The organism is Paenibacillus sp. SC116 (genome assembly GCF_024733555.1).
Classification (GTDB): domain Bacteria; phylum Bacillota; class Bacilli; order Paenibacillales; family Paenibacillaceae; genus Paenibacillus_B.
The window spans coordinates 1-115,343 of record NZ_JANIOF010000005.1 but is presented as its reverse complement, the minus strand read 5'-3'; the positions used below and the strand labels follow the sequence as shown (position 1 = coordinate 115,343).

Below are 115,343 nucleotides of genomic sequence, written 5' to 3'. Positions count from 1 at the left end.
AATCATCTGGCCACGTATGGCTTTTACTTGTGTAGAGGGAACCTTGCAGAAATTGCTGAACAAGTATGAGCTTCAAGTCGAACATATTTGCAATCAATATGAGGCTAAGCGAGATGAATGGTTAACATCCCAAGACGAGCTACAGCTGGATGAACGCTTTGCTCAGCTGCGAGGAGATGTGGAGCATCAGTATGCAGAATTGTTAAGCGTATTGAATCAATCTCTCCCTACTCTTGGCAAGTTAGGCGATATGAATCGTGATAAGGTGCTGGAACAGGTCGATTATTTGCATAATCGAGCACAGGATGCTTTGAAGAAGCAGCATGAAGCCGGGCTAAGACAGTGGGAGCGACTAAAGCTCGCTTTATGGCCGTTAGATCGTCCGCAAGAGCGAGTATTTAATATGGCGCTTTACGAGAATCGCTACGGAGCTGATTGGTACAAAGTTATTATGGATGCACCTGTTGTATGGCAAGGAGAACATCGACTCGTACCTATGTAACAACTAGTGAAGGATACAACTTGAGTAGAAGAGTCCGTGGATTAGGGAAGCTATGTTCTTTGTTTTAGATCATAGATGTATGGTGTTAGCAGCTAGAGGCAAGTCAGACGACGTTTATTTTAAACATGTGGAGGGGTAACGTATGTCGACATCTACGAAAGCTTTGCAAAACAGCATTATTACAGATATCCAATTAGCACCTGAGGGACACTTGAAAATTGACTGGGTACGAGCTCATATGCCGGTTCTCAACCGCATTCGCGAGCAATTTGAGGCGGAGCAGCCTTTTAAAGGTTTGAAAGTAACGATATCCTTGCACTTGGAAGCTAAGACAGCTTACTTGGCAAAAGTCATTCAAGCAGGTGGTGCTGAGGTAACGATTACTGGCAGCAATCCGCTTTCTACTCAAGATGATGTATGCGCAGCATTAGTTGAAGATGGGATTACGGTTTTCGCAAAATATAATCCAGATCCGGTGGAATACAAGCAATTGCTTATTCACGCACTAGAGACAAAACCTGATTTGATCATCGATGACGGTGGAGATCTAATTACGATTCTACATTCTGAGCGTCCAGACTTGCGGTCACAAGTCCGCGGTGGTGCTGAAGAAACGACGACGGGTATTTTGCGATTGAAGTCGCTGGAGAAGGAAGGACAACTGGCTTTCCCGATGGTAGCGGTGAATGATGCATTCTGTAAATACTTGTTTGATAATCGCTATGGAACAGGTCAATCGGTGTTCGATGGCATTAATCGCACGACCAATCTAGTTGTAGCGGGTAAAACGGTTGTCGTTGCTGGTTATGGCTGGTGCGGTAAAGGCGTTGCGATGCGTGCAAAAGGTCTCGGAGCACAAGTTATCGTTACGGAAATTGATAGCATTAAAGCAGTAGAAGCCTACATGGACGGTTTTAGTGTCATGACAATGGAAGAGGCTGCGAAGCTAGGGGATATTTTCGTTACGGTTACAGGTAATCGTGATATCATCCGCGGCGAACATTATGATGTAATGAAGGATGGAGCGATTCTATCCAACGCGGGACACTTTGATATAGAGGTCAACAAACCTGAATTGGCAGTTCGTTCTGCTAATATCCGTACCGTTCGCCGTAATATCGAAGAGTACAAATTAAACGACGGACGCAGCATTTATGTGCTCGCTGAAGGTCGTCTTGTTAACTTGGCAGCTGGTGATGGACATCCTGCGGAAATTATGGATATGACGTTTGCTCTTCAAGCGATGTCCCTGAAGTATGTCAATGACCGCTACCAAGACCTTGGTCAACATGTCACTAATGTGCCTTATGAGCTTGATGAGCAAGTAGCGCGTTTAAAGCTGGAATCGCTTGGCATGCGTATTGATACGTTGACGGAAGAACAGAAAAAATATTTAGATAGCTGGCAAGAGCATTAATCCTCTCTTTGAGAAAGGATTATGACTTCGCACACTGTAAAAGGCATCGTGATGCAACATCACGGTGTCTTTTTGCGTCTAGAGATAGATTTGTAGGGAAAATTATACATTTTAATGTAAGGGGGATAAGCATTGTATAAACCTGTAGAGAGGAAAAGGAGAAAGGTATGGAGTAGATTCCCGTTACACTTATGCGTGCTTCTACTTATTCTCGTGTCGATGTTGGCAGGTTGTGGTGGCAGTTCGACAAGTTCCGTAAGTTCGGATGCTAAGTCTGAAACCTTAGGTATTCAAGGGAAGGTTCATGAGAATGCACAAGAGATGGCTAAAAATGAAATACAGACAGAAACTTCAAATTCGGAAAATAAACAAACAGCAGATTCAGAGCTAGTTACACAAACAGCTGCAGCACAAGACCGCAAACTCGTCTACAAAGCCGAAATTACGATGGAAGTAAAGGAGTATGATCTCGCTAAGCCGTCTATCAACGAGTTGATTCATCGTGCAGGAGGGCATATTACCGAATATTCAGATACGCAAAATGCTTATGAGCATGGCGGTGTATACACGCTTCGGGTACCGGCTGACAAGTTTCAGGCGATCATGACGATGTTGGAACAATTGGATGTGGAACGTTTTGAAAGAAGCTACACCACGCAAGATGTGACTGAGGAGTACGTTGATCTGGAATCTAGACTTAAGGCGAAGAGACTGGTTGAATCGCGATTGCTTGCTTATATCGAAAAAGCTACGAAAGCGGACGACCTACTCAGTTTTTCCGATACCCTTGCCACAACGCAGGAGGAAATTGAAAGGATTTTAGGGCGGCAGAAATATTTGAACAATCTCGTTTCGATGTCCACGATTCAGCTGCGTGTCTATGAGTCATCGGAGAACGTTGCTGCGAAGAAACTAGAAGAGGCGTTTGGAGAACGGATTGGACGTACCCTTAATAGTAGCTTGGAGGCGCTCGTAGGACTTGGAAAAGGGATCGTTATTATGGCAGTAGCGCTGCTGCCATTTGTTATTGTATTTGCAATTTTCCTCTTCCCAATCGTGTATATGGTGAAGCGAAGAAGGCGTTCTCGAGCCGCATCAAAACAGAAAGAGTAGACAAGTGATATGGATAATAAAAACTTAACATAAATAGGAAATAACAAAAATCCTGCTTGCCAAGCAGGATTTTTTAATTTTATAGCGAATAAGTATTGCGTTGTGGTGGAAAGTGGGGACATGTGGTGATTAATAGGGAGGATGTGGTCGGCGATGTTTATGGGCGAATATCAGCACAGTATCGATGACAAAGGCCGCCTTATCATTCCTGCTAAGCTGCGTGATAACCTCGGAACCACATTTGTATTGACTAGAGGATTGGACCAATGCTTGTTTGTTTATCCTATGGATCAGTGGAAGCAACTGGAGCATAAGCTGCAGGCGCTGCCGCTTATGAAAGCTGACGCTCGCGCATTCACTCGGTTCTTTTTTTCAGGTGCTTCTGAGTGTGAATGGGATAAACAAGGCCGCGTTAACATTCCGAATCATCTACGTGAATATGCCAAGCTGGAGAAAGAATGTATGGTTATCGGCGTGCAAAATCGAGTAGAAGTGTGGAGCAAGGAAGCTTGGGAACACTATGTCAATGAGTCCGCTGCTGCCTTTAATGAAATTGCGGAAACATTGGTCGATTTTAACTTCTAACGAAAAGCATCACCCAGCCATGCTTCAACAAAGGCAACAGCTAGAAGGAAACGGAATGTAGGAGGAGTTTACTTGTTTCATCATGTCACGGTTCTAAGAGAAGAGTCGGTAGATGGGTTAGCCATTCGACCTGACGGTATATATGTAGATTGTACTTTAGGGGGAGCTGGGCATAGCGAGCTAATCGTCTCTAAGCTATCGCCAGCAGGAAGATTAATTGGGCTTGATCAAGATGATTGGGCACATGACAATGCAAAAGAGCGTCTTGCAGCATATTGGGATCGCGTCACGCTCGTGCGGACGAACTTCCGTCATTTAGAGCAAGCATTGAAACAAGCTGGGGTGCCTGAAGTAGACGGCATACCTCAAGTTGACGGCATATTATTCGATCTTGGCGTATCATCACCACAGCTCGATGAGGGTGAGCGTGGATTCAGTTATAATCACGACGCTCCGTTGGATATGCGAATGGACCAACAGGGGCTGTTAACGGCATATGACATTATAAATACGTGGTCTGAAGCTGAAATTGCAAAAATTTTATTCGTGTATGGCGAAGAGAAGTTCTCACGTCGTATTGCGCGTGTCATCATCGAAGAGAGAGAGAATCAGCCTATTGAAACAACATTCCAACTGGCTGAGCTTGTGAAGAAGGGGATTCCTGCCGCAGCACGACGTACTGGCGGACACCCGGCAAAGAAGAGTTTCCAAGCACTACGAATAGCTGTGAATGATGAGCTCGCTGCTTTTGAAGATGCGTTACAGCAAGCGATTCGCTGTCTGAAGCCTGACGGACGAGTTGCGGTGATAACGTTCCATTCGCTAGAGGATCGTATTTGTAAGCAGACATTCCAGTCTTATGTGGGCACGTGTGAATGCCCTCCGGGTCTTCCAATGTGTGCATGCGGAGCCAAAGCTGTGCTGAAGCTCGTAAATCGTAAACCGATCGTTCCGAGCCAATCGGAGCTTGAGCATAATCCAAGATCGCGTTCATCCAAACTGCGAGTCGCGGAGAAGTTAGATTGAAAGGAGTAATGGTATGGCATATGTAAGAGGCAACTTGGCTGTTAAGCCGAAGTACAAGCCACCTGTACGACAACGTGAGCGTCAACCGTATAAGAAGCAACAGGCTCCCCGCAAGTCGACGTTGTCGGCAAAGGAGAAGTTGCTGTATTTGTTCACGATTGTGTTCTGTGTCATGATCGCAAGCGTGCTCATTTATCGTTATGCCATTATCTATGAGACCAATAAAAATGTGCAGACGCTTAAACGTCAGACGGAGACTCTGCACGCTGAAGCGAATGTGCTTAAAGTAGAGAAAGAGAAAAAGTCCGATTGGGCAAGAATTGAGCAGTTCGCTAAAGATAAAGGTCTAGAAATGTCAGATAAGCCAAATGACATCATTGCACCTAAAATTACACGTTAATGGAGTTTGGGAAGATGCCTGCCATTAACAACAAGTGCAGACAATAAGGAGTACGGTATGGTTAAGCGCATCAAATTACGAACGATTTTTATTGGAGGGATATTCTCCCTCTTTTTTGTTATTTTAATTAGTCGGTTGTTTTGGTATCAAGTATGGAATGTGGACTTTTGGATGGAGGAAGCTAAGGAATCGTGGTCTGCTAACAAAGTGCTTGATTCAAAGCGGGGTACGATCTACGACCAACAGGGCAATGTGTTGGCAATGGACGCTCCCGCATACACGGTAGCCGTTAATCCTAAAGTCATTCAGACGTTGCGTACGGACAACAAGTTGATCGAAAAAAATATTGACGTTGAAAAGCTTATCGTAGAGCAGCTTCATCAAGTGCTCGGCAAACCCCAGGACGAGATCTATGAGTTAACGCGAAAAAAGGGTGCGGCTGGGGAGTATGTGATTCATCGTGAAGTCCGAAATGAAGGATGGAAAATTGATCAAGAACCTGCTGATAAGCTGAGTACGTTCATTTCCGACTTGAAAAAGCAAACCGGAAAGGCGGACATCGGCTTATATTTAATGCCTGACAGCAAACGGTTCTATGCAAAAGGAAACATGGCGTCCCATGTTCTTGGTTATTTGGACAAGGAAGAGAAGCCTGTTGGCGGCGTAGAAGTTATGTTTGACGATGTATTGAGCGGGCAAGATGGCAGTGTCTATTATGAGAAAGACCGTATTGGTAATAAACTGCCTTCTGCTTCGGAAATGTATAAGCCTGCAAAGGATGGAAAGAACGTCTACTTGACGATTGACCAAACGATACAGCAATATATTGAAAGCTCGATGCAAAAAGTATACAACCAGTATCGTCCGCAAAGTATAACCGCCATTGCAGCCGATCCGAAGACAGGAAATATTTTAGGAATGGCGAATATGCCTACCTTTGATCCGAATCAATATTGGGAAGCGGAAAGCTTGTCGGCGTTCTATAACCATGCGGTACAATCACGGTATGAGCCAGGATCTACGTTCAAGATTGTGACCTTGGCTGCAGCGGTGCAAGAAAAAATATTTAATCCGAATGCTTACTTCCAATCCGGCTCTATTCGAGCGGGAGGTCGTCGAATTAGCGATCATAACAATATCGGTTGGGGTACGATTACGTATTTGGAAGGTTTGAAGCGTTCAAGTAACGTTGCTTTCGTTAAGCTCGGATACGAGCAGATGGAAAAAGAAACCTTTAAATCTTATATCGAATTGTTTGGCTTCGGTGTACCAACAGGCATTGAACTGCCTGGAGAGAATAAGGGTTACCTTGGCTTTCAATACCCAGCAGATTACGCTGCTGCCACTTATGGTCACGGCCAAGTAACGGTTACCCCCATTCAGCAAATTATGGCTGTTTCCGCCGTTGCGAATGGTGGTAAATTGATGAAGCCGAATATCGTCCAGAAAATTGAGGATCCGGTTAGCGGTACTGTCGAGCAGCGTAAGCCAGAAATGGTTAGGCAAGTAATCGATGAGTCGACTGCGAAACAAGTTAGCGAATATTTGGAACAAGTTGTTTCCGATCAAAAGATAGGTACGGGTAAAAATGCCTATATGGAAAGCTACCGTGCTGCTGGAAAGACAGGTACGGCGCTCAAAGTTGTTAATGGGAAATATGACAAAGAGCGTGCGGTTGTGTCCTTTATCGGTTATGCGCCTGTTGAGGACCCTCAAATTGTCGTTCTTATCGTTGTAGATGATCCGAAGGATTATATCTATACAGGCGGGGGAATGGTAGCGGCTCCTATGTTCAAGGACATTGTGTACAAGTCCCTTCGCTATATGGGTGTCCCTACTACGCAAGAGAGAAACAAAGTAAGCTCGAAGAGCAGCGAGAGCAATTTTGTCAAAGCACCTGATGTAAAAGGGTTAAAGCCTGCTGAGGCGAAGAAGAAGCTTGCTGAACAAGGTATTTTGTATGAGATGCTAGGCAACGGTTCTACGATAAAAGACCAAGTCCCTAAAGCAGGCGAATGGCTTGCTACTGATCAGCATCTGTATTTGCTAACGGGTGAGGCTGAGAAAATGTCGCTGCCTGATCTAAAAGGCAAATCACTGCGAGATGTAATGGAGATATGTTCCTTACTGGATCGGAAAGTGCATGTCGAGGGTGAAGGCTTTGTTACTTCCTATGAAGAGAAAAATGAAGGCGGGCAGCGTTCCGTATATGTAAAATTGGCACCGAAGAGCAAGTAGCTTGTTCTATCCCTCAGTTGATTCGAATAGGTTGATTATGAACCAATGTCGGACAAAGGAGGGGTAGGCGTGAAAGTGTCAGCAACGACGGTGCGCAATCGTCTCGTGATCGGCATTGCGCTTATGACAGTTGGATTTATTGCTCTTATTATTCGACTTGCTATTGTACAATTGTGGCAAGGGGATGAAATCAGTGCGAAGGCAGAGGAGTCTTGGAGACGGAATATCCCGGTTACAGCGAAACGTGGTGAGATTGTAGATCGGGATGGTGATCGTCTTGCCTATAATGTCAGTTCTCCCAGCGTTATTGCCGTTCCTGCTCAGATTAAAGATGCGGAGTCAACAGCGGCTAAGCTGTCTCCGCTTCTCGGCATGCCAGCAGAAGAGATTAAGCGCGTCATTACGACACGCCAATTGACGATGAAGCTTAAACCTGGCGGGCGAAAGATTTCAGTTGAAAAGGCAAAGCAAATTCGGGAGCTGCGCTTGCCAGGGATTGTCGTATCTGAGGATAACAAGCGATATTATCCCTATACCGATTTAGCAAGTCATGTACTTGGGTTTACAGGTATAGACAATCAAGGGTTATCCGGACTGGAAGAGCGCTATAATTCAGCCTTAAGCGGCAAGAATGGCAATGTATCTTTTCTTACCGATGCAGCTGGGCGAATGATGCCAAATTCAAGTGAAAAGTATATGCAGCCACGAGATGGTTTGAATTTACAATTGACGATTGACAAAGATATACAGACAATAATGGAGCGGGAGTTAGATCAAGCAATGTTGGATCTGAATCCTAAACATATTGTCTCGATTGCGATGGACCCGAACACAGGGGAAGTATTGGCGATGGCTAGTCGTCCTAATTATTCACCTGAACGTTTCAATGAATATCCAGCAGATGTTTACAATCGAAATTTACCGGTATGGATGACATTTGAGCCGGGTTCAACTTTCAAAATTATTACATTGGCTGCTGCATTAGAAGAAGGTAAAGTAGATTTGAGAAATGAGCATTTCTTCGATCCCGGTCGTGTTGAGATTGGGGGGGCGCGTCTGCGCTGTTGGAAGAAAGGCGGTCATGGCAGTCAAACGTTTCTAGAAGTTGTTGAGAACTCCTGTAACCCTGGATTCGTCGCCTTAGGCAATAGACTAGGGAAAGAAAAGCTGTTTGAATACATACGCAATTTTGGATTCGGACAGAAGACAGGTATTGACGTAAGTGGTGAGGCAAGCGGTATACTTTTTAAGTTGGATCGTGTAGGACCCGTTGAACTTGCGACGACTGCGTTCGGACAAGGGGTATCTGTTACTCCGATTCAGCAGATTGCGGCAGTATCTGCGGCCATTAATGGCGGTAAATGGTATAAGCCGCATATAGCTAAGCGGTTTATCCATCCAGAGACTGGGATGGTCGTAGATGATATTGAACCAGAGATGGTAAAGCAAGTGATTTCTCCTGAAACATCTGCTAAAGTGCGTGATGCACTGGAACATGTCGTAGCACAGGGGACAGGTCGCAATGCATTCATCGACGGCTATCGTGTTGGAGGCAAGACAGGTACAGCTCAAAAGGTTATTAATGGTAAGTACTCGCCTGATGAGCATATCGTTTCTTTTATCGGATTTGCACCTGCAGACGATCCGAAAATTGTAATTTATACAGCGGTTGATGACCCGCAAGGCATTCAATTTGGTGGACTTATTGCGGCCCCGATTGTGAAGCGGATTATGGCCGATTCATTAGAAGTTCTTGGCGTTAAGCCGCGTGAGAAGCAAGTGCCAAGAGAGTACCGTTTTGATGAACAGCCTCTTGTAACGGTACCGAATCTCGTGGGTAAAACTTTGTCAGATTTATACGAAGATATGAACACGAACTTTTTATTATCCAAATCCGGTTCAGGACAAACGGTCATTCACCAAGCACCAAAGCCGGGAACCCGTGTAGAGAAAGGTTCAACGATACGTATTTACATGGGAGAAGAGATGGAGGAATGATAGATGACAACGACAAATATGACTCTTACTGAAGCAGCTTCCACACTACTAACCTCCACGTTAATTGGAGATGAAATGATAACATTTACAGGCATTGCAATTGATTCGCGTCTCGTTCAAGCAGGCGACTTGTTCTTCTGTATTTCAGGAAACGTACAAGACGGTCATCAATATGCGCCTAAGGCTGTTGAACAAGGTGCAGCAGCGCTTGTCGTAGAACGTCAATTGGAGCTGGATATCCCGCAATTGATCGTAAAGGATGCTCGTCATGCCTTGGCAGTTATTTCGAATGCATTCTATCGTTATCCGAGCCAAGAAGTGAAGTTGATAGGTGTAACGGGGACGAATGGGAAAACAACAACTACGTATTTGATTGAGCGCATCATGCAAGATGCTGCGATCTCAACAGGTGTTGTCGGAACAATTGAGATGCGTTATGCAGGTCAAGTATTCCCGATGTCTGGTACTACGCCTAGCTCCTATGAGCTTCAACGTTCTTTGCGCGATATGGCGGATCAAGATGTGAAAGCATGCGCGATCGAAGTATCATCTCATGCGCTTGAGCAGCTTCGAGTGGCGGGAAGCCGATTCCGTGTGGCTGTATTTACAAATCTAACTCAGGATCATCTGGATTATCATGGCTCGATGGAAGCATATCGTGATGCGAAAGGACTGTTTTTCTCTCGCCTTGGCAACACTTACGCTGCTAATGAGCAAGAACGCTCTTATGCAGTACTGAATGCTGACGATGAAGCTAGCGCTGTATTTAAGCGCATGACAACTGCAGAAACGATTATGTATGGACTGAATGAAGGTGCAGACGTAAGAGCAACGGATATTCGCATTACAGCTCAAGGAACGAAATTCCATGTGCGTACCTTTAAAGGCAATGCCGACATTCAACTTCGTATGGTTGGTAAGTTCAACGTGTACAATGCGCTTGCTGCGATTTCTGTTGGCCTTATTGAAGGGATTGAACTGTCTGCTATTGTGACGAGCTTAGAGTCGCTGCAAGGTGTTGCAGGTCGTGTAGAGGCTGTTCAAGCAGGCCAGGAGTTCTCTGTCATTGTTGACTATGCGCATACGCCAGACGGTCTTGAAAACGTATTGCAGACGGTGAAAGAATTTGCGGAAGGTCGCATTTTCTGTGTGTTTGGCTGCGGCGGAGACCGTGATCGCAAGAAGCGTCCGATCATGGGACAGATTGCTGCTCGTTATGCAGATTATTTGTTGGTCACTTCGGATAATCCAAGAACAGAGGTTCCGGATCTTATTTTGGTTGACATCGAAGAAGGACTGAAGGCTGACGAGGTAAGTAAAGAACGATATGAGCTAATCGTTGATCGTAAAGCAGCGATCACAAAAGCTATTGAAATGGCAAGCCCTAACGATGTAGTATTGATTGCGGGGAAAGGGCATGAAACTTACCAAATCATTGGAACGGAAATACTTGACTTCGATGACCGTAAGGTTGCCGAGGAAGCGATAAGGGGAACGGGTTTGTGAATGAACGGAGTTTAGCAGCTATCGCTGTGATGTGCGGCGGTGAGTTGGTCCATCCAACTCACGCTGACATCGCGGTTAAAGGTGTATATACAGACTCACGACAAAAAAATATAGGTGCTCTATTCGTTCCGTTGTCAGGGGAACGCTTTGATGGGCATGTTTACGTCGAACAAGCTATTAGAGATGGTGCGGCAGCAGCGTTTTGGCAAAATGATCACCCGCAGCCCAATGTGGATCTTCCGCTTATTCTAGTGGAGGATACATTAACTGCATTGCAGAAATTAGCGCAGTCCTATATTCAAGAGCTTCCTGTACAGATTGTTGCTGTGACAGGAAGTAACGGTAAGACGACGACGAAGGATCTTGTCGCGTCTGTGTTGTCTGCACGTTATCGTGTGCATAAGACAGATGGGAACTTCAACAATCATATTGGCTTGCCGCTTACTGTGCTTAATATGGCTGAGGATACGCAAATTGCAGTTTTGGAAATGGGCATGAGTGGACGTGGGGAAATTGAGCTGCTTACTAAGCTCGTCAATCCGCATGTTACGATTGTGACCAATGTGGGGGACGCTCATTTACTGCAACTTGGTTCCCGTAAGGAAATTGCTAGAGCCAAGCTTGAGATTATTAGTGGCCTTCGTGAAGGCGGATTGTTTATCTGTCATGGAGATGAACCACTGATAACTGAAGTACTGGAGGAAAAAGAGACCGTTCAACCTGCATTCATGAAGACGGTTAAGTTTGGTTTGCAAGCTTATTGTGACTATAAGCCAGATGCTATTATGCAGTCTGAAGAGGGAATCAGCTTTACATTATCGTCAGAAGCGTTCGGTCCTATGATGTATCGTTTACCGATTCTTGGACAGCACAATGTGATGAATGCATTGGCTGCCATTGCAGTTGCGCAGCATTTTGGTGTGCCGCAGCCACTCATTGCAGAGGGGCTTGAGCGAGCTAGAATATCTGGTATGCGTATCGAAAAGACGGTGACGCGTGATGGTTGGATATTGTTGAATGATGCATACAATGCAAGTCCAACGGCTACTAAAGCCGCGCTGCAAGTATTGGCAGCAATGCCCAAGGATGATGCGGCGAAGCGAATTGCGATTTTGGGAGATATGCTGGAGCTTGGTGAAACAGAAGAACAGCTGCACTATGAGGTAGGTACTGCGATTACACCAGAGATGTCGGATGTCGTACTGACGTTTGGCAGACTCGGTAAATTTATCGCAGAAGGTGCGGTAACGCAGTTATCGGCAGACGCTGTTCGGGCATTTGATAGCAAGGATGAGTTGCAACATTACTTTGCTGCAATCGTCAAAGAAGGAGATGTCGTTCTATTGAAGGCGTCTCGGGGAATGAAACTTGAGGAAGTTGTGAAAGACTGGATACATGCTCAGCATTAAACCGGTCAGGCGTAGCGGGAGGTGTAAGGATTGGATTTCAAATTAATCATGATGACAGTCGGAGTATCGTTTATCCTAGCCGTTATATTAGGCCCGTTATGCATTCCGTTGCTGCGTAGGTTAAAATTCGGTCAGCAAGTGCGTGATGACGGGCCAAAGGCTCATTTGAAAAAAGCAGGGACACCAACGATGGGCGGTATTATTATTTTACTTGCTTTTACGTTGGCATATTTGAAGTTCTCTGTTATTAATACAGATTTCTATGTGCTGCTTGTAGCAACACTAGGATACGGCCTTATTGGCTTTTTGGATGATTACATTAAAATTGTGTTTCGTCGCTCACTAGGATTAACGGCGATGCAGAAGTTATTTGGACAGCTGTTCTTTGCCGGAATTGTGTGTGCTTTGCTCATTAAGATGAACCACAGTACTTTCGTTGGTATCCCAGGCACAAGCGTAGGTCTTGACTTAGGTTGGTTCTACTATATTTTTGTCGTCTTGATGCTTATGGCGATAAGCAATGCAGTTAACTTTACAGATGGAGTGGATGGTTTATTATCCGGTTCCAGCGCAATCGCGTTTGCTGCATTTGCTATTATCGCTTTGCAATCGTCGGAGATCAGTGCAGCTGTTTGTGCAGCTGCTATGGTTGGAGCGGTGCTAGGATTTTTGGTATTCAATGCGCATCCAGCCAAAGTGTTTATGGGAGATACGGGATCGCTCGGTATTGGAGGCGCGATGGCGGCAGTGGCTATTCTTACGAAAACAGAACTTCTCTTTATCATTATTGGAGGAGTGTTCGTAGTGGAGATGCTATCCGTTATTATCCAAGTTATCTCTTTCAAAACTCGAGGCAAGCGCGTATTCAAAATGAGTCCTATCCATCATCACTTTGAATTGTCAGGTTGGTCTGAATGGCGCGTCGTCATTACGTTCTGGGCGGCTGGCATTGTGTTGGCTGGACTTGGACTATGGATAAACAAGGGGTTGTAATCGATGAATCAACCAGACACGTATCGCGGTAAATCAATCGTTGTCCTTGGGATGGCGAAAAGCGGTTCTGAGGTAGCAAAGCGTTTTCATGCGCTTGGTGCAAATGTCACGGTTAATGATAAGAAAGAACGACACCTATGTCCCGAAGCTTCTGAACTAGAAGCTTTGGGCATTTGTGTTGTATTGGGAGGGCATCCTGTTGGTCTTATTCATGACCAAGTATCCCTCGTTGTAAAGAACCCGGGAATTCCATATACAGCAGAGCCTGTTCAGCAGGCACTGGCTCTTGGAATCGAGATCGTAACCGAAATTGAGGTGGGCTATCATTTATGTCAGGCTCCGATTATCGGTATAACAGGCAGCAACGGTAAGACAACAACAACGACATGGGTAGGCAAAATGCTTGAGTCGGCAGAGTTGAAGCCACTGGTTGCGGGCAACATTGGGACTCCATTCAGTGGAGTTGCACCTATGGTAGCTGCGGATCAGACGGTTGTATTGGAGCTAAGCAGCTTTCAGTTAAAAGGGACAACCTCATTCCGGCCGCGTGTAGCGGCGTTGTTGAATGTAGTGGAGACCCATCTTGACTATCATGGATCAATGGATGATTATGTAGACTCGAAGCTCAAATTGTTTGCCAATATGACAGCTGATGATGTTGCGGTATTGAATGCAGAAGATGCCATGTGTAAGTTGGCAGCATTGCGTATCCTGGCTCGTGTATGGAAGTTTTCCTCATCCAACGAGGTAGCGGTGGGTACGTATGTGGAGCCTTCCTATGGAGCTGAAGGAACGACGGATCTTACCCCTCGTCATGTAATGTTCCGTGATGAAGCAGGAGTGACGCATCGGATTATCGATGTAGCTGAAATCGGATTGGCTGGACGTTTTAACGTGGATAACGCGTTGGCAGCATGTGCTATTGCTTTGGCAGCTGGAGCGCGTCCTGAGCAGCTCGCAGAGCCGCTGAAGCAGTTCAAAGGAGTGGAACATCGTTTGGAGTGGGTACGAGAGCGCAATGGCGTAAGGTACTTCAATAACTCCAAAGCGACAAATACGATAGCAACACAAATGGCGTTGGAGGCTTTCCCAGGCTCTATTATTCTTATTGCAGGTGGTTTAGACCGTGGACTAGATTTCAAAGAACTTATTCCTTATTTCTCAGAGCGAGTCAAAGCAATTGTAACGATGGGTCAGACACGTGATATTATGCGCAGCGTAGCTGAACAGGCAGGTCTGAAAATGATTCATGTCGTCGACACTGTGGATGATGCAGCGCTTGCTATTCAAGAAGCCGTTCGTGAAGCGGAAAAATTTGCACAGTCAGGTGATCTTGTTTTACTGTCTCCAGCATGTGCAAGTTGGGATATGTTCCCTTCGTATGAAGAGCGTGGACGAATGTTTAAGGAAGCGGTGCATACTCTTAAGTAGAGGGGTGTTCAAGCCTCTACATTGTCCAATGAGGTGTACCGCATGGTCAAAGCTAAAACCGCGCCCGATTGGTGGCTAATCGTTGCCGTTGTATCGCTTCTCGCGATCGGTATCGTCATGGTGTACAGTGCAGGCTCAGTACTTGCTTTTCATGATTATGGAGACTCGTATTATTTTGTGAAGCGTCAGCTGTTATTCGCTGCGTTGGGGATAGCAGCGATGTTTGTCACGATGAACGTAGACTATCACATCTGGAAACGTTATGCTAAAGTCGGATTGGTTATATGTTTTGCCTTGTTAATCATCGTATTAATTCCGGGATTAGGAGTTGTACGTGGTGGTGCGCGAAGTTGGCTTGGAATCGGATCGTTTGGTATACAGCCTTCTGAGTTTATGAAACTTGCTATGGTTGTTTATTTATCCTATCGCCTCTCCGAATCTCAGCATACCATAGCGAATTTTCTCAAAGGGTTAATGCCTGCGCTGCTTATTATGGGGACAGCCTTTGGACTTATTATGTTGCAGCCAGACCTTGGCACAGGCACCGTTATGGTAGGGGCATCGTTATTGGTTATATACATATCAGGAGCTCGTATTAAGCACTTGATGTCTCTAGCTTTAGTGGGGGTTGCAGGATTTGTTGCTCTCATATTGGCAGCACCCTATCGATTGCTGCGCATTACAGCTTTTCTCGACCCTTGGAAAGACCCACTTGGTTCGGGTTATCAAATTATTCAGTCGCTTTATGCGATTGGTCCAGGCGGCTTGACAGGATTAGGATTTGGAGCGAGCCGCCAAAAATATAGTTATATGCCAGAACCACAGACGGACTTTATATTCGCTATCCTAGCAGAAGAGCTTGGTTTCATTGGTTGTACAGCAGTTATAATTTTATTTATGATTGTAGTATGGCGGGGGATGCGGGCAGCGCTCGCGGCACCAGATATGTTTGGAAGCTTGCTTGCTGTAGGTATCGTAGGAATTGTTGCGGTACAAGTCTTAATCAATGTGGGGGTCGTTATCGGTTTGATGCCAGTTACAGGCATTACGCTGCCGTTAATTAGCTACGGAGGATCTTCTCTCACTTTGATGCTGACGGCTCTTGGCATATTGCTTAACATATCACGTTATGCGAGGTGAATTACATGCGCGTCGTCCTTAGCGGCGGAGGAACAGGGGGACATATTTACCCTGCACTGGCCATCGCGCGGGAGTGCGAAAAACGCGATCCCAGCAGCACTTTTTTATATATTGGAACAGAACGAGGATTGGAAAGTAAGCTTGTCCCAGAACAGGGTATTCCATTTGCCTCGATTGATATTACAGGTTTCAGACGCAAGCTTTCATTAGAAAATGTGAAGACGGTGCTTCGATTTATTTCAGGTGTTCGTCGTGCGAAACAGATGCTGAAAGATTTCAAGCCTGATGTAGTTATTGGAACGGGTGGTTATGTATGCGGGCCCGTTGTATATGCTGCAGCTAAGCTGGGGATCCCTACTATTGTTCATGAGCAAAATGTCATCCCAGGCTTGACGAATAAGTTTTTAAGCCGTTATGTAGATACGGTTGCGATAAGTTTTGAAGATTCGAAATCGTATTTTGCAAAAGCCAATCATGTTCTATTCACGGGTAACCCGCGTGCTACGGAAGTGGTAGAAGCGAGTCGTGAACGCGGATATGCATCACTTGGTTTACCTCCTAGCAGTCCTATTGTTATGGTTGTAGGGGGGAGTCGCGGAGCGAAGGCTATAAACGAAGCCATGATAGGGATGCTTCCTCACTTGAAGCGTCTTCCTGATGTTCATTTCGTTTATGTGACGGGGCAAGGTTATTATGAGGAGACGCGCAAGGCGGTTCTAGCAGGCAGCCAAAGCATTCGCAACCACTTGCATGTTCTTCCTTACATTGCTAACATGCCTGAAGTGTTGGCTGCAACAACGCTTGTTATCAGTCGTGCAGGCGCATCTTCTTTGGCTGAATTAACCGCGCTTGGTATCCCTTCTATTTTGATTCCGTCACCTAACGTGACGAACAATCATCAAGAAGCGAATGCACGTTCATTGGAGCAAGCTGGTGCTGCTATTATGGTGAAGGAATCTCAGCTCAACGCTGCTGCACTATTTGGCCAAATTGAACAGTTATTGAACCATGACGACAAGCGGAAGCAAATGTCTGAACAGGCTAAAGCGTTTGGACAACCTGATTCGGCAACTCGAATCGTAAATGAAATGCTAAGACTAAAGGGCAAATGACATTTGCCCTTTTTGCTATTTTCGGACATATCACTCGTTAGGCGTCTGTCACACAACATAATCCGCTGACATACTATGGTTTATAAATCGTGACAACATCCTACATGACCTAATTGGCTATGTGTCCATACTGCTAATATGTATTGAGCAGTGCAGAAAGGTGTGCGCATTAGAGCTTCGAATATGGTTAGGGCATCTCCAATAAGATTGGCGAGCCGTTAATAGGTATGTCGATGCACATGGATATGAGGAGTCACGAATCTCACAATCAGCTGAGGTTGTACTGGAGACAGGGGAATTGGCAGTGAGGGGATCGTCGTCGGGGCGCAGCTTCCACTTCCACGCAGCAGGCCAATTTCATTGTAAACACCGGGCAAGCAACAGCGTCTGACGTGCTCACCCTAATAGTATGAATTCAGCAGGCAATTCGGTGAATGGCTGAAAAAGCCTGTGAAAGCTGAAATCCAACCTATTGGTGGTGGGTGAGCGGTAATCTCGGAGGTGATACATTGGACAAATTGGTGATAGAGGGTGGAAGGCCCCTTTCTGGAACCATTCGTATCCAAGGAGCGAAAAATGCCGCATTGCCTATTATGGCAGCTGCCATCTTAACTGACGGTGTTATCCAGTTGGATCGTATTCCTAAGCTGCTGGATATTGATGTGATGCTTAACATCCTCAGACGCCTAGGATGCAGAGCGACGCAAGAAGGTCATACCGTCATTCTGGACAACAATCATATTCATGGTTCACATGTTCCAGAAGAACTGATGCGGCAAATGCGGTCTTCCATCTTCTTAATGGGGTCGCTGTTAGCCAGATTCAAAGAGGTGCATATTTATCAGCCTGGTGGTTGCGCGATCGGCGAACGGAAGATTGATCTGCATCTGAGGGGCTTGCAAAGTCTAGGCGCCAAGCTTGAGATTGTCGGCAACCGTATTTCGTGTACGGCAGAACGATTAATCGGTAATGATGTCCATCTTGATTTTCCAAGTGTAGGTGCGACGGAGAATATTATGATGGCAGCTGTTCTGGCAGAGGGCAGGACCGTGATTACGAATGCTGCTCGTGAGCCTGAAATTACGGATCTGCAAAATTTTCTGAATGCGATGGGCGCAAACGTTTCCGGTGCAGGCAGCGATACGATCATCATTGAAGGCGTAGAGAAGCTGCATGGTTGTCGTTATGAAATTATTCCTGACCGAATTGTGACGGGGACGATTATGATCGCAGCTGCAGCTACTAGAGGGGCAGTCACACTTATGAATGCAGATGCTACTCATCTTACCTCGTTGATTCATATTCTCAGGCGTGCTGGTGTTCAGATAGCTATTAGTAATGATATAATTAATGTCACGAGCTTTGGACGTGCGAAGGCGGTTGAACGAATTGTAACTTCTCCGTATCCTGCATTTCCAACAGACCTTCAATCTCAGTTGATGGTATTGCTGTCGCTTGCCGACGGAGTGAGTACGATGAAAGAGACCGTGTTTGAAGGAAGATTTAAGCATGTAGATGAACTGACTCGCATGGGTGCAGACATTCGTGTAGATTTGAGCAGTGCTTTTGTTAAAGGCACTCCGCGTCTGTACGGTGCTACGGTTGAAGCGACGGATCTTCGTGCAGGTGCAGCTTTGGTCATTGCTGGATTGGCAGCACAAGGCAGGACGGTCGTGGAGCATGTGCATCATATTGATCGTGGGTATGAGCGCATTGAGCAGCTCTTTAGCAAGTTAGGGGCTAATATCAAACGTGGTTCTGCAGTAGCTAAGTTGGATTTTGCTAATGGCGGATAAGAATTGATTTATGCATCCCCTCCGTTATTGGAGGGGAGAGTAATTCCGTGCAATTGTACATGTCTATCATTGTGTAGGACAAGTATTATTGTTACTATGGAAGGGAATGGAATTTTTTGCAAGCAAGAACAATTCCAGCGCTGCCTAACAAGCCTGAGCGCAAACGGAAAAGTAAACGTATATTGTGGCTAGTTATTCTTTTGTGCATCGTACTTCTAGCCGTATTATTCTTTCGATCTCCGATAAGCAAAATAGATAAGGTTACTTTTATTGGGCAAAGTTTTGTTACTTCAGAACAGTTAGGAGAAACAACTGGCTTAGTAGCCGGAGCTCCTTTTTTTATGGTCTCTGCGAATGAGGTAGTAGCCAATATTAAGTCTACATTTCCGTTTGTGGAGTCTGTTAAAGTGAACAAGCATTTCCCAGGAAAAATAGAAGTGTTTGTAGAAGAGTATGAGGCGGTTGCCTATGAGCTAGATGCTGAAGGTGAAGTGTTAGCATCTCTAGTGAATGGAAGCAGTGTTTCATTATCCGAGATGAAGGCAGTCGTGCTGGAAAAGCCACTTTTAACGGGCTGGAAAGACAAACAAGCGCTTGAATTAAAAGCAAAGTTGACGAAACAATTGGTTCAAATTCCTGACAGTTTGCTTGCAGATATTTCTGAAATCGTATATGATCCATCTGCTTCTTTTTCAGATCGGATCAGGATGTATACACGCTCTGGATTTGAAGTCATTACGACAGTAGATTTATTGCCTACTAAACTTGCTTATTTGAGCGGTGTTGTAGAAACACAAGAGCCGGGACGTATTACGATGTTGAAAGCAGACTCCTATATCTCGTATACTAACCTTGCAAAGAATGATCACGATGTATTAGACGAACAAAAAAACTCTACTCAATAAACCAATTAAATGATAGAATAAACGTTATGGTATTTCCCATCCGTTCCTTCTTTTTTCTTCAAGGTTTTGTCATAAATTGACGCTAATTCACAGTGGTCAAGATGATTTCGGGACAAAATTGTAGAAAAAAGAGGGAATGACTTGTTGGCGTTGAATAGAGTGTATAATAATCTGGGAATACAACAATTGACTTGAAATGGGAGGTGCCACGGCTTGAGCAGCAATGACATCATTGTGAGTTTGGACATCGGTACATCCAAAGTACGCGCTATCATCGGCGAAATTAACAACGGTACGCTGCAGATCATTGGCGTCGGTTCAGCTGAATCTGAGGGAATTCGCAAAGGTGCGATTGTAGATATTGATCAAACTGTGCACTCGATTCGCAATGCGATCGAACATGCAGAGCGCATGGTCGGTATTGAAATATCGGAAGTGTATGTTGGAATAACTGGTAATCATATCGGACTGCAATCTAGTCACGGTGTAGTGGCGGTGTCCAATGAAGATCGTGAAATAGGTGAAGAAGATATAGTACGTGTTCTGAAGGCTGCTGAAGTAATTGCATTGCCTCCAGAGCGGGAAATTATTGACGTAGTTGCTAAGCAGTATGTTGTAGATGGACTCCATGATATCCACGATCCTCGTGGTATGATTGGCGTTCGCCTTGAAGTAGATGCTACGATTGTAACCGGCGCAAAGACCGCGATACATAACTTGCTGAGATGTGTGGAGAAAGCGGGTTTGCATGTTAAAGATCTAGTGTTAATGCCATTGTCTGGTGGACAGTTGGCATTATCCAAGGACGAAAAGGTTATGGGCTCTGTACTCGTGGATGTAGGTGCTGGGGCAACGACTATTTCTGTATTCCAGGAAGGTACGTTGACTGCGACATCTACGCTTCCAATAGGTGGGGACTTTGTAACAAATGACATTGCTTACGGATTGCGTACAATGTCTGACCAAGCCGAGAAGGTGAAGTTGAAATTCGGTTGCGCTTGGATTGACGAGGCGTTGGAAGAAACGACTTTCAAAGTAACTCGTATCGGCAGCAACGTGGAGAAAGAATTTAACCAAGTGTTTTTGGCAAATATCATTGAACCGCGTGTGCAGGAAATTTTCCATTTGGTCAAGAATGAAGTGAAAAGATTAGGGTTCGATGACCTCCCAGGTGGTTATATTCTATCTGGCGGTACGGTTTCGATGCCTGGTGTATTAAAAGCGGCGCAAGCAGAGCTTCAAACATCAGTACGTATCGCGATACCTGACTTTATCGGAGTAAGAGATCCTGGATTCGTAAGTGGTGTAGGTGTTCTACATCATGTAATGCGCTCGATTCGCCCGCGCAGCAACAATGGTGGGGGAGCTAAGAAAGCAGCTCCGCGCAAGGCGGCTCCTGCGGAGACGGCAAATAAACCAGGATTTATCGAACGAATGAAAAATATGTTCAGTGAATTTATCTAGTTTTTAAAATAATCCTAAGTAATTGACTTCTTGCCGTCCATGCACAATGAAGGGGAGATGGAGGACTCATGTTGGAATTTGAATTTGAAATGGAACATCTAGCCCAAATTAAAGTTATCGGTGTTGGGGGAGGCGGCAGCAATGCTGTGAACCGAATGATCGACAACGGTGTAAAGGGCGTTGAATTTATTACCGTAAATACGGACGCACAGGCTCTTCACTATGCAAAGTCTGAGCATAAGCTTCAGATTGGGGACAAGCTTACTCGTGGTTTAGGCGCAGGGGCTAATCCTGATGTAGGAAAGAAAGCAGCGGAAGAATCCCGCGAGCTTATTATGAACACGCTAAAAGGCGCTGACATGGTATTTGTCACGGCTGGAATGGGCGGCGGTACAGGTACAGGTGCTGCGCCAGTTATTGCCGAGATCGCTAAAGAGTGCGGTGCACTTACTGTTGGTGTCGTAACTCGCCCGTTTACATTTGAAGGGCGCAAGCGTTCTACGCATGCTGATCTTGGTATCGAAGCTCTTAAAGAGAAAGTAGATACACTGATCGTTATTCCAAATGATCGCTTGCTAGAGATCGTTGATAAGAAGACGCCGATGATGGAAGCATTCCGTCAAGCAGACAACGTTCTACTCCAAGCTGTACAAGGTATTTCTGACTTGATCGCTGTACCAGGTCTTATCAACCTTGACTTTGCTGACGTAAAAACGATTATGACTGAGCGTGGTTCCGCTCTTATGGGTATCGGAATTGCAAACGGTGAAAATCGTGCTACCGAAGCGGCTCGTAAAGCAATTATGAGCCCGTTGCTAGAAACTTCGATTGATGGTGCTCGTGGCGTCATTATGAATATTACGGGCGGTGCGAATCTATCCTTGTATGAGGTCAATGAAGCTGCTGAGATCGTTACAGAAGCATCTGATCCAGAAGTGAATATGATTTTTGGTGCGATTATTGACGAGAATATGAAAGAGGATATCAAAGTAACGGTAATTGCGACAGGATTTGAGCACAGACCAACTCCTACAGCAGCACCGATTCGCAGACCTTCTACACCAACTGCTCAAGAAGCACAAGATGTTCGCTCTGCTTCCTTGCGTCCGTTTGGTAATCAGCCGACAGGTGATCAGCTTGATATCCCAACTTTCTTGCGTAATCGCTCGCGTAACAGCAATGAATAATTTCATTCTACTATGCTTATAGTTCAATGATATGAAGATAAGAAGAAGCCCAGTGCATCCAGACACTGGGCTTCTTTGTTGTTTAAGCTAATCTATTACTCTCAAAGTACGCTTGAAGCTTGAAATGTTAGTCTCTTCCAATAATTACATCTGAAGCTCGACAAAAAAAGTGGCTTTCCCACAACCAACATTAGACAGACTTCGGATAACCCTGTATATATACTTAACCTAACCTACTTGACTGATGGCGGGACAGTAAGGAGGGAGTGCATTGACCGTCATATACGCTGACATTATTTTTGTCACAAATTTCATACTGGATTGGACATTGCTGGTGCTGACGGCCCGCATGCGCAGCATACGAGCCTCTACGTTTCGGCTGCTGGGGGCTGCTGCTCTTGGAACGGTCTACGCAGGAGTACTATTTTTTCCGACGATACCGTTCCTCGTAACGATAGGTGGAAAAGTGCTTTTATCTATATGTATGCTCGTTACTGCATTTGGATATCAATCTTTTGGCAATTTGGTACGAAATTTAGGTGCGTTTTATTTTCATGCTTTTGTGATTGCTGGCGGAGCGTTTGGTATCCAATATTTATGGAAAGATGCATCCAATTGGACGATGTTTGCTGCTGCTGCGGATTGGGCCTCTAGACAAGACTTGCCTAATGGAGGCGCAATGGTTGTGTTTGGCCTTGTATTTGCATTACTCATTTATAAACTTGCTTGGGGGGAGCGAAAGCAGCAAGCTCATCACGAATCGTATAGTGTTGAGTTGGAGGTCGTTATTGGTCCAATAACCCGTACGTGTACGGGACTGATTGATACGGGCAATGGGTTGAAGGAGCCGTTATCAGGTACTCCAGTTATCGTAATGGATGTATCGCTTTGGGAGGACGTTCTACCGTCTCATTGGCAGGAAATTGTGAAAAGCGGAAGCGTTATGGAGAAGATGGGTGGATTTGCTGACAGCGAGCGGGTCAATGAAAGTATATTTGATGAGAGCCGGATGAGGCTGCTTCCCTATCGTGCAGTGAACCAGTCAAATAGTTGGATGCTTGGTTTTCGCCCAGACCATATTCGTTTGAAACATGGTGAACGTTGTTATGCGACGAAGAAAGTCGTGATTGGATTAGAAGGAGAGAATCTTTCTCAGGAACGTCGTTTCCAAGCCATTATTCATCCAGAGTTATTGGAAGAATCATTACTCCAGCCAACTGCAGGTATGAGTGAAATCGAGTCAACTCATAAAGCTTCTTAGCTGTAAGTTACAATTTTGAGGGGCATATGTTATGCATCCTATGAGGATAAAGGGGGAAAAGCAATGCAATTGAAGTGGAAAATGATCGTCAAAATTAACATGTACCGACTATTATTGTTCTTAGGACTCAAACGAGCTGATGTTTATTATATTGGTGGCAGTGAAGCACTTCCCCCGCCATTAACGCGTGAAGAAGAAGAATATTTGTTGGAGCGGCTTTCAAGTGGTGATTCGGCTATTCGAGCGATGCTCATTGAGCGTAACTTGCGACTTGTTGTCTACATTGCCCGTAAATTTGAGAACACAGGGATTCATATTGAAGATCTCGTATCTATAGGAGCTATTGGGTTAATTAAAGCGGTAAACACATTTGATCCTGAGAAAAAAATTAAGCTGGCGACATATGCTTCGCGCTGTATTGAAAATGAAATATTAATGTACTTGCGTCGAAACAGCAAGACGCGAACAGAAGTATCTTTCGATGAGCCGCTGAATATTGATTGGGATGGAAATGAATTATTATTGTCTGATGTTCTTGGAACGGAGAACGATACGATATATAAAAATATTGAGGACCAAGTAGACCGTAAATTGCTGCATAAAGCGTTGGACAAACTTAGCGATCGCGAGCGTCTTATTATGGAATTAAGATTTGGATTGTCAGACGGAGAAGAGAAGACACAAAAAGATGTTGCGGATCTTCTCGGCATTTCACAGTCCTACATATCTCGTTTAGAAAAGCGGATTATAAAGCGTTTACGTAAAGAATTTAATAAAATGGTATAAAATTTGAATGAGCTGACTTGGACGATGAGATACATTTTCAGGAATAAAAAAGCACCTCAAGGAGATAATGTACATTAATGTTTCTCCTTGGGAGGTAGTCGCGAATGACCCGTAACAAAGTCGAAATTTGCGGTGTAGATACATCTAAGTTGCCCGTGCTTACGAATGCCGAAATGAGAGAATTGTTCGTGGCCCTGCAACAGCGTAACGAGCTTTCGGCTCGGGAAAAGCTGGTCAACGGTAACTTGCGGTTGGTATTGAGCGTGATACAACGCTTTAACAATCGGGGTGAGTTTGTTGATGATTTGTTCCAAGTGGGATGCATCGGCCTCATGAAAGCCATTGATAATTTTGATCTCGGTCAAAATGTAAAGTTCTCCACTTATGCAGTACCGATGATAATTGGAGAGATCAGGCGTTATTTGCGTGACAACAATCCGATTCGGGTATCCAGAAGCTTGCGGGATATTGCCTACAAGGCATTGCAAGTCCGTGACTCGTTAACGAATATGAATGCACGTGAACCGACGATCAATGAAATATCAGAGGCCCTTAATGTCCCAAAAGAAGATGTTGTATTTGCATTGGATGCGATTCAAGATCCAGTCTCTTTATTCGAGCCGATCTATCATGATGGAGGTGATCCCATCTATGTAATGGATCAAATCAGTGATGATAGAAATAAAGATGTATCCTGGATTGAAGAAATAGCACTGAGAGAAGCGATGCGCAAGCTAAATGAACGAGAGAAAATGATTCTCTCCATGCGCTTCTTTGAAGGAAAGACGCAAATGGAAGTAGCAGATGAAATCGGTATTTCTCAAGCGCAAGTATCTCGGCTTGAGAAGTCTGCTATCAATCAGATGCAGAAGCACGTCCGTACGTAATCCAAAATTGAATAGCGCTGCAAGATCCATAAAAGCTGCTGCGGTCTCATAACGGGACTGGAGCGGCTTTTTCTAATTACATTTTTTATGGTTATGGAAGCTCTCGTTTCAAATCATTCGCACAAGTTATATGCGGACAATAGGGCATTTTGCTCATATGGCACATATACTAGCATAACGGAACTTACAGATGGGATGTGACTATGGTGAAAATTTCAGACTTCCAAACAAAGGATGTTATCAATATTGTAGATGGCAAGAAACTTGGACAAATTAGCGATCTAGAGCTTGATCTGAAGCAAGGGCGAATTGATGCCATCGTTGTGCCGAATTATAGCAAGTTGTTCGGATTGTTTGGCAGTGGTAATGAATTAATTATTCCATGGCGTAACATTGTAAAAATAGGTGCGGATGTCGTACTAGTAAAATTAGAGCAGAGTCAGCTGCAAAAAGTCGATGAGTCTGAAAGTCAGGCAGTGACGTTTCGATCTTAGATGTGCAGGAAATGCACATCTTGATATGAGACGAAGCCCTTCATAGTATGTTACACTGTATCGAAGAGGTGAGATGATGGAACCTTTTCAGTTCAAACATTTGCAACGTGCAGAAGAGACAACAGATATTGAAACTAATCATGATCTAGAAACGGGAGCACCTGCAGTTCTAGAGTTGAAAAAATGGACGTCTGAAATGCCTGAATTGACAGCAGGCTTTACGACAAGACGTGGCGGAGTAAGCCAGGGTGGCAGGGATTCACTAAATTGTGCCCTACATGTTCAGGATGATCCTAGTCATGTTGTGGAAAATAGAAAGAGACTGGCATCGGTTGTAAATATGCCATTTGATGCTTGGACATGTGCTGAGCAAGTACATGGACAAGACGTATATGTAGTAAAGGCTGCAGATAAGGGAAGGGGGAGGCTAGAGCGTGAAGATGCCATACCGGATTCAGATGCGCTCATAACGAACGAAGCAGGCATCTGGCTTACCTCTTTCTATGCTGATTGTGTGCCGTTGTTATTTGTCGATCCCGTAACTCGTGCTATTGGTGTTGCGCATGCTGGGTGGAAAGGGACGGTAGGAAAAATTGCTGAACGTACCGTAGAAGCGATGCAGCGTACATATGGTTCTGAACTAGGTAATATTCGCGCTGCAATTGGACCTTCCATCGGCGCATGTTGTTATGAAGTCGATGATCGGGTAATACAACCTATACAGCGTTTGCTTAATGATTTGCCGGAAGAGGCGAATGCTGCGCTAAAGCCGACAAATGAAGGACGAGCTATGCTGGATTTGCGTGAAATCAATCGACAATTGTTGATTCAAGCAGGAATTTTAAGCAGTCATATCGAATGTACTACATGGTGTACCGGTTGCCATACACAATGGTTTTATTCCCACCGCGTAGAAGGTGGAGGAACGGGACGCATGGCAAGTTGGGTTGGCTGGAAGAAGGGATGAAACTATGACATTACTGCAGCGCATGGAAGAAGTGGAACGTCGTATTGTCGCTGCTTGTGAGCGCAGTGGGAGACAGCGTGAAGATGTTCATGTTGTAGCGGTTACGAAGTATGTATCGCAGGACATGACAGGTCGCGTTATCCGTGCCGGATTAAAACATATTGGCGAGAATCGCTGGCATCATGCTGAAGCAAAATGGAATGAGTTCCGTGACGAGGCTTGCTGGCACTTTATAGGAAGCGTGCAATCGAAGAAAGCAAAGGATGTAGTGGGTAAGTTTGAATATATCCATTCGTTGGATCGTGTGTCCTTGGCGGAAGCGATAGAGAAGCAGGCACAAGCATTGGATATAACGGTGCGTTGTTTTATACAAGTTAATGTATCAGGAGAACTATCCAAGCATGGTCTTGCTCCGGATGAGGTCGAACCATTTCTGGATAAGCTAAGTCAATATCCGCATATCGATCCGATCGGCTTAATGACGATGGCTCCATATGAAGCAGAACCAGAAGAGACACGCCCTGTATTTCGCAGCTTGCGCCAATTGCGCAACGAATTAAATGAGACACGCAGTATACCATTACAGCATTTGTCCATGGGGATGTCTAACGATTTCGAGGTTGCTATCGAAGAAGGTGCATCATGGGTTCGACTCGGTTCCATCCTAGTTGGGCAGGAAGGGGATTAGTATGGGAGTTATGAACCGGATATTAAATATGTTCAGTGTGCAGGACGAAGAGTACGATTATGCTGACCGTGACCGTGATCGCGATCGTGATAGAGAAGAGCATGCTGAGGAATATGAGCAGGAAATAGAGGCTCCGACATTTGAAGCTAGAAAAGCAAAAACTTCGAATGTTGTCAGCATTCATTCTCAAAAAGGCTCCAAAGTAGTATTATTTGAACCACGTTCGTATGACGAAGCTCAAGAAATTGCAGATCATCTTCGTTCAAGACGCTCTGTTGTCATTAATTTACAGCGTGTTCGGACGGATCAGGCGCTTCGAATTATCGATTTTTTGAGCGGAACAGTGTATGCTTTAAGTGGGAACATTTCTAAGCTGGGGAGCAATATCTTTCTCTGTGTACCTGAAAATGTAGAGATCCAAGGCTCCATCGCAGAAATGTTTGCTGAAGATATGGAATACAAGCAATCGAGGTGAGTTGAATTTGTCGTCATTTGAATCAACCGTATTAGAATACGTAGCTTATTTATTTAATATTTACTGGTGGCTTGTCATTATTTACGTGCTTATGTCTTGGGTACCGAACGTGAGGTCAAGCTTCATCGGTGAGATCATAGGCAAAATTGTTGAGCCGTATTTATCTATTTTCCGTCGAATCATTCCACCGATCGGCGGAGTGCTCGATATTTCTCCGATTGTCGCCTTGTTCGTATTGCAATTTGTACACATTGGTTTAGCAACAGTCATTACTTATATTCTATAGGATATCAATACGATGAGTGAGCAGATTAAAGTACATTTTCACCCTGACGAGCGGCCTTTCGTAGATCGCGCGTCAGAGTGGATGATAAGAGCAGCAGAGCGTCATGAAGTCCGCTTGACGGACTTCCTTGACCCAAGACAGGCGTATATTGTCCAAACGCTCGTTAACCGCAGAGATGATATAGCACTGCGTGTTGATGGTGGTTATGAAGGGGCGGAGCGGTGCCGAGCAATTATTGCACCTGAATATGTTTATGTTGAGGCTGAGCCGATGGACATGACTGTGCTTTCTATCTCTTCATCTGATCAACGGATGAGTGAGTTGGAGCATGGTGACTATTTGGGAGCATTGCTTGGACTTGGTATTAAGCGAGATAAAATTGGTGATATTCATACGAGTGATGCTGGTGCTCATGTGCTAGTAACCGAGGATATTGCTTCATTTCTAGATACCCACTTGAGGCAGGTGCATCGCGTGCCGGTATTTACGGATTTAGTTCCTTTGACCGAATTGCGTGTTACTGGGCAAGAGTGGAAGCCATTTACGATATCGGTTGCCTCGATGCGACTGGATGGAATTGTAAGTGATGTGTTTCGTTTGAGTCGTGCGAAGATAACAGCTCCGATTAAAAATGGCCGTTGTAAAGTCAATTGGAAAGTAGAAGAGAATCCTTCTGTTCCATTGACGGTGGGAGATGTTGTTTCTTTACAAGGCTTTGGTCGATTCAAAGTGCTTGAAATAGAAGGAGTATCGAAGAAGGGGCGCATGCGCGTGATGGTGGGGACGTATCAATAAGCCTACAATGCGATATACACCAGAGCGCACAGCTAGCTCCTTCCCTTCACCAATAAAAATTAGATAAAGACTTTCGCTTTCTGCGATTCGACGCAGCTGTCGGGCGTATATTTCATAACATCAATAAGATAGGTTCGACATTTTTAAGGAGGTGCATGCAATGCCTTTGACACCATTGGATATACATAATAAAGAGTTTCCGCGCAAACTTCGCGGTTACGATGAGGATGCAGTAAACGAATTTTTAGATCAGATTATTAAAGATTATGAAGCGCTCATTAAAGAAAATAAGGAAATTCATAACCATGCTCAAAACTTGCAAGACAAGCTTAATCATTTTTCGAATCTGGAAGAGACGTTGAGCAAAACGATCATTGTTGCTCAGGAAGCTGCAGATGATGTGAAAAGCAACGCGAAGAAAGAATCTCAGCTCATCGTTAAGGAAGCTGAGAAAAACGCAGATCGCATTGTAAATGATGCACTTGCTAAGTCACGCAAGATTGCATTGGAAGTAGAAGAGTTGAAGAAGCAAGCTTCTATTTATCGTGCTCGTTTCCGTACATTGGTGGAAGCTCAACTAGAGCTGCTTAGCCAAGATGGCTGGGAAGCTCTTGAGCGCGCAGAAGCAAGCAGAGACGAGTATTAATTTGAGCAAAGTAGGCGAGCTGACTGCTGCGTTGAGCTAGCAAGTAAGCTGCATTGACTTTTCGTTCAAAACACGATATAACATAGTAATAATCTAAATATGATGATTAACAATCAGCGACGGGAACGCGCCAATGCATCCGTTTATTCAATCAGAGAGTCGGGGTAGCTGAGAACCGATGAATGAACCGCACGTGGACATCATCCCTGAGATATTAAGCTGAATGCACGCAAAGTAAGCTTAATCGGCTGTCGGCCGTTATCCGACTGTGTCTTTGCACTAGGCGAAGATACTTCAGAGTGCTATCCGGGCAGTAACTGCCGATGACGAATATGTCGTCTATACGGATAGAACAAGGGTGGTAACGCGAGTCAACCTCGTCCCTTTATGGGACGGGGTTTTTTGGTGTTTTTGGCCTTGAATACTCAACTGTCGACAGTGGTTCTGTATAGAGAAGAAAGGATGAGGACGATGAAAAAGGTAGACGTCAAGGAACGAGCTAGAGAACGTGAACTCCGCATCTTGGAGAAGTGGAATCGCGAAGAAACATTCAAAAAAACGATTGAAAATCGTCAAGGCAAGCCAAGCTTTGTATTTTATGAGGGGCCTCCTACTGCGAACGGTGCGCCTCATATCGGGCATGTACTTGGACGCGTTATTAAGGACTTCATCTGCCGCTATAAGACGATGTCAGGCTACAATGTTCAGCGTAAAGCAGGTTGGGATACGCATGGTCTTCCTGTAGAGTTGGGTGTAGAGAAGCAGCTGGGTATCTCCGGTAAGCAAGAAATCGAAAATTACGGTGTAGAAGCATTTATTCAAAAATGTAAAGACAGCGTATTTGAATATGAGCATAAATGGCGTGAGTTAACAGAAGCTATCGCTTATTGGACGGACTTGGACAATCCGTACATTACACTTGATAATAAATATATCGAGAGTGTATGGCACATTCTATCTACGATTCATAAGAAGGGCTTGCTGTACCGTGGACACCGTGTAAGCCCGTACTGCCCTTGCTGCCAAACGACGTTGAGTTCGCATGAAGTGGCACAAGGCTATGAAACGGTAAAAGACTTGTCTGCTACCGTGAAGTTTAAACTTGATGATTCAGGCGACTATGTACTTGCATGGACGACAACGCCATGGACACTTCCTGCTCATGCTGCACTCGCAATGAATCCAGCTATGGATTATGTGCGTGTGAAGCAAGATGGCGAAGTGTACATCATGGCGAAAAACCTCGTTGACAATGTAATGTCTGGCGAATATGAGATCGTATCCGAGCACAAAGGCTCTGAGTTTATCAATAAGACGTATCAAGCGCCATTTGTTTATGTGAAGCCTGCTAAAGGTCATCTCATTGTTGGTGCTGACTTTGTTACAGATGCAAGCGGTACGGGTATCGTTCATATGGCTCCTGCTCATGGTGAAGACGATAACCGTGCATGCCGTGAGAACGGAATCACCTTCTTCAGCGTTGTTGATTCACATGGCCGTTATACGGAAGAAGTAACAGACATGGCAGGTCGTTTCGTTAAAGATTGCGATATTGATATCGTGAAAATGTTGTCTGAAAAAGGTCTTCTGTTCAGCAAAGAGAAATACGAGCACAGCTATCCATTCTGCTGGCGTTGTAAATCGCCGTTGCTCTACTATGCGACAGAATCTTGGTTCATTCAGACGACAGCGGTTAAAGACTTATTAATTGAAAATAACAGCAAGGTCGACTGGTACCCTGGTCATATTCGTGAAGGCCGCTTCGGAAACTTCTTGGAAGATTTGGTGGATTGGAACATTAGCCGTAATCGTTATTGGGGAACTCCGCTTAACGTGTGGGTATGTTCATCTTGTGATGAGCAATATGCACCTGAGAGCCATGCTGACTTGCGTGCTCGTTCTGTTGACCCAATTGCAGAGGACTTGGAGCTGCACAAGCCGTATGTAGATGCGGTGAAATTGCATTGTCCGCACTGTGAAGGTGGTAAGATGGAGCGCACTTCTGAGGTTATCGATGTATGGTTCGATAGTGGTTCGATGCCATTTGCACAGCATCATCATCCGTTCGGTGACGAGCAGAAATTCGAACAGCAATTCCCAGCAGATATTATCTGCGAAGGAATCGATCAGACGCGCGGCTGGTTCTACAGCTTGCTAGCAGTTGCGACGTTATACAAAGGTGTTGCTCCGTACAAGGCAGTTATCGCGACGGGCCATATCTTGGATGAGAACGGACAAAAGATGTCCAAATCCAAAGGTAACGTTATCGATCCTTGGGAAATCATTAATGAGTTCGGAACAGACGCATTCCGTTGGGCACTATTGGCTGACAGTGCGCCGTGGAACTCGAAGCGTTTCTCGAAGCAGATCGTTGCAGAAGCGAAATCGAAAGTAATTGATACGCTAGTGAACACGCATGCTTTCTATGCGTTGTATGCGACCATCGATAACTACGATCCACAAGCATATGCAGCTCGTACTTCCGATAACAAGCTTGATCGTTGGATTTTGTCTCGTCTTCAAACGCTCGTTACTTCTGTAACGAAAGGCTTGGAAACAAACGACTTCCTAAATCCAGCTAAAGCGATTGAAAGCTATGTAGATGAGCTTAGCAACTGGTACATCCGTCGTTCTCGTGACCGTTTCTGGGGCAGTGAGATGACAGATGACAAACTGTCTGCTTATCAAACACTTCGTGAAGTGCTACTGACGTTATCCCGTCTCATTGCACCTTACGCTCCTATGGTTGCAGAAGATATTTATGGTAATCTTGGTGGAGCAGAAGAAAGTGTTCACTTGGCTGGATATCCAGCAGCTGATGCATCCATTATTGATGCGGAGCTTGAGCGCGATATGGAAACAGCTCGTCAAATCGTTGAGTTGGCTCGTAACGTACGTAATGAGACGAGCATTAAGACGCGTCAACCATTGTCCGAGCTTATCGTATCGATGGATCGCGAGTTCGATCTAGCTGCCTACGAAGAAGTAATCAAGGATGAGATCAATGTGAAGCAGATTCGCATTGAGAACAGCGATAACGGATTTGTAGATTTCAGCTTGAAGCTGAACTTGAAAGTAGCGGGTAAAAAATATGGCAAGCATGTTGGTCCGTTGCAAAATGAGCTTCGTTCCATGAGCGCAGAGCAAGCTAGCCAAGTGGTTCAAAGCGGCCAATTCCAATTCACAACAGCAGAAGGAGAAGTTCTGCAATTGACGGAAGAGGAGCTTCTCGTCGAGAAGAAGGCTAAAGAAGGCTTCGCGGCTGCTTCTGGCTACAAAATGACAATAGCTCTGAACACAGATATTACACCAGCGCTTGAACAAGAAGGCTGGGTACGTGAAGTTGTTCGTGCGATTCAAGATACGCGTAAAAAACTCGACTTACCGATCGAGAAACGCGTAAACATCGTTCTTCATGTCGATGAGGAATTGCAAGCTGCTATCGTTGCCTTTGAAGGTACGTTGCGTGACAATGTACTCGTAGCAGAGCTTTCGTTTGGCCAGACTGAACAAATGGAATCCGTTGATCTCGGTACGAAGACAATTGGTGTTCACATTCAGTGATAGGCATAAGTTAGGTTTACGTGAGCAACACTAGTGGAGCGAGCGGAAGCCTTAAGCTTTACGGATAAAGGGGAGCGTCGACCGTGCGAAAATTCTCGCAGTTGTCGACGCTCTTTTGTTTGAAAAAGGGACCTGTTGACGCATCTGTTTGATTAGGAGGCCTAATCCATCATGAAGAAAAGAAAACGTACAGTTGAGCGTGTTGAAGTTGATATGGAACAATTGAAAGAATGCTTGGACGACAAAAATAAATCAGATCGTGAAATTATTGAAGGTATGCATGCATTGTTGCAGAAAATATCATTACAATTTGAGCGCTCTAGAATGCTTGAATATACAGAGTTAATGCTGAATATGCCCCGTTTGCTTTGGGTTAATTTTGTAGCAGGTGTAGCACGTGGTGTAGGTGTTGTTATCGGAATTACGTTCGTTACGGTATTGCTACTTTATGTTCTTCAATGGCTTGGTGCACTGAATCTCCCTCTTATTGGGGACTTTATTGCTGATATCGTTCGTATTGTTCAATCCCAATTAGATTCGAAGATGTATTGATTATTAATTGCGATGTTTAATTTTAATCGTAGTAGCGGTCGGGCTCTAAAAGTGGCTCGCCTTCGCCAGTATTCATATAGCGAGCATATTGACGATTGCGAACAACAGATACAAATTTACCTGTTATATCGGTTGCGACAAAGCTTTCAAAAGACTCGACACAGCCATCAATTTCTTCAGATGCTTCAATCATGATGCGGTCATAACTGTCTATATCGGATTCTTCATGCATGGCCGGGCTATCGGATGTTCCCCATGCTTCTACGATCTGCCAAGCATCTTCTCCATCGAAGCCATTTTGGTCCTCGCGTTCATCTAAGCTTGTGCGGCCAAATGGAGGAGTAAGAAATTCCTCTTCGACGGGGCGGTTATGGGAAACCGTTTGCTCAGGGCAGTCTTTGACACAGTACATGGTTGAAGGTATAGCTTCTAATCGTTCATAAGGTATAGGCTGGCCGCATACAACGCAGGTACCGTACGTTCCTTTTTCCATTAGTGTTAATGCCGTTTCAATACGTTCAAGCTGAATTTCATGATGCTCTAATAATGAGATATCTTTTTCGCGTTCATACAATTCAGTGGCGAGATCGGCTGGGTGATTATCGATCGGAGACAGTTCACCTGTCGTTTCTTTAATGGAATCCGCCAAATTATATTGATCGTTTTGATGAAGTCTTCGTTCCAGATCAGCTTGTTCAGTTGTAAGTTCACGTTTCAGATGCTGTAGTTGTTCTGACGTTAGATGTGACACGATCATTCTCCTTCCTGTCTGGACATCCTACTTATAGAATGCACGGAATGCAGGGAGTTGCCCCATGGAAAATGAATCACCGGCTGGTTCGTATTGGACGGTCTATGGGCGGTATGTTACAATGAGCGAGTCAAACAGTTTTCAACATTGATTTTGCTAATCGAGGTGACGGGTTTCAGTGTGGTATTATATACTGGCAATTATCGTTCTAGCTCTTGATCAAGGAACAAAGTGGCTCGTCGCTACGCGTATGGAGCTTTTTGAAGAGATTCCGATTATTGATGGCTTCTTTTCACTATTTTCACATCGTAATCGCGGAGCGGCCTTTAGTATTTTGGAAGACCAGCGTTGGTTTCTCATTACTGTGACGATTGTTGTATTGATTGGGATCATCTGGTATTTAGAGAAATTGAAGCATGAGCATAGTTCGATTCTACAGCTTGGCTTAGGACTTATATTAGGTGGAGCAGTTGGAAACTTTATTGATCGTGTCATATCGGGCGAAGTTGTGGATTTCTTTAAATTCGACTTTGGTTTCTATACATTCCCGATCTTTAACATCGCAGATATTGGTATATGTGTAGGTGTTGGTTTCGTCATGCTGGACGCTTTCTTGTCCGTAAAACGTGAAAAGAAGTTGCTGGAACAACAAGAAGGATCTGAAGGATCAGTTGAGAAAGGGTAATATCCAAATGAATGAACAATATGAATTAAATGGTACAACGATAGCTTCGTCCATTAACTCCTCGAACTCGCCAGTAGAAGGCAAGGGCGAGGAGTTTCATTCGTATACATGGACGATAACACCAGAGCAAGCTAAGGAACGACTTGATAAGCGAGTGCATGAATCGCTGGGTATGGATATATCGCGCACTCAAATTCAAATGTGGATTAAAGATGGGCATGTGCTTGTAAATGGGGCTGCAGTAAAGTCAAATTACAAATGTGCAGCAGGCGATGTTGTCGAGCTTGCTATGCCAGAGCCCGAGTCTGTTGATATTGTAGCGGAGGATATCCCGCTTGATGTTTATTACGAAGATAGCGACGTCATTGTTATTAACAAACCTCGCGGTTTAGTTGTGCATCCCGCTCCAGGTCACACATCTGGAACGGTTGTAAATGCACTGATGTACCATTGTAAAGATTTGTCCGGTATTAATGGTGAGTTGCGTCCTGGTATCGTTCATCGTATTGATAAAGATACATCAGGTTTATTGATGGCCGCCAAGAATGATAAAGCGCACGTGTCACTTGCAGACCAATTGAAAGCCCATACAGTGCTGCGCAAATATATGGCGCTCGTACATGGCAACATACCTCATGATCAAGGAACTATTGATGCGCCTATCGGTCGTGACGAGCAAGACCGTAAAATGTATACGGTCACTGAACGTAACAGTAAGCATGCGGTCACTCATTTCAAAGTGTTGGAGCGATTCGGCGATGCAACAATGGTGGAGCTTCAGCTTGAGACAGGGCGTACGCATCAAATTCGAGTTCATATGAAATATATCGGTCATCCATTAGTAGGTGATCCGATGTACAGTCGCGGCACTCGTGGGCTAAAAATGAATGGACAAGCACTTCACGCACAAACACTAGGATTTGTCCACCCTGTATCGGGTGAAACTTTGCAATTCCAGGCACCATTACCAGATGATATGGAAGAACTATTGAAATCGATTCGAAATAGATAGGAATTGTAATGTTGCCAATGATTTCTCTGTGCAAGAAGTACAAATGTTTGCGTGAATCATCCATGGTGTTTCGGGCATGCTTCCTTCATAGTAAGGATGCAATACATTCGTGCTTTAACAGGCGAGTTTTACGGTAAAGGAGAGGTCATTTATGTCTATACAACATTATCAACAAACCTATATTCAGGGCCAATTCGCAAATCGCATTGGTGGCGAGAATTATGGAAAAGATACAAACATTTATAAGTTCGAAAAGATTAAACGCGCTAAAGCTGCAGCAAAGAATGCTCATCCCGACGTTGAGCTTATCGATATGGGTGTAGGTGAGCCAGATGAGATGGCTGATGCAGGCATCGTAGCAAAGCTTGCTGAAGAAGCAGCGAAGCCAGAGAACCGTGGTTATGCGGACAACGGTATCGCAGAATTTAAAGAAGCAGCAGCTCAATATCTTAAAGACGTATTCCAAGTGGAAGGCATCGACGCTGAGACAGAGGTTGTGCACTCTATCGGTTCTAAGCCGGCACTTGCTATGCTACCTTCTTGTTTCATCAATCCTGGTGATGTCACGATTATGACTGTGCCTGGTTACCCTGTTCTTGGAACGCATACAAAGTATTTGGGCGGAGAAGTGTTCAATGTGCAGTTGACGAAGGAAAATAACTTCCTTCCTAACTTGGACGCTATTCCAGCTGATATTTGCAAGCGTGCTAAGTTGTTGTATTTGAACTACCCGAACAATCCTACTGGTGCAGCTGCAACGGTTGAGTTTTTCGATAAAGTTGTAGCATGGGCGAAACAGCATGAAGTTATCGTTGTTCACGATGCCCCATATTCTGCGTTGACTTATGATGGCGTGAAGCCGCTTAGCTTCTTGAGCGTTCCAGGCGCTAAGGATGTTGGTGTAGAGCTGCATTCCTTATCCAAGTCTTACAACATGACAGGATGGCGTATTGGGTTTGTAGCAGGTAACCCGCTTATCGTAAAAGCTTTCTCTGATGTGAAAGACAATAACGACTCCGGTCAATTTATCGCGATCCAAAAAGCGGCTGCATATGGACTTGCTAATCCAGAGATCACAGAAGCTATTTCCGAGAAATATTCTCGTCGTCATAACTTGCTTGTTGCTGCTCTAAATGAGATCGGTTTCCATGCGGAAAAACCAAAAGGCTCCTTCTTCTTGTATGTAGAAGCGCCTAAAGGTGTGAAGAATGGTCCGACATTTGAGACGGGTGAAGACTTCTCTCAATATTTGATTCGTGAAAAGCTTATTTCCACAGTACCATGGGATGATGCTGGTCGCTTTATTCGTTTCTCCGTTACATTCCAAGCTAAAGGTGAGGAAGAAGAGAAACGCGTTATTTCGGAATTGAAGCGTCGCTTAACAGATGTAGAATTTGTATTTTAATGGAAGAGAATGTGACCTTGACAATTGTGAGATGGGATGGCATAATCCTATTAATCGCATATTGAACCTTTAATTCAGTCCCGTGAGACTGGCAAGGTCACGCTCGTAACGAGAATGAGCTGATGCATGATGAAGGCTAGGTGTCCAGAGAGACACAGTCCCATCTCTGCAACAGCTAGAAAGCTGCGCACAGAACGAAGCATGCACATCACGTGTATGCCGCGCACGATTTCTTCAGCGTTTTGGATAGTCGGGTGATTGGTGTGATGCACCACTCCTCGATGACTAGCACTGTAATATGATGTGCAGTCTTTTTCCAGCGCTATCATTCTAACACTATGGTTGATACGAACTCCTTGCCTGTGGGCAAGGAGTTTTTTTGTACCTTCTTCACAGACACAATAATCAATTGTTAGGAAGTTAAGCAAGCATAGAGGTTTACTACAGCGGAGCAAGCTATATACACAGGATGAATATGAAGGAGGACGTATGGTGAGTACGAAGGAATACAACGTTATTATGGATGATGCCGCCATCCGACGTGCACTGACACGAATTGCACACGAGATATTGGAGCGAAATAAGGGGATCGACAACTGTGTGCTGGTAGGTATCAAAACGAGAGGGATATATCTGGCTAACCGAATTGCAGAGCGTATCTTCTCCATCGAGAATGAGAGCATTCCAGTAGCAGAGTTAGACATTTCCGATTATCGTGATGATCGCAAGGATGTAGGCAGCGGAATGGGGAATCTGACAAATGAAGGTTTCCAAATCGAAGATAAAAAAATTATTTTGTGTGATGACGTCTTGTACACAGGCAGAACGATACGTGCTGCGATGGACGCACTTATTGATAAAGGAAGACCACAAATGATTCAACTGGCTGTATTGGCTGACCGAGGTCACCGGGAACTTCCAATTAGACCAGACTATGTAGGAAAAAATGTACCGACTTCACGTTCTGAGGAAATCGAAGTAGCACTCAGCGAAATAGACGGCATGGATGAAGTCAAAATTGTTCACAACAGGGGGCTATAATAAATGACTACCGCTCAAATGGAGAGCAGAACGAAGGAACGAAGTCTACTTGGGTTGAAGGACCTAAGTCGCGAAGAAATTCAATCGATTCTGGACCGCGCGTTGTACTGGGAAAATCATGTGCTGAAGGTGAACCAAACATTCGCTCACAAAATTGTGACGAATATGTTCTTCGAAAGCAGTACTCGGACGCGCTGCTCCTTTGAAGTCGCTCAGCGTCGTCTAGGCGCAGAAGTCATTAACTTTAGTGCATCAGCTTCGAGTGTTGAAAAGGGAGAATCGATTTATGATACGGTTCGTACCTTAGAGTCGATGGGACTTGATGCAGGAGTTATTCGACTGAAGCCAGTCGGCATGCTGGCTGAGTTGGCTGAGCGGGTAAAGATGCCTCTTATCAATGCTGGTGATGGCAACAATGAACATCCAACGCAAGCTTTGCTCGATATGTACACAATGCGTAAGCATTTCGGTGACTTATCCGGGCTGAATGTAACGATTGTCGGAGATATCGAGCATAGTCGTGTAGCTCGCTCTAACTACTGGGCACTTCGCAAGTTTGGTGCAAATGTTCGATTCTGTGCACCAGAAAGTATGAAAGCAAAGGATATGGATGCACCATACATCACGATGGAAGAAGCTCTTCTATCAGATGCAGTGATGATGCTGCGAGTACAGTTTGAGCGTCATGAGTCCAATGTATTCTCTACAGCTGCGCAATATCGAGATGCTTATGGCATGACAGCTGAGCGAGTTAGCAAGCTGCAGCCGCACGCCATTGTGATGCATCCTGCGCCAGTGAATCGAAATGTTGAAATTGATGACGATGTGGTTGAATGTACACAGGCAAGAATTTTTGACCAGATGTCCAACGGAGTGCCGATTCGAATGGCAGTGATGGAGCGAGCATTACGATAAACGCAGCATGTATGATATTAGAGATTATTCAGAGCTGTAAGCATGCTCTTAATATATTCAAGTAAGAACGGGTCGCTAGTATAGGTAACAGAACAACAAACGATACAAGATGCGGGAGAGGGGATAACACAATGTATATTTTAGCAAATGCACAAATGTTCAGTAATAAAGGTGAGCTAGTAACAAGGCACCTTTGGATCGAAGACGGCATTATCTCGCGCATTACAGACGTAGAAGTGGAATTACCTGAACAGGTGGAAATTGTGGATGCAGCAGGTAAGTTCGTATCCCCAGGATTTATCGATATGCATGTTCATCTGCGCGAACCAGGCTTCGAACATAAAGAAACAATTGCTACAGGTACACGTTCTGCAGCTAAGGGAGGCTTCACGACGATAGCGTGTATGCCGAATACGAAGCCTGTTATTGACACACCGGAAACGGTTCAGTTTATCCACGACAAGACGAAGTCAGAAGGTATCGTTAAAGTTCTACCTTATGGAGCGATTACAAAAAATGAGCTCGGACGCGAATTAACAGATTTTGAAGGCTTGAAAGAAGCTGGGGTCATTGGCTTCACGGATGATGGAGTAGGTGTGCAGTCAGCACAAATGATGAAAGATGCAATGGCGCGCGCGCATGCACTTGATATGCCAGTCATCGCACACTGCGAGGACGACACCTTAGTAAAGGGAGCGGCAGTAACAGATGGAGCATTCGCACGCAAGCATGGATTGAAAGGCATCCCAAATGAGTCGGAAGCAATTCATGTAGGCCGAGATATCTTGCTATCGGAAGCTACAGGCGTACATTACCATGTGTGTCATGTAAGCACAGAACAGTCGATTCGCCTCATCCGCCAAGCGAAGCAAATCGGTATTCGAGTAACCGCAGAAGTATGTCCACATCATCTCATTCTATCTGATGAGGATATCCCAGGTTTGGATGCGAATTGGAAGATGAATCCGCCGCTTCGCTCACCTCGTGATGTAGAAGCGTGCATTGAAGCGATAGAAGATGGCACGATTGATATTTTAGTAACGGATCATGCTCCTCATAGTGTAGAAGAAAAAGCTCGTGGTATGGAGCTAGCGCCTTTCGGTATCGTAGGCTTGGAAACAGCTTTCCCGCTTATGTATACCAAGTTTGTAGCTACAGGGAAATGGTCGCTGGAAATGCTTGTGAAGCGTATGACAGCTGACCCAGCACGAGTATTCCGCTTAAATACAGGGCGCTTGGAAGAAGGGGCGCCTGCAGATATCGCAGTGATTGACTTAGAAACAGAGCGCGAAGTAAATCCAGAAACGTTTGCTTCTGAAGGACGCAACACACCATTCACAGGTTGGAAGCTGAAAGGCTGGCCAGTGATGACGATTGTAGATGGTCGTATCGTATGGAGTGAACAGGTCTAGAACATAGTTTGGAAATGGCTTGGCAGTGATAGTACAAAAGCCGATCGATGCGGTTGAGTTGATAAGAGTGGAGAGCGAGGAGTGACGAGCATGCAAGCAAAACTATTATTGGAAGATGGAACTCTATTTACGGGTCCGGCGTTCGGAGCAGAAGGCGAGTCAGTTGGTGAGGTTGTATTTAATACAGGAATGACAGGATATCAGGAATTGTTGTCTGACCCGTCTTACTGTGGTCAAATTGTTACGATGACTTACCCGCTTATCGGAAACTATGGGATTACAAGAGATGACTTCGAATCCATTCGCCCTTATGTGCACGGATTTGTCGTTCGTCGTCATGAGTCCATCCCTAGTAACTGGAGAGCTGAATATACGGTAGACCGCTTGTTGAAAGAGTACGGCATCGTTGGCATCAGCGGCGTGGATACGCGCATGCTTACACGTAAGCTGCGTCACTATGGAACGATGAAAGGTATTCTAGCAACAGGCAGCAAATCTGTAGAAGAGCTGCAAGAAATGCTTGGAGCAACGCCGTTGCTTCGCAACCAAGTGGCACGCACTTCAACGAAGAATCAATTTACAAGCCCAGGGCTAGGTGAGCGCATTGTACTGGTTGACTTCGGTGCGAAGAGCGGGATTCTGCGTGAACTTACACAGCGCGGCTGCGACGTTATCGTCGTACCCCATGATACAACGGCTGACGAGATTCGCCGCCTACGTCCAGATGGTATTCAACTATCAAATGGACCTGGGGATCCGAAAGATGTGCCGCATGCAGTGAAAATGATTCAAGACCTGCTCGGTGAAATCCCAATCTTCGGCATTTGCTTAGGACATCAGCTGCTAGCTTTGGCTTGCGGAGCAGATACAGGCAGATTGAAGTTCGGACATCGCGGAGGAAATCATCCGGTTAAAGAGCTTGCAACGAACCGGTGCTACATCACTTCTCAGAACCATGGCTACACCGTAGTAGATGAAACGATTGCAAATACGGAGCTTGAAGTTACTCATATCAACAATAACGATAAAACGATTGAAGGCTTGAAGCATAAGAGCTTCCCAGCATTCTCTGTGCAATACCATCCAGAAGCAGCACCAGGACCGCATGATAGCAGCTACTTGTTTGACGAATTCCTGGAGATGGTTCGTGAACATAAACGCAATTTGCCAGCTGTACCGCGCCAAGCGGAGCTCGTGGCCCAGTTGAAAGGAGAACTATAATTATGCCGAAGAATCAGGAACTTAAGAAAATACTCGTCATCGGCTCCGGCCCTATCGTCATCGGTCAAGCGGCCGAGTTCGACTATGCTGGAACACAAGCTTGCCAAGCTTTGAAGGAAGAAGGCTTGGAAGTCGTTCTCATCAACAGCAATCCTGCTACGATTATGACAGATACAAATATGGCAGACAAAGTGTATATCGAGCCAATTACGCTGGAATTTGTTAGACAAATTATTCGCCAAGAGCGTCCAGATGGATTACTTCCAACATTGGGCGGTCAAACGGGATTAAATATGGCTGTAGAACTAGCTCGCGCTGGTGTTCTAGAGCAAGAAAATGTTCGTTTGCTAGGTACGCAGCTCAACGCAATCGAGCGTGCAGAAGACCGCGATCTGTTCCGCGAGCTCATGCGTGAACTGGAGCAGCCAGTACCTGAAAGTGAAATTGTAACGACGGTTGAAGGTGCAGTAGACTTCGCGAATACAATTGGCTACCCCATTATCGTTCGTCCTGCCTATACACTTGGAGGAACAGGCGGGGGAATTTGCGACAACGAAGAGCAGCTTCGTGACATCGTAGCTTCCGGTATCCGCTACAGCCCAATCGGACAGTGTTTGGTTGAGAAAAGCATCGCGGGTTTGAAAGAAGTAGAGTATGAGGTTATGCGTGATGCAAATGACAACTGTATCGTTGTCTGCAACATGGAGAACTTCGACCCTGTAGGCGTTCATACGGGAGACAGTATCGTAGTAGCACCGAGCCAGACGCTATCTGACCGCGAATATCAAATGCTGCGTTCAGCATCTTTGAAAATTATTCGTGCCTTGAACATCGAAGGTGGCTGTAACGTACAGTTCGCACTCGATCCGTACAGCTATCAATACTATGTTATCGAGGTAAACCCTCGTGTAAGCCGCTCGTCGGCGCTTGCTTCCAAAGCAACAGGATATCCGATTGCGAAAATGGCGGCTAAAATCGCGGTTGGTTACACACTTGATGAAATCGTTAACCCGGTAACAGGGCAAACCTATGCTTGCTTCGAGCCTACGCTGGATTACATCGTTTCGAAAATTCCGCGTTGGCCATTCGATAAGTTCACACAAGCGAACCGTAAGCTTGGTACGCAAATGAAAGCTACGGGCGAAGTAATGGCAATTGGCCGCACGTTTGAGGAGTCGATGCATAAGGCGATTCGCTCCTTGGAAATCGGTGTTCATCGTCTCTATTTGAAAGGGACAGATGCTCTTGAGAAAGAAACGCTTGAAGCACGATTGAGAACACCGGATGATGAGCGTATGTTCCTTATTGCAGAAGCTTTCCGTCGCGATTATACGCTTCAACAAATACAAGACCTTACGAAGATTGACTGGTGGTTCCTTGATAAGCTTGAAGGCATGATTCGCTTTGAGGATCGCATTCGTGAGGAAGCAGAACTATCTGCTGAGACATTATATGAAGCGAAGCGCAACGGCTTCACAGACCGTGCTATTGCAGAGATTCGCAATGAGGTATTCGCAGGCGGAAGCTGCACAAGCGAGGCAGAAGTGCGTGACCTTCGCAAAGCTCATAATCTAGCACCGGTATATAAAATGGTAGATACTTGTGCGGCAGAGTTCGAAGCAACGACACCTTACTACTACTCTACGTATGAGGTAGAGAACGAAGTAGCACCATCAACGAAAGAGAAAGTGCTCGTACTAGGTTCTGGTCCAATTCGTATCGGGCAAGGCATTGAGTTTGACTACTCGACGGTGCATGCGGTATGGGCAATTCAAGATGCTGGCTACGAAGCAGTTATCATTAATAACAACCCTGAGACTGTATCGACGGACTTCTCGACATCTGACCGACTGTACTTCGAACCGCTCTTCTTCGAAGACGTTATGAACGTTATCGAACAGGAGAAGCCAGTAGGCGTTATCGTCCAATTCGGTGGACAAACGGCTATTAACTTGGCTGCACCGTTGGCAAAAGCAGGAGTACGTATTATCGGTACGAGCCTAGACAGCATTGACGAAGCTGAAGATCGTAAGAAGTTCGAGGCATTGCTCTCACGCTTGAATATCGCACAACCTAAAGGTAAAACGGTAACTTCTGTAGATGAAGCAGTAGGCACGGCGCAAAGCCTTGGTTACCCAGTACTTGTACGTCCATCTTATGTACTAGGCGGTCGTGCGATGGAAATCGTATACTCTGACGAAGACTTGCTCAACTATATGGAACATGCAGTTCAAATCAATCCGGAGCATCCAGTGCTTATCGACCGCTACATGCTTGGTAAAGAAGTAGAGGTTGACGCAATTTGTGACGGTGAAACGGTATTGATTCCAGGCATCATGGAGCATGTTGAGCGTGCAGGCGTTCACTCTGGTGACTCGATTGCGGTATATCCGCCGCAGCACCTTAAGCCAGAATTGAAGCAAAAGGTTGTTGATATTACAATCCGCATTGCGAAGGAATTGAAGACAATAGGTCTTGTCAACATTCAGTTCGTCATCTTCCAAGACGACGTGTATGTTATCGAGGTAAATCCTCGTTCCTCGCGTACGGTGCCATTCTTGAGCAAAGTAACGAACATTCCGATGGCGAATGTGGCAACGAAGCTCATTCTTGGAAGCAAATTGACAGACCTTGGCTATCAAGAAGGCTTGTGGCCAGAAGATGACCATGTATCTGTAAAAGTACCGGTATTCTCCTTTGCGAAGCTGCGCCGCGTAGAGCCGACACTTGGCCCCGAAATGAAATCTACGGGTGAAGTTATGGGACGCGATGTTGAATATGCGAAGGCGCTCTATAAGGGATTGATCGGTTCTGGGATGAAAATTCCAACAACAGGTGCTATCATCTGCACTATTGCTGACAAAGACAAGGATGAAGCGGCGAAATTGATGCAAGGCTTCAGTCGCCTTGGATACAAGCTGATTGCAACGGGTGGTACAGCTACTGCACTTGAGAATGCAGGTTTGCTCGTAACACGGGTACAGAAGCTGACAGAAGGCTCACCGAACATTCTTGATTTGATTCGCAACGGTGAAGCGCACTTTGTCGTCAACACATTGACGAAGGGCAAGACACCAGAGCGCGACGGCTTCCGTATCCGTCGTGAAGCAGTTGAGAACGGGGTCGTATGTATGACTTCTCTAGATACAGTACGCGCATTGCTTGAAATGTTGGAGCGCATAAACTTCTCCTCACGCCCAATGCCAGTGCTATAAGCTCAATAGGAAACTTATGACGAGGAGGCCGATTGGCCTCCTCGGACTGTGAGATGCTATGTAACACATAGAGTGGTGCGAATGGAACAAGCGAGACAAAGATAATAGGGGGAGCGGGACGGATGACAAATCGAATGACGATCGAACAGGCAGCAGGCCGGGTGATGGTAGCACTAGACTACCCTAATGTTGAAGCAGCTAAGCAGCTAATGACGCAGCTTGAAGGTATACCTTGCTATATGAAGGTAGGTATGCAGCTGCTGTACGCATCGGGTTCAGACTTCATTCGTGAGCTCAAAGCTAAAGGTTATCGGGTGTTCCTCGATGTAAAGATGCATGATATTCCGAATACAGTCAAAGGTGGTTCACACAGCGTGACGAAGCTCGGCGTGGATATGTTCAACATACACGCAGCAGGCGGCGTAATGATGATGAAATCGGCTGTAGAAGGTGTGGAACAGGCATTAGAGGAAGACAGCAGCTTGACTCGACCGACTGTTATCGCTGTAACTCAACTGACAAGCACCAATCAGCAAGTCATGAATGAGGAGATTGGCATTGCGGGTACAGTTCCTGATGCTGTTATCAAATATGCGAAGCTGGCGCAAGAAGCGGGACTAAATGGAGTTGTAGCTTCACCACAGGAAGTGCAGCTCATTAAAGCAGCATGCGGCGCATCATTCCAGACGATTACTCCTGGTATTCGACCTGCGGGCAGTGAGGTAGGAGATCAATCTCGAATTATGACACCAGCTATGGCTATTCAGCAAGGTACAGACTATCTCGTTATCGGCCGTCCTATAACAGCTGCGGCAAACCCGCGTGAAGCGCTGGAACAAATCTTGAAGGAGATGATTTAATATGACAACAACATCGAAACCTTTAGCGTCAACGATTGCGAATCATTTACTTACCATTCAAGCAGTGGCACTTCGCCCGAATGATCCATTCACATGGACATCTGGTATTCGTTCACCTATCTATTGCGATAATCGCTTGACGATGGGGTATCCAGAAATCCGCAATGCTATTGCAGAAGGATTCGCACAACTCGTACGCGAGCATGCACCTGATGCGGAAGTGATTGCTGGTACAGCTACAGCAGGCATCCCTCATGCGGCATGGGTAGCGGATAAGCTCGGATTGCCTATGGCATATGTACGTGACAAAGCAAAAGGACATGGCAAGCAGAACCAGATTGAAGGTTCAATCAAGCCAGGCCAAAAAGTTGTCGTTATCGAGGATCTAATCTCAACAGGCGGCAGCTCCATTAAGGCGGCACAGGCAATACGTGAAGTAGGGGCAGAGCCAATGGCGGTTATGGCTATTTTTAGCTATGAGTTTGATAAGGCGGCTGCAGGATTTGCCGAAGCGAACATTCCATTGCATACATTGTCTAACTACACAGCGCTTATTGAAGCGGCAGTTGAGATGAATGTCGTCGAAGAGAAAGATGTGGATATGCTACAAGCTTGGAGACGTGATCCAGCAGCTTGGGGTGTATAAGAGAAAATAGGTTAATTAGGCAAGGAATCGATTTATATATGAAAACGATTGATGAGTGGGATAAATAGATAGAAAAGGCACCTTAGGCTTTTATACAAGCCTAAGGTGCCTTTTTATGATGCAGTAAAATTACATCAACGATAAGCTTTACGCTGTAAAGAAAGGGAGTAGGAATGCGGATTAGTCATCCCATTTCACTTTCAGTACTTTGCCATCCGTTGCGGAAACATATACTTTAGCATCGTCATCGTCGTTCTTTTTCTTTTTTGCTTTGATTTCAATTTCATATACAAGTTTGTTGTTTTCTTTTTCAAGCTCAACTTCTTCTACTTTGCCAGGGACTTTCGTTAATGCAATTTTAATCGCTTGTTCTTTTGTAATTTTCGTACTTGGTTTGTTTGACTTTGGTTTAGCTGGCTTTTTATTATCGTCATCGTCTTTGTCGTCATTATCGTCGTCGTCGTTCTTTTTAGTGTTTGGTTTGTTATTTTTATTGTCCTTGCTGCTCGTATTGTTGTTTTTGTCTTGCTTTTGTTTGTTGTCATCATCATCGTCATTGAAATCTTTTTCCCACGTCACTTTACCTGTGTAAGCGTCAATGTATACTTCATCTTCTTTGTCTTTGCGATTCTCAAATTCTACATGGTAAACGAGGCGGCCATTTTTCTTCTCAAGCTCGACTTCCTCGATTTTAGCGTTTTTAAATAAGCCAGTTGCAATTTTTTTTGCACTATCCAACGAAATTTTAGCTTTGCTATTGTTGTTGGACGTTTGTGCTGCTGGAGCAGGTTTACTCGTATCATCGTTTTCTTTAGCCATTACGTTGTTTCCCAATCCGATTCCGCTCAGTACAAGTGCACCTGCTAGTGTAGTTGCTGCCCATTTTTTCATAGTAAATCCTCCTAATGTTAGATATTCCCTTGAAGTTCTATTGTTTATATCGTAATAATAACTTTCATTTATTAGAGTATAAAGGCAATTAGATGAGAATTTGATGAGAAAATGCTTTGAATTGTGTATATAAAGCAAATAGGATAGAGTAATTATCTATTAAAATAATGTAACCATTACTTTTAAATGTTGAGATATGAATGGGAAATATGGTAAAATAATGTTATCCACGGAATCAGAGCCTGTATTGCGTTTCAGGCAGTATTTGTAAGGCTAAAAAGGAAATATCTGACCAAGTAAGATAATTTAAAAATCACATCTTCTGAAAAAATTCTCCTTTGTAATCACTTAACCGATCTTCATTTATATTATGATGCCAGTGAGGATAGTTATATGAAATAAACCATACTGCTGTCTCTCTTTTAGACAATGTACACATATTCGCTTTCAATGTATACCTATACCTCTTTTAGATTATTTCTAGATTATGAAACTTACTCTCACATACCATCTCAGCGATGTTAGACTGATTTATTGAATTTATTTACAATCCCCCTATTGCTCTTTATGAAACTAATTACGCGGTGATACCCTCTATGTTTTGATTAGCTGGCCAGCTTTCAAATATAAATTAAAAAAGGTAGGTTATTCTCATGAAAAATAAGAAGTCTTCTATTTTTATTTTGACAGTAGCACTTTTTCTTAGCGTAATTACTCCTATTACTTATTCTGCCCAATCAGATGACTTGAAAAATATCACCGGTGGCTGGAGTGAAAGAGATGGGTATTTTGGGGGAGGAATTTCAGTAACGTCTATGTCAACTGCTTCTCATACAGGCTCTGTAGAATCTAAAGAGGTTGCAACGGGCGTTTTGATGTCAAGAGCAGTAGGTAATACTTCTTGGGATACTGTATATCATTATACACGAGCTAGGTTCGAAGGATATGTTACAGGTTCGGTAACTGGAGATAGTGGCCGTGTCTGGGGCTGGAATACAACAGAAGCCAAAAGTGATTGGATTGATACGTTTCTGACAGATTATGTAGGGAAAACATATTACGGTAACCAATAATAAGGAGACAAGCGAGAAAATCATCATGATTTTCTCGCTTTAAATAATACTGCTATGATATTCAAAAAGTTATATTCTACATCAGGGATAATACATTACATTTTAATGTTTTTGTTAACTATTTTAGGTGCTCTTTCATTTTGGTTTTTATCATATCTGGATTATATGAATATGCTTAGTAATGGGTATAAAAATAAAAACTCTATTACATTTGAATTAAAGGATATAAGGCACCAAATTAGTGATATCAGTAAACCTTATCTTTTAATCCAGTATCATCAAAACTCTAAAATAAAGCATGTCTGGATGAATGGAGATGTTTTACTTCCTCCATTTTATAAAGTGAGACAACATTCAAATAAGGATAAGGTAGCACTGGCAGGTGAAAATATAAGTATTAGAGATATTCCAGATGAATATGATTTTATTGGGTATTTTAATGTCCCGAACTCATACCAGTTCCAATCTGAGATATGGTTGATCTCAAGAAATATTGAGCTTAATTTAAAAAATGGAACGTGGTTTGTTTTTATGACACCACATTATAATAATGAAAAGGTATTAAATGAGCTTTTTGGCAAAAACGAACTTGAAATTATTGATGAGGAGCTCAGGGGAACTTATATTTTGAAGTCAAATCAGGCACTTGATGAGATACACGTTATCTTGCTCATCTTATCATTTATTATATTCTTTATTGTGGTTAATTCATGGTTCGGTCATCAAAGTAATTTATATACCATTTTATATATACATGGATATTCCCCTGCATCACTTTGCGCAATTATTTTGAAAACTAAAATTTTTCCATATATTTTTGTTTCAACGGGCTTATTGATGGTTGTTTTGATAACAATTTATTATACATATCCTATGTGGGATTCAAAATGGATAGTGTATGCAATTACACTTGCGCTTTTTTATAATTTTTTATTTATTATTATAGGACTTTATCGGGTACGTTTCGACATAGTTAAAAAAGGTGGTAAAAAATATTGAAGGCAATTTTTATATTTATAAAATCAAATAAACTACTAATCATTTCTCTATATACTGCTGCATTTTTTTATTTTTGTTTACTTGCTCTGCTTACATTGAGTATGAATCAATCTAGTCTTGAATTAAACGTAGCTAAAAATTATCAAGGGAAAAACTTATATCAGATATCAGATGAACTTTATAACGAAAAGGAAAGAGCTTTTTTTTCACAATTAAATAGTTTTCAGAAATTAAATAATTTCAGTAATGAGCTTGGTGCTAATCAAGCCTTTACGTATTATACAGCCGTTTGGCAACCTATTGAAATAGCAAACTTCGAGGGTAATACTGTGTTTGATGCATATTATGAGTCTGGTAACAATCAACCTGCTTTTGAAATTAACAATACATCATATAGGACGGTAAAGTCCGTGCAAATGAATGCTGCTGCAATTGAATTAAACAATCTTGAGCTTAATGAGGGTAGAAAATTTAAAGATAAAGAATATATTTTAAATGAGAATCAGACTAAATTACCAATAATTCTAGGAACTGAGTATTCTAAGGAGTATAAGGTTGGAGATACTATAAATATATTATATTATCAAAAACAATTTGTAGGAGAAGTAATCGGAATTCTCAAGTCTTCTCAAAAAATAATGACCGTCCAAGAACCCGAGTTAATATTGGATAGATATGTGATTCTACCTACTCTTAAATTTGAAAGTTTACCTTCGTCTTATGGAACGGGGATATTTTTTAAAGCGTTACTATTGAGCAAGATAAATGGAAATATTATTACCGAACTAAATCCTTTTCAAATTAGAAGTGAATTGAATAACATTTCATTGAGGACAGAGTTTAATCAATTTACTGTCATTGGTGCTAATGGGAAGGTGATTGATACTATCGTAGATATGACTAAAATGAATAGAAACATTTTATTTATAGGTATGACAGTATTGCTAATTACTTTAATTGCTATTTTTATTATGGTTTTAAGAGTTATTATCAACAAAAGTGTAGAAGTCTATAAAGTTCTATTAATAAGTGGTTACAGCATGGAAGAAGTTGCTAAGTTGATTCACTATAAAACTTCTCTGATACAATTCGCGGGACTGATTATTCCTTTTCTACTTATAATTTTGATAGCTAATTTTTCTATTACTATTATAATCGCTTACATTTTAGTTTCCTTATTTTCAATTGCAGTAATATTAATTGTTACTAAATTATATACTAGGAATCTCATAAACAAGATAGATGTTGTTAGACAATTGAAAGGATGAAATGAATTGGAACATATTGTTTTAGAAAATGTGTCAAAAAAATTTACGGATAGAACAATCTTTGATAATGTGAACTTAAGGGTAGATAAAGGGGGGATGGTAGCTATAATGGGGAAAAGTGGAGTTGGAAAAAGTACACTTCTTAACATTATTGCAGGTATGGAAAAGCCATCATTCGGTTCTTACTTTTTTGATGGAAATAGTATGACTGATATGAGTATAAATAGATTGAGCGAGACACGTAAGCATAGAATGGGTTATATCTCTCAACATAGTCCAATGATACCCAGATTAACAGCTCTTGAAAATATAATGGTTCCATTATGGTATGAAAAAAAAGAAGATCATATGAATGCAGTGATGGATCGAGTTAAAGCATTGGGTGAGCTATTTGGGATTAGACATATTTTGAATGAGAAGATTGAAAAGCTATCAGGTGGAGAAATTCAAAGAGTAGGAATTATACGTTCTCTAGTAAATGAACCAGACATAATTATAGCTGATGAGCCTACCGGATCGTTAGATAATGAGACAGAACTAAATGTATTATCATATTTGAAAAGTTTGAAAAATATTACAATTATCATTGCTACTCACAGTGATTCTGTCTCATTACATTGTGATGAGAAATATTATATGACAATGGACGGATTAAAATCTGTCGTAGTATAGAGTGGAGAACAAATAAAGCAATTCTATTCCTTAATTATGCTAAAAGTAAATTACCTTATAACATAAGGTTGCTTTTTCTAAATGAGTGGTGTGATGCACGACTCTAATAGAAAGGCGGCCTTTTGTAATATTTGATTAGATACGAATTAACTTAGCTGTGTGAGAGATGTGGTTGCAGTAACTGTTCAAACATAGAAAAAGCCGCCAACTGTTGAGGTTGGCGGCTTTTAAATTGGGAAGCATGTTTGAATTAGTAATCATCATCGTCATCATCATCTGTGCTGGTACTGCTATTGTTACTACTGTTATTGCTAGTATTATTACTGTCGTTGTTGCTCATATCATCGTCGTCATCATCATCGTCGTTCGGCTGGCTGCCTACTTGATCATCGTCATTGTTGACAGGAGGGGTGGTCTCCGTAGAACCGCCGTTATTGCTCGTGTTGTTATTATTCGTTTGATTCGTTTTATCAGGCTTGCTGCTGGTAGGCTTACTAGGCTTATTGATAATAGACCCACCGTTGTTGTTTTTGTTCGTGTTATTGCTGTTTAGATTATTGTTGCTCTTATTATCAGTACTAACGCCTTTGACCTCTTTTTTACTTTCATTATCATCATCGTCTGAATCGTCGTCATCATCATCATCTGTGACACTAGCGATAACAGCTCCAGAATAGGCGTTAATGTATACTTTCTTTGTACCCTTTGTTGTCTTTATGTCTACCTCATACACAGGAACTCCATTTTCCTCTTCTAGATCAATAGATTTAAATGTTCCTTTTACGGCATTGAGTGCAATAGACTTTGCTTCAGACTCCGTGATCGGCATAGAGTTGTTGTTAGTCGGCTTTTTATCAGGTTTGGAAGTGATTTCTTTTTTCAATACTTCGCCGTCAGCTTCATTAATATACATAGTTATGGATTCTTTATTATTTTCTAATTTGGCTTCATAGTAACGACTGCCATCCGGCTGTATTTTCAATTCGAGAGAACTGAGTTTACCTTTAAACTGTGTTTTCGCGATCTGCTTCGCTTCTTCTTTTGTAATAGGCGTAGAGCCATTTCCGGGTACATTAGGATTGGTTGGCTGACCAGTACCAGGATTCTCTTTTCCAGGTACATTAGGATTTGTGGGATCCTTAGGAACACCTGCTTCACTTATTTGTTTGAGATGAAGGATATCGCCGTTATAACCACCAACATGCAGCTCGTACCATCTGTCTCCATTTTTAAGCTTAGCCACATATTGAGGTGGATTGCTATTTTCATTGAGTTGGAGACTCTCCACCTTGCCGACATAGGCTTTGCTAATGATTTGTTTAATTTCTTGCTCAGAAAGGAGTGGGTTCGTTTGCTGCGCCCATATTTGTCGTACTCCAAATAAAAGGAAGGCTAACAGCAGTGCGCCGCTTGCAGCGTAGATCCATTTTTTCTTAAGTCGATTCATCGTATATTCACCTCGGTTCGAGAAGAATCTGTGTCGTTGTTTTAAAAGTAACAGATATACCTTAGTTTGCAATGATAAAATAATGAGAATTTGATGAGAGTGATTATGCTTTTATTTGCCAAGTAAGTGGAAAATGAATAATAAAGCTCGTTCCCACGCTTTCTTGGCTTTCTACTTCGATAGTACCATCATGGGCATCTACGATTTGTTTGGCAATGGAAAGTCCTAATCCAGTTCCGCCTGTTTCCCGATGTCGAGCTTTATCTACGCGATAGAATCGTTCGAATAGATGAGGGATATCTTCTTCAGGGATGCCTACACCACAATCTTTGACAACAATATGCGCATGGGATTCGTCAGCAGAGACGAGGACGTCAATATCGCCTGAACTGTATTTGACGGCATTATTCAATAAAATGAACAGCAGTTGTTTATATTTCGCCTCATCCGCGATCACTTCGAGTGTATTCAAATCCTGATGCAGCGTAATTTCTCGATGGTAGGCTTGTTTCGTTAATTTGACAGCTTGAGTAGTAGTATCGATCAGGTCAAATGGGTTGGCCTCTATATGCATGCCTGCATCATGACGTGCTAAGTCCAACATTTGATGAGTCATCTCTTTCATACGCACGGCTTCAGAATAGATGGCTTCCACAGACTCTTTGAGTACTTCCGGATCATTCATTCCCCAGCGCTTTAGCATTTCTGCATAGCTTTCAATAACGGTTAATGGCGTCTTCAATTCATGAGAAGCGTCTGATACGAATTGCTGCTGCTGATCGAAGTGAAGTTTTAACCGTTCTATCATTTTGTTAAACGTATTGCCGAGTTTATACAGCTCGTCTTGGGATTTCCCTTTTACGTCAAGCTTTTTGAATGTGTTCTTACGCTGAATTTCTTCCATGGTTGCGATGAGCGCGTTGATAGGACGCAGAATTAGATTTGTCAACAATCTACCAGCTAAGAAGGATGGGATTAATACGACAATCGTTGCGATCGTTAAAACCCATCTTAGTTGTGATAAGTTTTTTTGCGTCGACTGTATGTTCTCTGTCACTTCAAGCATTGCAATCCGTCCATCTTCATAAATGATGGGGAGATAGCTGCGTGCGAACATCGTATCTTGGTAAAAAAGCAGTTCGTTTTTTTGTTCTTGATAGTACTTTGCGGGCATTTCTTGATACGGTACATGGCGGGCTGGGTCATGCTTTACTTTTCCATCTTCAAATATAATTCGAATCATTCCGTCTTCTGGTAAATAACCACCACGAAGAAAATCGTTTATATCGCCCCCTGTAAATTCCTGAAGCGGTTTAGATATTTGTTGAGCTTGAAGCTGAACACTGCTTAATGCATCTCTGGTCGTCATATTATAGAACAAAGCGTATATTGACATGTTGATAATGAGAATGACGAGCAGTAGCCAGACGGACGACAGCAAATAAATTTTTGTGCGCATGTTCATAGCGATCTACTCCTTCATGACATACCCCACACCACGAATCGTGTGTATAAGCTGTTTATCGAACTGATGGTCAATTTTTTTACGCAAATATCGAATATAGACATCGACAACATTGGTATCTCCGTAATAATCAAAGCCCCACACATTGGTTAGTATTTGTTCGCGGTTCATAACTTGATTCGGATGTTTTAACATGAACACGAGCAAATCATATTCACGTGGTGTCAGTTCGATATCCGTATCTCCCCGTTTTACTGCTCTTGATTTGTCATGGACGCTTAAATCGGCTATTGTCCATACATCACCATTGTCTGCTGGGGCAGTAGGTGCAGGCTGAAGTTGAGCTTTCATACGCAAACATGTGCGGATCCGCGCTAACAGCTCTTCAATTTGGAATGGCTTTGTCACGTAGTCATTCGCACCTAGATCAAGTCCGCTTACTTTATCGTGTACAGAGTCCCGTGCCGTCAGCAAAATAACGGGTGTCATATTGCCAGATGTACGAAGGCGTCGCAATACCTCCAAGCCGCTTAATCCTGGCAGCATCACATCAAGAAGAATCAAATCCCAGCTCTGTTCTTGGCATATTTGATAGCCGTCCAAGCCATTGTCAATCATCTCAGATTCATAACCTTCATGCTTTAATTCAAGCTGTATAACTCGCGCGATTTTTACTTCATCTTCAATAATAAGAATACGTGGCTTCTCCATAATTGCACTCCTGTTCGTTAATCATGTAGAATCGCTTGCTTTATAACAGCATATCTGCAACTGCGTTGTATTTCAACAGATTATCATTCCAGAGAAGGAGTTCAAATACATACCTAGATCATGTTGGTGCTAACTATAATTCGCTATATTCAATTAGGAGTGACTGGATCATTCTAAGGCTACTAACTCATTTTGTAATGGAGGTATTAAGGAATGAGTGTTATCGAAGTAAGCAATTTGTACAAGTCGTTCGGTCCCGTGCATGCCGTGAAAGGAATATCTTTTAGTGTGAAGGCTGGGGAAATATTTACGATTATTGGTCCGAATGGTGCTGGGAAAACAACAACATTGGAGATGATAGAAGGGCTGCTGCAGCCTGATAAAGGAAGCGTGCAATTATTTGGTTTGTCATGGCCCTCGCATGCAGAGAAATTGAAAGAGCGAATTGGCGTACAACTGCAAACGAGCGCCATGTTCGACTTGTTAACGGTAGAAGAGCATTTGGATGTATTCCGCAGTTTTTATAAAAGAAAGCGTCAGGTTTCTGATATTTTGACACTTGTAAACTTACAGGAGCAAAGGAAACAACGGATAAAAGGTTTGTCTGGTGGACAGAAACAGCGGCTTGCTATAGGTCTGGCACTAATCAATGATCCCGAAGTCATTTTTCTTGATGAGCCTACAACAGGATTAGATCCGCAGGCTCGCCGTAATATTTGGGATATCATACTTAATTTGAAGGAACTAGGCAAGACGGTTATTTTGACCACGCATTATATGGAAGAAGCGGAGCGATTAAGCAGCCGTGTATGTATCGTTGACCAAGGACAGATTGTTGCACTTGATACGTCTAAGGCGCTTATTCAACAAATTTCCACCGAAAGAGAAATTAGTATTCAAGGAATAAAAGTGGAGCATGTCCAAGACATGGCTATATTTGCGGATAAGATTCATTCTGTGAAGCGAGTAGAGACAGATGGCGTCCAATTGCAGGTGCTATCGACTTCTCCCGAACAGACATTATTGGAGTTGTTTCATTATACGACAGCATGCAATTACAAGGTAGAGCAAATTAACATTCGGGATTGGAGTCTTGAAGATGTATTTATCGCTTTGACAGGAAAGGAGTGGCGTGACTAATGACTCAATTAGCTACATTGTTTACCACGCATCTTAAACTAACTTTCCGAGAGAAACAGGTATGGTTTTGGTCGATATTTTATCCAGTAATCCTCCTCGTTATTTTTGGTTTTATATTTGGAAAAGTAAATGACGGCACCAACTTTGAAGCAAAGGTAGCAATTGTTCAAGACGTACCTAATCAAGTGTCTAGTCAATTACTGCAAATCCTTTCTCATATTCCACAGCTTGAGCTGGACGGGGATGCTTCTATTTCTCAGGCAATTGCGCTGGAAAAGTTAAAACAAAAAAAGGTCGATGCCGTTATTGTGCTGCCGGAGCATGAGCAAGTAGGTACGATTCAAATATGGTTACATCAAGAAAAAATGCAAACGACGACTACGCAAGCGATAAAAGGAATTGTTGAAAGTGTTGCCCAGCATATGAATTGGAGCATTGCTAATGTTCAACCGACTATATCGGTGCAGACGAACACAGTCTCTGTTGGCAAGGATGACCTGAAATATTCTGCTTTCCTTTTAACAGGTCTTATTGCACTGTCTATTTCGCAGTCGGGATTGTTCAATATGGTTCAGCACATTGAGCTTCAGCGAACAGGTTTACTGCGCCGATTGCGGATGACACCTATGTCTATGATAACGTTTAGTACAGCATCTATATTAGTCAAATGGGTACTTGCGTTAATACAGATTGTGCTCCTGACAATCGCTGGTATGTGGCTGTTCGATGCAGCACTGTACGTTGATTTATTAGGCTTGCTGTTTATTTTCACCGTAGGTACACTTTCCTTCGCAGCTATGGGGTATTTTCTCGTGTCTCTTAGCAAGTCGATGGAAATGTATATAGGTTTGGCGAATCTTGCCAGCTTTCTGATGATGTTTATTAGTGGTATTTTCTTTGACGTAAATATGCTCCCGGAGTTTATGCAGTCCTTGTCACATCATGTGCCGCTTACTTATTTTGCGAATGGAATCAGAGATACGATGCTTTATGAGATGAGTTTAAGCAATGGTGCCCTATGGAATAATGTCTTTGTTTTGGTGCTATGGGGAGCGGGAGCTATGATAGCTGCATCCCTTATAATGAAGCGGAAAAATTTGAAGTAGTGTATGTGAGAATACGCATAATATTGTAAATATAAACATGCAGCAGACCCACCCTTATAGGTGGATTCCTATAAGGGTGGGTCTGTTATTTTTTCCAAATAATTTTAAAAACGTGTAGGATTATGTTAATCAGTCTGTAACTTTTCCAGTCATTTCTTCGTTTATACTTGAGAAGAATTTTTATTACGGGGAGAGGGGGCCAAGTCATTGCTGAAGAAGCTTCGGCTCAAGAAAAAGCAACAACAGAAGCCGGATGTCTCAAATGCTGAAACGGAGAAGCAACCAACGATAGAAGCAGAAGCAACTGAAGACATCAAGAGCAAAGTTTCAACCGCAGAGTGGCCGCAGCGCAAGGTGACGTTAGCACCTGAACAGCCGCTGCTTGAAGTGCGCAATGTAGAGCGAATATTTGACGTGGGCAGTCAAAAGCTGCATGTCTTGAAAGGCATAAATATGCAGGTTATGCAAAACCAGCTTGTTATGTTGAAAGGCCGTTCAGGATCCGGTAAGACGACGCTGCTTAACATGTTGGGCGGATTGGACTTACCTACTAGTGGTGAAATATGGTTCCGTGGTGAACAGCTATCTGCTTGGAGTGATGATAAGCGTACACGTGCTCGGCGGGATGATGTCGGATTTATTTTTCAGGCGTTTGCTCTTATGCCGCTATTATCTGCGTATGAAAATGTAGAATTATCATTGCGGATGGCTAACATTCCTCGACATTTATGGAAAGCCAGAGCGCAGCATTGCCTTGAACTTGTAGGGCTTGGTAAAAGGATGTACCATCGTCCGTTTGAGATGTCGGGCGGTGAGCAGCAGCGTGTTGCGATAGCAAAGGCAATCGCGCATAAGCCCCTGCTGCTGTTGGCAGATGAGCCTACAGCTGAACTTGATACGCAAATGGTTGCTCAGGTTATGGGTGTATTTCAGCAAATTATTCACATTGAGAACATTTCCATATGTATGACAACTCACGATCCAACAATAATGGAGGTAGCCGATCATGTATACGAAATGGTTGACGGAAAGTTCGTCTCCTAATTCACAACGATCTCGCAGCAGACGTCTACAGCGCTGGATGTTAATTGCGATGTCGAGTACGTTGCTGTTCACTTCTGCTTGCTCGCTTCTGCCGGCTGAAGAGGAAGAAGAAATTCTGCCAGTTATTACACCGCCAACGATTTCTAAGAAGCCTGAGCATGAAGTAACTACGCAAACGTTAGTTGATCAGTTTAGCGCAAGCGGTAAGATTATGTCGCAGCAGGAGGAACATGTTTATTTCTCTGTAGACGGCAAACGGATTAAAGATGTACTTGTGAAAAATGGAGACAAAGTTAAAGTTGGACAAGTTATCGCAGCCTTCGAAACCGAGGATATCGAGAAAAGCATACGCGACAAAAAATTCGAGATTCGTAAAGAAGAATACGCGATGAAGGAAAATTTGCGTAAACGCGATGAAATGGATGAGCTCGAATTTGAACAAATGCAGCTGAATTATGAGCAGAAGAGACAAGATCTCGCTGACTTGGAGAAGGATCTAAGCAAAGCAACGATTCGTGCTCCCTTCTCAGGATCTGTAGTTGCCCTTTATGGACAGAAGGGGAATCAGACCAAAGCCTATGACCCCATTGCGACTATTGCGAATACATCCACGCTGGCGGTAGCTGTCAAGTTATCCAAAGATGAGCTTGAAGATGTTGCGATAGGAATGGAAGCTGAAGTCAAAATTAATGGTCATGACAAGCCTATAAAAGGCAAAATCAAAGCTCTGCCGAATCCTAATAGCTCTAGCACCCCCAATCAGCCGAATCAGCCAGATGGAGGACAGGGTGGCAATAATGCACAGCAGGAAAAGCTTGAGGATTTTGTCATTGTACAGGTCGATAAGCTCCCAGCTAATGTTCAACGCGGTACGAGTCTTGGTGTCAACATCATTAAAAGCCGTAAAGAAAATGCGGTTGTCATTCCGAACTCAGCTCTTCGTAAGATTGGCTCACGTAAATATGTACAGGTCGTGGAGCCAGATGGAACGAAGCGTGAAGTGGATGTAGAGGTTGGACAAGATGATGCAACAGTAGTTGAAATTTTGAGAGGCTTAGAGCCTGGTCAGAAAGTGGTAGGTAATTAATGGGTATTCCATTATTTAGATTCCTGTTCCGCAAAATGTGGAATACACGCTGGATGACACTTAGCACATTGCTCGGTTTGCTCGTCGCAATTTCCTTTACAGTTAGTATCCCGATGTACTCGGACGGCGCATTGAAGCGCGTTGTCAGCCAGTCAATTGCGGACAACAGTCAGACGCTTCCAGCTGGTTCCCTACTCATGCGTTATCAAGTGAGCGGTGCCGATAAGACTGATTTGAATGCACTGCATTCCGTCGATCAATACATCAAAAATGATGTGAAAGAGAAAATAGGTTTTCCTTCACAAGTATTCGTCAGGACACAGTCGCTAAGATCGACAGAAGTTTATCCAGAAGATCCTACAAAGGTAGATGCCAGTCGTATTCGGACGATGACTCTTGCCTCTATGGATGGATTAACGGATAAAATTGAGTGGACGAACGGACGTACATACAAAGAAACGGCTCCAGGCAGTCCGGTAGAAGTAGTTATGTTGGAAGATGCGATGTATCGTAATGATTTGCATATCGGTGCTGTATTGGAGTATCCGGTTTCCGGTGGTGCAGAATCACTTGTTAAAGTGAAAATCGTAGGTACATTTAAACCGTTGAAAGACACAGATCCGTATTGGTATCAAGGATTTGACAGTATGGTCAACATGCTATATGTGGCCCCGGACATATTTGAAAACAAGCTTTTAAAAGAAATGCAAATTCCGATCAATCAATCCAGCTGGTACTATGCATTTGATCTGCGTGATATCCAAACGAGTCAAATTACTGATTTGAGTCGTACATTAAATCGCTTGAAAATTGATTTGAATCAGCAGCTTAAAGATACGAAGGTGGAGCTTTCCTTCGAGAAGCTGCTGGAGGAATTCCGCAGTCAAAGTATACAGCTTCAAATGATGTTACTTACGTTGGCTGCGCCGATGATTGCAATGGTATTTTACTTTATTGCGATGAATGCCAACCAATCCTTGCAGAAGCAGCAAAGTGATATTGCGGTGCTGCGAAGCCGTGGCGCAAGTACACGCCAAATTATTATGCTCTATTTAATAGAAGGAGTTATCCTTGGTGGTGTTGCACTTGCTATTGCTCCATTCGTAGGTTGGTTCATGGCCAAGTCAATAGGATCTGCAAATGGATTCCTTGAATTCGTCAATCGCAAATCTATACCTGTAGGCTTTACAACAGATGCAGTTATTTTCGGAATTGTAGCTGTCATTATTGCATTATTAGCGAGTATCATTCCTGCTGTTATTTTCGCACGCTCGTCGATCGTTAACTTGAAGCAGAAGTTGGCACGCTCAGATAAAAAACCGTTCTGGCAGCGTTGGTTCCTAGATATATTGCTGCTTGGTGTAGCAGGATATGGCTATTATTTATCCAGTCAGCAGCAAATGCTGTCATTCCAGACAGGAATGAGCGCTGATCAATTGCAAGTACAGCCATTCTTATTCTTTGTACCCGCAATTGCTATATTTGCATCAGGTTTGTTTTTCCTGCGTTTATTCCCATGGATATTAAAAATTATCCAATGGATTGGCGGGAAGCTGCTCCCTGTGCCGTTGTATTTGACACTGACTCAGCTTTCTCGCTCGTCTACAGCTTATTATCCGCTGATGATATTGCTTATATTGACGTTAGGACTTGGCGTATACAATTCATCAGCTGCTCGTACGATTGATGTGAATTCAACAGAGCAAATATTGTACAAATATGCTGCTGATGTCGTTATTACACCGGTATTTGAGAGCTATCAAGAACGAGATCCTGATGCTAAAAAAGGAAACCAAGGCGGGGGTAGCGGCCAAGGTGGTGGAACGGGCAGACCTCCGGGTGGAGGAGGCCAAGATCAGCAGCCACAGGGTAAAATTATTTATAACGAGCCGCCATTCGAAGTATTTAAGCGTTTGCCAGGAGTTGAGGCAGCAACGAGAGTGATGCAGGTGAAAGCGAATGTTCTGTCGGCTGGCAGCTCACTCGGTTCTGGTAATTTGGTCGGTATCGACAATGTCGACTTTGCTAAAGTCGCGTGGTTCCGCGAGGATATGTATCCATTGCATCCTAATCTTTATTTAGATGCACTCGGCAAATATATGGAATCAGCTGTTATTATTCCAACGAGTGTTGCGAAGCAAAACCAAATTAACCCGGGAGACCCACTTACCTTAACGGTGAATGGTCAAGAGCTGGAGTTGGTTGTTGTCGGCACTCTGCCATACTGGCCTGGTCAGTATCCTGCAAAAATGCCATTTTATATCGTGAACTTGGATTATGTTTATGATCAGCTTGGTACGATTCCTTACGATGTTCTAGTGAAGATGAAGGATGGTGCCAAACTTAAACCGATTATGGATGCACTGCAAAAAGAGCAGATCGACCTTGTCTCTATAAAAGATGCGAATGCAGAATTGAGAAATCAAAGCAAGCATCCAACAAGAGGTGGAGTATTCGGTATTTTGAGTCTGGGCTTCCTTATTTCAATTATCGTTTCACTCATCGGTTATATCTTGTATTGGTTCTTTAATTTGTCGGGTCGGGTCGTGCAGTTCGGGGTACTTCGAGCAATGGGATTGTCCCGTCGCCAACTGACAGGTATGCTGCTGCTAGAGCAAATCTTTACGGCAGGACTAGCAATTGGCTTAGGCGTCCTTATAGGTAAGCTTGCGAGTATTCTGTTCCTTCCGTTCTTGCAAAGTACGACAGATGCCAGAATGCAAGTGCCGCCGTTCCGTATTATATTTGATTCGAAGGATACGATGCAATTGTATATAGTTGTCGGTGTCATGATGCTGTTGGGCGCCTCCCTTCTCTTTGTTCATATTCGCCGTCTGCGCGTGCATCAAGCCGTGAAGATGGGAGAGGAGCGTTAAACGATGATACATTGCGAAGGTCTCGTGAAAATATACAAATCGAACGATTTGGAAGTTGTCGCCTTGCAAGGTCTTAACTTGACTGTTAAAGAAGGCGAAATGATGGCCATTATCGGGAACAGTGGTAGTGGTAAGTCTACATTCCTTAACATTCTAGGTGGCTTGGATCGTCCCTCTGCTGGGACGATTCAAGTTGGAGAATGGAACTTGTTGAAAATAACGGATGATCAACTTGTCAAATACAAACGAGACACGGTAGGGTTTATTTGGCAGAACAATGCGCGTAATCTATTACCTTACTTAACAGCTTTGGAAAACGTAGAAATGCCTATGATGCTGTCAGGGCGGTTAGACCGAGCTTATGCGAAGCAATTGCTAGAATGGGTAGGCCTCGGCCATCGCTTGAATAACAAGCTGCAGCAGCTATCAGGTGGTGAACAGCAGCGGGTTGCGATTGCAATTTCTCTTGCCAACAAGCCAAAGTTGCTGCTCGCAGATGAGCCAACCGGATCGGTTGATACGCAAACTTCTGATCTGATTATGGACATTTTCCGCAAAATGAATAAAGAGTTGGGAGTTACGGTAGTTATCGTAACGCACGATTTATCTATAGCTGGAAAGGTCGATCGTGTGGTAGCCATTCGTGACGGTTTAACTAGTACAGAGTTCATTAAGCGTAATCCAGGATTGGATGAAGCAGGTAAAGGTTTGCAAGAGATTCATGAAGCCTATGTAGTCGTGGATCGCGTTGGTCGTTTACAAGTACCAAAGGATTACTTAGAAGCGTTGAACATTGATGATAAAGCATCTATGGAATTGGATGGCGATAAAATCATTATTCGTACACCTAAACAATTGGAGGAGTAACTGAGATGAAGAAATTATGGTTGAAAAAGGCGTTAATGCTGACTGTAGCATTGACGATGATCGTACCGATGCTGGCTGCATGTACGAAAAAAGAGGAAGCAGTTCCTCCAGGTCAGGAACGTGTATTGCGTATCGGGATGCCGTATGGCGGTGGAGATGACAGCTGGTTTAGACAACAGTATGTAGAAGCATTTGAAATGGCGAATCCGAACATTCGAATCGAGCTTGTCCCTGCGGTTAACTACGAGGATCGTAGATACGAAGATGATAAAGATCCGAAGAAGAAAGAGCCATCCTTTAAAGAATCTTGGAAAAAAATATTAGAAGGTGCTAATGCTGTCGATGTAGTCATTTCTGATGCAGAAAGCTTCCGTCAACTAGCTAAAGATGGTATGTTGGCGAAGTTGGATGAGCGCATGGTACAAGACAAGTTTGACACTTCTGATATCGTGCCTGCTGTTCAGGATGGAATTAAGGCGATGGGAGAAGGAAGCGTTTATGGCTTGGCACCAACGTTCAATTCCAGCGCTTTGATCTACAACAAGAAGCTGTTCCAAGATGCGGGGGTAGAACTCCCTAAGGATGGAATGACATGGGATGAGATGTTTGCACTGGCACAGCGTGTAAGTAAAGGTGAAGGTAAGGATCGAACTTATGGCTTCGCATTCGATCGTTACACGGGAGATCCGTATTATTCCATGACTTATGCGTACATGAGCCCACTTCAGCTGCAAATGTTTGATCCTAAAGCTGAAAAAATGCTTGTTAACTCGCCAAATTGGGAGAAAGCTTGGGATAAAGTAGCGAAATTGTACAAAGATAAAGTGATTCCTACGCAAGATGCAATGATGATGGATGGTCCGCCACAGGAGGATAACCCTTTTGCTCATGATCAGTTCTTATCTGGTAAAGTAGCAATGATGCTTACAGATATGTACTACATGAATGGCGACCTTGCAAGTGCTGCACGTAATGCAGGCAAGATTAAAAATTTCAAACCGTTTGAGTGGGATGTTGTATCCGTTCCGCATCACTCTGAAGTACCTGGTGTTTCCAGCATGATTAATATTAACAACATTTTCTCGATTAATGCAAAAGCGCCAAATGCTGAAGATGCTTGGAACTTTATCAAATATGTAAATGGTGAGCAATGGGCTAAAGTACGCAGCCGCAGCACTAGCTATGAAATGGTTACACGCAAATCGTACATTAAACCTAAAGAAGGTTTGAATTACAATATCGCAGCGTTTTACAATGTGAAACCTGTAATCCAATCTTCAAATATTAGAGAGCTTTATGAAAGTAAGCCGGATTTGAGCTATGTAGAAACGTTTGCTAACCAATTGTTCAATGAGATCGCTTCTGGTAAGAAAACAACGAAGGATGCATTGAAAGAGTGGGAAACAAAAGGTAACGAAATGCTGCAAAAAATTAAAAATGGAGTTGCTATCCAACCACCAGGAGTTCCTGGAGGCGTATATCGCTAAAGAGGAGAGGCATGCCGATTATGGCATGCCTTTTTTATTGTGATCCTATCGAGATTATGCCAGTGAGGTCTCTACTCATGGAAATGCATGAAATGGGGTACATTACTTCTATTAATGCATGCGTGATAACCAGCACCTTTTGGTGATGGGAACTCATCATAAGAGCAATATCGATTCAAAGGTTCTATGATGAACGAGCATGAGTAAGGAAAGGATGTATGAATATGCAATGGATCTATTGGGGGCAGCTCTATGATACGAGGTTTCAAGCTCGAGTACTTCAGCAGCGTCTGGAGCATGATGCGTGGCTATATGGATATAGTACGCCACAAGATATAGAAGTTTATCGCTCACGCCGCGGGAAATATGGGGTAAGATTCGTTTTGTAATGGGGGTGTACTACGGTGGATTTTCGCTTAGATTTTAATTTTGAAAAAAATATTAAATAAATGGTTGACTGAACATGTGTGATGTAGTATAGTATTACTTGTCGCTGATGAACGACGCGATGAAATAAATGATGACGCGGGGTGGAGCAGTTCGGTAGCTCGTCGGGCTCATAACCCGAAGGTCGTAGGTTCAAATCCTGCCCCCGCAACCAAAGCAATCATATACCCTTGTGGCAATCAGGGGCCCTTAGCTCAGTTGGTTAGAGCGGTCGGCTCATAACCGATTGGTCGGGGGTTCGAGTCCCTCAGGGCCCACCATAATTCAAATATATTTTACAGGTTAGTGCTTATTATATGCCGGGATGGCGGAATTGGCAGACGCACAGGACTTAAAATCCTGCGGTAGGTGACTACCGTACCGGTTCGACCCCGGTTCTCGGCACCATTACATAACCTATTAGCGCTACTTACGAATATAGTATTGAATATGGAACGGTTAAACTCCTTTCGCGAAGCGGAAGGAGTTTTTTTAGTTCATTGACATTTGCTATGAATAGGTGCGTTTTTTATGTATAGACGTTACAATCGAATTAACTAGACAGGGAGGAATAGAAGTGGCTATGAAAGTTGATAATGATTGGTCGGCAAAGTTGCATGATGAAGTGCGTATGCCTTATTTTAAACAGCTCTGGTCGTGGTTGAAGGGGGAATACGAGCGAGAGGAAATATATCCTCCTTATGATCAATTGTTTACAGCGTTTAGACTGACTTCATATGAAGATACGAAAGTCGTGATTGTTGGACAAGATCCCTATCATGGTCCAGGACAGGCGCATGGCTTAAGCTTTTCTGTGCGTCCTGGTGTTCGGATTCCGCCTTCCTTATTAAATATGCTTAAAGAAGGTGCTTCAGATGTAGGTATAACGATGCCTAATCATGGTTCGTTGGCTTCTTGGGCTGAGCAAGGGGTGCTTCTTCTGAACACGGTTCTAACCGTGCGTGCGGGACAAGCAGCTTCACATAAGGGTATGGGATGGGAACAGTTCACAGATCGTGTGATTGAACTGTTGAATGAGCGTGACAAGCCTATTATTTTCGTACTATGGGGCAGTCATGCACAAGCGAAGGTGAAAATGATAGATCAGAAGAAACATTTTATCGTTCAATCTCCGCATCCAAGTCCATTGTCTGCTCATCGTGGATTTATGGGGAGCAAGCCGTATTCGAAAATCAATGCTAAGCTTCGTGAGTGGGATGAGGTAGAGATTGATTGGCAGCTACCGCAGCTATAGTTTGGCTAGATGCTGTAAGTTAGTGAACCGCTGTTATATGCGTTGACATTAGCGACATAGCTTGTTATATTATTGGTAAGTATTTCATGTAATTGATGATATTCAACGATCTGATAGCTCAGCTGGGAGAGCACTATCTTGACAGGGTAGGGGTCGGCGGTTCGAACCCGTCTCAGATCACCAAATTTATATTCCTAAACCCTTGTTGAAGCAAGGGTTTTTCTTTTTATTTCAAGGAAGTAGATTTGACCTTTACCTAGATCCTAATGTTTAAGCGGTCAAATCAGGGGCTGGTATCACTCAAATTTATTTAGAAGTGGTTTATGAATGTGCGGACGCGGGTACACTGTCGGTAGATTTATCAAGGAGGTTAGCCTGATGAATGTGCCGAATGTGTGGAGGCGAGCTTTCGCATATATGATAGCGGGTGTGCTTGTTGTTGTGTTGTCAGGATGCACGAGTTTTCTTCTGGTTGAACGAGAGCCAAAAGAAGAAGTTTGGGATTTGCACGAGCCTAGATCTCCCATATACGAAGAGGTGTATGGCAAAATAGTTATTCCTGAAGATGTGTATCAACCGTAGTTCTTACAAGTTGGTAAGCTGTATATCAAAATTACACCTCGAAGACCGTCGTCTTGGCTTGCGATCTTCGAGGTTATTTATTTTGCATAGGATATGATTTGTAATAGTGAATGTTTGAAAGCAAGCGTGATTAAGAAAGCAATAAAGCTGTGATTTAAGAATGCTGGTTATGCTGAGGGGGTGTGCTATTCAATTGCTCCGCTTGGTCACTGGTAGCCGCAGTATTTGAAGAACTAAATATTTCTGGATTGAACTTATCCCAGCTTCTCGAATAGGCTTTGCGTGTAACGACTAGCAGTAGGGTAATCATGCCGATTACCATCATAATGACGGCAACTATGGTAGCGGTAATTGGATCCATGTTCTAACCTCCGGGATGATTTGGTAATAGACGTATAAGTATAACTATACATGATATCCAATTTTTTGTATAATGATGTTTCTCGATTAACGGAGGTGCTGAATGATGACAACAGAACTATTAGAAGTAAAAACACAAGAGCAATTAGAGGCATGTATTGCAATCAGATTGGAAGTATTCGTAGAAGAGCAACAAGTGCCGGTTGAGGAAGAGTGTGACGAGTATGATAAACTGGAGGCCCCTGCCTATCATGTGCTTTTGCAACAGCAAGGGGAATACATAGCAACAGGCCGCATTAAGCTGTTGGATGAGCTTACAGCTAAAATGCAGCGCATTGCAGTTCGTAAGTCGTACCGTGGACAAGGTATCGGGCGTGTACTCGTATTAGGGATGGAACAAGTTGCACGTGTACATGGGGTAGAACGGAGTGTGTTGGATGCTCAATGTCAAGCGGAAGGGTTTTACCAGTCGCTTGGTTATGTAACGATTTCGGAAGAGCCTTTTTATGATGCAGGTATTTTACATGTTCGTATGGAGAAGAAGTTGTAGGTTCGAATAAGTGCATATGAGTTTCATTCTAAAGGGATGCTAACCATATGTGAATGATTGGCTGCTTGATATGGGATGATGAACAATAGCAGGAGGGCAGTTGATCGTTCGCCATTACAGAAATGAAGGAGCTGCATAGGATGAATGAACGAGAGTCTTTTATTGCTGTTCAGAAAAATGGTGATGGTGATTTAACTGCCTTCCAAACGAATAGTGGCCGAGTGCTTGGTTATGAGCAGGCTTTACAGGCGGTTCAAAGTGGTGAAATTGCAGGTGCCAATGTTTTTAAGGGGAGGAATGGCAATCTGTATATTCGCGGTGATGCTGATGGAGATCCGACTAATAACTTGGACAGCTTGCCTCCTTTTTAGTGCAATCCATCGTATTTGAAAATGAATGGCAGCAGCTATCCTGATGTTGGGCAGTTAACGAATTGAGGGGTAGCTTTTTTGTTTGTGGAAATAGGGCATAAAAAAAGCGGAGACGCTATGTCTCCGCTGTTCGTTGTTATCTAGTTATGTGAAAAATATAGAAATTCAGTCCAATGGATTGATTGAAATTATAGGTTATGGTAAGATAATTCTATTCATTGATCAATTAAAATAATTTAATTCATTTTTATCCTAATCATATCTTATCACGTTCAATTCTTGTTGTCAACACAATTTGATTATATTTATATAAGGAGTGGTGGAATGTCTACCAATCATGACCAATTTGAGGCAGAACAATTACGAGTTGCGCGTGTACTTGAATGTATAAACGACCGTCTGGACAATTTGAAGGATGAGCTGAAATACGTAAAAGGAGATGTTGTTAGCATCCGCCAAACGTTTTGGGACGACGTGACGGTGAATGTGGAAGATGCAAGCGAAGAGGCAGAAACGGCAGCGAGTATTAAGCAGCAGGCTGAGCTGTTGTCAGAGCGTGAACGAAGCTATAGACGTGCGCATAAACAAGCGAAGATATTGCAAAGATTGCAGCAATCTCCTTACTTCGGTCGGATTGACTTTCAAGAGAAGGGCGAGTTGAAGGCAGATCAAGTATATCTCGGGACAGGATCTTTGTTGGATGACGATGGAATGGAGTTTTTAATCTATGATTGGCGAGCTCCTATTTCTAGTCTGTACTACGACTATCCGCCAGGGGAAGCTGAATACAAGACGCCAGATAGCACGATCAGCGGAGAATTGGAGCTGAAACGTCAGTTTATTATTCGTGGCCCACAAATTAAAAGTATGTTTGATACTGGTGTTACGATCGGTGATGAGCTGTTAAAAGAAGTGCTCGGTAAGCAGGCAGACTCCCAAATGCGCAGCATTGTCGCTACCATTCAGCGGGAACAGAACCGCATTATTCGCAATGAGCATAGCCGACTGCTTGTTGTGCAGGGAGCCGCAGGAAGCGGGAAGACATCGGCGGCGCTTCAGCGTGTTGCCTACTTGCTCTATCGTTACCGAGGGACGTTACAAGCGGAGCAGATCGTGCTATTTTCACCGAATCCGATGTTTAATAACTACGTATCGACCGTATTGCCCGAACTTGGCGAGGAAAATATGCAGCAGGTAACGTATCAGGAATTTTTAGAGCATCGTCTGGAAAAGGAATATGCGGTAGAAGATCCGTTTACGCTGCTTGAATATGAGTACTCTGCGATGAATGAGCCTGAATATACGATTCGCTTGCAAGGTATCCAATACAAATCTTCAGCGTCATTTTTGGCTATTATCGAGCGATATGTGGATTACCTTAGTCAGCAAGGATTGCAATTTAAGGATCTGACATTTAACGATAAAGTTATCGTTGCGGGAGAGGAAATAGGTGAATACTTTTATTCATTAGAACGTTCCTATTCCATACCTAACCGAATTGAGATCGTGAAGGATTGGCTCCTTAAGCGATTATCGGATATTTCAAAACAGGAAAGAAACAAGACATGGGTTGAAGATGCGATTGAGCTGTTGGATAAAGAAGACTATTTGTGGGCACATCAAGAGCTGAAACGTAGACGCGGCAAGCAAGAAGATGAGGAAGTGTTTGATGACTTTGACGCCGAACGAAATTTGTTGGCTAGTAAGCTTGTGCAGGAGCATTTCAAGCCATTACGAAAAATGGTTAAACAGCTAGAGTTCATTCATTTATCACGTATTTATGCACAATTATTTGAAGATGGGGCCATTATGGAACAGTTGTCCTCGGATGAAGAACGACATGCTGATTGGGAGCGAATTGCAAGCGATACGGTAATGCGATTGCATGATAAGATTATGCCATATGAGGATGCTACACCGTTTCTAGATTTGCAAGGCAGGCTGGAAGGTGTGCAGGTGAACACGAATATACGCCATGTGTTCATTGATGAAGGGCAAGATTACTCGCCGTATCAATATTTTTACATTCGACGTATGTTTCCTCGGAGTAAAATAACGGTGCTTGGTGATTTCAATCAAGCGATCTTCACACATACAGGTATGAACAATGGGCTGCAGGCACTGTTAGCGCATTATGATACAAATGAGACTGAGATGATTGTGTTAGCTCGCAGCTACCGATCTACAAGGCCGATTGTTGAATTTACGCGTCAGCTCATAGAAGGTGGGCAAGAGATTGAGCCGTTCAATCGCGATGGTAATAAGCCGACTATAACGTATATATCGAATGAAGCAGAGCTGTCTACTCGAATCGCAGCGCATATAAGCCTTTTGCAGCAAGAAGGTTATGAGTCTATAGCAGTTATTTGTAAAACAACAGAGGAAAGTCAACAAGCGCATAAATTGCTGTCATCTCAGTTGTCTATTCTGCTAGTTCATAAAGAGACGTCCGTGTTTGAAGGCGGTGCAATTGTAATTCCAGCTTATTTGGCAAAAGGTGTCGAGTTTGATGCGGTTATCATTTTTAATGCCTCGACAGATCAATACAGCAAACAGAATGAGCGGAAATTGTTCTACACAGCTTGTACGCGCGCCATGCATGAATTGCATCTGTATTACACGAATAAGCTTAGTCCATTCGTAACGGAGGCTTCGGACGATAGTTATACATGGGTAAAGTAAGGATAATAAGGAAAAGGGGATACCCGCCGTCATCTGTTGATGAAGGTAGGTATCCCTTTGTTTATTGCTCAGAAAAGGAAAGGTGTCTAATCGCACGCTGTATCTGTTGCGAATCATGTCTCGATCGTATACACGTGATGAGGCTCTATAAATGACATCAAGCCTGTTCGACCTTCCCATTCTGATCGTTCATCTCCATAATGCATTAATGAGATATGGGATTGAATAGAAGGCGGAAGAGATAGTAATTCTGCTATGGTTGCATGCACCTCGCCTGCTCCAACTAGTTGACAGTCATGCCAGATGGAGGTGACCCCCTGTTGTACAAGTTGCTCTAGCAGCTGTGGTTGGAAGCGCATGTCTGCACTGTAGAAAAAAGTCTCATTTACAAGCAAAGAATAACTAGACTTATCCGGAATATGTGGGGTTTGGATAAGGCGAATAGATAGTTCATTGTCAATAATATAGTTTGTGTCTGGTACAAGCGGATGTACATCAAATACATCTTCTAAGCACTCAAGTCCAGGCTGACTCATGCTGCCTTTTAATGTATGCTCCCACAATGGTTCAACGAGTGTAGTTGCTATATACAGCTTAGGCTTGCATTTATACCTGAACATCATTTGAAACCCGTATTCTTCAAGTCCCCCAACATGATCCCCGTGGAGATGCGTAATAATGGCACCATCTAGTTGATTGAATGTTAGCCCTAGTTGGTGCAAGGCAAGCGGAGCTGTTATTCCGCAATCTATAAATAGCTTCGTAGAGGAAGTGCTAATGATTCCATTATTGTTGGCATATCGCTTGGCAAAAGCACTACCGGTACCGAGCATTTGCAGCTTTACAGTCATGTATAGTCCTCCTAGGTACAAGCTAAATCAAGAATATTTCTAATGTATCATGGGCTAGGTCAGCACACAAGCGAGCGTAATCTATCATGAATATGATAGTTCATAGAGAAGTTGATAGCACTTACTTTAAGAGGAAGAGTGGCAAGAAAGGAGGGAGATAAGGGTTGAAGGATATGTAGGTGAGGAAGTGAAGGAGGGACAACGCGCATGAAAATTGTGTGGAAAGGTAATGAGTACACCAATAGTAGCTCTCGCAAGGGACAAGTTCCTTCAATCATTGTTGATCATATATCAGCTGGCACGATGTCCAGTATGGATTCATGGTTTACAAGTCCAAATAATAAAGTCTCTTCTGCACATTTTGGTATTTCAAAGCGAGGAGATATTCATCAATATGTGGCGATTGAACAAGCGGCATGGGCACAAGGTATTACTATCGACAAGATACCGAATGCTTTGTCGCCCGTTGTACGCAGCAAGCCATACAATCCTAATCAATATGCGGTTTCAATCGAGCATGAAGGCATGGATGGAGACCTTACGGAAGCGCAATTCAAAGCTTCTGTGCAGCTGCATCTGTACATTCGGGATTATGTGAAGCGGGTATATGGACACGAAATACTTTTAGATCGCAATTATGTCATTGGTCATTTTCAAGTTGATCCTGTTCGTAAATCAAGTTGCCCTGGGCCCAAGTTTCCATGGACACGATTGTATGAAGAGTTAACGATATCAGATGAGGAGGAGAAAAAATTGCAGGAGCTAAGAAATGAGGTGAATGAACTAAAAAATAAATTAACAGTAGCGGAACAGCGAATCAAGCAACTGGAACAAGCAAATAGTCTCGCAGAAATTCCTGCTTGGGCAAAGACAAGTATGGACAAGGCTGTTCGCAGTGGGATTGTTCGTGATCCTGAGCACGCCTCTTTAGATATATATCGATTGATCGTCATTCTCGATCGTCTGAATTTGATTAAATGATTACGCCATAGTAAAATGAAAAGTTACAATTCTGTTATTATTTCTAGCGCAACTCTCCTGTTAAAGTAGAGTATACATTTACATCAAAGCAGTTGGGGGTTAACAGAAATGAAATGCAGGAGAATTGCTGCACTTGTACTGGCAGGGATGATGTTCGCGGGAACACTTTCCACAGTACCTGCGCACGCTGAAGCTGATAACATGCGTGTTACTTTAAATGGCGAGGCGTTAGCTGACGGGGGATACATCATTGACGGCAAGACTTATGTCTCTGTGCGTCAACTGCAGGATGCTTTACAAGCATTTGTACATTTCGATGAAAAAACAAAAAAATTATATGTGGAGAAGCCTAATGTTCACATGCTTCTTTTCCAAGGGAAAAATCCTTTCGGCAAAGTAGAAACAGGCCGTACTTCTTTCTCTGTACTCGTTCAGGTCGACAGCTTGAAGACAGAGGTTGATTCCATTCGATTGACGATTACCGATCCGAAAGGGAACACGTCAACGATTCAGGAGAAAGAAGATAAAGGACTTAAAGGGAAAGATAACTTTTGGTTCCGTTCTGAGGAATACAAGTATGATTTCAAGTCCAAAGGTGTATATACAATCAATTGTTATATGAGACAGAAGAATGGTGACTACACACTTTTATCTCAACTAAAAGTTGAAGCTGTAAAATAATACACACAATCGTTTTCTACTTACATAATATTTTACATGCACTCCTTCGCGTTGACCTGTCGTCTATAACGTGATACGATACGGTAGTATTACACTACTTGTACTAAAGGAGACCCGCATAATGAGCGAACATAAACATGACTGCGGCTGTGGTCACGACCATGACCACGATCATTCTCATGAAGAGATTATTGTAACGTTAATTGATGACGAAGGCAAAGAAGTAGAAATGGTTCTTGTCGAGACATTTAACGTAGAAGAACAACTATATGCGCTGCTTCTTGAGCGCAACAACCTTGAAGCTGACGGTGCTATCTTCCGTATGGACGAAGATGAAGAGGGCATGGCTCTTAACCCGATTGAAGATGATGCTGAGTGGGATCGTGTTCAGCAAGCATATCAAGAGTTGCTAATTGATGAAGATCAAGCTTAATACTTGACTCGAACAAAGCTCCAAGGCGACTTGGGGCTTTGTTGTATTTAGTGGAGTGTATTTGCATATCTAAAAACCTGCTTCCAGCTCCATTTTAGCTACTTTACTATAGCAATAATCTAATTTCAGATCGGTATGAATCGCAATTTATGCAATATTTTTTAAATTTGAACGTTTCGTGAAAAATAGGACTTTACCCAATTGGAAAATACAGTATAAAATAAAAGTGCGCAAAAATTATTAATTTTTTCTCCTCCTCCATCCACGTTTCATGTTCTGTAATGTAGAATCATTATCTTGGAGCTATCCTTCTGTTTTATGTTAAAAACCAAGTTATGTAAATAAAGAGGGTATATGATGAAGCGAAAATCCCGAATAATTCCCATTGTGGCAGTGTCGATGCTGTTTCTGTTGTCCATTAATAACCTCCTTTATTATTACTGGATGAAAAACACACTGCTTGCCAATAATCAAGAACGAGTGGAGCTCGTTTCTCTAAATATTCAATACATGCTCAGATATTCACAAAAAATGGCTGAACACTCGGAAAATTTAATGGCTGATAGTTTGCGAATGGCTGCAATTGCAGCCAAATTCAAGTTACCTCCTAAGCTTGCGGACGTAACAAATGAGCAGCTTATGGAACTGACTCGTAAAATGGATATATCCCATCTAACACTCTTCCAACGAGTTGGCGATAGCATTAAAGGGGTGCGCTCCTCAAATCCTCTTGAAAGGAACTTGTCTACCGAAAACTTTGTATTTAGGCTAACAGCCTTCCAACAGCTTTTTGATACACATAATGATTCGAATAATGAGAGCTATAGCAAGGCAGGTCCCCTCGATGTTACATTTTTTGATTCTTCCCAGCTGAACAAGTTAGGTTACTACTATGACAGTAGCACAGACGACTATGTGATCAACGCTTATTATCGAGAGCATTATTTAGCTGCTCATCATAAGATTATTGATAATGATGAGTACCTGGCTCGCATAGTTGCAGATAACCCCTTTTTATTAGAGATTACAGGATATAATCCCACTCACTTTGGAAAGGCACCAAGTATATTGACGCAGAACAATAAAGATATTAATCACTATTCTGAGCGCCCCATTTATTTTGGCGAAACTAAATTTGTTACGGAAGAGGATGAACGCTATGTTCAGCAAGCTTATGAAGAAAAGCAAACCATCAATGTGCAGCAGAAGCTGAACGAAAGATCGGTCATAAAAAGCTTTATCCCGCTTGAAGTCAATTTTCCCCTCGTTCTAGGAATTGTTTCTGATTATGATGTCATTCAACATAAAATAGATGAGGAAGTTCGAAAAATTATTATAGAATTGGGTATTTCGGCATCAATCAGTTTTATTTTTGTTCCACTGGTATATCGAAAGGTTGTCAGATCAAAGCAGCTTGCTGTAGCAGCTGCCGAAAAAGTGTATGTAGATAATTTAAATAGTTTATATACGACTATTCACGGTTTAAAACATGATTTTCTCAACATTGTTAATGTAATTTACTCTTATGTAAAACATGGGCGCTACGAAGAATTAGAGAAGGTATCGGAGGCTTTAATTGGTGAGGTCGTAGAAATACAGGAAATGATTAAAACAGGGGATCCTACGTTAGCTGCCATTGTACAGTTTGCATTAAGCCAATCTATCTCAAGGAAAGTTAAATTTGAACACGATATTGCCCCGATACAATTACATAGGCAGGATGGTGAAAAATCACTGGATTTAATTCGAATCACAACAAATTTGATTACGAATGCCTTTGACGAAACGACACAGTTGCCCATGGAACAACGCAGCGTCAGATTAAGCATCTGGGTTAAAGATAGTTGGTTGTACTTTAAGGTGTTTAATACAGGCAGGATGCTGGGAGCGGAAGAACTGCCAGCATTGATTCAGGAAGGGTTTACGAGCAAACCTTCACGTCAAGGGTTAGGATTGCATGTAGTTAGTCAACTGCTTGTGAAGCACAAAGGCAACCTGTGGGTCGAAAGACCAAGTAGTGAAGGGGTTAAAGGGACTACCTTCTCCTTTAAAATGAAATTTTCAACACAAACACAAAATGGGGAGTCATGATGCTGGCCACACCAAAAACCAATCCAACATTTACTGCTATCATTGCAGAGGATCATTTAGCGCAAACAGAGATGCTTATTCAGCTCGCAGAAGGGTGCGGAATAGCCGTTGTCGATACCGTTTCATCGGGGGAAAAGCTAATCCAATCTTATTTGCGCTTCGTCCCCGATATCATTATTACGGATATCGGATTGAAACAATCATCAGGACTTGATGCATGTCGTGAGCTAAAGCATCAAGGCTATGATCCATTTATCATTGTCGTAACAGGCATCATGGATGTGCGCATGGCTGAGCTAAGCTCTGAGCTGGACTCACTTTCTTATTTGGTCAAGCCTGTTACAGAAGATCGATTTAAGAAGAGCATTCAAAAAGTTATAGAGCGTATGGACAATCGAATGCGCTTATCCTCGCCATATTTGTCCAAGGGACAGTTACTTACTTGCCGACAAAAAATTTGTGATGTTGATGGAACTATTATTTATCGTGATATTCATCTCAATGAGGAGCATATTGTATACATAACGAAATACGGAAAAGAAACAACGATTACGTTAATGTACAATCATGTTGGCCATACGATAAGAGCGACATCCTCATTAAAGCAGCTTAACGAGCTATCAACCGAACAAATTTTTCAAGCAAACAAAAGCCAACTCGTCAATGTAAAGTTCATACATCAAGTATGCGCGGACTTAGTGACGTACGGAAATTATGAAATTATACTGTACGGGGTTCAAGAAACGGTGACATTAAGCCGCAACTGCTATGTTCATTTTGAGCGAGCAAGTACAATTATAAAATGAAATAATAGGTTCTGCATGTCAGTTTGCTATTGGCTAAAACTTTGCAAGTGAACAAAACAGGGTGTTCCTTAAGTAGTGTACATGACTTAAGGGGCACCCTTCTATATGGAAATAACTGCCGCATATTTAATTTATTTTAGGATTTCATTCTTAATGATTGTACCTTTTTCAGGTTTTAACAAGGTAGATCTAGTTTTGATTTAGATTTAGACAAGAAATCTAAAAATTCCACAATTTCTGCACAGGAAAATCCGTTATTTTAGCCACATTAGCTGGAGCTACAAAATTACCGTTTAGTTGTTATAAAGTAATGATACTTCCACCGACATTGTGCGTGAAGCATAATTTGTCTATGTGGAACTATCAATTGATTCTGGGAAGAAGAGGAGATGTGTCATGAGAAAAAAGTTTAGTGTGTTGAGTTTGGTTCTTGTACTTTGTTTAATGGTGTTTGGGCAAGTTGCTTCAGCGAATATAACTGTTGCAGCGTGGAACACAAATTTGTATCCAGGTGAAAGTATTCGAACAGCATCGTTTCTAGTTACTGGAGACTACATTAATGTAACCTATGAAGCACAACATTATTATGGTAGCAATGCAAAGAAAATCCCAGATGTTTATTACACCTTGTTTAAAAAAGGGCCAACACCTGCTCAAGATACGAAAGTTGGCTCCTCTTATAGCTTCCATTGGTTTCAAACCGAAAGTGATCCGCTGCACCAAAGAGCCTTTAAGAATTTAGAGCCAGGACAGACCTATTACCTTGTAATTGCCAAAAGAACGACTGCTCTTGATGATGGAGCTCATGTAAAAGGGAAAATTTCGTTCTAATATAACCAATTTTAAAAATGAGGACTGACTTGAAAGTTAATTAGACGCTCAAAGAAATAAAATGTTATACCAGAAAAAGGTCGAGTAAGGGAATGAAACTAATCCCTACACTCGACCTTTTTTAATTTAATGACCATCTCGCGGATCGTAAAATCTATATATGGAACAGCCTATTTCATATATCTATTCAAATATTGCTTCTTCTTCGCGAATGACTTTTACATATTGAATATAACGATCTTCTGGTCCTTTGACTGGTAAACCGATCTCAACATGATCACGAATATAATCAATATTTTGCTGTGATATAACTTCACCAGGCAGCAAAATAGGAATGCCTGGAGGGTAGACATATATAAATTCCGCAATAATGCGTCCAGCTGAATGTTCGAATGGAACCACTTCTGTATCCCCGTAGAACGCATCGCGCGGAATGAGCGATAGTTGAGGGATTTCTGGAATTTTCACGACTAGTTCTTGAACTTCACGTCGCTCATAGTGTTCTTGCGACAGAACTTGAAGCGAATGAAGCAGGATGCCTATGGATTCCTCTGTGTCCCCAGGTGTGACAAGACATAGAATATTGTACATGTCACTGAGCTCAACTTCGAGATTAAAGCGATCGCGCAGCCAATTCTCAACCTCATATCCTGTAATGCCGAGATGGCGTACGTGGATGGCCAACTTCGTTGCATCATAGCTATGTGTAGCTTCTCCACCTAATATATCTTCACCGAAGCAATACAGCCCCGGTATTTCATTAATGGCTTGTCTCGCTCCTTGTGCTAACTTAATAGCAGTTTCTGCTATTTGGTGCCCGTGCAACGCAAGGTTTCGACGTGACGTGTCTAACGAAGCAAGCAAAATATAGGATGTTGAAGTTGTGGTCAACATACTAATAATCGTTTGTACACGATGCATATGGACAAGGCCATTTTTCGTGTTCACGTTTAGTATGGAGCTCTGTGTCATAGAGCCCCCCAGCTTATGGACGCTTGTTGCTGCCATATCGGCACCAGCTTCCATCGCTGACATCGGCAAATCCTCATGGAAATGAATGAGTACCCCATGTGCTTCATCGACAAGTACAGGTACATCATAGGAATGTGCGAGATCAACAATCTCTTTTAAATTGGCACATATACCGAAATAAGTTGGATTGATGACAAGCACTGCCTTGGCATCAGGATGCTTTTCCAAGGCGCGTCTCACGGATCGCGTTGTAATACCGTGATCGATCCCAAGGTTGGAGTCTCGTGCCGGAGATACGAATACCGGCTTAGCCCCAGCGAAAATGATCGCTGACATGATCGATTTATGCACATTGCGCGGAACAATAATTTTGTCTCCAGGTGCGCATACGGACATAATCATCGTCATGATAGCTCCACTTGTGCCTTGTACGCTGAAAAGCGTATAATCGGCACCGAAGGCGTCAGCTGCTAGTTGCTGCGCTTCTGCAATTACACCAGTAGGCTGGTGCAAATCATCGAGGGGAGCAATGTTGATTAAATCTATAGAAAATGCTTGCTCTCCGATGAAATTACGGAATTGTTCGTCTGCTCCTACGCCCTTTTTGTGTCCAGGTATATGGAACTGAACAGGGTTGCGGGATGCATGATTCGTCAATGCTGTAAATAGTGGAGTTCGATGATGGTCCATCGCGGTCTCACAACCTTTCATATGGAAATGCCAGTTACCCTGAATCGGGAACGGCTAAAAGAAACAAGGATTAGTTTAACAAAAACCCCCCGGAATGCAAGTACAAATTACAGCAGCAGTCGACGACAACGCTGTAGAAGCAATTCTGGTTAATTCGAAGTTTGTTCATTTTGTTGACATGAAAATTGTGGTACGATGGGATTTACGGAGGGAAAGTGTATGAATAAACAACTAACTGTCGTCATGCTTATGCTAATGATGGTATTTATTGGGTTTGGCATCGTTATCCCAGTACTGCCTATGACAATAACAGATACTGGGGCTAATGAGATGCATCTAGGGTGGATGCTTTCGATTTATTCGCTTGTGGCTTTTATCGTGTCGCCGATCTGGGGGGCTTGGTCGGAACGCGTTGGACGGAGACCAATTATTTTAATCGGTATTAGTGGATTTAGTGTAAGTTATTTACTATTTGCGATTGGCACGGATATGCTGTGGCTTATGTATGTGTCTCGGATACTAGGTGGCTTGTTCTCAGGGGCCGTCACAGCAGTAATTGTAGCTTATGTGGCAGACATTACGACGGATGAACAACGTACAAAAGGAATGGCCTTTGTTGGTATGTCTATTGGCTTAGGCTTCACCTTTGGCCCGGCATTCGGTGGTATCATAAGCGAATTTGGCGGATCGGCAGCTCCGTTTTATGCGGCAGCACTGCTCACGTTTATAACGGCTGTGCTGGGTACGTTAGTATTGAAGGAATCATTGCCTGTAGACAAGCGCATGCCGCGTACGGCAGCTTCACCATCCAGATGGACTGCTTTTACAGGACGAATGAAGTACTTATATGTGCTATCCTTTTTTGTCACATTCACGTTGGCTGGTCTTGAAGCTACATTGATGTATTTTCAAATGCTGCGCATACCAGGAACGACAGCATGGGATATTGGCTGGATGTTCTTCTTCTGCGGTTTGGCAGGAGCTGTAGTGCAAGGTGGAATTGTGCGTCGCTATATTAAAAAGGGGAAAGAGAAGTATGGCATTATGGCTGGGCTTGTCATTTCAGCGCTAGGTTTTGTACTTTTACTTTTCTCAACTACGTTAGTGAACGCAACGATTTTCCTATGCATCTTTGGAATCGGGAATGCCTTAATCCGGCCTTGTGTCACGTCATTGATTACCCAGAAGACAACAGTGAGCCAAGGTGTTGCATCTGGACTTAATTCATCGATGGATAGTTTCGGGCGTATTGTAGGACCTGCACTAGCAACTGCTGTATTTAACTGGAATGTCAATTTGCCATTTATCATCGGAGCGGTACTATCCATTGCTGCAGTAGCATTGGTCATTCGCTTTAACAGGCTTGACCAAACGACTTCGCTGAACACGACGATATCGTGATGATGGTAAGTTATTGTTGGATAAATACGATATACAAGAAGGGCTGTCTTCGCAGGTGTTTATTACCTGCTAGGACAGCCCTTTTATGTGGAATCCACGTTAGGTGTAGATTCGCTGCTCGTAGAAAAGATGTTACGTAGTTGCTGCTTTATAGAGTGGCATCAAAGTATGAATTGTCTCTGATGCGAGCTTTAAGAATGATTGTCCATCCTGCAAGATAGGGTCATTAGGGTCCAGATGTAGGCCTACTAGCCATTCTGAGGATTTGATATCACGGAAGCGAGTTAACGTCAAATTTAATTGCTCATCCGTTAGTTCTGTAAATTTAGCTGCATCTTTTTTCATATGGTCCATGGACAAGACATAATGATTAGGGAGGGCATTTATTAGTTCTTCAGATTGCGCTAAGAGCCGTTCAGCGATTTGTTTCTTATTCTCAACTTCATAGATGAAGGCGAGCCAAATAAACAAATGATCATCGAACAATCCGACTTGGAAATGCGGCAAAGCTTTATAGCCTCGTTTGTTAGGGCCAATTGCCATCCATGTATCTTTTGGTGCATTAACTTTGCGGCGAGCATGCTGAGCGATGTGCAAGTACATTTCTTGCCCAGCAAATACAGACGCGTCTGCTACGAGCTGTTCACCGATTGCGCGAAATTTTGGTTGAATGCGAGTGCGAATAGCCTCCATTCGCTGTTCTAATCCTTCAATGTGAAACGTTGCAAAATCTGATGATTCAAAACCGTTAAACGTCATGTTCTAGTCTCCTTCGTATTTCTTTTGCGCTTGCAGTAGATAGGTATATAAACAACCCATAGTGCTGTCATTTGAATAAGGAATGCCTTTATTTTATCACATTTTAAAATCGAAGAGACATTAGAGCGAGCAAAAGGATTGCGTAGAAAAAATCACTTTTGATTGGATCCGTTTAAATTTCCAGTCAATAATCCAAGTTGCACCGTCATATGATGAACTACAGTCGAAGTTAGCAAGGAGGTATTTGCCGTGAATCGCAGCGATGAAGTGGAATATTGTAATCTGGAGTTACGCTTTGACCGGCGGCAAATCCAGGATCTGATCCGCGATCTTATCCGAGAAGGGTATTCGCTGTACTGGAGTGAGAATGAGTCATTGTTTATCATCTCCATTCGAACAGGCAGAAAGCTCGTGAAGCTTCGTTTTCAGCGTATTCAGCAAAGATATAAAATTGTAGGTGACTATACGCTGCGTGACGAGCGATTGTCTGGATTTATGGAGAAGCTCATTGGAGATGCGCGTGGTCACGCAGTAGTTAAGCGCTTTAAAGATCGTCATATATTTGTCGAAAATATTATGTTTGGAGAGCGCATTCGTTTGGTGGAAATATGCGGGTTGGAGCAGAAAGTCATATTTCAGAAGCGACCGGTTGTTTCTTCAGAAGAAATGATACAAACTTTTCAATCGATGAGAGCAGAAGAGCGGATGGATATGATGCGAATCGAGATTGATGATACATTGACAGAACTGTCCGAGGCGATTAAGTCAGAGGACATTGAACAAATGGAACAGTGCAAAGCAAGGCTAAGTCAACTTCGCTGTGAGATGATTCAATTGGAATGGTAAGCTTTATTCTCTTCACCCTGCCTTGCGCGTTGCTGAAAAGTGGTGCGCAGCGGTTAGGGTGATTTATTGTGTTCAGGACGTTAGGACAAGTATCCAACTTGAGGAGATTCAATTCACTTGCGATCTTGACGAGGGGTTCACTTCTACTTGTAAAAAGGGTACAATAACAATGATATACAGCAATTCATCTAAATAAAGAACAAAGGGTGGAAGAACCAATATGGCAAAAACACAAATCGGTGTCATCGGACTTGCAGTCATGGGCAAGAATTTGGCTCTGAACATTGAGAGCCGCGGCTATTCGGTATCGGTATTCAACCGTTCCCGCGAAAAGACAGATGCGCTTATGAGTGAAGCGCCAGGCAAACAGCTTACGCCTACATATACAATCGAGGAGTTTGTTCAATCGCTTGAAACACCAAGAAAGATCCTCATCATGGTTCAAGCTGGTAAAGCAACAGATGCAACAATCGAATCTCTCCTCCCACATCTAGATCAAGGCGATATTATTATCGACGGAGGCAATGCTTACTTCCCAGATACAGTGCGTCGCAGCGCGTATTTGGAGGAGAAAGGCTTCCGCTTTATCGGTTCTGGTGTATCTGGCGGAGAAGAAGGAGCTCTTATAGGCCCTGCTATTATGCCAGGTGGACAAGAGAGTGCATATAAGCTAGTTGAACCAATCTTAACTGCTATTTCTGCTAAAGTTGGCGATGAGGCGTGTTGTACGTATATCGGTCCAGATGGAGCAGGTCACTATGTGAAGATGGTTCACAACGGCATTGAATATGGAGATATGCAGCTTATTTGCGAAGCGTATCACCTTCTTAAGACAGTTGTAGGTGTAGATGAGAAGGAACTTCACTCTATCTTTACAGAGTGGAACCAAGGCGAGCTAGACAGCTACCTAATCGAAATTACAGCTGATATCTTCTCCAAGTATGATGACGAGACAGGCAAGCCAATGGTGGATGTTATCTTGGATGAAGCTGGTCAAAAAGGTACAGGGAAATGGACAAGCCAGAGCGCACTTGATCTTGGCGTTCCGTTGACAATGATTACAGAGTCTGTATTCGCTCGCTTCTTGTCAGCTATGAAGGCAGAACGTGTTGCTGCAAGCCAAGTATTGTCTGGTCCAGCACATAAGCCATTCACAGGCGACAAAGCGGAATTCGTAGAGAAAGTTCGCAAAGCGTTGTTCGCAAGCAAAATTATTTCTTATGCTCAAGGCTGGGCTCAAATGAGAGCAGCATCTGAAGAGTACAACTGGAATTTGAACTATGGTAACATCGCGAAAATTTTCCGTGGCGGTTGCATCATTCGATCTCAATTCCTTAACAATATTAAAGAGGCGTATGATACGAATCCTGAATTGAAGAACTTGTTGTTGGACGAGTACTTCAAAGAAATCGTTGAGAAGTATCAAGATGCTTGGCGTGAAGTGATTGGCACTGCAATTACTTACGGTGTACCAGTACCTAGCTTCTCAGCTGCATTGGCATACTACGACAGCTACCGTACAGAGCGCTTGCCAGCTAACTTGCTGCAAGCACAGCGCGATTACTTCGGTGCTCACACGTTCAAACGTGTGGATCGCGAAGGTTCGTTCCATTACAACTGGCTCTCTAACGAATAATAGACAACAACGCCGAGCCCTAGGGCTCGGCGTTGTTTATCATAGGCGTTATGTGTTGTTGTACATGTACGTTATAAGTCTATGCTTTCTGAATCATATCGAGCTGTCTATTAGCCATATAGGATCTTTATTGCACATGTTGGACATGGAACTGGCCTGTAAGGTCTTTGATAGGAGTGCTGCAGTATTACTCATGAATGTGTATCTTCGTTGGAAGATGATGTCGTGTTCCAAAGTCCATATGCTGCTTCGGACAAATAATATCGCAGGCGCTCGCTTTCTTGGCCGTACTTTCCGTTGCGTTTGAGCATCAAAGTAGATATTTCTGCAAAGTATCGAAAGTTTCGGCGCAATCGTTCAGGCTCTAGAGCATCGACATGTTCATCTGGCTGCGCAAGCTTTTGCTTGACCATATTTAAAGCCCACAAAATATCGTCTTTACACAATGGGTGTGAAGAATCTAGAATTTGTGCCATACGGCTGGCAGTAGAAAGCGCTCGTCCATTGGCTGAAGGCAATTGGGATGGGGACATCGTCTGTTCACTCCTATTAAGTAGGCTGATACGATACAAGTTGTAAGCTTGATTAATTGATTGTGGAGCAATAATGGATGCAGGAATAATATGAGTATTACTATGTTTACGTAGAAATGTTTTGTTTTATACGTAAACATTGTCTAACTGTTTCATGCTATGTTATCATATGGGCAGTTTATGTGGAGTAGGAGATATAGGATGCATATACACGATAAGAGAAATCACCTGATCTTAATCGGCTTTATGGGTACGGGCAAGTCTACAGTAGCGCAGTTTTTGGCTGAGCAGCTTGCATATCCTTATGTAGACCTTGATCAAGAAATCATTCGCTTAGCTGGTCGAACAATTCCAGATATCTTTGCGGAAGAAGGAGAAGATGCCTTCAGAAACTATGAGACTGAAGCTCTTAGCAAAGTATCGGAGTTCGCTTCTCCAGTCGTATTGGCAACTGGCGGTGGAGCAGTACTGCGTGAAGGGAATTGCCAAGCAATGCTGGATAGCGGTTGTGTGATCGCATTAACAGCTGAAGAGCACACAATTGTATCGCGTGTGCAAAATGATCGCAACCGTCCACTTTTGCAAGGTGAAGCGTCGAAGAGAGTAAGTGAACTTATGGAACAACGCAAAGGAAAGTATGATTTTGCTCATCTGAGTGTGAAGACGGACAACCGTCATGTAAAGCAGTTGGCGGAAGAGATTGTAGCCTTCTACCGCCAGTATGCGCGATATGAGGATAGTGGCCGAGAATAGTCTACGCTATTGGACCTTCAATCTCAGTCCACGCCAACATGCCGCCTTCCAAGTTAATACCGCAATCGATTCCGACTTGCTGTAAATATTCACACACACGTTCACTGCGATATCCGCTTCGACAGATGAAAATAGTCTCTGCATTAGGATCAATCTCATCGATGCGATTCGGAATATCGTTCATCGGGATATGCTTGGCACCAGGTATAATGCCATGTGCGACTTCTTCATGTTCTCGCACATCGATTAACTGGATAGCTTCACCGTTATTTAATCTAGCTTTGAGCGTATCAACTGTCATTTGAGGGACTGGTTGCATGATATGTTGCCTCCCATATTATTACATCGTTCAACTAGACCAATGTCTATAGTATACTTTCCCCGTTATCATATTCATCCTTTATAAATTTGTCAAATCAAACTTGCCTTTGGATCATCCCATTTTAATAGGAATCTAGGCACGAAGAGGAGTGTTTTCGATGGATATCATTGTTAATCCAATTTCGCGTTTGCAGGGCGATATTCAAGCCCTATCATCTAAAAACTACACGACAAGATATTTGCTTGTTGCTGCATTGGCAGAAGGTACTAGCACAATCTATTATCCTGCTCATAGTGAAGATAGTGATGCGATGCGTCGCTGCCTTCGTGACCTTGGTGCAACGCTTGATGAGGATGATACTAAGATCGTTATCAAGGGATTCGGGTCGCAACCTATGCTCCAACCTGCTTCTAAGCAGCTAGATGTAGGCAATGCGGGAGCTGTACTTCGTTTCTTAATGGGTATCGCATCATTGCTTCCAGAAGTACATTTCATTAATGCATATCCTGACTCTCTTGGTAAAAGACCGCACCATGATCTAATCGATGCTTTAGAACAACTTGGTGCTGAGATACAGCATCAGGATGGAAAGTTGCCGATCACGATTAAGGGAGCTAAGCTTAAAGGTGGGGCTATTCGGGTATCAGGTAATATAAGCTCTCAATATTTGAGTGCATTGTTGTTCCTCACACCACTGCTTCCTGAAGATAGCACAATTGAAGTAACGGATGATCTGAAGTCCAAAGTTGTCGTAGGACAAACGCTGGAAGTTATTCGAGAAGCGGGCATCATAATTGAAGCAAGTGAAGATCTTATGTCATACCGCGTACCAGGCAATCAGCGTTATGCAGCGCGCACTTACCGTGTACAAGGTGATTACCCTGGTTCCGCTGCTGTATTGGCAGCGGCTGCTGTACTGCCTTCTGATGTCACGCTGCGTGGGCTTACAGAGGATAGCAAGCAAGGGGAACGCGCAATTGTAGATGTACTGCGAATGATGAACGTACCTTTAACGCATGAAGACAATGTAGTTCGTGTTCAAGGGACTGGTCAATTGAGCGCGGTTACGTTTGATGGGGATGCTGCTACGGATGCAGTACTTGCTATGGTAGCGGCTGCTGTATTCGCTGACGGTACGTCTCGTTTTTATAATGTAGAAAATCTTCGTTATAAAGAATGTGATCGAATTACAGACTACTTGAATGAGCTGCGCAAAGCAGGGGCTAATGTGGAAGAGCGTCAGGCAGAAATTATTGTCCATGGACGTCCAGAAGGCGTAGAGGGTGGCGTGGAAATAAATGCACATTATGATCACCGTGTCATTATGGCGTTGTCCATTGTAGCTCTGCGAGCTAAACAGCCAATCCGAATTAAGGATGCACATCATGTTGCGAAGTCCTACCCACAATACTTTGATCACTTGACTGCACTAGGTGCTCAGGTAGAATGGATATAAATGTTTACAACATGGACAAGTCTTACTAATTAGAGGTGTATACAAATGACTACTCATCAAAATCCAAATCAAGAAGAAATTAAACAACTACTTAACAACGCGAATACAATCGCTGTTGTTGGTCTTTCGGAAGATGAAACACGCACATCACATATGGTCGCTAAAGCGATGCAGGCAAAAGGGTACCGTATTATACCGGTTAATCCCAAAGCGGAGAGTATTTTGGGCGAGAAGTGTTATGCTTCCTTGCAAGATATTCCCGAAGCCATTGATATCGTCAACGTATTCCGTCGCAGTGAATACTGCTTGGATGTTGCAAAGGATGCGGCATCCATTAAAGCTGGAGCAATCTGGTTGCAGCAAGGAGTTATTAATGAAGAAGCTGCTAGCTATGCGAAGGAACATGGCCTCACTGTTGTCATGGATCTTTGCATTAAAGTTCTCGATGCTATTTTGCTGCCGCATGGTAAAGTTGCTTCGGAATAAGGAGTATCTAACGCAGCGAATGTCAAGAATGCATTCGCACAATCTCATACATCATTCTCAACGGATCATGCTATAATGAAAGCATAATCAAGATACGTTGAGCGCGTGGAATGCCGAAGTCGGCTGCTTCATTCAGGGCGGTCTTGCTTCGGTATTTTACTGTGCGCTCATGATTGCGAAATAAAGAACATAGACAACGGTTATAGGGTCGACCGTCATAGGATGATGAAACTGTGAAGGAGAGATGCTCTTGAACCAATTAGGATCGTTACAGCAACTTTCGCGTGCCATAATGCAGCCATTGATGATATTGCCAGCTATAGCAGTTGTATTATTTGTTGGATACGTACTAAACTGCTTTGGTTTCGTTGAAGCTTCTACGTGGCTGCAATCTTCGGCCAAAGGGCTCTTAGACATGATGCCTTTCCTTTTTGCTACTGGCGTAGCTTTGGGTATGTCTAATAACTCAGGAGTTGCCGCGATGTCAGGCCTGCTCGGCATTGTTATTTTTTATGAGCTTATTAGTGAAGTGCTGCCGGCTGGCATGGTAATAGAACCAACTATTTTAATTGGAATTGTGTTTGGTATGATGGCTGGGGCCATACATGAGAGGTTTCATGCTAGTAAGCTGCCAGAATATATGCAAATATTTGGTGGTGCTAGGTTAGTTGTCCTCATCATGATTGTGTTGTCTGTAGCATTATCATTCTTATTTATTCAGATTCTGCCTGGCTTGAATAATGTCATTCAAATTGTAGGGCATGAAATTATGGCATTAGGCAGCTTTGGCGTGTTCTTATATGGTGTTGTTCATCGTGTGCTGATCGTATTTGGCCTGCATCATTTGCTGAACAACTTAGTATGGTTTCATGTGGGAAGCTACACGGATGCAAGCGGTAGTGTGTATACCGGTGATATGGTTCGCTTTTTCGCTGGAGATCCAACTGCTGGCGGGTTTATGGCAGGATTGTTTCCGATTACGATGTTCGCGCTGCCAGCCGTAGCGATGGCTATTATCCATGAGTCAAGGGAAGATTTGAGGCCAAAAGTAAAGAAAACGTACTTAACAGCTGCGGGCTCTTCATTTTTGACAGGAATAACGGAACCGATCGAATTTGCCTTTTTGTTCGCCGCTCCTTACTTATTTATTGTTCATGCCTTGTTGACAGGGGTGGCGATGTGGATCACGTTCGAGCTTGGCATTCTCCATGGGTTCTCCTTCTCTGCCGGAGCCATTGATTATATCGTTAATTTACATTTGGCGAGTAAAGGTTTGTTGTTAATACCAATTGGAATTGCTTTTGGTTTGTTGTATTACGGTATATTCCGGTTTGCTATACAGAAATATCAAATTCCAACTCCGGGAAGGGTAGAAGCAACACTGCTTGATGATATGGCAGGCGATTTGCTGCATCGGGTACCATTAATTATTCAAGCGCTCGGAGGAAAGGACAATCTCGTAGATGTGCAAGCTTGTATTACAAGACTTCGTCTTCGAGTACGTCAAGAGAAGAAAATTGATCGCCATGCATTACGAATGCTTGGAGCTGTCGGAGTCCTTCGCCTAGGTGGAGGACATGTGCAGGTTGTTTTTGGGACCTACTCTGAATTTATTCGTGATGAAATGTTGAAACGATTGCAGCGAGATAGCAAGCAAGTATCATTTGTTGCTCCTTTGCAAGGACGTATGATCCCTATCGAAGATGTTCCAGATACGATATTTGCTAAGAAACTCGTAGGGGATGGAGTGGCCTTCATTCCTGAAAAAGGGGAGCTAGTCTCACCTGTAGCGGGTTTGGTTCGGCATATTTATCCGACGATGCATGCGATTGGTATTGAAACGAAAGAAGGAGTTGAAGTCCTGCTTCATATCGGCATTGAAACTTCCGGCTTGAACGGTTCAGGGTTCCAGTCTATTGTCAAAGAAGGCGATGAAGTGAAGCCGGGGCAGTTGCTGATCAAGTTCGATATCGCTTATATCAAGAAAAGGGGCTGTTCGTTGGTTACGCCAATGGTCATAACAAATTCGAATCGTATCGCTTCTTGGAGCATGGCTCCTTTTACAATAGTGAAGAAAGGACAGACGTCAGTGCTGTCAATTGTGTTGCATGAAGACGGACATGGGGGTGAGTAGAGATGATACAAACAGCGCGTGGAATTGGTGCATCCAGTGGAATTGCGATTGGTAAGGCTTTTGTACTGCCATCGTGGGAATGGGACGTTCCTGAGAAGAAGATGGACCCTTCTGATTTGGCGAAGGAGTTTGAGCGTCTGTACGAAGGTGTTCGCTCTTCAAAGGATGAAATTCAGTATATTAAAAACGAAATTAGCGAGATGGTCGGCAAGGAAGAATCAACGATATTCGATGCTCACTTGGCTATATTGGAAGATCCTGTATTTATGAATGAAATTCAAGGGATTATCCAGCGCCAATACAAAGCGGCAGAAGTGGCTGTCAAAGAAGCGATAGACCATTTCGTTACGATGTTCGATTTGTTGGATGACGACTATATGAAAGAACGAGCATTAGATATTAAAGATGTTGGCAATCGTCTCTTGAAGCATCTATTGGGAGCACCTGAAATCACGCTTCCTACGGATGCCAATCCGTATATTTTAGTTGCAAAAGAGTTGTCGCCATCTCAGCTCGTTCATTTGAATCCTAAAAATGTGCTAGGAATTGTTATGTTGATGGGCGGGAAGACTTCACACTCTGCCATTATGGCTAGAGCACTGGGAATCCCGCTTGTGCTTGGATTGGAAGGCAAGCTGAAGGATCCGATCCAGACTGGCGAGAAGGTCGTTGTGGATGGCGAACAAGGGCATGTATTGGTGGAGCCATCTGCTGAGGTGTTGGCGTGGTATAAAGAGCGTCAACGCGTATTTCATCATGAGATGGCGGAACTTTGTAAAATTAAGAGCTTGCCTGCTGTTACAACAGACGGACATTCTATCCATTTAGCAGCCAATATTTCTTCGACGAGAGAGCTCGATATTGCAGTTCAAAATGGGGCGGAGAGCGTAGGATTATTCCGTACGGAATTTATGTATATGGATCGAATTTACCCGCCTAATGAAATGGAGCAGTTTACGGTTTATCGTGAGCTTGCTCAAACCTTTAGAGAGAAGACGGTTATCATTCGAACGTTGGATATCGGTGGAGATAAACCAATGGATTATTTGCAAATACCAGAGGAAGATAATCCATTCCTTGGGTATCGCGCAATTCGCATTTGCTTGGATCGGACCGACGTATTTAAGACACAGCTGCGAGCTATATTGCGAGCGAGCGCTTATGGCCCGATAAAGGTCATGTTCCCTATGATAAGCTCCATGGAAGAAATCGTTGCCGCAAAACGTATTCTCGAAGAATCTAAACAGGAGCTAAGAGAGGAAGATCAGGCGTTTAACGAGGACATACCAATCGGAATTATGATTGAAGTGCCGGCAGCAGCTGCGATGGCGGATTTCTTGGCTGAAGAGGTAGATTTCTTTAGTATTGGAACGAATGATCTTGTTCAGTACACACTTGCAGTTGATCGGATGAATGAGCAAATCGCTCATATGTATGATCCATACCATCCTGCTGTCCTGCGTTTAATTCGTCAAACGGTTGAAGCTGCGAAACAGAAAGGAATTCATGTTGGGGTATGTGGAGAAATGGCTGGTGATCCGCGTGCAGTGCCATTGTGGGTTGCGCTTGGTATTGATGAGCTAAGTATGTCATCGCGTACCATTCCACGTGTCAAAGCTGCGATACGCAGAACTTCATCTGCAGATTCCAAAGGCCTTGCTGTACAACTGTATCGCTGCCGCACCAAAGCAGAAATAGAAGGTGTACTAGGTTTCGAATCGATACCGCTTACTGCTGCGTTCGAGCAGGCAGAGGCAGCAATTAAGTATATAAATCCAGAGCTGCTTGAGCAATAAGATAATGAACAAATGTGCTGGGCTGGGAAACGGAAACGATATAAAAAAGCTCTCGATCTGAGGATCGGGAGCTTTTCCATGTTTAAAGCAAATTCATTCGTATGCTGATAATGAGCTTACGATTGAGCAAGTACATCACAAAAGGCTTTTCCATAAGCAGGCAAATCTGGTGGACGGCGTGAAGATACTAAGTTGCCATCAATCACGACATCTTCATCAATCCACGTTGCCCCTGCATTTTCCATATCATCACGAATACCAGGTGTAGAAGTAACTTGGCGGCCGTTTAAAATTTTTGCAGAGATAAGCACCCAACCAGCATGACAAATTTGTCCGATAGGCTTGTTAGCCTCGTTCATTTCACGAGTGATACGAAGCACATCTTCATACCGGCGCAATTTATCTGGAGCCCAGCCCCCTGGAACGAGCAGGCCGTCATAGTCACCTGTATCAATATCTTTGAAAGCATAATTCGAGGTAGCAGGAACACCGTATTTTCCGATATAAGTCTTTCCTGTTTCCGCACCTACAAGATGAACTTCAGCACCTTCTTCACGAGCACGGTATACGGGATACCACAATTCTAAGTCTTCAAATTCCTCATCGACAAGTGCGATTACTTTTTTGCCTTCTAGTCTCATCATGTTTTCCTCCTTTCAATCCAAGCAAGATGGGCAATGATTTGGCATCTGCCTTCATGCAGCTTCCTTTTTTATTACCCATAAACGTACTTAAATTAACATATTTAGGCGTCATTCACAAGAAGAAGAGAGAGAATTATCATTGGAAAATAGAATAGCCAAACGAATTGTAAATAAATTCATGTTTATAAGCAGGAGGATAACGGTTCAAGAAGTCGAAATAGTATTGATTATTGCTCGTGCTGTGCTCGTGTTTATATGAAATCGAAGTTAGAATGATTAACTGCACGTCACTATAGCTTGTCAATTATAGGGGATAGCGTATTTGTAATGATGAAGGTAAGTCAGCAATACAGATAGAGAAGTTAGGTGAGAGAAACTACATACCAACTAGGGGGATTACGGATGAAGAAGAACTGCTCTTGTGGTCAAGGAATGGACGTTACAATGCGTACTATTGTTCATGCACGTAAAATACATATACTTCATGTGCCCGTATATACCTGTGGAAGTTGTCAATATTCCGAACTGCTGCCCAATGTAAAAGATGAAGTTGTGTTTATTATGCGCCGTCTCGTTCAAAAAGGGATGGTGGAAGAACAGACTGTTGCGTTTGATCATATGCATGAAATGGCTAGTGTAATCAAAGAGTGCCTAGAATACAAGGAAGACAATCATCTTGCTTTGTTCGAGAGGTTGAGCACTGAGCGTGTTAATCAGCTATTGGACTTGTATCTGGTTGCTAAAACATGCAAAGATACGGATTGGATGAATGATATAGAGCGGAGATTGCATCAATTGACAGGTTTTAAAGTAGCGGAACATCAGGCTAAAATAAGTTAATGTGCAGCAACCTATAATATAATGGATAAAAGGAATAGAAGGCCAAACTATATCTTGTGGCATATTGCTGCAAATGAGGGGTGTCGTTATGAAAACAATCACCACACAAGAAGAGCTCCAACAAGGGATTAAGCGTTCTGATGAAGGTACTGTCGTTATTTTCAAGCATAGTACGCGCTGCCCGATTAGCACTAGCGCTAATGAAGAGATGAAGCGTGTTATTGACGTATTTGAACCTAAGGGTATTTCATTTGGGCTTATATATGTCGTTGAGAACCGTGATATCTCGCTCGCTTGTGCAGATCAACTCGGTATTAAACATGAGTCGCCGCAAGTGCTCGTTTTGAAGGGTGGTCAAGTGGTGTGGCATGACTCTCATTATGCTATTCGATATGATGCGCTGGAGCAAGTTTTGACAACCTCTTCTTAAAACATGACATTTTGTGATGAAAATTGATTGCTTCATTGCGATTTTTCAGAAAATAAAGTAATATGAAATGTAATATGTATGTACGTATTAAATAACTCGGTAATTGGAGAGAAGGATCGTGACGGTAACTATTTATGATGTAGCTAGAGAAGCTGGCGTGTCAATGGCGACAGTTTCTAGGGTTGTAAACAACAATCCGAACGTAAAGCCGCAGACGCGTAAGAAAGTATTCGAAGCGATTGAACGTCTAGGTTATCGCCCAAATGCGGTTGCTCGTGGTCTGGCGAGTAAAAAGACGACGACCGTAGGTGTTGTTATACCTGATATTTCGAATTCGATCTTTGCTGAGATTGCGCGTGGTATTGAAGATATTGCAAATATGTATCATTACAATATCATCTTATGTAACGCCGATAAGAAGAAGGAAAAAGAAATTCGGGTTATTAACACGTTATTGGAGAAGCAAGTTGACGGCTTGTTATTCATGGGCGGTGTCATTACGGAAGATCATATTCAAGCTTTCCGTACAGCGTCTGTTCCGATTGTTTTATGTGCGACGAAAGATGAGAACGGTATCATGCCATCTGTAGACATTGATCACGAGGCAGCTGCATTTGATGCCGTAAATACACTAATTCGTCATGGACATCGTGAGATTGCAATGATTAGTGGAACTTTGCAGGATCCTGCTAATGGATATGCTCGATTCCAAGGCTACAAGCGTGCTCTTGAGCGTGCTGGCATTGAATATAAGGAAGATATGGTTCGTATCGGAAACTATCGTTATGAGTCTGGTGTAGAAGCTATGCAATATTTCTTGGGCTTGAAGAAGCGTCCGACTGCTATTTTCTCTGCAACGGATGAAATGGCGATTGGAGCGATTCACTCGATACAAGACGGAGGACTTAAAGTTCCTGATGATTTCTCTATCATTAGTGTAGACAACATCCGTATGGCATCTATGGTTCGACCACAGTTAACTACGGTTGCACAACCTATGTATGATATTGGCGCTGTAGCGATGCGTTTGCTCACGAAATTGATGAAGAAAGAGAATGTGGAGCAATCCCAAGTCATTCTACAACATGAGATCATTCATCGTCTGTCCATTAGCCATGTGAATGAATAGTCTGCTTGGACAGCGGTACGAAGCCCCGTATCTCGGGGCTTTTTTTTTGACCATATAACGGGATAAAGAAGCGGGGGTTATTCAGATGACAATAGGTATTATCGGCGCAATGGATGAGGAGATTGCCCTGTTACTGCAAGCAATGGGCCAAGTTGAGGAGCATGAGCAGGCGGGGAATCGTTACTACCGTGGTACTTTGCATCACCATTCTGTTGTTGTATGCAAGTCCGGTGTGGGGAAAGTTAATGCAGCGATTACGACTCAAGTGCTTATCGATCGTTTCAGTGTAGAGCGTATTCTCTTTACAGGTGTTGCAGGTGCGGTTAACCCGATGTTGAACATCGGAGATATTGTCATTTCTTCTGCTTGCATTCAACATGATATGGATGTGACGGCACTAGGTTTCAAATTAGGTGAGATTCCGTACCAATCCAACTCTATCTTCCGTGCTGATCAGCAGCTGATTGAATTAGCGAAACGCGTCTGCGAAGACATTGTGCCGCAGCGCCATATGGTAGGTATCGTACTTTCAGGGGATCAATTCATCGCTAACCGTGAAAAAGTGAAAGCGCTGTATGAGACCTTTAATGGCGCTTGTACCGAGATGGAAGGATCGGCTGTAGCTCAAGCTTGCAGCCTAAATAACGTTCCATTTGTTATTATTCGCTCTATGTCGGACAAGGCAGATGGTTCAGCACATGTTAACTTTGCAGAGTTCACAGTGGAAGCATCAGAACGCTCTTATCAAATGATTAATCATATGTTGCAGCAACTGCCTGCTTAAACGTTAAGCCGCTCTTTTATGAAGAGCGGCTTTCATTATTTATTTGATATACTCTTGTGCTATGGTTACGATATGGGAGTTTTGCTTTTCAATAATTTCACGTCTTGGCATTGGCGTCCAATCGCTTGTATCATCGAGCCAAGTAGTAGGCAATGGTGTGGGAGCTTGGAGCTGCCATTTATGCAACCAAGCAGCGGGTAATGGCGTCAGTGGTTTGGCTCTCAACTGAGCAGCTAGAGGGTGCTGAATCATTTCGAGCCATAAAAGGCTCCACGCACGTGGGACGACACGCCAAATATCATAACCTCCACCTCCAAGCGCGACCCATTTGCCATTACAGTGGGTGTGAGCAAGTTGATGAATGATGGCAGGCATCTCTTGATAGATTCGCATACTGCAATGCATGTGGGAGAGTGGATCCAAGGCGTGTGCATCACAGCCATGCTGGCTTATGATAATATCAGGCTTAAAGCTAGCAGCAGCTTGTCCAATCGTGTCTCGAAAGCTGGATAACCACGAATCATCTTCTGTGTAAGGTTCCAGCGGCACGTTGACACATGTGCCGAATCCGTCGCTCTCACCTCGCTCTTGCACGAATCCTGTACCTGGAAATAAGTACTTCCCTGTTTCATGAATCGAATAGGTCATTACTTCAGGGTCTGTGTAAAACGACCATTGCACACCGTCACCATGGTGCACATCCGTATCGATATAAAGTACACGTGCACCGTACTTCTTACGTATAGATGCTATAGCAATGGAAGCATCGTTATAGACACAGAAGCCTGCTGCTTTGCCAGGAAATGCATGATGTAATCCTCCTGCCATATGAAGAGCATGGAGCGCTTTTCCCTCCATTACAGCTTCACATGCAGCAATAGACCCGCCCACGATAGTGCTGGCAGCTTCATGCATGCCTTCGAAGTAAGGTGTATCTTCATGATCTAGGCCATATTGAGCAGTGCGAACAAGATAATCTGGGTCAGGAATGGTTTGACTAAGCTCTTTGACGGCTGCGATATAATCTTCACGGTGATTCAATTGAAGTGCCTCAAGTGAAGCGCAGGCTGCTTGAACCTGTTCCGTTGGATGCAGGGCACCAATTTGAAATAAGAGATCCTGAGTCATCTCAATTCTTCTCTGATCGAAAGGATGATCTGCATAGAAGCGGTACCGCAGCGCGTCATCGTGCAGAATAAATAGGGATTTATGCGAATCTGTCATCGCGCTTTCCTCCTACGATCTAATACATGAACCGCTGTTTGAAGCGAACGCGGTCGAATTGTTCTTTGGATGACAAAGGAACATCCTTACCAATACGAACCATTAAGCAATTTGCAGGGTGAGAGCAGATTTCAGGATCATCCGTAGCGTACCAGATCATATCTACCGATTCCATGAGCTTCTCCATCATTTTGCGATAATCCCATACGCTTAATTTCGATCCTTCCAGATCCCAATGCCAATAGTATTCGGTCGTAAAAACGATGTAGTTCTCCATTTGATCATCCTCGAACGCGGTTTGAATCATTTTTTTTCCTAATCCGAAAGAACGATATTCTCTCGCTACTTCTATGGCTCCAAGCTCGACGAGATCTTCCATCTGTCCCTCTGACCAACGCTCCAGCTCGTCAGGATAGTGGAAGGTAACATAGCCGACAATGGTCTGTCCATCTCGTGCAACGATGATGCGTCCTTCGGGCAAAGCTGCTATCTCAACTAAGGCTTCGTGCTGTTCGCGCGGGCGTCTGAAGGCGTTAAGTCCACTGTGCATGTCCAAGGTTTGGAGCACTTCTGGCTTGACGGGACCTTCGATAACGATAACGACATCATCGCGTGTAACGACGTGCGCATGATAACATTTTCGATGTTCCATAGTCGATCACTCCTTATTCTCTTCACATAGGTTATAACAAAAAAAGGAACAGTTGAAAAGGAAAAGAATAGGCGAATTACAATTGGTGTGCTATAATAATGCTGTTATTACTATGTTCATAGAATTTCCTCTTGACAACATGTACAGTCAACATCGTCCTTATGCTTATAACTTCGTGAAAGCGGTTAACTATCGGTATCACATGGGGGAAGTCCAAAGAAGTGAATGAAACAGGAGGATGAAAGACAATGGGTAATGTGCAAGGAGAAATCATCGAAGCATCGGCATTGAGTCCGAACCTGAACAACTATGAGTCAGCAGCAGAAGCATTCAATTGGGAAGAAGTTGAGAAGCATTTTACATGGCATGCAACTGGTAAGGTGAATATGGCACATGAGGCCATTGACCGTCATCTAGCAGAGGGGCGTGGTGATAAGGTTGCACTTTATTACAGTGATGCTGTGAGAGATGAAAGCTATACGTACGCGGAGCTCAGCCGCAAGTCGAATCAATTTGCGAACGTGCTGCGTAAGCAAGGGATTACGAAGGGTGAACGTGTCTTTGTATTTATGCCGCGTACCCCTGAGCTATACATTAGTTTGTTTGGTATTTTGAAAATAGGTGCTGTCGTAGGACCTTTGTTCGAAGCATTCATGGAAACAGCCGTACGGGATCGACTAGAGGACAGCGGAGCAAGTGCTATTGTCACGACTCCTGATCTGCTTCATCGTATTCCGCGTGAGCAGTTGCCAGAATTAAAGCATATCGTGCTTGTTGGTGAGAACATTCAAGCAGATGAAGGTATTGTTGATTACTACGCAGAGATGGCTAGTGCATCGGAAGAAACGGAAATCGAATGGCTCGATCGTGAAGATGGACTCATTATTCACTATACTTCCGGTTCAACAGGCAAGCCAAAAGGCGTATATCATGTGCAAAATGCTATGATTCAGCACTATTTCACAGGCAAGATGGTACTGGATTTGAAAGATGACGATATTTACTGGTGTACAGGCGATCCTGGTTGGGTCACGGGTACATCGTACGGTATATTTGCACCTTGGCTAAATGGTGCTACCAACGTAGTGCGTGGTGGTCGTTTCAGTCCACAGAACTGGTATTCAACGATCGAGCGCTACAAGGTAACGATATGGTATAGTGCGCCTACAGCCTTCCGTATGTTCATGGGTGCTGGAGACGAAATTATAAAAGAATTCGACTTGTCGAGTTTGCGTCATGTACTTTCCGTAGGTGAGCCTCTTAATCCAGAGGTTGTACGGTGGGGAATGAAAGTATACGGACAACGAATTCACGATACGTGGTGGATGACTGAGACTGGCGGTCATATGATTTGTAACTATCCGAGTATGGCCATTAAGCCTGGCTCGATGGGACGCCCAATACCAGGTGTGCAGGCATCTATTATTGATGATCAAGGCAATGAGCTGCCTCCGTATCGCATGGGGAATTTGGCGATTCGTACACCGTGGCCATCTATGATGCGTAAAATATGGAATAACCCAGGCAAGTACGAAGAATATTTCCGCCTCAAAGGTTGGTATGTGTCGGGTGACTCCGCGTATAAAGATGAGGATGGCTACTTCTGGTTCCAAGGACGTGTCGATGATGTAATTAACACTGCTGGCGAACGTGTAGGCCCATTCGATGTTGAGAGTAAGCTTGTTGAGCATCCAGCTGTAGCTGAAGCGGGTGTCATCGGTAAGCCGGATCCGCTGCGTGGAGAAATTATTAAAGCGTTCATCTCGCTAAGAGATGGCTACACACCGTCCGATGAATTGAAGGCAGACATTGCGAAATTCGTCAAAGAGGGCTTGTCAGCCCATTCTGCTCCACGAGAAATTGAATTCAAAGACAAGCTTCCGAAGACGCGTTCAGGTAAAATTATGCGTCGTGTGTTGAAGGCTTGGGAGTTGAACTTGCCAACTGGGGATTTATCAACAATTGAGGATTAAGCTCAGCATAATAAAGAGGGATATAAGCTACTATCAGCTTATATCCCTCTTTTGTGTATGTTCGTTATGAAATACGCTGTGTCTTTATTCTATCGTCACAGATGATGAGGCAGAGGATTCCCCTACACGATTTTCAGCCGTTACATGATAGGAGCCTTGTGGAGCGTCACTCGTATAGGTGAATGACGTGCTGTTGGTATTGCCTATCCGTTTATAGGACCCACCTTGGCTGCTTTTGTGATATACATAATATTTAACAGCGGTAGCCGAGGAGTTCCATGATAAGGATACTCCTCCAGCTGATTTGCTAGCGCTCAATCCTGATGGAGCTGAAGGAGCGACGACTTGTGTAGATTCGTTGTTAGTAGATCCCGTTTCAGACGATCCATTTCCATTGGTTGTCTGCCCGTTAGATCCAGGTGTTTCAGACGATGTGGAACCAGATGAATTGCCTGGATTCGTACCTGGCTCCGATGATGGATCTGTAGCATTACCGCTATTCGGATCTGCCGGTGGTGTTCCACCGTTTAAAGAAGCCGTAGCAGATGCCGCAGATTCCTTACCAACAACATCAACTGCTGTGACATAGTAGTTATAGCGGTGAGCATTAGAAACACCATTGCTGAATGTATAACTGTCGCCAGCTAGGACAACCTGTCCTGTTTGTTGATAAGGCTTGCCATCAATAGAGCGGTATAGACGATAGCCCACAACATCGTTTGATCCGCTAGGATTGAAGCTAATCGTTGCTTTGCCGTTGTTTGATGTGACGCTTACAGAGCTTGGAGATGTTGGTGCTTTGCCATCATCTTTACGCGGATCTTTCTTGGTTGGCGCGTCTGTTGATGCATCTAGCGGCAAGTACCAATCCAAAGACCGTCGACTGCTGCCGGATGACAAGTTGCCAAGCGCTCTCCTTAGTTCCTCCATTAAGGTCTGTATCGGCTTTTCACGTTTTACAACAACTTTTTGTTGTGTCATATCACTAGGTGTAGCTGGGTTAGCTATATAATTGACACCGTTGTACGTAATATATGTCATGCTGACAAGGACATCTTCGACTTTAGTCGGTACGTATTTGCTGTTAAATAAATCCGTATTGAATTTGTCCGTATTCTTGCTTGGAAGCTTGCCGCTATAGCCTGATACGGTCCTTCTAACGATGCCGTCTGGACGTTTGAACGTTTTGTTTTTGAACGTTTGTGGCTTTAGCTCAATCGCTTCGTTCATAATTTTCGCCCATACTTGCATCGAATGCTTTACTTCGTTTCGGCTCAATGTATGCTTTGGTTCTTTGAAGCCGACCCATACACCAAGTGTTACATCAGGACTATAGCCAATGAACCAAGAATCAGCATCATTTTGAGTTGTTCCTGTCTTACCAACAATCGTATAGTCGTCATGACGGAATTTGCGATTTACCTCGCCGCCTGTACCATTTGTTACGGCTGTACGCAGCATATCTGTCATCAAGTATGCGGTTTGTGGCGATACAACTTGTGTTGGCTTGACTTGATGTTTGTACACTTCTTTTCCGTTTGAATCTACGATTTTATGAATTAGGAATGCATCGTTTAACTTACCGTTGTTTGCGATAGCCGCATAGGCATTCGTAAATTCTTCCACGGTAACCCCGTTTGTTAGACCGCCGATAACGCCGGTTTGAGCTTGATAATCTCGTTCATGCAAGGTAGTAATGCCAAGTTTCTCGACGAAATCCCATGCATTTTTGACCTTGAGTTCTTCGTTGAACAGCTTAATTGCAGGTGCATTCAAAGATTGATTCAATGCATGTCGTGCTGTTACGAGTCCTTGGAATTTACGTCCCGCATTGATAGGGATATGATAAGTTCCATCACCGTTCTTCAAGATGACTGGAGCATCATCAATAATGGAAGCGGGCTGTATAATTCCTTTTTCTAATGCTGGCAAGAAAGCTGCAAGTGTCTTCATCGTCGATCCCGGTTGACGAAGCATCTGAGTAGCGTGATTCATTTGTTCTTTATAGAAATCACGACCTTCAATCATGCCTAGAATAGCGCCTGTACGATGATCTATCATCATAGCTGCTACTTGTTCCGTACCTTTGACTGGATGATCCTTTGAGAAGTTTTTAGGATCTTCCGCGATATTTCGCATCATCTTGTAGATCTTCTTATCAATCGTGGTAGTAATATGATAACCACCGCGGAGAACTTCTGCTTTCGTATCTTCTACAAGTTGTTGGTGCTCTTCTTTGCGCAGATCAGCCTTTGTCATCTCAGGATTTCGGCTAAGAATAAGGGTTTCAACTGCTGCACGTTCTATATCCAGCATTAAGTATGGATATGTAGAATATGCTTTCTGCTTCGGCTGCGCTAGTGATTTGCGAATATCGAATTTAAGTGCTTCTTCATATTGCTGCTGCGTAATTTTTTGCTCTTCTAACATCCGCTTTAATACAAGCTTCTGTCTTTCGATTGCGCGCTTGATGCCTTTTTCGTTATAGGCGCCTTTACCAGTAAAGGCGGTATAAGCAGAAGGTAGCTGCGGAAGTCCTGCCAAATATGCTGCTTGCGCAATATTCAGCTTTTCCAAATCATGAACATTGAATATTCCTTTTGCAGCTGCTTTGATTCCAAATACTTGATAGCCATTCGAGCCATTTCCAAAAGGTACTTTATTCAAATAGGCTTCTAAAATTTGTTCCTTCGATAGTATCCGCTCGATGCGCAAGGACAGGAAAATTTCCTTTGCTTTGCGCGTTGCTGTACGATCCGTATTTAGAAATACACGACGAGCGAGTTGTTGCGTTAATGTACTTCCTCCTGTCTGAACAGGTTTGTCTAGTACTTGTTGCAACACAGCTCTTGATGTACCTCTTATGTCTATTCCGTTGTGCTCAAAGAAACGGTTATCTTCCGTTGCGATGAGTGCGTTTATAACGACTTGAGGGATTTGATCATATTTGATAGGGATACGATCTTCTTCTGTGCGAAGCTGGCCAATCAGCGTGCCATCGTTGAAATAGGCAAACCCGCTGATGGCATTCTCATCGACCTTCTGCACGATATGTTCTTTGGAGCGTATCGGGTCGTCTTTGACGAGAGAGGTAATGTATCCGACCGCAATGCCGCCTGCTAAGAAGCAGCAGAGAACGCCAAATAGCGTGAACCATTTGAACGTATTCCAAATGATACGTCCGACGGAACGCTTTGGACGAGTCGGGTCTCCCTTTGACTTCGTCAATGTCTCCTCAACCATACTTTCTTCCTCCTTAATGATTGCAGCGCTTCCCATTATAACACAAAAAAACACAAGATAAGTGTCTGTATATTCATGTAAAATACTTTTTTGTTTGACGAATCATATCGAAAATGGTAATGCTTGCGCTCGTATATTGTAGGAGTTGGAGGAAAAGTAGAGCTGGTGTGCAATTGTAATAGAGGCATAGTTTCTTCTTCTTTTGAAGTTATGTAGAGAAACTGCTTTTGATGTCGTGTTGGCTCTAGCTTGAGTTTTGATGGGTCTATGTAGTTGCTTTGTTATTTGCATGAGTTGTACAAAAATAAGCATAAAAAAAGAGGATATCCTCCAAGTCGTAAAACTTGAAAGATAACCTCTTCTTGGCATAAATTAACGGCTGTAGAACTCGACGATTTGCTTCTCATCGATTTCTTGGGACAACTCAGCGCGCTCTGGAAGGCGAACATACTTACCTTCAACAGCAGCTTCGTTGTACTCCAAGTAGCCTGGCAAGTGGTGACGGCCTTCGATAGCTTCTTTAACCACTTTCAAACCACGGCTCTTCTCACGCAAGCCGACAACGTCGCCAATGCTTACAGAGTAAGAAGCGATGTCAACTTTTTTACCGTTTACAGTCACGTGACCGTGGGATACCAACTGACGAGCTCCTGCACGGGAGTTGGAGAAACCAAGACGGTAAACAAGGTTGTCAAGACGGCTCTCAAGCAAGAACATGAAGTTCTCACCAGCGATACCTTGCAACTTTGTAGCGCGGTTGAACAAGTTACGGAATTGCTTCTCAGTCATACCGTAAGTGTGACGAAGTTTTTGTTTTTCTTGAAGCTGGATACCGTATCCGCTCATTTTCTTACGTTGTCCTGGACCGTGTTGTCCTGGAGGGTAAGCGCGCTTCAATTCTTTACCAGTACCGCTCAAGGAAATTCCAAGACGACGGCTTAGTTTAAACTTAGGACCTGTGTAACGAGACATAATATATTGACTCCTTTTTCATTCAAGTATAGGTTAGAATGTGGGTCATTTGCGTCGAATTCATAATTATGCATGTACAATCGTTTTATCTCGATTGAGTTTGCTCAGACACAGATGTTCAGCCGCAGCTATGCCTGCTATGAGATTCATGAGGGTGACACAGATTCGCCCATATACATCAAGTAATTTTATAAGATAAGGCCGAGTTATGTCAAGTTCCAGATTGTGAAACCAAACTAACAATAAGTTGAAAAATTATCTTGAAATCATAACATATTTATGATTAGTTTTAATGTAGGATAAATTTTCAAGGGAAAGTATATCATTACTAATTTACATATTGAGCAGCATCTAGGTTTAGAATTTCCAATTCATAGACGAAGTATACGGATTTCTATACCGCGATATAGTTCTTATGGCCTAAAAAGTTTTGGGTGCATGATTGGATTTAGTACCTTTTCACAGTAATCTATTGTATGATTAATGAAAGAGACTATAGCGTTTGAAGGAGAAGGAAATGACGAAACGTCGACTCCATCCTCAGAGCAATGCTGGCTTGATAGCCAACCATCAACAGAATTGGAAGCGTAGTTCTGGAGCTGATCGAAGCCCAGAACATTGGTTGCTGCAACGTGATATCACGCTGCATGATTTGCCGTACACGCATTCTCTTCTACAAACCGCATATATCCAATGGCTACTAGAAATTCCTCCTTCAATACGCAAGCATCTGAATTGTGTATTGATGTATGACTATAAAGGGGAATGTTTGGAAGGTTCAGACAAGCTGAATGAGCTAGAAGCAGGCATACCATTGCAGGAGCTCGTACAACGTGTACTATCCAAGCGCAAACCAGCCTGGGACGAAGAGGCAGTATACGCGGAGAAAGCAGCTGCGTTTCCTATCGTTTCCAGATATACAAAGGAATTGATTGGTATCGTTCTATTTGTATGCGATGAGTCGGACATGCTGCAATCATTTGCCTTACAAGGTTGGGTATATGCACTAAGAACCCATTTTTATCGCGAGTTCGAACATCTGTTTGTAGAAGAGATGTATCATACACACCGCATGTCAGAGCGAGAAGCAGAGCGGAGAGAAGTGCTGTACTACGTGATGCGCCATATTCATGATCGGATAGATGTAGATTCTGTTCTAACGCAGATTATAGATGGCATTCAACGACTCGTGCCAGATACGATTGTCGAGGTATATTTGTCCCAAGATCACCGTAGTGAGAATCCTAATGTCAAAGCGTTAGTGTTCAAGTCGTGGGGCGATCCAATCGTAATGGAGGCCTTTATGAAAGGGGAAACATGCACCGCCAATTCTGATTCTGGATTTGAGGTTGCTTTTGCCCTTAATGGGAAACAAGGCTCTTATGGTGTATTGAAGCTAATTTTTGCACAAGAGCAGCCCGAAACTTCTGATCTCCAAGTTATCGAGCTCATTATTGAAGCAGCAGGTACGGCATTTGAGAATGCGCGTCTGCATGAACATGCGAACAACGTTATTCAAGAGCTGCGTCTTATTAATGAATTAACGAAGCGCATTAATCAGAGTCTGCGTTTACGTGATGTGTTTGACGATGCAATGCATGAGCTGCTGCGTGTATTTCATGCTGATTTCTGCATGTTGCTGCAGCTTAATGAGGACAAGTCTTTATTTGAAGTTGTTTCTTCCAATATAGCTGAATATGTAGGGTCGTCGTATTCTACTCAAAAAGGATTGTTTGGGTACGTACTTACCTTGCGTGAACCAGTCATTATTTCAGACAGTGAAGATCATCATATTGAACGTATTCAAATGGTTGAGGATTTAGGATTGCGTTCCATTATTGCCGCACCGCTGTTTAGTGGCGGCGAATTAGTTGGTATTGTGGCGGTTGCTGATAAACGACCTCATTTCTTTACGTACGACAATTTCAAGTTGTTGCAAATGCTAAGCGCACATCTAGGTCTTGCAATAGCGAATGCGACTCTGCATGATCGTGTGAAACATCTAGCGAATAAAGATCAGTTAACAGGCTTGTATGCAAGGCATTATTTGGACAAGCAAGTGAATCGACAGCAGCAAAAAGATTTTTGCGGCTCGTTAATCGTTGTTGATATTGATTATTTTAAGCAGGTTAATGATACGTTTGGTCACCAGATCGGTGATAAAATACTCGTTCAAGTCAGCGATATTATTCGCTCTTCCATAAGAGAAACCGATATTGCCTCACGTTGGGGTGGCGAGGAAATTGCGGTTTATTTGCCTCAGCTTAATACGACTCAAACGAAGAAAGTTGCCGAGCGCATACGCAATCGTGTAGAGCAGGAGACGGATCCAAAGGTAACGGTTTCTTGCGGAGTTGCAGAGTGGAGTTGGCAGGACGAAAAGGTAAGTGTGGAAACGTTATTTTATAGAGCAGATATGGCATTATACGAAGCGAAGAAAAAAGGACGCAATGTGATTCAAATTGCGTCTGGTGAAGAACATGTATAATTGCCCTTCATATGAGTGAGTCTAAGCGGGATGAGTCTATGTGCTCATCCCGTTATTTGTCTTCGTTCAGGAATGGAGGGGTCCCCTATGTTGAGGATCAGGGGCTGCACAGTTAGGAAGCGGATAATAAACGTAGGAATTGCCCTACTGATGATGGTTGGGCTGGTAGGATGCAATGCACCGTTCTCTCAACCGCCTGAGGAGGTTCTGACTCGTGCTCTCAGCGGGATGGCAGGCAAAGATCAGTTCTTTTTCGAGGGCATAGGCGAGCTAAAAGTTGGAGAGCGTCAATTAAAGACGAAGACGATTCGGTTCCAAGGAGAGGTGCATAATCACAGAAGCACCCAGATGAAAATGACTCAACAGGAGTATGCGGAGACGACGCCAAAACGCTGGAATCCAATTCGACTGTTAACGGATATTCGTACGTCTCATAAAAAAGTGAGCTACGTGGATTCAACGATGGCTGCTGCGGTTGGGAACGATGCTGACAGCTATTCATCAGAAGCTGAGCGGCCCCAAATACTCGTTCGTGTTGATCTAGAGCCTGATGAGGCTAAACGTGTGTTTAGTGAGCGAATGCTGGAAGAGTTCGAAACAGCAGTTGTACCAAGCCGAATATGGTCGCAAGGCAAGGAGAATCGTTCAGAGGCAGAACAACAAGCGCTGCAATCTCTTCTTTATAACCAAGTTGAGAATTATCGAAGTTCTTTTATCCAGATGCTCCAAGAGTCAAACGTGCAGGCAAGTTATTATGTATGGATAGACCGAAAATCTCAGCTTCCACATCGAATCGAAGGTCAGATGGATGTTGTGTATAAAGAGCAAGGTATTCCTTACAAAGAAGCGATTCGAACAACGGCGAAGTTTACGCAATTCCGCTGACTTCTGGCTCCTTACATGGTACAATATCGTCATTGCGGCAAAGTTAACCAACATCTAATTAAGATTGTATAATCGCAATTTTAACAGCAAAGGCGAACTAGAGGAGGAGCATGTATGAAAGATCCAAGAATACAGAAATTAGCAGAAAATTTAGTGCAATACTCCGTTGATGTCCAACCCGGTGAACATATTTTGGTTGAAATGATTGGTTCCGAGCGCGAGCTCGTTGAATGTTTAGTTCATGAAATTGCGAAGCGCGGTGGACACCCTCATGTTGAGCTTACGGACCGTAAAGTTCAGCGGGCATTGCTGATGAATGCAACGAAGGAGCAAATGGAAACGTGGAAAGAATATGATTTGCTTCGTATGCAGCGTATGGACGGTTACATTGGTATTCGTGCCGGAGAGAACGTAAATGAAATGTCTGATGTTCCAGCAGACAAAATGAAGCTGTATGAGTCTTTCTATTCCCATCCTGTACATATGGAAGAGCGCGTTAAGCGTACAAAATGGGTTGTATTGCGCTATCCTAACGCATCGATGGCACAGTTGTCGAATACATCGACAGAAGCGTTCGAGAACTTCTATTTTGACGTATGTACATTAGACTACACGAAGATGGATCAGGCTATGGATGTTCTGAAAGATCTCATGGAGCGAACGGATCGTGTGCGTTTAGTAGGTAAGGAAACGGATTTGACATTCTCTATCAAAGGAATTCCAGCAGTGAAATGCGCAGGCAAGCTCAACATTCCAGATGGAGAAATTTACACTTCACCAGTAAGAGATTCTGTAAATGGTACAATTACTTACAATGCGCCAACATTGTATAGCGGCACAACGTTTGAAAATGTATCTTTCCGATTTGAAAATGGTAAGATCGTTGAGGCAACAAGCAACAATACGACACGTCTGAACGAAATTCTAGATTCAGATGAAGGGGCTCGCTACATTGGAGAGTTCGCTATTGGTGTGAATCCATACATTCTTCATCCCATGAAAGATATTTTATTTGATGAGAAGATTACGGGCAGCATTCACTTTACACCGGGTCAAGCTTATGAGCAGGCAGACAATGGAAACCGTTCCTCTATTCACTGGGATCTCGTTATGATTCAACGTCCAGAGTATGGCGGTGGAGAAATGTATTTTGATGATGTACTAGTACGTAAAGACGGCCTTTTCGTGCTTCCTGAACTGGACGTTCTCAATCCTGACAATTTGAAATAAGTAAGAAGATGAGGTTAAAATTGCCATGTATAAAATGGCCAATTACTTCGCTTCTCCCTTGCATCGAAAGATAAATTCAAGGTATGATGGAATTAGCAAACACTCATGTGCACAGAGTTTGATATTGGAGGGATTACAATGGCAGACAACAATGCTGCAGTCGTGGAAATTTCACAAAAGGCGAGTTCTTTCCGTTCTTCCATCGTGCTTCAAGCAGAAAATAAGTATATTGATGTTAAAAGTATCCTAGGCTTGTTCACAACATTAGTGAATAGCCATGCTTATGAACTGCATGTTCATGGCCCGGATGCTGAAGAAGCAAAGAAGACAATGGTAGAAGTGTTCCAGAAACACGGCCTTAACATTAACATTGTTGAATAGTTATTCTATATAACAAAGTACGAAAAAGCCGAGTAACGTGATTCGTTCTCGGCTTTTTCCATTCCTACATCTTGTGTTCAATGTCATGATCGTCTAATATGATAATAGAACAATCGTGACCTCAGGTCATAGGGGGGAATTAGATATGACATCGTCGAATGTGCTGCAACAGTTGAACGATCGAGCGCTCGCCCTGTTGGAAGATGAGGCGCATCAAATAGAGAAGCTGATTCAAGTTCAGATGGAGAACTTGGCTACACGCTACTGTCCTCTCTATGAGGAAGTGTTGGACACGCAGATGTACGGATTCTCTCGCCAGGTCGACTTCGCTGTAAAAGCGGGTCTGTTACAAGAGCAGACAGGCAAACAGCTTGTCAGCAAGTTGGAACGGAATCTGGCAACACTATACGAAGCATTGGAAAACCGTTCGGTATCTTCTTCGTAATGAAGCTTGGGTGGCTATAGTCGCCCGAGCTTTTTTGAATTATATTTGAATTATTTAGCAAGACACGACACGATTCGTGAAGGTTCAACATTTGATTTCGGTGTTCAGTATCGGTACAATATTATCAAATGGAAAAGGAGGAGGATGACGATGACGGAAGAGCAGTTGATGAATCAAGAGGGGAATATTCGAATATCAGATGATGTCGTCTCCACCATTGCAGGACTTGCTGCCCTTGAAACTCCAGGTATTGCTGCGATGTCAGGAGGCCTATCAGAAGGATGGGCTAAGCGTCTTTCAGGTAAGAATGTACAAAAAGGGGTTTCAGTCGAAGTAGGGCAACTAGAGACGGCGATCGATTTGCGTATTGTTGTGCTGTATGGTATGCCGATTCATGAAGTATGTCGCCAGCTTCAACTTACTGTTCGAGAAGCTGTGCAGAACATGACTGGGTTAACTGTTGTGGAAGTGAACATCAAGGTTGAGGGCGTTGCCTTCAAAGATGAAGAACTAGATGAAATTCAGCGCGTTGTGCGCTAAAGAAAAAAAAAGACTACAGCGGCCTAATGGGCCGGTAGTCTTTTTTTTGTGTGCGGGATTGGGACGATCTACGCTCAGGTGCCTGCTCTACACGACTCTGCTCACGGGAAATACTAAGTAGTATACCGATGCTTGTCATCGTGATGAGTAGAGATGAACCACCGTAACTGATAAATGGCAAAGTAACACCTGTAATCGGTATCGTACGAGTTACACCGCCAATATTAATGAATGCCTGGATGGCGATACAGCCCATAATACCGACCCCCACTAGTGTACCGAAAATATCAGGACAGCGTAGAGCGATTAATAGACCGCGCCAAATAAAGTAGGCGTAAACAAGCAAAAAGATGGATGTGAAAATAAAGCCAAGTTCTTCTGCGATAACAGCAAAAATAAAATCATTATAGGGATAAGGCAAATAGAACAGCTTCTGTATACTTTGACCGAATCCGGTGCCGAACCAACCGCCATGAGCGATGGCTTTCAACGAGTGAAGTAGATTGTAGCTGGCGTGTTGCGGATCATAGAACGGATCCAGCCAGGACTTAATCCGATCCATCTGATACCCTTGCGAAAATGGACTTCCACCTGAGAACAAGGCGTTAATGCCTAGTACAATTAATATTCCTAGCAAACCAACGATAAAGCAATTGAAAATATGCTTCAAATTGGCGCCCCCCGCAATAACGATGACACCTGCTGTCAATGTCAAAATAACGGCAGAACCAAAGTCAGGCTGGAGCATGATTAAACCGACAACAACGCCGACAATAATCATGACTGGGAATAGGCCTGTTTTAAAATTACGGAAGCTCTCACCTTTTTTGGCGATCAGAGCAGACAAGTATAGCACAAGTGTTATTTTTGCTATTTCAGTAGGCTGTATTCCTAAGCCCCCTACTCCAAACCAACTGCGTGCTCCGTTTATCTCTTTTCCTATATAAGGTACGAGAAGAAGCATGAGAAGGGTAAGTAGGAAAAATGGCATAAACCATTTTTTGAAAAAGATGTACGGTATGTTCATCGTTATGAGCAATGCAATGGTACCAAGTACAGCCCACATCATTTGCTTCTTTACAAAGTAAAGGGCATCGAAATTCATCTTTTCGGAAACAGCTGCGACGTTAGAGCTCGCACTGAAAATCATTACGATTCCGAAACCGACAAGCAGCAATGTGAGTGCAAGCATCGTGAAATCCGGCGTGCCACGGCTGAGAAGTGGTGACTGAGGTGACTGACGTTTAGTTGGCTTAGCTGGTTTGATGGATTTGTAAGTCGTCCGATTCAAAATAGTCCTCTTATGCGCTCAGAGCTTGCTTTAGTGCAGACAGCTTGTCTGTAGCCGCATTAATAATCGGTTGAGGGATTGGTGTTTCATAATCCAAGCCGTGTGGAAAAGTAGCTCTTCCCATATACACGTGCTCGATTTCGAGCAAAGCGTCAGGCTTCTCCAGCTTGCCTTCCGTTACTCTCGTATTAATGCGCAAATAGTAATCCTCGCCGCTTTTTTTGTCTTCGATCTTGAAATCGTATGTAGCGCGATAATATTCCCATTGCCAGCGAACGAAGCCAAGTGATTCACTTACTTCGTCAATGTGTGCTAAGTCCGATACAAGCCCATTAAGGCCGGAGTTGTCAATAATCATGTGCCGATTCCTCCCTTATTCTACTAACGTCTAGTTCAACCTCCATTCCATGATAGTATGTTTCTACATCAACCGCAAGATATCCCAGTAGGGAAGGGACGAAGATAGGGAATTTTAACAAAAAAAGAATGCGTTTCATTTTTGATAATATAGTCCGTTAAAGGAAAAAGATTATGTTACAATAATAGGCAATCTATATATCATAATCTACATTTATAGGCGGATGCGTACGATAAGAAATCGTATTTGCACAATAAACAGTCACATACATAAACAAAACTTGTACCAGCAGAAAGGTGGAAGTAAGGATGAGTTATAGTTGGTTCAATCAACAGTTACTAGAACTGAATGACCAGATGATAGCGTGGCGTCGATATTTACATCAACATCCTGAGCGTTCCTATCATGAGGAGCAGACCGCAAGCTTTATTGCCCAGCAGCTAGATACAATGGGCATTGCTTATCGGAGTGGAGTTGGTGGTCATGGTATAGTCGCTAATATTTTGGCTGGTGATCATGAATGGTCTCCGATTGTAGCATTGCGTACAGATATGGATGCGTTGGAAATACAAGATGAAAAGCAATGTGAGTATGCATCGACTATACCTGGAACGATGCACGCATGCGGTCATGATGGGCATATGGCCACTTTGTTGGCTATAGCGAGTGTACTGCAGCAGAATAGAGACAAATGGCGTGGGCAAGTGCGTCTATTGTTTCAACCGGCCGAAGAGGTTAGTCCTGGCGGAGCCCAGCAGATGATCAAAGATGGTGCAATAGATGGCGTTTCTTCCATATATGGAGTTCATCTCTGGACCCCGATCCCGTACGGAAAGATGGCCATTTGTGAGGGCCCAATGATGGCTGCAGTAGATGACTTTTTCTTAACGATAAATGGCAAAGGTGGACATGGTGGAATGCCGCATACTTGCATCGATGCAGTAGTGGTTGGTGCCGCGCTCGTACAGCAGCTGCAAACCGTTGTTAGCCGTCATCTTTCTCCGCTAGAGCCTGCTGTTGTTTCTGTAGGTACATTGCAAGCAGGACAAACCCAAAATATTATTGCAGATCGTGCGATTATGAATGGTACGCTTCGTTCGTTCAGCCCAGTTGTTAGGGAACAGCTAATCGAACGAGTGGAACACATAACACGACATGTGTGCGAAATGTACGGTGCTTCCTACGACCTGCACATTCGACGTGGATACCCTGCATTGAACAATGACCCGCATGAGACGGAGCGTATGCGTAGGGTGGCTATCGAACAGTTCGGTGAAGCATCGTTGGAAGTAGCTGAGAAAATGATGCCTGCGGAAGACTTCGCATACTATGGTCAACATATACCTGCCTCATTCATGCTAGTAGGTGCAGGAAATGAGCAAGAAGCGAGATATCCTCATCATCATCCAATGTTTGATTTTGATGAGAGAGCTATGATTCTAGCAGCAGAGCTGCTTGGCGTGACAGCCTTGGAGGCACTAGAGCAGAAGTACCGTGAAGTCGAGTGAATGTATAAGGGCGGAGAAGGAGTCATTGGTGAATGAGGGTATAGCTTTGAGGGGATGATAACCATTGTTAGCAGAATGTATCATCAGGAGGAATAGGCTATGACTATCGTTCGTGAAGTAATGACTACATCTTGTTCTACGCTCACGCTGCTAGATAATGTGTATGAAGCAGCTGTTATGATGAAGGAGAATAATATCGGCTTTGTCCCTGTCGTTGATCAAGGTCTTGTTGTCGGCGTTGTAACGGATAGAGATATTGTCATTCGCGGTGTAGCGGGAAAAAGGCCTAATTCAGCTCGGATTCGAGATGTGATGACAGAAGAAATTATAGCCGTAGCACCCGATGCATCTATTGAGACTGCTGCTGCGTTAATGTCCGATAAACAAATACGCCGCTTGCTCGTTACGGATAATGGCAGATTAGAAGGAATTGTGGCATTAGGCGATTTAGCTGTTCGAACGCCACTTGTTCATGAGGCGGGACATGCACTAAGTGAAATTTCGGAGTCGTCGTATACGCATTAATGATTAGGAATTCGGTTGACACGATCATCTTTCTCCTGAGTGTATGCGATTCTTCTGGTGAGCTAGCGGCCTGAAGCGCTGCGTAGGGTGAAGGTGATTTTTTTTATATGCATTAGGAGGCACGGCATGAGCAAGAATGCGTTTGAATTGGCTGTTCAGCCAGATATGAATATTTTGGTCCATGATGGGAGCAAGCGCTATGATGAAATTCGAGAAGAACTGCAGCGTTTTTCATCTTTAGTCAAGCATCCGCAAGGCATACATACATTCAAGATGACACCACTGACTTTGTGGAATGCTGCTGCTTCAGGACGAAGTGCAGTAGATGTAATTCAAGTGCTGGATAAGTATGCAACTTGGGCAGTACCCATGAAAGTGAAACAAGAAATTGCGATGTGGATAGATCGATACGGCTTATTCGTTATAGAGGGGGATGATGAAGGAGATGTGCTCCTTCTTAAGTGTGTAGATGAAGCGCGCCTCCTATCCTTCATGAATGACCCAGAAATCGGCACGTTGTTCATTGGTAGACCAGCAGCTGGTAGTGTTCAGATTGCAGCAAGGCATCGAGGTAGAGTGAAGCGTGAGCTTGCCCGTGTTGGGTATCCGGTTATAGATCGCGTTGGTTATAACGATGGGGAGCCACTACAAGTAGAACTGGTAGGTAAGCTGGGTGATTATCCTTTCTCGCTCCGTCCTTATCAGAAGTCAGCGGTAGAGGCTTTTATCGGGACTGCGACTCAATTAGCAGGTGATGGGGTTATCGTACTGCCATGCGGGGCTGGGAAAACGGTCGTTGGCATTGGGGCGATAGCTGAGTTAGGGAGCGAAACTTTAATTGTAACGTCGAATGCGACGTCGGTGAAACAATGGAAACAAGAGATCTTAAGCAAAACGACGCTTTCGGCGGAACAAATAGGTGAATATACATCCCAGCATAAGCAAGTGCGGCCAATTACAATTACGACTTATCAAATGATGACGTATCGCCGGGACGAGGCTGAAGAGTGGGTCCATATGGGATTATTTCATCAGCGGGATTGGGGATTAATTATTTATGATGAAGTACACCTGCTTCCTGCCCCTGTATTTCGAACAACAGCAGACCTGCAAGCGACTCGTCGCCTTGGCCTTACAGCTACCTTGATTCGTGAAGATGGCTGTGAGCGTGATGTGTTTTCACTGATCGGTCCTAAACGGTTTGAATTGCCGTGGAAAGAGCTGGAGCGTCAGGGCTGGATAGCTTCGGTTGCTTGTCATGAGATAAGGGTCCCTATGCACGAAGCGTGTTGGGATAAATATCGTTCAGCCGCTGCACGAGAGAAAGCGCGAATAGCTGCTGAGAGTCCGGCGAAAATGGCGGTCGTCGAACGTATCGTGGAGCAGCATGCTGAAGCACCCACACTTATAATCGGTCAATATTTGGATCAACTGCATCAACTTGCACAGCAGCTTGGGGCTCCTCTTTTAACGGGCGGAACGAAACAAGAAGAAAGAGAGCACCTCTATAAGGCATTCCGCAAAGGTGAAACGCGAGTACTAGTTGTTTCAAAGGTAGCTAATTTTGCAGTTGATTTGCCAGACGCTACGGTTGCGATACAAGTATCAGGGACATACGGTTCCCGGCAAGAAGAGGCGCAGCGCTTAGGGAGATTGCTTCGTCCTAAAGAGGATGGAAGAGCTGCTTATTTCTATACCGTTGTATCATCAGGCACAAGAGAAGTAGAGGATGCGATGAAGCGTCAGTTATTTCTTGTTGAACAGGGTTATCAATATGCGGTAAGTGAAGAAGGAGGCAGAAGTAGTGCACACATCGGAGTTAGCGGCGCGAGCTAAATCACAAGCTTCTCAAATCGCAGACACAGCAAAAGTAGGAGCAAATGGGCAGAGTGATGCGCTACATGGGGGATTTGCTCCTTATACAAACTGGCAGAAGTTCTCCGCTACACCCGAATTGGTGCTTCAAACGATTCAACAGTTGCCACCTTCTTTGCAGCAGCTCTATGTACATCTGTTAAAGCGTACAGGGCCACTTCCATTCCACGAGGAAATGATAGAGTCATGGCAGCATGCGAATGCTGCGGCAGCTGAAATCATGGCAGCACTCCCTGTATGGTATGAAGCTGGATTGTTAGCCGTATTTCGTAAAGCGTGGGGAGAACGTTTATATGTAGTGCCTGTTGACGTATATGTAAAGG

The 115,343-nt window shown here is 43.5% G+C and carries 103 protein-coding genes, 4 tRNA genes, 2 pseudogenes and 1 other annotated feature (1 of these 110 running past the window's edge); of the genes and pseudogenes, 91 read left to right on the top strand and 18 right to left on the bottom strand.

Annotation, left to right across the window (positions count from 1 at the left end):
- From bshC to NQ117_RS18615, 31 genes and pseudogenes are all read left to right on the top strand, one after another.
- Positions 1 to 502, top strand: partial view of a bacillithiol biosynthesis cysteine-adding enzyme BshC gene (gene bshC, locus NQ117_RS18765; RefSeq protein ID WP_258279550.1) — the 3' end only. Its footprint begins 1,130 nt before the window's first position; only the last 502 of its 1,632 coding nucleotides appear in the window; its start codon lies beyond the left edge, outside the window; the stop codon is at positions 500 to 502.
- Positions 503 to 644: 142 nt separating this feature from the next.
- Positions 645 to 1,919, top strand: coding sequence for an adenosylhomocysteinase (locus NQ117_RS18760; protein WP_258279549.1), 1,275 nt, complete (start codon positions 645 to 647; stop codon positions 1,917 to 1,919).
- A 132-nt stretch (positions 1,920 to 2,051) separates the two neighbouring features.
- Entirely contained in the window at positions 2,052 to 3,032 is a 981-nt protein-coding gene (locus NQ117_RS18755) for a DUF4349 domain-containing protein (RefSeq protein ID WP_258279548.1), read from the top strand.
- Between the two features lie 153 nt (positions 3,033 to 3,185).
- Positions 3,186 to 3,617, top strand: coding sequence for a division/cell wall cluster transcriptional repressor MraZ (mraZ, locus tag NQ117_RS18750; RefSeq protein ID WP_144991370.1), 432 nt, complete (start codon positions 3,186 to 3,188; stop codon positions 3,615 to 3,617).
- A gap of 72 nt (positions 3,618 to 3,689) precedes the next feature.
- Positions 3,690 to 4,643 carry a 16S rRNA (cytosine(1402)-N(4))-methyltransferase RsmH gene (rsmH, locus tag NQ117_RS18745; protein ID WP_258279547.1) on the top strand — a complete coding sequence of 318 codons (954 nt, stop codon included), beginning with the start codon at positions 3,690 to 3,692 and terminating at the stop codon, positions 4,641 to 4,643.
- A gap of 13 nt (positions 4,644 to 4,656) precedes the next feature.
- Positions 4,657 to 5,043: a cell division protein FtsL gene (gene ftsL, locus NQ117_RS18740; protein WP_258279546.1), complete on the top strand. Its 387-nt coding sequence runs from the start codon at positions 4,657 to 4,659 to the stop codon at positions 5,041 to 5,043.
- Positions 5,044 to 5,100: 57 nt separating this feature from the next.
- On the top strand, positions 5,101 to 7,281 hold the full coding sequence (locus NQ117_RS18735; protein ID WP_258279545.1) for a penicillin-binding transpeptidase domain-containing protein: 2,181 nt from the start codon (positions 5,101 to 5,103) through the stop codon (positions 7,279 to 7,281).
- A gap of 69 nt (positions 7,282 to 7,350) precedes the next feature.
- Complete coding sequence (locus NQ117_RS18730) at positions 7,351 to 9,279, top strand: stage V sporulation protein D (RefSeq protein ID WP_258279544.1); 1,929 nt, start codon at positions 7,351 to 7,353, stop codon at positions 9,277 to 9,279.
- Between the two features lie 18 nt (positions 9,280 to 9,297).
- Complete coding sequence (locus tag NQ117_RS18725) at positions 9,298 to 10,785, top strand: UDP-N-acetylmuramoyl-L-alanyl-D-glutamate--2,6-diaminopimelate ligase (RefSeq protein WP_258279787.1); 1,488 nt, start codon at positions 9,298 to 9,300, stop codon at positions 10,783 to 10,785.
- Complete coding sequence (locus tag NQ117_RS18720; RefSeq protein WP_258279543.1) at positions 10,782 to 12,194, top strand: UDP-N-acetylmuramoyl-tripeptide--D-alanyl-D-alanine ligase; 1,413 nt, start codon at positions 10,782 to 10,784, stop codon at positions 12,192 to 12,194. Before NQ117_RS18725 ends, NQ117_RS18720 begins: the two co-directional genes overlap by 4 nt.
- 48 nt (positions 12,195 to 12,242) lie before the next feature.
- Positions 12,243 to 13,187 (top strand): phospho-N-acetylmuramoyl-pentapeptide-transferase, encoded by a 945-nt coding sequence (gene mraY, locus NQ117_RS18715; protein ID WP_375163102.1) that lies wholly within the window; start codon positions 12,243 to 12,245, stop codon positions 13,185 to 13,187.
- 3 nt (positions 13,188 to 13,190) lie between these two features.
- Positions 13,191 to 14,618 carry a UDP-N-acetylmuramoyl-L-alanine--D-glutamate ligase gene (murD, locus tag NQ117_RS18710; protein ID WP_258279541.1) on the top strand — a complete coding sequence of 476 codons (1,428 nt, stop codon included), beginning with the start codon at positions 13,191 to 13,193 and terminating at the stop codon, positions 14,616 to 14,618.
- A gap of 42 nt (positions 14,619 to 14,660) precedes the next feature.
- Positions 14,661 to 15,758: a stage V sporulation protein E gene (gene spoVE, locus NQ117_RS18705; protein ID WP_258279540.1), complete on the top strand. Its 1,098-nt coding sequence runs from the start codon at positions 14,661 to 14,663 to the stop codon at positions 15,756 to 15,758.
- Between the two features lie 5 nt (positions 15,759 to 15,763).
- Entirely contained in the window at positions 15,764 to 16,870 is a 1,107-nt protein-coding gene (gene murG / locus NQ117_RS18700) for an undecaprenyldiphospho-muramoylpentapeptide beta-N-acetylglucosaminyltransferase (RefSeq protein ID WP_258279539.1), read from the top strand.
- Between the two features lie 329 nt (positions 16,871 to 17,199).
- Positions 17,200 to 17,277: pseudogene (locus NQ117_RS18695) on the top strand (hypothetical protein); the annotation flags it as partial.
- Between the two features lie 102 nt (positions 17,278 to 17,379).
- Positions 17,380 to 18,666, top strand: a complete 1,287-nt coding sequence (gene murA / locus NQ117_RS18690; RefSeq protein ID WP_258279538.1) for a UDP-N-acetylglucosamine 1-carboxyvinyltransferase — start codon at positions 17,380 to 17,382, stop codon at positions 18,664 to 18,666.
- A gap of 116 nt (positions 18,667 to 18,782) precedes the next feature.
- Complete coding sequence (locus NQ117_RS18685; protein ID WP_258279537.1) at positions 18,783 to 19,571, top strand: cell division protein FtsQ/DivIB; 789 nt, start codon at positions 18,783 to 18,785, stop codon at positions 19,569 to 19,571.
- Between the two features lie 213 nt (positions 19,572 to 19,784).
- Positions 19,785 to 21,035, top strand: a complete 1,251-nt coding sequence (gene ftsA, locus NQ117_RS18680; protein ID WP_258279536.1) for a cell division protein FtsA — start codon at positions 19,785 to 19,787, stop codon at positions 21,033 to 21,035.
- 68 nt (positions 21,036 to 21,103) lie between these two features.
- Positions 21,104 to 22,222 (top strand): cell division protein FtsZ, encoded by a 1,119-nt coding sequence (gene ftsZ, locus NQ117_RS18675; protein ID WP_258279535.1) that lies wholly within the window; start codon positions 21,104 to 21,106, stop codon positions 22,220 to 22,222.
- A gap of 271 nt (positions 22,223 to 22,493) precedes the next feature.
- The gene (gene spoIIGA / locus NQ117_RS18670; protein ID WP_258279534.1) at positions 22,494 to 23,483 is read left to right on the top strand and encodes a sigma-E processing peptidase SpoIIGA; all 990 of its coding nucleotides are present in this window, start codon (positions 22,494 to 22,496) and stop codon (positions 23,481 to 23,483) included.
- A gap of 63 nt (positions 23,484 to 23,546) precedes the next feature.
- On the top strand, positions 23,547 to 24,269 hold the full coding sequence (gene sigE, locus NQ117_RS18665; RefSeq protein ID WP_258279533.1) for an RNA polymerase sporulation sigma factor SigE: 723 nt from the start codon (positions 23,547 to 23,549) through the stop codon (positions 24,267 to 24,269).
- Between the two features lie 104 nt (positions 24,270 to 24,373).
- Positions 24,374 to 25,156, top strand: coding sequence for an RNA polymerase sporulation sigma factor SigG (gene sigG, locus NQ117_RS18660; protein ID WP_258279532.1), 783 nt, complete (start codon positions 24,374 to 24,376; stop codon positions 25,154 to 25,156).
- A 206-nt stretch (positions 25,157 to 25,362) separates the two neighbouring features.
- Positions 25,363 to 25,650 (top strand): YlmC/YmxH family sporulation protein, encoded by a 288-nt coding sequence (locus tag NQ117_RS18655; RefSeq protein WP_258279786.1) that lies wholly within the window; start codon positions 25,363 to 25,365, stop codon positions 25,648 to 25,650.
- Between the two features lie 76 nt (positions 25,651 to 25,726).
- Positions 25,727 to 26,617 (top strand): peptidoglycan editing factor PgeF, encoded by an 891-nt coding sequence (pgeF, locus tag NQ117_RS18650; protein WP_375163101.1) that lies wholly within the window; start codon positions 25,727 to 25,729, stop codon positions 26,615 to 26,617.
- A 4-nt stretch (positions 26,618 to 26,621) separates the two neighbouring features.
- On the top strand, positions 26,622 to 27,305 hold the full coding sequence (locus tag NQ117_RS18645) for a YggS family pyridoxal phosphate-dependent enzyme (RefSeq protein WP_258279530.1): 684 nt from the start codon (positions 26,622 to 26,624) through the stop codon (positions 27,303 to 27,305).
- Between the two features lies 1 nt (position 27,306).
- Positions 27,307 to 27,780 (top strand): cell division protein SepF, encoded by a 474-nt coding sequence (locus NQ117_RS18640; protein WP_258279529.1) that lies wholly within the window; start codon positions 27,307 to 27,309, stop codon positions 27,778 to 27,780.
- Between the two features lie 7 nt (positions 27,781 to 27,787).
- Positions 27,788 to 28,066 carry a YggT family protein gene (locus NQ117_RS18635; RefSeq protein ID WP_258279528.1) on the top strand — a complete coding sequence of 93 codons (279 nt, stop codon included), beginning with the start codon at positions 27,788 to 27,790 and terminating at the stop codon, positions 28,064 to 28,066.
- A gap of 12 nt (positions 28,067 to 28,078) precedes the next feature.
- Positions 28,079 to 28,861: a YlmH family RNA-binding protein gene (locus tag NQ117_RS18630; protein ID WP_258279527.1), complete on the top strand. Its 783-nt coding sequence runs from the start codon at positions 28,079 to 28,081 to the stop codon at positions 28,859 to 28,861.
- A 160-nt stretch (positions 28,862 to 29,021) separates the two neighbouring features.
- The gene (locus NQ117_RS18625) at positions 29,022 to 29,507 is read left to right on the top strand and encodes a DivIVA domain-containing protein (protein WP_258279526.1); all 486 of its coding nucleotides are present in this window, start codon (positions 29,022 to 29,024) and stop codon (positions 29,505 to 29,507) included.
- Between the two features lie 107 nt (positions 29,508 to 29,614).
- Positions 29,615 to 29,895 (top strand) — a binding site (T-box leader).
- A gap of 83 nt (positions 29,896 to 29,978) precedes the next feature.
- Complete coding sequence (gene ileS, locus NQ117_RS18620; protein WP_258279525.1) at positions 29,979 to 33,071, top strand: isoleucine--tRNA ligase; 3,093 nt, start codon at positions 29,979 to 29,981, stop codon at positions 33,069 to 33,071.
- Between the two features lie 171 nt (positions 33,072 to 33,242).
- A complete protein-coding gene (locus tag NQ117_RS18615; RefSeq protein WP_258279524.1) occupies positions 33,243 to 33,623 on the top strand; it encodes a DUF5665 domain-containing protein in 381 nt (126 codons plus the stop codon).
- A 22-nt stretch (positions 33,624 to 33,645) separates the two neighbouring features.
- Here the strand turns inward: NQ117_RS18615 and NQ117_RS18610 are convergent, their stop codons facing one another.
- The gene (locus NQ117_RS18610; protein ID WP_258279523.1) at positions 33,646 to 34,374 is read right to left on the bottom strand and encodes a TraR/DksA C4-type zinc finger protein; all 729 of its coding nucleotides are present in this window, start codon (positions 34,372 to 34,374) and stop codon (positions 33,646 to 33,648) included.
- A gap of 178 nt (positions 34,375 to 34,552) precedes the next feature.
- Here NQ117_RS18610 and lspA point away from each other — a divergent pair, with 178 nt between their 5' ends.
- The 10 genes from lspA (at position 34,553) to pyrE (ending at position 46,786) form a co-directional block, all read left to right on the top strand.
- Positions 34,553 to 35,059 (top strand): signal peptidase II, encoded by a 507-nt coding sequence (gene lspA / locus NQ117_RS18605; RefSeq protein WP_258279522.1) that lies wholly within the window; start codon positions 34,553 to 34,555, stop codon positions 35,057 to 35,059.
- A 7-nt stretch (positions 35,060 to 35,066) separates the two neighbouring features.
- Positions 35,067 to 36,071, top strand: a complete 1,005-nt coding sequence (locus tag NQ117_RS18600; RefSeq protein ID WP_258279521.1) for an RluA family pseudouridine synthase — start codon at positions 35,067 to 35,069, stop codon at positions 36,069 to 36,071.
- A gap of 151 nt (positions 36,072 to 36,222) precedes the next feature.
- Positions 36,223 to 37,476, top strand: coding sequence for an LL-diaminopimelate aminotransferase (locus tag NQ117_RS18595; protein ID WP_258279520.1), 1,254 nt, complete (start codon positions 36,223 to 36,225; stop codon positions 37,474 to 37,476).
- Between the two features lie 489 nt (positions 37,477 to 37,965).
- Positions 37,966 to 38,517 (top strand): bifunctional pyr operon transcriptional regulator/uracil phosphoribosyltransferase PyrR, encoded by a 552-nt coding sequence (gene pyrR / locus NQ117_RS18590; RefSeq protein WP_258279519.1) that lies wholly within the window; start codon positions 37,966 to 37,968, stop codon positions 38,515 to 38,517.
- A 3-nt stretch (positions 38,518 to 38,520) separates the two neighbouring features.
- Positions 38,521 to 39,432: an aspartate carbamoyltransferase catalytic subunit gene (locus tag NQ117_RS18585; protein ID WP_258279518.1), complete on the top strand. Its 912-nt coding sequence runs from the start codon at positions 38,521 to 38,523 to the stop codon at positions 39,430 to 39,432.
- Positions 39,433 to 39,563: 131 nt separating this feature from the next.
- Positions 39,564 to 40,844 carry a dihydroorotase gene (locus NQ117_RS18580; protein WP_258279517.1) on the top strand — a complete coding sequence of 427 codons (1,281 nt, stop codon included), beginning with the start codon at positions 39,564 to 39,566 and terminating at the stop codon, positions 40,842 to 40,844.
- A gap of 90 nt (positions 40,845 to 40,934) precedes the next feature.
- Positions 40,935 to 42,065 (top strand): glutamine-hydrolyzing carbamoyl-phosphate synthase small subunit, encoded by a 1,131-nt coding sequence (gene carA, locus NQ117_RS18575; RefSeq protein WP_258279516.1) that lies wholly within the window; start codon positions 40,935 to 40,937, stop codon positions 42,063 to 42,065.
- Positions 42,066 to 42,067: 2 nt separating this feature from the next.
- Positions 42,068 to 45,280, top strand: a complete 3,213-nt coding sequence (gene carB / locus NQ117_RS18570; protein WP_258279515.1) for a carbamoyl-phosphate synthase large subunit — start codon at positions 42,068 to 42,070, stop codon at positions 45,278 to 45,280.
- A 122-nt stretch (positions 45,281 to 45,402) separates the two neighbouring features.
- The gene (pyrF, locus tag NQ117_RS18565; protein WP_258279514.1) at positions 45,403 to 46,140 is read left to right on the top strand and encodes an orotidine-5'-phosphate decarboxylase; all 738 of its coding nucleotides are present in this window, start codon (positions 45,403 to 45,405) and stop codon (positions 46,138 to 46,140) included.
- A 1-nt stretch (position 46,141) separates the two neighbouring features.
- A complete protein-coding gene (gene pyrE, locus NQ117_RS18560; RefSeq protein ID WP_258279513.1) occupies positions 46,142 to 46,786 on the top strand; it encodes an orotate phosphoribosyltransferase in 645 nt (214 codons plus the stop codon).
- Positions 46,787 to 46,966: 180 nt separating this feature from the next.
- On the opposite strand, the gene NQ117_RS18555 is transcribed toward pyrE, so the two are convergent.
- A complete protein-coding gene (locus tag NQ117_RS18555; RefSeq protein WP_258279512.1) occupies positions 46,967 to 47,677 on the bottom strand; it encodes a PepSY domain-containing protein in 711 nt (236 codons plus the stop codon).
- 653 nt (positions 47,678 to 48,330) lie between these two features.
- On the opposite strand from NQ117_RS18555, the gene NQ117_RS18550 reads away from it, so the two are divergent.
- The 4 genes from NQ117_RS18550 to NQ117_RS18535 all read left to right on the top strand — a co-directional run bounded on the left by NQ117_RS18550 (position 48,331) and on the right by NQ117_RS18535 (position 51,689).
- On the top strand, positions 48,331 to 48,750 hold the full coding sequence (locus NQ117_RS18550) for a hypothetical protein (protein ID WP_258279511.1): 420 nt from the start codon (positions 48,331 to 48,333) through the stop codon (positions 48,748 to 48,750).
- 171 nt (positions 48,751 to 48,921) lie between these two features.
- Complete coding sequence (locus NQ117_RS18545) at positions 48,922 to 49,749, top strand: hypothetical protein (protein WP_258279510.1); 828 nt, start codon at positions 48,922 to 48,924, stop codon at positions 49,747 to 49,749.
- Positions 49,746 to 51,017, top strand: a complete 1,272-nt coding sequence (locus NQ117_RS18540) for an ABC transporter ATP-binding protein (RefSeq protein ID WP_258279509.1) — start codon at positions 49,746 to 49,748, stop codon at positions 51,015 to 51,017. Before NQ117_RS18545 ends, NQ117_RS18540 begins: the two co-directional genes overlap by 4 nt.
- A gap of 6 nt (positions 51,018 to 51,023) precedes the next feature.
- A complete protein-coding gene (locus NQ117_RS18535) occupies positions 51,024 to 51,689 on the top strand; it encodes an ABC transporter ATP-binding protein (protein ID WP_258279508.1) in 666 nt (221 codons plus the stop codon).
- 250 nt (positions 51,690 to 51,939) lie between these two features.
- Here the strand turns inward: NQ117_RS18535 and NQ117_RS18530 are convergent, their stop codons facing one another.
- The 3 genes from NQ117_RS18530 to NQ117_RS18520 all read right to left on the bottom strand — a co-directional run bounded on the left by NQ117_RS18530 (position 51,940) and on the right by NQ117_RS18520 (position 55,312).
- Positions 51,940 to 53,136 carry a PepSY domain-containing protein gene (locus NQ117_RS18530; protein WP_258279507.1) on the bottom strand — a complete coding sequence of 399 codons (1,197 nt, stop codon included), beginning with the start codon at positions 53,134 to 53,136 and terminating at the stop codon, positions 51,940 to 51,942.
- 103 nt (positions 53,137 to 53,239) lie between these two features.
- The gene (locus NQ117_RS18525; RefSeq protein WP_258279506.1) at positions 53,240 to 54,601 is read right to left on the bottom strand and encodes a sensor histidine kinase; all 1,362 of its coding nucleotides are present in this window, start codon (positions 54,599 to 54,601) and stop codon (positions 53,240 to 53,242) included.
- Between the two features lie 6 nt (positions 54,602 to 54,607).
- Complete coding sequence (locus NQ117_RS18520; RefSeq protein WP_258279505.1) at positions 54,608 to 55,312, bottom strand: response regulator transcription factor; 705 nt, start codon at positions 55,310 to 55,312, stop codon at positions 54,608 to 54,610.
- Between the two features lie 213 nt (positions 55,313 to 55,525).
- Here NQ117_RS18520 and NQ117_RS18515 point away from each other — a divergent pair, with 213 nt between their 5' ends.
- From NQ117_RS18515 to NQ117_RS18450, 14 genes are all read left to right on the top strand, one after another.
- Positions 55,526 to 56,452, top strand: coding sequence for an ABC transporter ATP-binding protein (locus NQ117_RS18515; RefSeq protein WP_258279504.1), 927 nt, complete (start codon positions 55,526 to 55,528; stop codon positions 56,450 to 56,452).
- Positions 56,452 to 57,558 carry an ABC transporter permease gene (locus tag NQ117_RS18510; RefSeq protein WP_258279503.1) on the top strand — a complete coding sequence of 369 codons (1,107 nt, stop codon included), beginning with the start codon at positions 56,452 to 56,454 and terminating at the stop codon, positions 57,556 to 57,558. The genes NQ117_RS18515 and NQ117_RS18510 overlap by 1 nt, the downstream gene beginning before the upstream one ends.
- Positions 57,559 to 57,846: 288 nt before the next feature.
- Positions 57,847 to 58,602 carry an ABC transporter ATP-binding protein gene (locus NQ117_RS18505; protein WP_375163100.1) on the top strand — a complete coding sequence of 252 codons (756 nt, stop codon included), beginning with the start codon at positions 57,847 to 57,849 and terminating at the stop codon, positions 58,600 to 58,602.
- On the top strand, positions 58,565 to 59,689 hold the full coding sequence (locus NQ117_RS18500; protein ID WP_258279501.1) for an efflux RND transporter periplasmic adaptor subunit: 1,125 nt from the start codon (positions 58,565 to 58,567) through the stop codon (positions 59,687 to 59,689). The genes NQ117_RS18505 and NQ117_RS18500 overlap by 38 nt, the downstream gene beginning before the upstream one ends.
- The gene (locus NQ117_RS18495; RefSeq protein WP_258279500.1) at positions 59,689 to 62,565 is read left to right on the top strand and encodes an ABC transporter permease; all 2,877 of its coding nucleotides are present in this window, start codon (positions 59,689 to 59,691) and stop codon (positions 62,563 to 62,565) included. The genes NQ117_RS18500 and NQ117_RS18495 overlap by 1 nt, the downstream gene beginning before the upstream one ends.
- 3 nt (positions 62,566 to 62,568) lie before the next feature.
- Positions 62,569 to 63,432 carry an ABC transporter ATP-binding protein gene (locus tag NQ117_RS18490; RefSeq protein WP_258279499.1) on the top strand — a complete coding sequence of 288 codons (864 nt, stop codon included), beginning with the start codon at positions 62,569 to 62,571 and terminating at the stop codon, positions 63,430 to 63,432.
- Positions 63,433 to 63,437: 5 nt separating this feature from the next.
- On the top strand, positions 63,438 to 64,919 hold the full coding sequence (locus NQ117_RS18485; protein WP_258279498.1) for an ABC transporter substrate-binding protein: 1,482 nt from the start codon (positions 63,438 to 63,440) through the stop codon (positions 64,917 to 64,919).
- Positions 64,920 to 65,143: 224 nt separating this feature from the next.
- Positions 65,144 to 65,308: a hypothetical protein gene (locus tag NQ117_RS18480; protein WP_258279497.1), complete on the top strand. Its 165-nt coding sequence runs from the start codon at positions 65,144 to 65,146 to the stop codon at positions 65,306 to 65,308.
- Positions 65,309 to 65,443: 135 nt separating this feature from the next.
- Positions 65,444 to 65,520, top strand: a tRNA-Met gene (locus NQ117_RS18475).
- A gap of 29 nt (positions 65,521 to 65,549) precedes the next feature.
- Positions 65,550 to 65,626, top strand: a tRNA-Ile gene (locus tag NQ117_RS18470).
- 38 nt (positions 65,627 to 65,664) lie between these two features.
- Positions 65,665 to 65,753, top strand: a tRNA-Leu gene (locus NQ117_RS18465).
- 175 nt (positions 65,754 to 65,928) lie between these two features.
- Positions 65,929 to 66,600, top strand: coding sequence for a uracil-DNA glycosylase (locus NQ117_RS18460; RefSeq protein ID WP_258279785.1), 672 nt, complete (start codon positions 65,929 to 65,931; stop codon positions 66,598 to 66,600).
- 107 nt (positions 66,601 to 66,707) lie between these two features.
- A tRNA-Val gene (locus NQ117_RS18455) sits at positions 66,708 to 66,783 on the top strand.
- A gap of 195 nt (positions 66,784 to 66,978) precedes the next feature.
- Entirely contained in the window at positions 66,979 to 67,182 is a 204-nt protein-coding gene (locus NQ117_RS18450; RefSeq protein ID WP_258279496.1) for a hypothetical protein, read from the top strand.
- A 154-nt stretch (positions 67,183 to 67,336) separates the two neighbouring features.
- On the opposite strand, the gene NQ117_RS18445 is transcribed toward NQ117_RS18450, so the two are convergent.
- The gene (locus NQ117_RS18445) at positions 67,337 to 67,543 is read right to left on the bottom strand and encodes a hypothetical protein (RefSeq protein WP_258279495.1); all 207 of its coding nucleotides are present in this window, start codon (positions 67,541 to 67,543) and stop codon (positions 67,337 to 67,339) included.
- 105 nt (positions 67,544 to 67,648) lie between these two features.
- On the opposite strand from NQ117_RS18445, the gene NQ117_RS18440 reads away from it, so the two are divergent.
- The 3 genes from NQ117_RS18440 (at position 67,649) to helD (ending at position 71,145) form a co-directional block, all read left to right on the top strand.
- The gene (locus tag NQ117_RS18440; RefSeq protein ID WP_258279784.1) at positions 67,649 to 68,092 is read left to right on the top strand and encodes a GNAT family N-acetyltransferase; all 444 of its coding nucleotides are present in this window, start codon (positions 67,649 to 67,651) and stop codon (positions 68,090 to 68,092) included.
- A gap of 140 nt (positions 68,093 to 68,232) precedes the next feature.
- Positions 68,233 to 68,463, top strand: coding sequence for a DUF3892 domain-containing protein (locus NQ117_RS18435; RefSeq protein WP_258279494.1), 231 nt, complete (start codon positions 68,233 to 68,235; stop codon positions 68,461 to 68,463).
- Between the two features lie 324 nt (positions 68,464 to 68,787).
- Positions 68,788 to 71,145: an RNA polymerase recycling motor HelD gene (helD, locus tag NQ117_RS18430; RefSeq protein WP_258279493.1), complete on the top strand. Its 2,358-nt coding sequence runs from the start codon at positions 68,788 to 68,790 to the stop codon at positions 71,143 to 71,145.
- A 113-nt stretch (positions 71,146 to 71,258) separates the two neighbouring features.
- On the opposite strand, the gene NQ117_RS18425 is transcribed toward helD, so the two are convergent.
- Positions 71,259 to 71,996, bottom strand: a complete 738-nt coding sequence (locus NQ117_RS18425) for an MBL fold metallo-hydrolase (RefSeq protein ID WP_258279492.1) — start codon at positions 71,994 to 71,996, stop codon at positions 71,259 to 71,261.
- Between the two features lie 207 nt (positions 71,997 to 72,203).
- Between NQ117_RS18425 and NQ117_RS18420 the strand changes: the two genes are divergently transcribed.
- From NQ117_RS18420 to NQ117_RS18395, 6 genes are all read left to right on the top strand, one after another.
- Positions 72,204 to 72,977, top strand: coding sequence for an N-acetylmuramoyl-L-alanine amidase (locus NQ117_RS18420; protein WP_258279491.1), 774 nt, complete (start codon positions 72,204 to 72,206; stop codon positions 72,975 to 72,977).
- A 108-nt stretch (positions 72,978 to 73,085) separates the two neighbouring features.
- Positions 73,086 to 73,658, top strand: coding sequence for a stalk domain-containing protein (locus NQ117_RS18415; protein ID WP_258279490.1), 573 nt, complete (start codon positions 73,086 to 73,088; stop codon positions 73,656 to 73,658).
- A 121-nt stretch (positions 73,659 to 73,779) separates the two neighbouring features.
- Positions 73,780 to 74,091, top strand: coding sequence for a DUF1292 domain-containing protein (locus tag NQ117_RS18410; protein ID WP_258279489.1), 312 nt, complete (start codon positions 73,780 to 73,782; stop codon positions 74,089 to 74,091).
- Positions 74,092 to 74,445: 354 nt separating this feature from the next.
- Positions 74,446 to 76,182: a sensor histidine kinase gene (locus NQ117_RS18405; protein ID WP_258279488.1), complete on the top strand. Its 1,737-nt coding sequence runs from the start codon at positions 74,446 to 74,448 to the stop codon at positions 76,180 to 76,182.
- Positions 76,179 to 76,988, top strand: coding sequence for a LytR/AlgR family response regulator transcription factor (locus tag NQ117_RS18400; RefSeq protein WP_258279487.1), 810 nt, complete (start codon positions 76,179 to 76,181; stop codon positions 76,986 to 76,988). The genes NQ117_RS18405 and NQ117_RS18400 overlap by 4 nt, the downstream gene beginning before the upstream one ends.
- A 396-nt stretch (positions 76,989 to 77,384) precedes the next feature.
- Positions 77,385 to 77,819: a hypothetical protein gene (locus NQ117_RS18395; RefSeq protein ID WP_258279486.1), complete on the top strand. Its 435-nt coding sequence runs from the start codon at positions 77,385 to 77,387 to the stop codon at positions 77,817 to 77,819.
- 183 nt (positions 77,820 to 78,002) lie between these two features.
- Here NQ117_RS18395 and NQ117_RS18390 read toward each other — a convergent pair whose 3' ends face one another.
- On the bottom strand, positions 78,003 to 79,481 hold the full coding sequence (locus NQ117_RS18390; protein WP_258279485.1) for an aminotransferase class I/II-fold pyridoxal phosphate-dependent enzyme: 1,479 nt from the start codon (positions 79,479 to 79,481) through the stop codon (positions 78,003 to 78,005).
- 219 nt (positions 79,482 to 79,700) lie between these two features.
- On the opposite strand from NQ117_RS18390, the gene NQ117_RS18385 reads away from it, so the two are divergent.
- On the top strand, positions 79,701 to 80,882 hold the full coding sequence (locus tag NQ117_RS18385) for an MFS transporter (protein WP_258279484.1): 1,182 nt from the start codon (positions 79,701 to 79,703) through the stop codon (positions 80,880 to 80,882).
- A gap of 132 nt (positions 80,883 to 81,014) precedes the next feature.
- On the opposite strand, the gene NQ117_RS18380 is transcribed toward NQ117_RS18385, so the two are convergent.
- The gene (locus tag NQ117_RS18380) at positions 81,015 to 81,641 is read right to left on the bottom strand and encodes a YktB family protein (protein ID WP_258279483.1); all 627 of its coding nucleotides are present in this window, start codon (positions 81,639 to 81,641) and stop codon (positions 81,015 to 81,017) included.
- Positions 81,642 to 81,890: 249 nt separating this feature from the next.
- Between NQ117_RS18380 and NQ117_RS18375 the strand changes: the two genes are divergently transcribed.
- Positions 81,891 to 82,487 carry a hypothetical protein gene (locus tag NQ117_RS18375; RefSeq protein WP_258279482.1) on the top strand — a complete coding sequence of 199 codons (597 nt, stop codon included), beginning with the start codon at positions 81,891 to 81,893 and terminating at the stop codon, positions 82,485 to 82,487.
- Between the two features lie 220 nt (positions 82,488 to 82,707).
- Positions 82,708 to 84,123 carry an NADP-dependent phosphogluconate dehydrogenase gene (gene gndA, locus NQ117_RS18370; RefSeq protein ID WP_258279481.1) on the top strand — a complete coding sequence of 472 codons (1,416 nt, stop codon included), beginning with the start codon at positions 82,708 to 82,710 and terminating at the stop codon, positions 84,121 to 84,123.
- 191 nt (positions 84,124 to 84,314) lie between these two features.
- Here the strand turns inward: gndA and NQ117_RS18365 are convergent, their stop codons facing one another.
- On the bottom strand, positions 84,315 to 84,656 hold the full coding sequence (locus tag NQ117_RS18365; RefSeq protein WP_258279480.1) for a methyltransferase: 342 nt from the start codon (positions 84,654 to 84,656) through the stop codon (positions 84,315 to 84,317).
- 201 nt (positions 84,657 to 84,857) lie between these two features.
- On the opposite strand from NQ117_RS18365, the gene NQ117_RS18360 reads away from it, so the two are divergent.
- Positions 84,858 to 85,409, top strand: a complete 552-nt coding sequence (locus NQ117_RS18360; protein WP_258279479.1) for a shikimate kinase — start codon at positions 84,858 to 84,860, stop codon at positions 85,407 to 85,409.
- 1 nt (position 85,410) lies between these two features.
- Here the strand turns inward: NQ117_RS18360 and NQ117_RS18355 are convergent, their stop codons facing one another.
- Positions 85,411 to 85,728, bottom strand: coding sequence for a rhodanese-like domain-containing protein (locus tag NQ117_RS18355; RefSeq protein ID WP_258279478.1), 318 nt, complete (start codon positions 85,726 to 85,728; stop codon positions 85,411 to 85,413).
- A gap of 160 nt (positions 85,729 to 85,888) precedes the next feature.
- On the opposite strand from NQ117_RS18355, the gene aroA reads away from it, so the two are divergent.
- The 4 genes from aroA (at position 85,889) to ptsP (ending at position 91,603) form a co-directional block, all read left to right on the top strand.
- Positions 85,889 to 87,187 carry a 3-phosphoshikimate 1-carboxyvinyltransferase gene (gene aroA / locus NQ117_RS18350; RefSeq protein WP_258279477.1) on the top strand — a complete coding sequence of 433 codons (1,299 nt, stop codon included), beginning with the start codon at positions 85,889 to 85,891 and terminating at the stop codon, positions 87,185 to 87,187.
- Between the two features lie 45 nt (positions 87,188 to 87,232).
- A complete protein-coding gene (locus NQ117_RS18345) occupies positions 87,233 to 87,673 on the top strand; it encodes a CoA-binding protein (protein WP_258279476.1) in 441 nt (146 codons plus the stop codon).
- A 250-nt stretch (positions 87,674 to 87,923) separates the two neighbouring features.
- Positions 87,924 to 89,807 carry a glucose PTS transporter subunit IIA gene (locus NQ117_RS18340; protein ID WP_258279475.1) on the top strand — a complete coding sequence of 628 codons (1,884 nt, stop codon included), beginning with the start codon at positions 87,924 to 87,926 and terminating at the stop codon, positions 89,805 to 89,807.
- 2 nt (positions 89,808 to 89,809) lie between these two features.
- Positions 89,810 to 91,603: a phosphoenolpyruvate--protein phosphotransferase gene (gene ptsP, locus NQ117_RS18335; protein WP_258279474.1), complete on the top strand. Its 1,794-nt coding sequence runs from the start codon at positions 89,810 to 89,812 to the stop codon at positions 91,601 to 91,603.
- A 116-nt stretch (positions 91,604 to 91,719) separates the two neighbouring features.
- Here the strand turns inward: ptsP and NQ117_RS18330 are convergent, their stop codons facing one another.
- Positions 91,720 to 92,244, bottom strand: coding sequence for a type 1 glutamine amidotransferase domain-containing protein (locus NQ117_RS18330; RefSeq protein WP_258279783.1), 525 nt, complete (start codon positions 92,242 to 92,244; stop codon positions 91,720 to 91,722).
- 405 nt (positions 92,245 to 92,649) lie between these two features.
- On the opposite strand from NQ117_RS18330, the gene NQ117_RS18325 reads away from it, so the two are divergent.
- The 4 genes from NQ117_RS18325 (at position 92,650) to NQ117_RS18310 (ending at position 95,430) form a co-directional block, all read left to right on the top strand.
- On the top strand, positions 92,650 to 93,087 hold the full coding sequence (locus NQ117_RS18325) for a hypothetical protein (protein WP_258279473.1): 438 nt from the start codon (positions 92,650 to 92,652) through the stop codon (positions 93,085 to 93,087).
- A gap of 88 nt (positions 93,088 to 93,175) precedes the next feature.
- Positions 93,176 to 93,517 (top strand): bacillithiol system redox-active protein YtxJ, encoded by a 342-nt coding sequence (ytxJ, locus tag NQ117_RS18320; RefSeq protein WP_258279472.1) that lies wholly within the window; start codon positions 93,176 to 93,178, stop codon positions 93,515 to 93,517.
- A gap of 118 nt (positions 93,518 to 93,635) precedes the next feature.
- On the top strand, positions 93,636 to 94,646 hold the full coding sequence (ccpA, locus tag NQ117_RS18315) for a catabolite control protein A (protein ID WP_258279471.1): 1,011 nt from the start codon (positions 93,636 to 93,638) through the stop codon (positions 94,644 to 94,646).
- Between the two features lie 85 nt (positions 94,647 to 94,731).
- Positions 94,732 to 95,430 carry a 5'-methylthioadenosine/adenosylhomocysteine nucleosidase gene (locus NQ117_RS18310; protein WP_258279470.1) on the top strand — a complete coding sequence of 233 codons (699 nt, stop codon included), beginning with the start codon at positions 94,732 to 94,734 and terminating at the stop codon, positions 95,428 to 95,430.
- 39 nt (positions 95,431 to 95,469) lie between these two features.
- On the opposite strand, the gene NQ117_RS18305 is transcribed toward NQ117_RS18310, so the two are convergent.
- Both NQ117_RS18305 and NQ117_RS18300 read right to left on the bottom strand, forming a co-directional pair.
- The gene (locus tag NQ117_RS18305) at positions 95,470 to 96,654 is read right to left on the bottom strand and encodes an acetoin utilization protein AcuC (RefSeq protein WP_258279469.1); all 1,185 of its coding nucleotides are present in this window, start codon (positions 96,652 to 96,654) and stop codon (positions 95,470 to 95,472) included.
- Between the two features lie 19 nt (positions 96,655 to 96,673).
- Complete coding sequence (locus NQ117_RS18300) at positions 96,674 to 97,306, bottom strand: GNAT family N-acetyltransferase (protein ID WP_258279468.1); 633 nt, start codon at positions 97,304 to 97,306, stop codon at positions 96,674 to 96,676.
- Between the two features lie 248 nt (positions 97,307 to 97,554).
- Between NQ117_RS18300 and acsA the strand changes: the two genes are divergently transcribed.
- A complete protein-coding gene (acsA, locus tag NQ117_RS18295; RefSeq protein ID WP_258279467.1) occupies positions 97,555 to 99,279 on the top strand; it encodes an acetate--CoA ligase in 1,725 nt (574 codons plus the stop codon).
- 84 nt (positions 99,280 to 99,363) lie between these two features.
- Here acsA and NQ117_RS18290 read toward each other — a convergent pair whose 3' ends face one another.
- Positions 99,364 to 102,522, bottom strand: a complete 3,159-nt coding sequence (locus tag NQ117_RS18290; protein WP_258279466.1) for a transglycosylase domain-containing protein — start codon at positions 102,520 to 102,522, stop codon at positions 99,364 to 99,366.
- Positions 102,523 to 102,894: 372 nt separating this feature from the next.
- On the bottom strand, positions 102,895 to 103,494 hold the full coding sequence (rpsD, locus tag NQ117_RS18285; RefSeq protein ID WP_258279465.1) for a 30S ribosomal protein S4: 600 nt from the start codon (positions 103,492 to 103,494) through the stop codon (positions 102,895 to 102,897).
- Positions 103,495 to 104,011: 517 nt separating this feature from the next.
- Between rpsD and NQ117_RS18280 the strand changes: the two genes are divergently transcribed.
- The 6 genes from NQ117_RS18280 (at position 104,012) to NQ117_RS18255 (ending at position 109,463) form a co-directional block, all read left to right on the top strand.
- Positions 104,012 to 105,982, top strand: coding sequence for a sensor domain-containing diguanylate cyclase (locus NQ117_RS18280; RefSeq protein WP_258279464.1), 1,971 nt, complete (start codon positions 104,012 to 104,014; stop codon positions 105,980 to 105,982).
- Between the two features lie 87 nt (positions 105,983 to 106,069).
- Positions 106,070 to 106,867: a hypothetical protein gene (locus tag NQ117_RS18275; RefSeq protein ID WP_258279463.1), complete on the top strand. Its 798-nt coding sequence runs from the start codon at positions 106,070 to 106,072 to the stop codon at positions 106,865 to 106,867.
- 114 nt (positions 106,868 to 106,981) lie between these two features.
- Entirely contained in the window at positions 106,982 to 108,097 is a 1,116-nt protein-coding gene (locus NQ117_RS18270; RefSeq protein ID WP_258279462.1) for an aminopeptidase, read from the top strand.
- Between the two features lie 138 nt (positions 108,098 to 108,235).
- Entirely contained in the window at positions 108,236 to 108,478 is a 243-nt protein-coding gene (locus NQ117_RS18265; protein ID WP_144991290.1) for an HPr family phosphocarrier protein, read from the top strand.
- A gap of 145 nt (positions 108,479 to 108,623) precedes the next feature.
- The gene (locus NQ117_RS18260) at positions 108,624 to 108,923 is read left to right on the top strand and encodes an Fpa/YlaN family protein (protein ID WP_028595754.1); all 300 of its coding nucleotides are present in this window, start codon (positions 108,624 to 108,626) and stop codon (positions 108,921 to 108,923) included.
- A gap of 150 nt (positions 108,924 to 109,073) precedes the next feature.
- A complete protein-coding gene (locus NQ117_RS18255; RefSeq protein WP_258279461.1) occupies positions 109,074 to 109,463 on the top strand; it encodes an Asp23/Gls24 family envelope stress response protein in 390 nt (129 codons plus the stop codon).
- Between the two features lie 13 nt (positions 109,464 to 109,476).
- Here the strand turns inward: NQ117_RS18255 and ftsW are convergent, their stop codons facing one another.
- Both ftsW and NQ117_RS18245 read right to left on the bottom strand, forming a co-directional pair.
- On the bottom strand, positions 109,477 to 110,655 hold the full coding sequence (gene ftsW / locus NQ117_RS18250) for a putative lipid II flippase FtsW (RefSeq protein WP_258279782.1): 1,179 nt from the start codon (positions 110,653 to 110,655) through the stop codon (positions 109,477 to 109,479).
- Positions 110,656 to 110,764: 109 nt separating this feature from the next.
- Positions 110,765 to 111,112, bottom strand: coding sequence for a YugN-like family protein (locus NQ117_RS18245; RefSeq protein ID WP_258279460.1), 348 nt, complete (start codon positions 111,110 to 111,112; stop codon positions 110,765 to 110,767).
- Positions 111,113 to 111,420: 308 nt separating this feature from the next.
- On the opposite strand from NQ117_RS18245, the gene NQ117_RS18240 reads away from it, so the two are divergent.
- The 4 genes and pseudogenes from NQ117_RS18240 to NQ117_RS18225 all read left to right on the top strand — a co-directional run.
- The gene (locus NQ117_RS18240) at positions 111,421 to 112,620 is read left to right on the top strand and encodes a M20 metallopeptidase family protein (protein WP_258279459.1); all 1,200 of its coding nucleotides are present in this window, start codon (positions 111,421 to 111,423) and stop codon (positions 112,618 to 112,620) included.
- Positions 112,621 to 112,719: 99 nt separating this feature from the next.
- Positions 112,720 to 113,145, top strand: coding sequence for a CBS domain-containing protein (locus tag NQ117_RS18235; protein WP_258279458.1), 426 nt, complete (start codon positions 112,720 to 112,722; stop codon positions 113,143 to 113,145).
- 126 nt (positions 113,146 to 113,271) lie between these two features.
- Positions 113,272 to 114,981, top strand: coding sequence for a DNA repair helicase XPB (locus tag NQ117_RS18230; protein WP_258279457.1), 1,710 nt, complete (start codon positions 113,272 to 113,274; stop codon positions 114,979 to 114,981).
- A pseudogene (locus NQ117_RS18225) lies at positions 114,950 to 115,343 on the top strand (hypothetical protein); the annotation flags it as partial. The gene NQ117_RS18230 and the pseudogene NQ117_RS18225, both read left to right, overlap by 32 nt.

Bases quoted from the DNA above. Each gene is read 5' to 3' on its own strand.
- NQ117_RS18545 (WP_258279510.1), top strand. From the start codon at position 48,922: ATGCTTAGTAATGGGTATAAAAATAAAAACTCTATTACATTTGAATTA.
- sigG (WP_258279532.1), top strand. From the start codon at position 24,374: ATGACCCGTAACAAAGTCGAAATTTGCGGTGTAGATACATCTAAGTTG.
- NQ117_RS18230 (WP_258279457.1), top strand. From the start codon at position 113,272: ATGAGCAAGAATGCGTTTGAATTGGCTGTTCAGCCAGATATGAATATT.
- NQ117_RS18530 (WP_258279507.1), bottom strand. From the start codon at position 53,136: ATGAATCGACTTAAGAAAAAATGGATCTACGCTGCAAGCGGCGCACTG.
- pyrF (WP_258279514.1), top strand. From the start codon at position 45,403: ATGACAAATCGAATGACGATCGAACAGGCAGCAGGCCGGGTGATGGTA.
- NQ117_RS18385 (WP_258279484.1), top strand. From the start codon at position 79,701: ATGAATAAACAACTAACTGTCGTCATGCTTATGCTAATGATGGTATTT.
- NQ117_RS18460 (WP_258279785.1), top strand. From the start codon at position 65,929: ATGAAAGTTGATAATGATTGGTCGGCAAAGTTGCATGATGAAGTGCGT.
- pyrE (WP_258279513.1), top strand. From the start codon at position 46,142: ATGACAACAACATCGAAACCTTTAGCGTCAACGATTGCGAATCATTTA.
- NQ117_RS18395 (WP_258279486.1), top strand. From the start codon at position 77,385: ATGAGAAAAAAGTTTAGTGTGTTGAGTTTGGTTCTTGTACTTTGTTTA.
- NQ117_RS18365 (WP_258279480.1), bottom strand. From the start codon at position 84,656: ATGTCCCCATCCCAATTGCCTTCAGCCAATGGACGAGCGCTTTCTACT.
- ftsW (WP_258279782.1), bottom strand. From the start codon at position 110,655: ATGCTTGCACTCACATTGCTGCTTGTCGGTTTCGGAATCGTAATGATT.
- NQ117_RS18260 (WP_028595754.1), top strand. From the start codon at position 108,624: ATGACATCGTCGAATGTGCTGCAACAGTTGAACGATCGAGCGCTCGCC.
- NQ117_RS18330 (WP_258279783.1), bottom strand. From the start codon at position 92,244: ATGAGACTAGAAGGCAAAAAAGTAATCGCACTTGTCGATGAGGAATTT.
- acsA (WP_258279467.1), top strand. From the start codon at position 97,555: ATGGGTAATGTGCAAGGAGAAATCATCGAAGCATCGGCATTGAGTCCG.
- NQ117_RS18240 (WP_258279459.1), top strand. From the start codon at position 111,421: ATGAGTTATAGTTGGTTCAATCAACAGTTACTAGAACTGAATGACCAG.
- NQ117_RS18625 (WP_258279526.1), top strand. From the start codon at position 29,022: ATGCCTTTGACACCATTGGATATACATAATAAAGAGTTTCCGCGCAAA.
- NQ117_RS18400 (WP_258279487.1), top strand. From the start codon at position 76,179: ATGATGCTGGCCACACCAAAAACCAATCCAACATTTACTGCTATCATT.
- NQ117_RS18275 (WP_258279463.1), top strand. From the start codon at position 106,070: ATGTTGAGGATCAGGGGCTGCACAGTTAGGAAGCGGATAATAAACGTA.
- aroA (WP_258279477.1), top strand. From the start codon at position 85,889: ATGGATATCATTGTTAATCCAATTTCGCGTTTGCAGGGCGATATTCAA.
- sigE (WP_258279533.1), top strand. From the start codon at position 23,547: ATGCAATTGAAGTGGAAAATGATCGTCAAAATTAACATGTACCGACTA.
- NQ117_RS18645 (WP_258279530.1), top strand. From the start codon at position 26,622: ATGACATTACTGCAGCGCATGGAAGAAGTGGAACGTCGTATTGTCGCT.
- NQ117_RS18580 (WP_258279517.1), top strand. From the start codon at position 39,564: ATGTATATTTTAGCAAATGCACAAATGTTCAGTAATAAAGGTGAGCTA.
- NQ117_RS18525 (WP_258279506.1), bottom strand. From the start codon at position 54,601: ATGAACATGCGCACAAAAATTTATTTGCTGTCGTCCGTCTGGCTACTG.
- pgeF (WP_375163101.1), top strand. From the start codon at position 25,727: ATGGAACCTTTTCAGTTCAAACATTTGCAACGTGCAGAAGAGACAACA.
- NQ117_RS18480 (WP_258279497.1), top strand. From the start codon at position 65,144: ATGCAATGGATCTATTGGGGGCAGCTCTATGATACGAGGTTTCAAGCT.
- NQ117_RS18360 (WP_258279479.1), top strand. From the start codon at position 84,858: ATGCATATACACGATAAGAGAAATCACCTGATCTTAATCGGCTTTATG.
- helD (WP_258279493.1), top strand. From the start codon at position 68,788: ATGTCTACCAATCATGACCAATTTGAGGCAGAACAATTACGAGTTGCG.
- ptsP (WP_258279474.1), top strand. From the start codon at position 89,810: ATGATACAAACAGCGCGTGGAATTGGTGCATCCAGTGGAATTGCGATT.
- NQ117_RS18305 (WP_258279469.1), bottom strand. From the start codon at position 96,654: ATGACAGATTCGCATAAATCCCTATTTATTCTGCACGATGACGCGCTG.
- NQ117_RS18760 (WP_258279549.1), top strand. From the start codon at position 645: ATGTCGACATCTACGAAAGCTTTGCAAAACAGCATTATTACAGATATC.
- NQ117_RS18725 (WP_258279787.1), top strand. From the start codon at position 9,298: ATGACTCTTACTGAAGCAGCTTCCACACTACTAACCTCCACGTTAATT.
- ytxJ (WP_258279472.1), top strand. From the start codon at position 93,176: ATGAAAACAATCACCACACAAGAAGAGCTCCAACAAGGGATTAAGCGT.
- spoVE (WP_258279540.1), top strand. From the start codon at position 14,661: ATGGTCAAAGCTAAAACCGCGCCCGATTGGTGGCTAATCGTTGCCGTT.
- NQ117_RS18255 (WP_258279461.1), top strand. From the start codon at position 109,074: ATGACGGAAGAGCAGTTGATGAATCAAGAGGGGAATATTCGAATATCA.
- NQ117_RS18380 (WP_258279483.1), bottom strand. From the start codon at position 81,641: ATGACGTTTAACGGTTTTGAATCATCAGATTTTGCAACGTTTCACATT.
- NQ117_RS18325 (WP_258279473.1), top strand. From the start codon at position 92,650: ATGAAGAAGAACTGCTCTTGTGGTCAAGGAATGGACGTTACAATGCGT.
- rpsD (WP_258279465.1), bottom strand. From the start codon at position 103,494: ATGTCTCGTTACACAGGTCCTAAGTTTAAACTAAGCCGTCGTCTTGGA.
- NQ117_RS18600 (WP_258279521.1), top strand. From the start codon at position 35,067: ATGAATGAACAATATGAATTAAATGGTACAACGATAGCTTCGTCCATT.
- NQ117_RS18410 (WP_258279489.1), top strand. From the start codon at position 73,780: ATGAGCGAACATAAACATGACTGCGGCTGTGGTCACGACCATGACCAC.
- NQ117_RS18300 (WP_258279468.1), bottom strand. From the start codon at position 97,306: ATGGAACATCGAAAATGTTATCATGCGCACGTCGTTACACGCGATGAT.
- NQ117_RS18585 (WP_258279518.1), top strand. From the start codon at position 38,521: ATGACTACCGCTCAAATGGAGAGCAGAACGAAGGAACGAAGTCTACTT.
- NQ117_RS18515 (WP_258279504.1), top strand. From the start codon at position 55,526: ATGAGTGTTATCGAAGTAAGCAATTTGTACAAGTCGTTCGGTCCCGTG.
- NQ117_RS18280 (WP_258279464.1), top strand. From the start codon at position 104,012: ATGACGAAACGTCGACTCCATCCTCAGAGCAATGCTGGCTTGATAGCC.
- NQ117_RS18445 (WP_258279495.1), bottom strand. From the start codon at position 67,543: ATGGATCCAATTACCGCTACCATAGTTGCCGTCATTATGATGGTAATC.
- NQ117_RS18290 (WP_258279466.1), bottom strand. From the start codon at position 102,522: ATGGTTGAGGAGACATTGACGAAGTCAAAGGGAGACCCGACTCGTCCA.
- carA (WP_258279516.1), top strand. From the start codon at position 40,935: ATGCAAGCAAAACTATTATTGGAAGATGGAACTCTATTTACGGGTCCG.
- murG (WP_258279539.1), top strand. From the start codon at position 15,764: ATGCGCGTCGTCCTTAGCGGCGGAGGAACAGGGGGACATATTTACCCT.
- NQ117_RS18440 (WP_258279784.1), top strand. From the start codon at position 67,649: ATGACAACAGAACTATTAGAAGTAAAAACACAAGAGCAATTAGAGGCA.
- NQ117_RS18555 (WP_258279512.1), bottom strand. From the start codon at position 47,677: ATGAAAAAATGGGCAGCAACTACACTAGCAGGTGCACTTGTACTGAGC.
- NQ117_RS18405 (WP_258279488.1), top strand. From the start codon at position 74,446: ATGATGAAGCGAAAATCCCGAATAATTCCCATTGTGGCAGTGTCGATG.
- murD (WP_258279541.1), top strand. From the start codon at position 13,191: ATGAATCAACCAGACACGTATCGCGGTAAATCAATCGTTGTCCTTGGG.
- NQ117_RS18345 (WP_258279476.1), top strand. From the start codon at position 87,233: ATGACTACTCATCAAAATCCAAATCAAGAAGAAATTAAACAACTACTT.
- NQ117_RS18390 (WP_258279485.1), bottom strand. From the start codon at position 79,481: ATGGACCATCATCGAACTCCACTATTTACAGCATTGACGAATCATGCA.
- NQ117_RS18500 (WP_258279501.1), top strand. From the start codon at position 58,565: ATGTATACGAAATGGTTGACGGAAAGTTCGTCTCCTAATTCACAACGA.
- NQ117_RS18310 (WP_258279470.1), top strand. From the start codon at position 94,732: ATGACAATAGGTATTATCGGCGCAATGGATGAGGAGATTGCCCTGTTA.
- NQ117_RS18520 (WP_258279505.1), bottom strand. From the start codon at position 55,312: ATGGAGAAGCCACGTATTCTTATTATTGAAGATGAAGTAAAAATCGCG.
- ileS (WP_258279525.1), top strand. From the start codon at position 29,979: ATGAAAAAGGTAGACGTCAAGGAACGAGCTAGAGAACGTGAACTCCGC.
- NQ117_RS18425 (WP_258279492.1), bottom strand. From the start codon at position 71,996: ATGACTGTAAAGCTGCAAATGCTCGGTACCGGTAGTGCTTTTGCCAAG.
- NQ117_RS18415 (WP_258279490.1), top strand. From the start codon at position 73,086: ATGAAATGCAGGAGAATTGCTGCACTTGTACTGGCAGGGATGATGTTC.
- NQ117_RS18630 (WP_258279527.1), top strand. From the start codon at position 28,079: ATGAGTGAGCAGATTAAAGTACATTTTCACCCTGACGAGCGGCCTTTC.
- NQ117_RS18435 (WP_258279494.1), top strand. From the start codon at position 68,233: ATGAATGAACGAGAGTCTTTTATTGCTGTTCAGAAAAATGGTGATGGT.
- ftsL (WP_258279546.1), top strand. From the start codon at position 4,657: ATGGCATATGTAAGAGGCAACTTGGCTGTTAAGCCGAAGTACAAGCCA.
- NQ117_RS18735 (WP_258279545.1), top strand. From the start codon at position 5,101: ATGGTTAAGCGCATCAAATTACGAACGATTTTTATTGGAGGGATATTC.
- NQ117_RS18235 (WP_258279458.1), top strand. From the start codon at position 112,720: ATGACTATCGTTCGTGAAGTAATGACTACATCTTGTTCTACGCTCACG.
- NQ117_RS18490 (WP_258279499.1), top strand. From the start codon at position 62,569: ATGATACATTGCGAAGGTCTCGTGAAAATATACAAATCGAACGATTTG.
- NQ117_RS18355 (WP_258279478.1), bottom strand. From the start codon at position 85,728: ATGCAACCAGTCCCTCAAATGACAGTTGATACGCTCAAAGCTAGATTA.
- gndA (WP_258279481.1), top strand. From the start codon at position 82,708: ATGGCAAAAACACAAATCGGTGTCATCGGACTTGCAGTCATGGGCAAG.
- carB (WP_258279515.1), top strand. From the start codon at position 42,068: ATGCCGAAGAATCAGGAACTTAAGAAAATACTCGTCATCGGCTCCGGC.
- NQ117_RS18245 (WP_258279460.1), bottom strand. From the start codon at position 111,112: ATGATTATTGACAACTCCGGCCTTAATGGGCTTGTATCGGACTTAGCA.
- NQ117_RS18420 (WP_258279491.1), top strand. From the start codon at position 72,204: ATGAAAATTGTGTGGAAAGGTAATGAGTACACCAATAGTAGCTCTCGC.
- NQ117_RS18550 (WP_258279511.1), top strand. From the start codon at position 48,331: ATGAAAAATAAGAAGTCTTCTATTTTTATTTTGACAGTAGCACTTTTT.
- NQ117_RS18595 (WP_258279520.1), top strand. From the start codon at position 36,223: ATGTCTATACAACATTATCAACAAACCTATATTCAGGGCCAATTCGCA.
- pyrR (WP_258279519.1), top strand. From the start codon at position 37,966: ATGGTGAGTACGAAGGAATACAACGTTATTATGGATGATGCCGCCATC.
- NQ117_RS18485 (WP_258279498.1), top strand. From the start codon at position 63,438: ATGAAGAAATTATGGTTGAAAAAGGCGTTAATGCTGACTGTAGCATTG.
- mraY (WP_375163102.1), top strand. From the start codon at position 12,243: ATGATGACAGTCGGAGTATCGTTTATCCTAGCCGTTATATTAGGCCCG.
- mraZ (WP_144991370.1), top strand. From the start codon at position 3,186: ATGTTTATGGGCGAATATCAGCACAGTATCGATGACAAAGGCCGCCTT.
- NQ117_RS18615 (WP_258279524.1), top strand. From the start codon at position 33,243: ATGAAGAAAAGAAAACGTACAGTTGAGCGTGTTGAAGTTGATATGGAA.
- NQ117_RS18510 (WP_258279503.1), top strand. From the start codon at position 56,452: ATGACTCAATTAGCTACATTGTTTACCACGCATCTTAAACTAACTTTC.
- NQ117_RS18495 (WP_258279500.1), top strand. From the start codon at position 59,689: ATGGGTATTCCATTATTTAGATTCCTGTTCCGCAAAATGTGGAATACA.
- NQ117_RS18450 (WP_258279496.1), top strand. From the start codon at position 66,979: ATGAATGTGCCGAATGTGTGGAGGCGAGCTTTCGCATATATGATAGCG.
- NQ117_RS18270 (WP_258279462.1), top strand. From the start codon at position 106,982: ATGAAAGATCCAAGAATACAGAAATTAGCAGAAAATTTAGTGCAATAC.
- ftsZ (WP_258279535.1), top strand. From the start codon at position 21,104: ATGTTGGAATTTGAATTTGAAATGGAACATCTAGCCCAAATTAAAGTT.
- NQ117_RS18640 (WP_258279529.1), top strand. From the start codon at position 27,307: ATGGGAGTTATGAACCGGATATTAAATATGTTCAGTGTGCAGGACGAA.
- NQ117_RS18265 (WP_144991290.1), top strand. From the start codon at position 108,236: ATGGCAGACAACAATGCTGCAGTCGTGGAAATTTCACAAAAGGCGAGT.